The organism is Gordonia sp. NPDC003425 (assembly GCF_053588635.1).
Genome location: NZ_JBSFQI010000007.1, coordinates 57,672 through 173,014 on the forward strand (window position 1 = coordinate 57,672; position 115,343 = coordinate 173,014).

Genomic DNA, 115,343 nt, shown 5'->3' on the forward strand with positions numbered 1-115,343 from the left:
CGCGACCCGACAGGCTGACGACGATGATCGCGCCGTCGCCGAGTTCCTGGCCGAGGGAGAGCGCGCCGGCCAACGCGTGCGCGGACTCGATGGCGGGGATGATGCCCTCACGCCGGCTGAGCAATGCCAGGGCATCCATGGCCTCGGTGTCGGTCACCGGTCGGTACTCGGCCCGGCCGGTGTCTTTGAGGTGAGCGTGCTCGGGTCCGACCCCCGGGTAGTCCAGACCAGCAGAGATCGAATGGGATTCGATCGTCTGCCCGTCCTCGTCCTGAAGGAGGTAAGAGTAGGCGCCCTGAAAGGCGCCCGGGGTGCCGCCGGTGAAGGTGGCCGCGTGGCGCCCCGTCTCCACACCGTCGCCCGCGGCCTCGAAGCCCACCAGCTTCACCCCGGCGTCGTCGATGAACGGATGGAAGATGCCGATGGCGTTGGACCCGCCGCCCACGCATGCGGTGACCGCGTCGGGCAGTCGGCCGGCCTGATCAAGGATCTGCGCACGCGCCTCGAGGCCCACCACCCGCTGGAGATCCCGGACCATCGTCGGGAAGGGATGCGGTCCGGCGGCGGTGCCGAAGCAGTAATACGTGTTGTGCGCGTTGGTGACCCAGTCGCGCATCGCCTCATTGATGGCGTCCTTGAGGGTCGCCGACCCGGTGTCGACGGCGATGACCTCGGCCCCGAGAAGTCGCATCCGCGCGACGTTGAGTGCCTGACGGTCGGTGTCGACGCGCCCCATGTAGATGATGCACTCCATGCCGAACAGCGCACAGCCGGTTGCGGTGGCGACACCGTGCTGACCGGCCCCGGTCTCGGCGATGATGCGGTGTTTACCCATCCGGCGGGCGAGCAGCAGTTGTCCGAGGACATTGTTGATCTTGTGTGAACCAGTGTGGTTGAGGTCCTCGCGCTTGAGGAAAATCCTTGCGCCCCCGGCATATTCACGAAGCCGGGTGGCCTCGTAGAGCGGGGACGGGCGTCCGACGTAGTCGCGTTGCAGGCGGTCGAGTTCGGCGAGGTAGTCCTCGTCGGTGCGCATCTTCTCGTAACCGGTGGTGACCTCGTCGATCACGGCCATCAACGCCTCGGGCACGTGCCGACCGCCGTAGACGCCGAAGTGGCCGCCCGCGTCGGGCTCGTTGGAGGTGCGGGTGGTGAGTCCGACGCTTGCGGTGGGCAACGTGTCGGCGGCCGGTGCGGCGGTGTGGTGTTCGGTGGTCACTGGACTTCTCACTGACATCGTCGTCCGCACAGGAGTGCTCGGCGCGTGCCGAACGGGCCTGTCAGCGAACGGGTTTCGGACAGGACGGGTGGGTGCCCGCGGTCACCAGCTCGGAGACCGCGGCGCGGGGATCGCCGCTGGTGACCAGCCCCTCACCGACGAGGACGGCGTCGGCGCCCGCGCCGGCGAAGGCGAGCAGGTCGGCGGTGCCGCGCACACCCGATTCGGCGATTCGGATCACCTCGGTGGGCAATCCCGGCGCGATCCGCGCGAAGGTGTCACGATCCACCTCGAGGGTCTTCAGATTGCGGTTGTTGACGCCGATCACCGAGGCTCCCGCCTCCAGCGCGCGGTTCGCCTCATCCTCGGTGTGCACCTCGACGAGCGCGGTCATGCCCAGGCTCTCGGTACGGTCGAGCAACGACGCCAGTACGTTCTGTTCCAGGGCGGCGACGATGAGCAGGATGACGTCGGCGCCGTGGGCGCGTGCCTCGTGGATCTGATACGGCCCGACGATGAAGTCCTTGCGTAACACCGGGATGGTGACGGCGGCGCGGACGGTGTCGAGATCGTCGAGTGAACCGTGGAAACGACGTTGCTCGGTCAGCACGCTGATGATGCGCGCGCCACCGGATTCGTAAGCGCGGGCGAGGTCGGCGGGGTCGGGGATGTCGGCGAGCTCACCCTTGGACGGGCTGGCGCGTTTGACCTCGGCGATGACTCCGATCCCGGGTAGCCGGAGAGCCGCCATGGCATCCTTGGGCGCGGGCGCCGCCAGGGACGCCGCCTTGATCTCCGCGTAATCGACAACGGCTTCGCGCGCGGCGACGTCGGCTTTCACTCCCTCGATGATCGAATCGAGGACGGTGGGCGTGCTCACGGCAGCTGATTCCCTTTCGTCGTCGTGGTCTCAGGGTAGACGGCCGTCTCCGGCCGATGCGGATCGGGTTGTGCTTGGCGCAGGCTCATCGGTTCACCGTTGGTCGGTGGGATCGATCCCGGTGTCCAGCGCGTCCCACATCATGCGTTCATTCGGCGCATCATCGGAGGGAGCGTCGGGGTCGGTGGTTGCATCGTCGGAGGCAGCGCGACGGTCGTCGTCGAGCTTCTTCCGTTCGTGCTCGGCGAAAACCTGCCGTTCGAGTTCTTCACGTCGCGCCGCGGGTGTCTTGTACTTCGACGACATCCCGGCACCGGAGGCCACTCGGACGAGCAGCACGCCCGCGGCCACCGCGCACACCGAGCCCGCGAGGACCACTGCGGCGGCCCAGTTCACCGTGGTGACGAGCTGCACGACGTAGCGGTCGGCAAGCCCTGCGGCGCGGGCCGCGTAGAGGTCGTTGGTGCCGCCCATCACCAGCGACAGCGCAGGCACGGCGGCCAGCACCCCGGCGGCGGCGATGAGCACCGCCACCACCCGCAGGCCCCATCCGCGCAACGACATCGCGGCGAGGATGGCCGCGAGCATCACCAGCGCGAGCGGAGTGAGCCACGGGCTCCAGTCGGCACCCTTGACGTCGAAGGTGCGTGCGGGCGAGAGGCCGTCGGCGGCGAGCACCCGCGCCCAGGTGAGACGCGACGCGGTCCAGAAGAACAGCGCTGCTGCCGCCATCAGTACCGCGGCGAGTGTCTTCACGCGACGCGTGGTCCACCGCGAGGCCGGATTCTGGGCACGCTCAACCGGATTCTGGGCACGCTCGACCGGATTCTGGGCACGCTCGGCGGGGTCGGGAGTGGTCATCGCGGCGCCTCCGGCGTGGCCGTGGCGGCGTGGTCGCCGACAAGGCGCATCGTGGCCGCAGCGGCCACCGCGTTGAGGACCGCGGTGGCCTTGTTGCGTGCCTCGTTGTACTCGTAATCAGGTTCGCTGTCGGCCACCACACCGCCGCCGGCCTGCACGTATGCGGTGCCGTCGGACATCAGCGCGGTGCGGATGGCGATCGCGGTGTCGGCGTCACCGGCGAAGTCGAGGTAGCCGACGATGCCGCCGTAGAGTCCGCGACGCGTCATCTCGTGCTGTTCGATCAGCTCCATCGCGCGCACCTTGGGGGCACCGGTGAGCGTCCCCGCCGGAAAGCATGCGGTGATCGCGTCGAGTGCGTGTTTGTCCGACCGCAGCGTGCCCGACACCGTGGACACCAGATGCATCACGTGGCTGTACCGCTCGACATGGCGATAGTCGCTCACCTTGACCGTGCCGGGAGCACACACGCGGCCCAGGTCGTTACGTCCGAGGTCGACGAGCATCAGGTGCTCGGCGTTCTCCTTCTCGTCCTCCACGAGGCCCTTGGCGAGGAGCTGATCCTCCTCCTCGGTGGCGCCACGCCAGCGGGTGCCGGCAATGGGATGGGTGGTGGCCACCCGATCGTGCACGGTCACCAGCGCCTCGGGACTGGACCCGACGACGGTGAACGGCTCGCGCCCGCTCACGCCGGGCATCCGCAGCAGATACATGTACGGGCTGGGATTGGAGGCCCGCAGCACCCGGTACACCTCGAGCGGGTCGGCGTCGGTGGCCATCTCGAAGCGCATCGACGGCACCACCTGGAATGCCTCACCCGCCTCGATCTCGCCGACCAGAGCGGAGACGATCTCGCCGTACTCCTCGCGCGTGCGCTGGACGGCGAATTCCGGCGCGGGCCGGTCGAAGCGCGACACCGTCGACGGTGCCGGCGCGGCAAGCGCGTCGGTCATCCGGTCGAGGCGGTCGACGGCGTCGGCGTAGGCCTGTTCGGCGCGGGCATCGGACCCGTCCCAGTTGACGGCGTTCGCGATGAGCGTGATGGTGCCCTCGTGGTGATCGACGGCGGCGAGGTCGGTGGCCAGCAACATCATCAGATCGGGCAGACGCAGATCGTCGACGGTGGTCTCGGGGAGGCGTTCGAGCCTGCGCACCATGTCGTAGGCCATGAACCCGACGAACCCGCCGGTCAGCGGCGGCATGCCGGGCAGTGGATCGGTGGCCAGTAGGCGCAGCGATTCGGCCAGCACGGTGAGCGGATCCCCGTCGACGGGTGCTCCGGCGGGGACGGTGCCCCACCAGGCGGCCTTGCCGTCGACCACGGTGAGCGCCGACGGCGCCCCGGCGCCGATGAACGACCAGCGTGACCAGGACCGGCCGTTCTCCGCGGACTCCAGCAGGAAGGTGCCGGCCCGGTCGCCGGCAAGCTTGCGGTACGCCGACAACGGTGTCTCGGAGTCGGCGAGCACCTTGCGGGTGACGGGTACCACGCGGTGATCGGCGGCGAGGTCGAGGAACTCCGCGAGAGTGGTGGTGTCCGACCGGGACGGCGACGTCGCGCCCGGGTGGAGCTCGGTGTCGGGCAGAGCGGTGGGATCAGTATTCATCCGAGGGGCTCGCCGCCGACACCCCACTGCGACCGCGGGACCTCGGTGATCGTCACCCAGACCGAATCGGGGTTCTTTCCGGTGGCCTTGGCGTACGCCTCGGTCACCGCAGCGATCGTCTCGCGTTTCACCCGATCGCTCAGGCCCGGGGTCTGCGAGATCTGGATCAGGGGCATCGGTGAGTCACCGCCTTCGTGGATTGGCCCGTGCAACGGGCCGTCGATCGGTCCGTCACCCGATTGTCCCAGGGCTGGAATTCACGTCGTCGCCGGGCAGGTCGAACCTCAGCGACTCGGTGTCGAAACAACTGTGGTTTCCGGTGTGACACGCCGCGCCCACCTGGTCGACCACCAGCAGGACGGTGTCGCCGTCGCAGTCGAGGCGCGCGTCGTGCACGTACTGTGTATGTCCGCTGGTCTCCCCTTTCACCCAGTACTCCTGTCGTGATCGCGAGTAGTAGGTGGCGCGTCGCGTGCGCAGGGTGCGGTCGAGCGCGGTGTCGTCCATCCACGCCACCATCAGCACGTCGCCGGTAGAACGCTCCTGGGCGACCACGGCGAACAAGCCGTCGGCGTTCCGTTTGAGCTTCGCGGCGAGTTCGGCGTCGAGTGCCATCGGCTCAGACCTTTCCCTCGGTGTCGCGTGCGGTCCGCACGACGATCCCATCCGCCGCCATCGCGTCCTTGACCTCGGGAATGGTGAGTTCACCGAAGTGGAACACCGATGCGGCCAGCACCGCGTCGGCGCCGGCGTGCACGGCGGGCGCGAAGTCGGCGGCCTTGCCCGCGCCACCGCTGGCGATCACCGGAACCTCGACCACCGCGCGGACCGCGGCCAGCATGCGCAGGTCGAATCCCCGCTTGGTGCCGTCGGCGTCCATCGAGTTCAGCAGGATCTCGCCGACCCCCAGTTCTTGACCCCGCCGCGCCCACTCGACGGCGTCGAGGCCGGTGCCCTTGCGACCACCGTGGGTGGTGACCTCCCACCCCGACGGGGTGGGTTCGCCGTCGGCGGGCACCGTGCGCGCATCCACCGACAACACGATGCACTGGGACCCGAATCGTCGGCTCATCTCGCCGAGCACCTCCGGGCGGGCGATGGCGGCGGTGTTCACGCTCACCTTGTCGGCACCGGCACGCAGCATCGCGTCCACGTCGTCGACGGTGCGGATGCCACCGCCGACGGTGAGCGGGATGAAGATCGCGTCGGCGGTGCGATGCACCACCTCGATCATGGTGGCGCGACCCGAACTCGACGCCGTCACGTCGAGGAAGGTGAGTTCGTCGGCCCCCTCGGCGTCGTAGCGCGCGGCCAACTCCACCGGGTCGCCCGCGTCGCGCAGATTCTGGAAGTTCACGCCCTTGACCACGCGGCCGTCGTCCACGTCGAGGCAGGGAATGACTCGGGTCGCAAGGGTCATCGTGAAGTCCTCCCTGCCGAGGCGTCCGCCATGTCACCGTCCAGGCAGGGAATGACCCGGGTTGCCAGCGTCATCACGCACTCCCCTCTCCGGCCGACCAGTCGCCGGCCACCTCGTCGATCAACGCCATCAGTTCCGCGTGAATGCCCGGCGCACCGGCGACCAACGACGGCGACGTGACGGTCCAGGGAGCCCCGCTCAGGTCGGTGGCCACCCCACCGGCGGCGCGCATCAGCGCCGCACCGGCGGCGTTGTCCCAGGGATGCCCACCGAAGGCGATCGCGGCCCCGAACACGCCGGCGGCGGCGAACGCCATGTCGACGCCGGTGCTCCCTGTCATGCGCAGCCGGGCCGCCCGTGAGCTCAGCGCCTCGAGCAGCGCGGCACGCCGCGCACCGGGATACCGACCACCGTGCATCACGTTGAACGGGCCGAAGGCCACCGCGGACCGTTGCAGGGGTGCGGCGGGCGGCCGGTGCACCGGCGCGCCGTTGAGCAGCAGCGGCCCGTCGACGTGCGCGGCGTAGCGACGCCCGAGCAGCGGCATCCAGGTCAACCCGAGTACGGCCTCACCGTCGACCACGAGCGCGAGCAGGATGGCGGCCAGCGGCATCCCGGTGGAGTAGTTGTAGGTGCCGTCGACGGGATCGAGAATCCACACCGGTCCGTCGGTGACCGCCGGACCCCCGTACTCCTCGCCGTGCACCGCGATCCCGGTTCGGGCGACCAACTCGTCCCGGATCCGGCGTTCGAGGTCCAGATCGACCTGGGTGGCGAAGTCGGTGGCACCCTTGCTCACCGCGCTGGGTGCACCGAGACCCGCGACGAACGCCTCAGCGGCACCGTCGAGGATGTCGGCGGCGACGTCGAGCAACCGTGCCGGCTCGGGGTCGGGACGTGCAGTCACCGCCCACCGACCGCCGACAATGCCTCGGGAAGCGTGAATCGTCTTGCGTAGAGCGCCTTTCCGACGATCGCGCCTTCCACTCCCCGATCGACGAGACCGGCGATGGCGATCAGGTCGTCGAGCGCCGACACCCCACCGGAGGCGACGACCGGCGCGTCGGTGGCCTTGGCGACCTCGGCGAGAAGCTCGAGATTCGGGCCCGCGAGCGTCCCGTCCTTGGACACATCGGTCACGACATAGCGGGCGCAGCCGTCGCGGTCGAGGCGGTCGAGCACCTCCCACAGGTCACCGCCATCGGTCACCCAGCCACGCCCGCGCAGACGATAGGACTCGCCGTCGCGGATCACGTCGAGACCCACCGCGATGCGCTCACCGTGCTCGGCGATCGCCCGCGCACACCAGTCGGGGTGTTCGAGGGCGGCGGTGCCCAGATTGACGCGGGTGCACCCGGTGGCCAGCGCCGCAGCGAGCGACTCGTCGTCGCGGATGCCGCCGGAGAGTTCCACCTTCACGTCGAGTTCGCCGACAACCCCGGCGAGGAGTTCCCGATTGTTGCCGCGACCGAAGGCGGCGTCGAGATCGACGAGGTGAATCCATTCGGCGCCGTCGCGCTGCCAGGCCAGGGCGGCATCGCGAGGCGATCCGTAGGACGTTTCGGTGCCTGCGGCGCCCTGCACAAGACGCACCGCCTGTCCGTCGGCGACGTCGACGGCGGGGAGCAGTTCGAGGGTGTGACCCATGGGGTGAATGACTTCCTGTCTATCGAGTGATGGCTGTGTATCGAGTAGCCGCCGTGTATGAGGTGTGCGGCATATCAGGTGTGCGGGCAGCTGATCCGCGCCGGCTCGGGGTCATCGCGGTCCGGACTGGTCGCGTCCGCTGCGGATCTGCGCCTCGGCGGCGGCCAGCAGACGACGCGCGGTCAGGCCGATCGCCGCGATCATCGCGAGCACCGTGACAAGCGCCGCCACCAAGCCGGCCACCGGGGTCCAGTGTGCCAGCGCCAGAATGATCGGCACGCCCACCACCAGCGCCAACACACCCGCGCCGAGCGTGAAGAACACGAACCGCCCGTAGGAGAAGCGATAGCCCGGATCGGGCGACGACGGTGGCACCGGTTCGCTCATGACAGGCTCCCCACCCAGTTGCGCAGCAGATGCGCACCGGCGTCACCGGATTTCTCCGGATGGAACTGGGTGGCCGACAGCGGACCGTTCTCCACCGCCGCCAGGAACGGTCCGCCGTGTTCGGCCCATGTCAGCCGCGGCGCTGCCAGCGGTGAACCCTCGTGGTCCATCTCCCACGATTGCGCGGCATAGGAGTGCACGAAGTAGAAGCGGGTGTCCGCGTCGAGTCCGTCGAAAAGCACCGAATCCGCTGGTGCGGCGACCGTATTCCAGCCCATGTGCGGCAGGATGCGTGCGGGCAGACGGCTGACGGTGCCCGGCCATTCCCCGCATCCGGCCGCTTCGACACCGAATTCGACGCCGCGGTCGAAGAGGATCTGCATGCCGACGCAGATACCGAGCACCGGGCGGCCGCCGGCGAGCCGCCGCCCGATGATGCGGTCGCCCTTCACGGCCAGCAGGCCGTCCATGCACGCGGCGAACGCCCCCACCCCGGGGACCACGAGGCCATCGGCATCCAGCGCGGTGGCGAAATCGCCGGTCACGGTGACGGTTGCGCCGGTGCGTTCCAGTGCCCGCTGCGCCGAACGCAGATTGCCCGACCCGTAGTCGAGGACCACGACGTTCGCTGCGCTCACCGTGACACCCCCACGTTCGCTGCGCTCACCGTGACATCCCCACGTTCGCTGCGCTCACAGGGCACCCTTGGTGGACGGCACACCGCTGACCCGCGGATCCGGCTCGGTGGCCTGCCGCAGGGCACGCGCCACCGCCTTGTACTCGGCTTCGGTGATGTGGTGCTGATCGCGCCCGTAGAGCACCCGCACATGCAGCGCGATGCGTGCGTTGAGCGCGATCGACTCGAACACATGCCGGTTGATCACCGTCGAATACGGCACCCCCGGATATCCCCCGATCACCGCGGTGAGCAGGTGTTCGGGTTCGCCGGTGTGCACGCAGTACGGCCGTCCGGAGACGTCGACAACGGCGTGGGCGAGGGTTTCGTCCATCGGGATGTAGCAGTCGCCGAAGCGGCGAATGCCCTTCTTGTCGCCGAGCGCCTCACCGAACGCCTGACCCAGCACGATCGCCGTGTCCTCGATCGTGTGGTGACCCTCCACGTCCACGTCGCCGGTGGCCGACACGGACAGGTCGAAGCTGCCGTGCGCACCGAAGGCGGTGAGCATGTGGTCGAAGAACGCGATGCCGGTGGAGATGTCGGTGACGCCGGTGCCGTCGAGGTTCAACTCGACGGTGATCGACGACTCCTTCGTCGTGCGTTCGACTCGCGCGATGCGCGGCGCGGTGGTCGGCTCCGGTGTGGTGGCCACTTAGCGTCTCTCCAGGTTGGTGGTTGCGAGGGATCGGCTGACATCGAGGAAGGCGTCGTTCTCGGCCCGCAGCCCGATGGTGACACGCAGGTACGACGGAATCCCGACGTCACGGATCAACACGCCGTGGTCGAGGTAATCCCGCCACGACGCGGGCGCGTCGGCGAAACGTCCGAACAACACGAAGTTGGCATCCGAGTCGACGACGTCGAAACCGGCTGCGGCCAGTTCGGCGGTCACTCGCTTGCGCTCGGCGATGATCGCGGACACGCCCGCGAGCGTCTCGGTGGAGTGCCGTAGCGCAGCCCGGGCGGCAGCCTGCGTGAGCACCGACAGGTGATAGGGCAGCCGCACGAGTTGCAGCGCCTCGACGATCGCCGGTGCGGCGGCCAGATAACCGAGCCGGCCACCGGCGAAGGCGAATGCCTTGCTCATCGTGCGGCTCACCACCACCTTCGTCGGGAACTCGTCGATGAGTTCCACGGCGCTGGGCTGTTCGGAGAACTCGCCGTACGCCTCGTCGACGATGACGATGCCAGGGGCGGCCGCGATCACGGCGCGCAATCCGTCATTCGGGATCGACTGTCCCGTCGGATTGTTGGGCGAGGTCAGGAACACCACATCGGGCGCCCGGTTGGTCACCTCGGCGACGGCATAGGCGATGTCGAGCGAGAAATCGGAGGCGCGTGGCGCCTGCAGCCAGGTGGTGTCGGTGCCGTCGGAGATGATCGGGTGCATCGAATACGACGGGACGAACCCGATGGCGCTGCGTCCGGGCCCACCGAAGGCCTGCAGCAGTTGCTGCAGGATCTCGTTGGAACCGTTTGCGGCCCACACATTGTCGACCGACAGCGGCACCCCGGTGGCGCGAGTGAGGTAATCGGCGAGGTCGGTGCGCAACGCCACCGCGTCCCGGTCGGGGTAGCGGTGCAGCGCGGCGGCGGCCGACTGTGCCGACGCGGCGACGTCGGCGACGAGTTCCGGCGACGGCGGGTGCGGGTTCTCGTTGGTGTTGAGAATCACCGGAACGCGCAATTGCGGTGCGCCATAAGCACTCTTGCCGCGCAGGTTGTCACGCAGCGGCAGATCGGCGACCGTGATTCCCGACCCCGGCACCCCGACCACGGTCACCGCGCGACCCCGGCGCCGAAGCGCCGCGTGATCGCATCACCGTGGGCGGGGAGGTCCTCGGCCTGCGCGAGGGTCACCACCTGATCGGCGACGTCACGCAACGCGTCCTCGCTGTAGTCCACGACGTGGACTCCCTTGAGGAAGGTCTGCACCGAGAGCCCCGAGGCGAAACGAGCCGAACCCGACGTCGGCAACACGTGATTGGAGCCTGCGCAGTAGTCGCCGAGGCTGACCGGGGCGTAGTCGCCGACGAAGATCGCGCCCGCGTTGTGGACCCGCGCGGCGACCTGCGCGGCATCACGCGTCTGGATCTCGAGGTGTTCGGCGGCGTAGGCGTCCACCACGTCGAGGCCGGCATCGATGTCGTCGACCAGCACCACACCGGACTGTCGACCACTCAGCGCGGCGCTCACGCGCTCGCGGTGTTTGGTCTGCGCCACCTGCGATTCGAGTTCGGCGTCGACGGCGTCGGCGAGTTCAACACTGTCGGTGACCAGCACCGACGCCGCGAGGACGTCGTGTTCGGCCTGGCTGATCATGTCGGCGGCGACGAACACCGGACTGGCCGAATCGTCGGCGAGGATCGCGATCTCGGTGGGCCCGGCCTCCGAGTCGATGCCGACCAGGCCGCGGCACAGCCGTTTGGCCGCGGTGACATAGATGTTGCCCGGGCCGGTGATCAGATCGACCGGGTCGAGTACCGCGCTGCCACCGGCCGCGGTGTCGGTGCCACCGTAGGTGAGTAGCGCGACACCTTGCGCGCCGCCGACCGCCCACACCTCGTCGACCCCGAGGAGCGCGCAGGCGGCCAGGATGGTCGGGTGCGGCCAGCCGTCGAAGTCCTTCTGCGGCGGCGAGGCCACCACCAGCGAACCCACGCCCGCCTCCTGGGCGGGCACCACGTTCATCACCACCGACGACGGGTAGACGGCGTTGCCGCCGGGAACATAGAGACCGACGCGACGCACCGGAATCCACTTCTCGCTGACCGCGCCGCCGTCGACCACCTGCGTGCGGGTGGTGACGCGCCGCTGGTCGGCGTGCACGAGACGCGCCCGGGCGATCGACTCACGCAGCGCGTCGGCCACCGAGGGGTCCAGCCGCGCGAGGGCGTCGGCGATCACCGCGGCGGGCACCCGCACCGACGCCGGTCGCACACCGTCGAACTTCTCGCCGTACTCCAGCGCCGCGTCGACACCGCGTTCGGCGATCGCGTGAACCACCGGCGCCACCGTGTCGAGTACGGCGTTGACGTCGGTGCCCCCACGCGGCAGGGCGCGACGCAGTTGCGCAAGCGTCGGATTGCTACCGCGCAGGTCGGTTCGGGCGAGCATGAATGTCTCCTGGTCATCGGATCCCGTCGGCCGGCAGCGCCGGTCCGACTCGGTGTTTCCAGGATATGGGGTGATGCCAGCGGTTTTGAAATGCGGTCGGACCCACCCCGGCCGCCGCCGTGGCGCGGGCTCGCCGACGCATCGCTGCCGGTAGCGTGAACGCGGTGACCGACGATCCGATCACCGACCTCGAAAACGGGTTCGCCGACCTGATCCGACAGGGACGAATCCGGACCCGGCGGCAGGCATTCGCCATCGATCCGCGCCTCGACCCGGCGAACTACCCCCTCATCGTCATGCTGGGCCGGCACGATTCGGTTCCGATGTCGCAGCTCGTGGCCGCACTGGGCCTGGACAAGTCGACGGTGACCCGACAGATCGACGCGGTCGTCCGGCTCGGGCTGGCACAACGTCGACCCGACCCCGCCGACGCCCGCGCCCGCGTGATCTCGCTGACCGACGCCGGCCGCACCCGGGTGGCCGAGGTGTCTGCCGCGGCCAACGCCGACTGGCGCCAACGCCTGGCGACCTGGGAACCCGACGACATCCGCACCCTCACCACACTGCTGAAACGGCTGGTCGACGAGCCGCAGAGCACTGGCCCCAACGGTCGGAACTGACCGGCGAGAACGGCCCCCACCCGAGCGGACAGCCTCTCGGGGAATGATCCCGAGTAGTTGCGTGTTACAACTATCTGTCCATATAGTTGCGTATCTCAACTATTTTCTGATCACTTCTCATCGGGACCCTGCCGCGGTCCCGCCGTGCCGTAGGAGGTCCCATGAGTTCGCCGATTCAGCGAAACGACTCAACCGTGGCCGACACGGATACGCCGATGACCCATCGACAGCGCATCGAAGCGCTCGTCGGACTACTTCTCGGCATGTTCGTCGCCTTCCTGTCCTCGACCATCGTCTCCAACGCGCTGCCGGTGATCATCACCGATCTGCACGGCAGCCAGGACCAGTACACCTGGGTGGTCACCGCCACTCTGCTGGCCTCGACGGCCACCACTCCCATCTGGGGCAAGCTGTCGGACCTGATCAGCAAGAAGCTGCTCGTGCAGGTGGCCTTGACACTGTTCACGCTGGGGTCCGTTCTCGCCGGCCTGTCCCAGTCGGTGGGCATGCTGATCGGCTTCCGCGCGGTGCAGGGCCTGGGTCTCGGCGGTCTGCAGGCCCTCGTCGTGATCGTGATCGCGTCCATGTTCAGTCCGCGAGAGCGGGGCCGCTACCAGGGCCCGATCGCCGCGGTCATCGCGCTGGCCACCGTCGCCGGGCCGCTGATCGGTGGCGTGATCGTCGACACCAGCTGGTTGGGCTGGCGCTGGACCTTCTATGTCTGCGTGCCGCTCGCGGTGATCGCCCTGCTGGTCATCCAGCGCACACTCAACCTGCCGGTCGTGCGCAAGCAGGTCCGCATCGACTATCTCGGCGCGTTCCTGATCGCCGCCGGGGTCAGCACTCTGCTCATCTGGGTCACCCTCGCCGGCAACAGCTTCGCGTGGGTCTCGGCGACATCGTTCGGACTCGTCGCGCTGGGCGTCGTGCTGCTGGCGGTCGCGCTCTGGGTGGAGTCACGGGCGCAGAGCCCGATCATCCCGCTGACCCTTTTCCGCGACCGCACCATCACATTGGCCACCATCGCCAGCGTGTCGGTCGGCGTGGCCCTGTTCGGCGGCGCGGTGTTCCTCGGCCAGTACTTCCAGATCGCGCGCGGCTACTCGCCCACCGCGGCCGGGCTGCTCACCCTCCCGATGATCATCGGGTCGATGCTCTCGGCAACCGTGTCGGGTCAGCTGATCACCCGATTCGGACGCTGGAAGGGCTACCTCGTTGCCGGTGCCGCCCTGATGACCGTCGGCTTCTTCCTGCTCTCCACGATCGGGGCACACACCGACATGGTGGTGATCGGGGCCTTCCTGTTCATTCTGGGTCTGGGCATGGGCATGACGATGCAGAACCTGGTGCTGGCGGTACAGAACAATGTGTCTCCAGCCGAACTCGGCGCCGCAACGTCGACCGTCACGTTCTTCCGGTCACTCGGCGGAGCAGCGGGAGTCTCGGTCCTGGGTGCCGTCTTGGCCAGTCATGTCACCGACCTGATCACCAAGGGTCTCGCCGCGATGGGCATCAACCCCGCGCAGTCAGGTGGGCAGGGCGCAAGCCTCGCGGGCCTCAACGACCTGCCGGCACCTGTTGCCGACGTCGTCCGGGGCGCCTACGGAGACGGCATCGCCCGGGTGTTCCTGATCGCCGGGATCATGGCGGCGATCGGCTTGGTCGCGATCACCTTCATCCGCGAGGTGGCGCTCAAGACGCAGAGTGTCGACGAGCAGCGTCGCGCCGAGATGACCGGCGAAACGGAAAGCGTGGCCGCCACGCACTGACCGTCGGCCGGTCAGTCGAGACAGAACTCGTTGCCCTCGGGGTCGGACATCACGATGTGACCCGCCTGCAGCGGCGGTTGCGGCTCGAAACGCTCGACGCGGTCTGCGCCGCGGGACACCAACTCGGCGCAGACCGCCTCGAGCGCGCCCATCCGCTCGTCCCCGACAAGGCCCGGAGCTGCGCGGACGTCCAGATGGAGGCGATTTTTCGCCTGTTTTCCTTCCGGAACCCGCTGAAAGAAGATACGCGGCCCGACGCCGGCCGGATCGACGAGTGCCGAGCGGTCGTTGCGGTGTTCCGGCGCGACGTTCATGGCGTCGAGCGCCGCGTCCCACGATGCGAAGCCGGGCGGCGGATCCTGCAGTCGGTAGTCGAGGACCTCGGCCCAGAATGCGGCCAGCGCCGCGGGGTCACCGCAGTCGAAGGTCACTTGGATCTCGCGCGTCATCTCGTCTCCTCACGTCGCCCTCGCGTGCTGGGACCAGCGTCGCACCACTCGCGGACGACGACGGTCCGTTATGCGGGAATGTCGAGACCGAGGTCGAGCGCGGTGACCGAGTGGGTCAGTGCCCCCACGGCCAGATAGTCGACACCGGTGCGGGCGTAATCGGCGGCGACGTCGAGGCTCAGTCCGCCGGAGCTCTCCAGCTTGGTCTGCGGTGCGCGCGAGTTGCGGCGCTGCACCGCCATCTGCGTCGCCCACACCTCGAAGTTGTCGAGCAGAACCAACTGCGGCTCAAGACCCAACACCTCGTCGAGCTGATCGAGCGAGTCGACCTCCACTTCGACCGGCAGGTCGGGTGCGGCGGCGCGGACCGCCTTCAGGGCAGCGGCCACCGATCCCGCCGCGGCCACATGGTTGTCCTTGATCAGCGCCGTGTCGCCGAGTCCCATCCGGTGGTTGACCCCACCGCCCGCGCGGACCGCGTACTTCTGCAGGTAACGCAGGCCGGGCAATGTCTTACGCGAGTCCCGGATCCGGGCATGGGTGCCGTCGACGGCGTCGACCCAGTGGGAGGTCGCCGTCGCGATCCCCGACAGGTGGCACACGAGGTTGAGTGCGGTGCGCTCGGCGGTGAGCAGCGCGGCCGTCGGCGCGTGTACGGACAGAACGGCGTCGCCCGCCGAGATCCGGCTGCCGTCGGCGACGCACTCGGTGACCTCGTAGGCGCCCACGCCGATCACCTCGTCGAGCACCGCGAGCACCACCGGAAGTCCGGCGAGAACACCGTCGGCACGGCTGACGATTGCCGCGTCCACCGAGCTCCCGGGCGCGACGGTGGCCATGGTGGTCACATCGGGTCCGTAACGCAGATCCTCGTCGAGTGCGGTGCGGATCAGGGCGCGGATCTCGTCGGTGATGGCGAGGTCGAGTTCGGTGGGCGCCTCAGCCTGTCCGATGAAGGCCCCCGACGCCTCACTCACCGGAACCGGGGTTGCCGATCGCGATCATCCGCTCGACGCTCTTGCGGGCACGGTCGGCCACGTCGTCGGCGACGAACACCTCGTCACGGCCCTCGCGCAGCGCGCGAAGCAACGCGGCGGGGGTGATCATCTTCATGTACGGGCAGGATGCGCGGTCGTTGACCGCTTGGAAGTCGATCCCCGGTGCAGCCTTGCGCAACTGGTGCAGCATGCCGATCTCGGTGGCCACCAGGACCTGCTTGGCACCGGTCTCGCGGGCGGCGTCGAGCATCCCGCCGGTGGACAGGATCTTGACCCGCTCGTCGGGCACCGCTCCCTCCCCGGCCAGATACAGCGCCGAGGTGGCGCAACCGCACTCGGGGTGGATGAACAGGTCGGCGTCGGGATGCGCCTCGGCCTGCGCGGTGAGCTCATCACCGTTGATCCCCGCGTGGACGTGGCATTCGCCGGCCCAGATGTGGATGTTGTCGCGTCCGGTCTCGCGCTTGACGTGCGCTCCGAGGAACTGGTCGGGCAGAAACAGGACGTCACGGTCGGGATCGATGGAGGCCACCACATCGACGGCGTTCGACGACGTGCAGCAGATGTCGGTGAGCCCCTTGACCTCCGCGGTGGTGTTGACATACGACACGACCACCGCGTCGGGGTACTCGGCCTTCCAGGCGCGCAGGTCGTCGGCGGTGATCGAGTCGGCGAGCGAGCAGCCGGCCCGCGCGTCGGGGATCAGCACCCGCTTGTCCGGACTCAGGATCTTGGCCGTCTCGGCCATGAAGTGCACGCCGCAGAACACGATCTCGTCGGCGTCGACCTCGGCGGCGATGCGGGAGAGCGCGAGCGAGTCACCGACGTGGTCGGCGACATCCTGGATGGCGGGCAGCTGGTAGTTGTGCGCGAGCAGTGTCGCGTTCCGGGCACGCGCGAGGCGACGAACCTCCTGCGCCCACTCCCGGGTCGGCTCGACCCCCGTGTAACCGCCGGGCCCATCGCTGTATTCGGCGTGCAGCAGGTCCGGACCGAAGCCTGCGGGACGCTCACTGATGATGCTCATCTGCCACTCCTGAAACATCGACCCTGGTGGGGCCGGTCATCCCGCGGAACGGGTCGGCCCGCGGATCAGGTTTTCGACTATAGGTCGAAAACACTACTCATCGCAACACCCGGTGTAACGCGCGCATTCCCTGTTGCGATTCGAGTAGTGGACTACGCGTTTGCGTGTCCGATTCGAGACCTAGCATCGTACGTGTCAGCAAATCCCGCCGACATCCATGCCTGATCCTCAGGGAGACACCGCCATGACCTCGACACTTGACACATCGACAGGCGACAACAGCAGCACGGGCTCAACCCCCCGGCCGCTCTCACCCACGGTGATCTCCCCCAGCCTCGGCCGTCGCACCACATATTCGACGCCACTCGAAGCAGTCCGCCGCCGGCAAGAGGCCCTCGAACGCCTCGCAGCACGACGCGTCATCGCTCCGAGCCCACCCGGTCACCGCGGCACCCACCTGCGTCCGATCACCGAGCCCGCATCGGACACGTCGTCGGCGTCGGCCCAGAGCCATACCCCGGTGCCGTTGACCTCACGTGAGGTCGAGGTGCTGCGCACCTGGCTGCTGACCGACTCCAAGTCGGTCGCCGCCCGACGCCTCGTGATCTCGGTGGGCACGGTCAACACTCATCTCGCTCGCATCCGCGCCAAGTACGCCGACGCGGGCCGCCCGGCGCGCACCAAGGCCGCGCTGGTCGCGCGCGCGATCCAGGACGGCATGGTGAAGCTCGACGAACTCTGAGGGCAGGTGCGTCGACGTCCACCGCGTGCCGGTGCGGCGCCGGACGGGATTGCGACACCCATACAATCGACGCCATGTCGTTGCCTGCCGCTCCTGGGGACCCGTCGTCCGGGACGGAGGGCGGACACCACCCGAACCCGCTGCACGTCGAGGTTCTCAGTGCGGTGTTCCAGGTGCGACGCACCGATGCCGAGGCCCGGCCCGCCCTGTGTGTACTGCTGTGGCGACGGTCGCCCTCTGGTCCCTGGGCGCTGCCCGGCGCCGACGTGGCACCGGACGAAACGCTCGCCGAATGCGCGCGCCGCCTACTCGCCGAGCAGATGGATGTGCGCAAAGTAGCTCACCTGGAACAGCTTTCGGTGTTCTCCGACCCACAGCGGGTTCCCGGGACCCGAACGATCGCATCGACATACCTGGGGCTGGTGCCCACCGACGCGCCGGCCTCACTGCCGTCGACCGCGTCATGGCATCCGGTCGACTCGTTGTTGAGCGGACTCGCCTACGACCACGCCGACATCATCGCCGCCGGGCGCCATCGTCTGGCGGCGAAACTCTCCTACACCAATATCGCGTTCGCGCTCGCGCCGGCTCGGTTCCCGATGTCGGAGCTCTCGGAGATCTACGGCGCCGCACTCGGGTACGCCGTCGACACCACCAATTTGCTGCGGGTCCTGAGTCGCCGGGGCGTGGTGGTGGCCACCGGCACCCTGGGTCGGACCGGTCGCGCAGGTGGGCGACCGCCGGCACTGTATGCGTTCGCCGACAACGAGTTACGGGTCACCGACGAGTTCGCGACGCTCAAGCCCCCGATGTGACCGATTCGGCGGGGATCGTCTCCTCGGCTCCGTCGCCGACGCCGAGGTCGGCGCTACGGGTGGCCAACGTGCAGAGCAGATAGACCAGTGTCGCGGCGAGCGGCGCGCAGATGAGCACGATCCACGGCGCCGTGTATCCGGCGCTGGTCACACCGTCGGACCAGAGGTCGGGCACCACGCGGAACGTCTCGCCCACCGCGGCCGAGTGCGGGTCGGTGAAGTGCAGGTGCGCGACCCGGGTACCCACCCAGCCCGCGATGGCCGACCCGGCGAGCACCGCGACGAACAGCACGCCGAATCCCGCCACCCCGCGCCAGCGACGGGCCGCGACCCAGGCCACGATCGCCGAGACCACGCCGTATCCGAACATCAGCAGACAGAACGCGCCCACGCCGGCGAATTCCTCGCCGAGTTGTCCGGCCGGTACGGCCGGGCCTTCGGCGGTCACCGAGCCGGCCATCGCGGGTGTGGTCACCGCCCATATCGCGCCGGCAACCACGCCGAGCAGCAGGACCGATGCCGCGACGGCGACGATCGGAGAGGCGGGCCGGCCCCGGTTCATCGTCGGCCCCAATTCATCGTCGGCCCCGGTTCATCGTCTGCCCCAATTCATCGTCGGCTCAGTTCGGCGGAATCGACGCTGCCGTGCCGCGAGCAGCGCGCCGACCACCCGTCGGGCCTGATCTGCACCACCATCCGGCGGCCGCATTGCCCGCAGAAGCGTGGTGGTTCCAGACCGAGGCGGGCGGCGGCAGGCACCGCGTCGGGGGACTCGACCTCGAGTTGGATGCCCGTGTAGAGCCCGTACCTACGGGGCTCGTGTAGCGGCCCCGGGACGTCGATGGGGCGATCGGTGGCGGCCGGTGGGGTCATCGGGGTGTCTCCTCAAGTACCGCGGTCCACGGACTGCGGCCGTCGTCAGATGCTGTCGTTGAGCGCTTTGATCGGCATCGACAGATCGTTGAGCAGGTCGAGGTCATCCTCGGCGGGCCGCCCCAGCGTGGTGAGGTAGTTGCCGACGATCACCGCATTGATACCACCCAGGATGCCTTGCTTGGCGCCGAGGTCGCCCAGCGTGATCTCCCGTCCACCCGCGAAGCGCAGGATGGTGCGCGGCAGCGCGAGCCGGAACGCGGCCACCGCCTTGAGCGCCTCGGCCGCGGGGAGCACGTCGAGATCGCCGAAAGGTGTGCCCGGTCGGGGGTTGAGAAAGTTCAGCGGCACCTCGTCGGGTTCGAGGGCGGCGAGGTCGGCGGCGAACTCGGCACGTTGTTCGAGGGTCTCCCCCATACCGAGGATGCCGCCGCAACACACCTCCATGCCCGCATCGCGGACCATGCGCAGCGTGTCCCACCGCTCCTCCCAGGTGTGGGTGGTCACCACGTTGGGGAAGTGGCTGCGCGCGGTCTCCAGATTGTGGTTGTAGCGGTGCACGCCCATGTCGCGTAGCGCGTCGACCTGCTCCTGGGTGAGCATGCCCAGACTGCAGGCGATCTGGATGTCGACCTCGTTGCGGATCGCCTCGATGCCCGCCGCGACCTGGCTGAGCAGCCGCTTGTCGGGGCCGCGGACAGCGGCGACGATGCAGAACTCGGTGGCCCCGGTCTTCGCGGTCTGCTTGGCCGCCTCGACGAGCGACGGGATGTCGATCCAGGCGCTGCGTACCGGCGATGCGAACAGCCCCGACTGCGAACAGAAGTGGCAGTCCTCGGGGCAGCCGCCGGTCTTGAGCGAGATGATGCCCTCCACCTCGACCTCCGGCCCGCACCAACGCATCCGGACGTCGTGGGCGAGTTGCAGCAGTTCGGTCAGGCGATCGTCGGGTAGGCGCAGCACCTCGAGAACCTGTGCTCGGTCGAGTGCCTCGCCGCGCTCGAGGACGCGGACGCGGGCGACGTCGAGGATGTCGCCGCCTGCCGGGGTGGTGGTGGACGCGGCGAGCGGGTCGACCGGGGCCTGGGTCATGGATGAACTCCTTCGATGGGCTGGAATGTGGGCACGCTCGACGCGGATGTGGGCACGCTCGACGCGAAACCGGGCTCGAACCAGGTGGGTGCGGCGGCGCGAAACCGCTCGGGCGGCAGCGTGCCCGCCCCCGCGGGGATCGCCCCGACCACGTCGACGCCGGTGAGCCGGGGCAGGTCGATGCGGTTGCAGCGCATGGCCAGGTCGGGGTCGGCCGGCCATGAGCCGATGACCAGGCCGGCGGGACGCACCCCCGCCGATCGGAGTGCGGTGACGGTCAGTTCCGCGTGATTGAGTGCGCCCAGGCCCGCGGGCACCACCACGACCGCCTCGGCCGCCACGTCTTGCGCGACATCGACGATCGTGAGGTCGGTGGCCAGCCGCACCAGCACACCGCCGGCACCCTCGATCAGGGTCAGATCGTGGCCGACGGCCAGGTCCAGCACCGCGTCGGCCAGTTCGGCGCGGTCGAGTTGCGGCAAGCCGGCACGAATCGCGGCCGTCTCCGGTGCGAGCGGCTCGGGGTACCGGGCGCATTCCAGGGTGCTGTGCACACCCGAGAGTTGTTCGACCACCGCGAGGTCGCCGGGCTCGTCGGGCGCCATGCCGGTCTGCGCCGGCTTGCACACCGCCACCCGCGCCCCGGCGTGTCGGGCCACCGCGGCCACCGCCGCCGTCACGATGGTCTTGCCCACGTCGGTGGACGTTCCCACGACCGTCAGGATGCGGCTCATCGGCTCACCGCCGACGAGTTCTGCGCATAGGACCGCACGACGCCGTCGATCACGGCCGCAGCCTCGTCGAGGGTCGAGTCGTCGAGATCGGCGCGCACGGTGATCCGCAGCCGTGAGGTGCCCACCGGTACCGACGGCGGCCGGAAGCATCCGACGAGGACACCGCGGTCGCGGCACGTCGCGGCGGCCGCGACGGCGTCGCGCGGGTCGCCGAGGATCACCGAGATCACCGCGGCGGCCGGAGCGGGCGCGCCGAGTCCGCGCGCCATCCGAAGAGCGTTGTGGTGCAACCGTTCCGGCAGATCGGGGTGCTGCCGCAACACCCCGAGCGCGGCGCGCGCGGCACCGACGGCGGCCGGGTTGAGGCCGGTGTCGAAGATGAACGGTCGCGCGGTGTCGATGAGATGGGCACGCAGCGCGGGCGTACCGAACACTGCTCCACCTTGTGCGCCAAGAGATTTCGAGCACACTGCGGTCACCACGAGGTCGGTGGCCCCGGACAGTCCCGCCTCGGCCACCAGGCCACGGCCGCCCGGCCCCCGCACACCCACGGCATGCGCCTCGTCCACCAGCAGCACCGCGCCATGCTCTCGCGCCGCGGCATACAGCGCGGCGACCGGTGCTGGCTCTCCGTCGATCGAATAGACCGAATCGGTGACCACCAGCGCTCGCTTCTCGGCGCGGTTGCGCAGCGCCGCGGCGACCGCGTCGACGTCACCGCGCCCGACCACCTCCACCCGTGCCCGCGACAAGCGGCACCCGTCGATGAGCGAGGCATGCGTGCCGGTGTCGGAGACGATGAGGTCACCCCGGCCGGCCAGTGCCGTGATGGCACCCACATTGGCCAGGTATCCCGACGAGAAGACTAGGGCGGCATCGAAACCGAGGAAGTCGGCGAAGTCGTCCTCGAAATCGGTGTGCAGCCGCGTGGTGCCGACCACGAGTCGCGACGCGGTGGCGCCCGCACCCCACTGCGCCAAGGCGGCATGCGCGCCGGCGAGCACGTCGGGATGGGCGGACAGACCGAGGTAGTCGTTGGAGGCGAGGTTGAGCAGCGCGGCGTCGCGGATCACCGGTTCGCGGTGCAGCCCGCGCGATGCGCGCACCGCTGCCGCATCGGTCAGCCAGTCGAGCGCGGACTCCGGTCCGCCCGCGCCGGCACGAATCCCGGGGGGCACCGGGTGCAGGGTGGTCATCGAGCGGCCCCGACGGTCCGCAGATCGCGAGTCGCAGCCGCCACCGCCGACCGCATACCCGCGGTGATGGTGGCGATGTCGTCGTCGGTGCACACATAGGGCGGCATCGCGTAGACGAGGTTGCGGAACGGGCGCAACCACACACCGGATGCCACCGCGGCGCCGGTGGCCGCGGACATGTCGACAGCACGGTCGAGTTCGACGACGCCGATGGCTCCGTGTACTCGCACGTCGGCTACCCCGTCGGCGTCGACCAGCGGGGCCAGACCACGCCGCAGGCCCGACTCGATGTCGGCGACGCGGCGTTGCCATGGTCCCGACAGCAACAGCTCGGTGGATGCGGCGCCGACCGCACACGCCAGTGGATTGGCCATGAAGGTGGGTCCGTGCGCCAGCCCGCCGGCCTCACCCGCACCGATCACCGCGGCCACTTCCGTCGTGCACAGGGTGGCTGCCAGACTCAGGTACCCGCCGGTCAGCGCCTTGCCGACGCACATGATGTCCGGGCTCACCGCGGCCGCATCGGCGGCGAACAGCGTTCCGGTCCGTCCGAATCCGGTGGCGATCTCGTCGAAGACGAGCAGTACGTCCTGCTCGTCGCAGATGCGGCGCAATTCGGCGAGGTAGGCGCTGGGGTGAAAACGCATGCCGCCGGCGCCCTGCACGATCGGTTCCACGATGACGGCGGCGAGTTCGTCACGGCGGGCGGCGACCGTCGCCTCGAACTCGCGCACGTAGTCGGCGTCGAAGTCGGCGGGAGGCGCGGGCACGAACACCTGCTCGGTGAGCACGCCCGACCACATCGCATGCATCCCGCCGACCGGATCGCACACGCTCATCGGCGTGAACGTGTCACCGTGATAGCCGCCGCGCCAGGTGAGCAGCCGGGTTCGACGCGGCTGCCCGCGACCCCGCCAGTACTGCAACGCCATCTTCGCGGCCACCTCCACGGCGACCGAACCGGAGTCGCTGAAGAACACCTTGTCGAGTGGCGCGGGAGTGATGTCGACGAGTAGTAGCGCCAGTCGCGCGGCCGGCTCGTGGGTGAGGCCGCCGAACATCACGTGACTCATCGAGTCGAGCTGGCCGCGCACGGCCGCGTCGAGCACCGGATGCCGGTAGCCGTGGATGGCCGCCCACCACGAGCTCATGCCGTCGACCACCTCAGAACCGTCGGCCAGCTGCAACCGCACACCGCTCGCCGACGTCACCACCAGCGGCGAGGACGCCGACGGCACCGCACCGTAGGGATGCCAGATGTGCTCGGCATCGATGCGGCTGATGGTCGCGGGGTCCACGGTCGGGTCGTCCTCCAGGGGGCCGGGGCAGGTCTTGGACACTGTACAGGCGGGCCTGGACGGTGTACAGGAGCGCCGATCCGGTCGCCCACCACCACCGCCGATACCAGCGCCCGGGTGTCCTAGGGTGAAGTCCATGGCATTGACGCTCGGCATGATCACCGTCGACACCACCGATCCGATCCCCCTCGCGCACTGGTGGGCCGAGCAGACCGGCGGGAAGATCCTCACCGAGAACGAGGGGTGGTACGTGGTGGTGGGCCTGCCGTCGGGAATGCGTCTGTCATTTCAGAGGGTCGACGACCCCACTGAGGGCAAGAACCGGATTCACCTCGACCTGTCGGCCCCCGACCCCGCCGCCGAGGTCGAGCGCCTGCTGGCCGCCGGCGCCGCCAAGGTGGCCGATCGGGAGATGCCCGGGTTCGCGTGGACGGTCCTCGCCGATCCCGACGGAAACCAGTTCTGCGTGGCCCCGGCCGAGTGAGCGGACAACCCACCGGCGATCACCGACCGTCGACAGATCACCCCCGACCGTCGACCGGTGGCCCGCGGTGAGCACCACCCGAGCCGACATCCTGCGCGCCGCACGCGAGATCCTCGTGCACCACAGCCTCGCCGACCTGTCCATGCGTCGGCTCGCGACGGAGGTGGGGGTTCGCCCCAACGCCCTCTACTGGCATTTCCCCGACAAGCAGACGCTGCTCGCGGCGCTCGCCGACGACATCTTGCACGGCGTCTCCCCCACCGCCGACACCCGCGGATGGGACACCGCCGAATGGGACACCGTCGATTGGGACGCCGTCGATTGGGATCGGGGCCTCGCCGACATCGCCGTCGCGATGCGTCGACAATTGCTCCGCGTTCCCGACAGTGCCGAGGTGGTGTCCTCGGCCTGGGCGAGCGGCCTCGCAAGCCGCGCCGTCGCCGACCACCTGACCGCCGCGGCACGCGCGGGTGGACTCTCCACCCGCGACGCACACGCGGTGTCGACAGCCATCTGTCAGCTGATCATCGGCCTGACCATCGAAGAACAGACCCGCGCACAGATGGAGCGGCTGGGGGTGACCGGGCCGTCGGGCCGCGATTTCGACGCCGAGTTCACCGATGCCCTCGGCGTCCTGATCGATGGCGCCCGGATGCGCAGCACACACCTCGATCCCGGACAGGGACCGGCCGCGGCCGAATTGCCCGAATAATGAAAGCCACCAGGTTTTGGGGCGTGTGTCGGCGGCCTCACGAATCGGGTTTTCACAGCTTCTCCGGGTAGATTGCAACGCGACCGAAGACCGTCTCCGGTGATCCGGATCCACCTCATTCGGCCGCTCAACCACCATTCCCGATCCGAAGGACCGCTCGACCCCGTGGCAGCCCCGACACGTGTAGCCGCGCCGGAAGTGACGACATCCGTCCCGCCGGTTCCCGCATACCGCACAGACCTCGACGGCCTGCGCGGCATCGCGATCACCCTCGTGGCGTGTTTCCACATCTGGTTCGGCCGCGTCTCCGGCGGTGTGGACGTGTTCCTGGCGTTGTCGGGGTTCTTCTTCATCGGGTCGCTGTTGCGGCACACCATCAACAGCCAGGCACCGCACGTCACCTTCTTCGACACCGTCAACCCGTGGCCCCGACTCAAGCGGCTGCTTCGCCGTTTGTTGCCCGCCCTGTTCACCGTGCTGATCGCGGTGGCGGTGCTCACCGTCGTGGTGCTGCCGCAGACGCGGTGGGTGAACATCGGCCGGGAGTTGCAGGCGTCGGCGCTCTACTACCAGAACTGGTATCTGGCGCTGAACTCCCAGAATTACCTCGCGGCGAGTTCGGCGAACAGTCCCCTGCAACACATCTGGTCGATGTCGGTGCAGGGCCAGTTCTTCCTCGGCACCCTGTTGCTCGCGATGCTCGCCGCCGGGCTGATCAAACTCGCCGCCACGGCGATCGCCCCGATCGCCCGGCCGCAGACCATCAGACTCCTGGTGGGCCTGGCGTTACTCGGCATCGCCGCGTTCTCGTTCTACTGGGCGCACATGCGCATGGGCATCAATCAGCAGTGGAACTACTACGACACGTTCTCGCGCCTGTGGGAGCCACTGGCGGGTGGCCTTCTGGCCATCTGGTTGCCGTCGGTGCGGGTACCCAATTGGCTGCGTAACGTCGTCGCCGCTGTCGCGCTGGGTCTGATCGTCACCTGCGGCTGGTGGATCGACGGCGTCGACTCCTACCCGGGACCGTGGGCACTGGTGCCGGTGGGCTCCACCCTGTTGATCATCTGGGCCGGCGCGACCGCGCTACAACAACCGCGACACTCCCGCATCTCACCGCAGGGTCAGCCCGCGGTGAACCGGATGCTGGCCGGTCGATGGCCGGTGTGGCTCGGCACGATCGCCTACGCGTTGTACCTGTGGCACTGGCCGCTGCTGATCTTCTACCTCACCTGGCGCGGCAAGAATCACGCGAACTTCGTCGAGGGTGTCGGGCTGCTGGGCGTGTCCATCGGACTGGCGTGGCTCACCAAACGATATGTCGAGGACCCGCTGCGTACCGGCGACCGGTCGCGGCTGGCCAAGGGTGACCGGCAGGGACGGCCCCGCTGGCTGGGCTACACCTCGGTGGTGACAACGATGCTGGTGGCGGCCACTCTGGTCGTCGGGGTGGGCATCCGGGCATGGGATCGCCACGTCACCAACACGGTGGTCGACACGGCGAACCTCGACCCCCACTCGTTCCCCGGGGCACGCGCGCTGCTCGACGGCTGGCCGGTGCCTGCCCTCGATCCGCAGCCCACGCCGCTGGCGGTGCTCAAGGATTTTCCGGCGACCTCGACCGACGGCTTCATGAGCTCGTTCGAGGACCCGGACATCCACGTCGGCGTCTACGGCGATCCGTCGGCCAGGAGAACAGTGGCGCTCGCCGGCGGCTCACACGCCGAATTCTGGATCACCGCCCTCGACGAACTCGGCAAACGCAACCACTTCAAGGTGACGACCTACGTGAAGATGGGGTGCCCGCTGTCCACCGAGTTGGTGCCCAAACAGCGGGGTGTGCCCTACCCCCAGTGCCACGACTGGGTGCAACGTGTGATGGCGAAGATCATCGCCGACAAACCCGATGCGGTGTTCACCAACTCCACCCGGCCCCGCGATTTGCAGGCCGGCGATTGGATGCCCGACGACTACAAGCCCATCTTCACCGAGTTCATGGACGCCGGCATCCCCGTGCTCGGGATGCGCGACACACCGTGGCCGATGGGGCCGGGAGGTTCCCTGGACACCCCGACGTGCCTGGCCAACGGCGGCGACGCCATCTCGTGCGGATCGGTGCGTGCACGTGTGCTCTCCCCGACCAATCCGGCCGACGAGTTCGCCGAGGGCAAACCGCTGTTCCATTCACTGGATCTCTCGGACGGGATCTGCAATGAATCACTGTGCCCGGCGGTGGTGGGAAACATTATCGTCTACAAGGACTGGCACCATCTGAGCGCGACATATGTGCGAAGTCTCACCGACGGTCTGGGCGCCCAGATGGCGCGCGCCCTGCCGTGGACAGGCCCCGCCCCGCGCTGACCTGCGCCGCGTCGCCGGTCGAGCGACGCCCCACCCCCGGCGAGCGTGGCTCCGAGATGTCGTCGGCCACGATCGCCGCTAGTGTCGGTACATGACCCTCTCAGGAAGGTGGGTATGACATCACCCACCGGCGGCGAGCAGCCCGTCGCCGACCCCGCATCCGACACCCCACGCTCCAGCACGTCCACGCCGGAACCGGCACCGGGCACGGACGCACAGGCATCGGGTCGCGTCGCCGACGCGACGACGGCCCGGCCACCTCACACCGCGGTCGAGGTACCGCCAGAGCCCGGGGTACCGCCGGCCACGCCGCAACAGGCCGAGGCGCTGATCGAACCCGAACCGACCCCGATCCCTGTCTGGCCCGGGTCGCCGTATCCGCTCGGTGCAACGTATGACGGTGTGGGAACCAACTTTTCGCTGTTCTCCGAAGTCGCCGACGCGGTGGAGTTGTGCCTGATCGACCGTGACGGCAAGGAACGGCGCATCGTTCTCGACGAGGTCGACGGCTACTGCTGGCACTGCTACCTGCCCAACATCGGACCCGGTCAGTTCTACGGCTATCGCATCTACGGACCCTATGATCCCTCGCGCGGCCTGCGGTGCGATCCCTCGAAACTGTTGCTCGATCCGTACGGCAAAGCCTTTCACGGCGAGTTCGACGGCGACGCGTCGCTCTTCTCCTACCCGATACCCGAACCGGTTCCGCCCGAGGCGCCCCCGACCCCGGAGTGGGTCGAGGAGCAGGGTTCGCCGGCAGCCGACGGTGCCGACGATTCGTCCGCTGCCGCCGCAGACGACACGACGCCGGGATCCGACGACGCACCCACCAGTGACTCCGCCACCGGTGTGGCCAATGACGGTGACACGCCGCACACTTCGGCGGAATCCGCCGAATCGGACACCACCGAATCGGACACCGCCGCAACCGACGCCGACGAATCGGGCGAGGTCGAATCGGATACCGGCGAATCGGCCGGGAGCACGGGCGCCGAGGTCTTCGACCCGCAGATCAACGAGGACCCGGCGTACGCGATCACCGGCGAGATCGAGCTGATCGAGCCGAATGACTCGATGCCCCAACTCGATTCACTCGGGCACACCATGCTGTCGGTGGTCATCAACCCGTACTTCGACTGGCAACACGATCGCTCGCCGCGACGCCCGTATCACCGGACGGTGATCTACGAGGCCCACGTGAAGGGCATGACCGCCACCCACCCCGACATCCCCGAACACCTGCGCGGCACCTATGCCGGGTTGTGTCACCCGGTGATCATCGACCACCTCAAGTCGCTGGGTGTCACCGCGATCGAGTTGATGCCCGTGCACCAGTTCATGCAGGATTTCGTCCTGCAGGACAAGGGATTGCGCAATTACTGGGGTTACAACACGTTCGGGTTCTTCGCCCCCCATGTGGAGTACGCGTCCAACCCGGATCAGCCGGGCAGTGCGGTCACCGAGTTCAAGGCGATGGTGCGCGCGTTCCACAACGCCGACATCGAGGTCATCCTCGACGTGGTCTACAACCACACCGCCGAAGGCAATCACCTCGGACCCACGGTCTGCTTCCGCGGCATCGACAATGCCGCCTACTACCGCCTTGTCGACGGCCAGCCCGAGATGTACATGGACTACACCGGAACCGGAAACAGTCTCAACGGGCGTCACCCGCACACGCTTCAGCTCATCATGGATTCGCTGCGGTACTGGGTACTCGAGATGCACGTGGACGGCTTCCGTTTCGACCTGGCATCCACGCTTGCACGTGAGCTCCACGACGTGGACCGGCTGTCGTCGTTCTTCGATCTGGTGCAACAGGATCCGGTGGTGAGCCAGGTCAAGCTGATCGCGGAGCCGTGGGACATCGGTGAGGGCGGATACCAGGTGGGCAACTTCCCGCCGTTGTGGACGGAGTGGAACGGGAAGTACCGCGACACCGTTCGCGACTACTGGCGCAGCCAGCCGGCCACCCTGGGCGAGTTCGCGTCCCGGTTCACGGGGTCGTCGGATCTGTACGAGGCCACCGGCCGGCGGCCGTCGGCCAGCATCAACTTCGTCATCGCCCACGACGGTTTCACGCTGCGTGATCTCGTGTCCTACAACGAGAAACACAACATGGCCAACGGGGAGGACAATCGCGACGGCGAGAGCCACAACCGGTCGTGGAACTGCGGTGTCGAGGGTCCGACCGACGACCCGGAGGTCCTCGAGCTGAGGGCCCGCCAACAACGGAACATCCTTGCCACACTGTTCTTGTCGCAGGGCACCCCGATGCTGGCGCACGGCGATGAGATCGGCCGCACCCAACTGGGCAACAACAACGTCTACTGCCAGGACTCCCCGTTGGCGTGGATGGACTGGTCGCTGGCGGAGAAGAACGCCGACCTGCTCGAGTTCACGCGCAAGGCGATCGCGTTGCGGGCCGCACATCCGGTGTTCCGGCGCCGGCGGTTCTTCGCCGGGCGCCCCATCCGCTGGGGGCACGACGCCCTCGACATCGTGTGGTTCACCCCGAACGGGGAGGAGATGACCAACGCCGACTGGGACAGCGGTTTCGGCAAGAGTCTCGCGGTATTCCTCAACGGCAACGGCATCGCCGAAACCAACGAGCGCGGTGAGAGGATCTCCGACGACAGCTTCATGATCTTCTTCAACGCGCACTACGGAGACATCGACTTCACCCTGCCGCCGGAGCATCTGGCGCGCGAGTGGCAGGGCGTCCTGGACACCGCACATCCGACCGGCGACTCCGACGTCATCGATGCCGAGTACGGCAGAACGGTCACCATCGGCGCGCGATCGCTCCTCGTCCTTCGGGCAACCACCTGAGCCATGCCACCACGCCCGGAACCGGTAGCCACCTACCGCGTGCAGCTCACCCCCGATTTCGGTTTCGCGCAGACCACGGCGGTCCTGGATCATCTTGCGGCCCTGGGCATCAGCCACATCTATCTGTCGCCGATCGGTGCCGCCATGCCCGGATCGACGCACGGATACGACTGGGTGCCGCCGCCACAGGTGTCACACGTGCTGGGCGGCGTCGACGGACTGCGCGAGTTGCGAGCCCAAGCGCGGGAGCGTGGCATCGGGATCATCGTCGACATCGTGCCCAACCACACCGGGGTGGCCGAGGCGCTGCGCAACCCGTGGTTCACCGATCTGCTGCGCCACGGGTCGGGGTCGAGATTCGCCTCCTACTTCGACGCGGACTTCTCGGCGGACAACGGCGTCGACGGGAAACTCGCCCTGCCCGTTCTCGCGTCCGACGGCGATCTGTCACCGCTGACGGTCGACGGTCATGGCATCCTGCGGTACTACGATCACGCCTATCCCACCGCCCCGGGCACGCTCGGCGGCTCGGCCACCGATGTTCATGCGCGACAACACTATCGCCTCGTGCCCTGGGACAGCGGGCTGATCGGCTATCGTCGCTTCTTCACGGTCAACGAACTCGCCGGATTGCGCCAGGAGGACAACGCCGTCTATGCGGCGTCGCACGCCTGGCTGCAGGATCTGATCGAGGAGGATCTCCTCGAAGGGGTGCGGGTGGATCATCCGGACGGGTTGTGGTCGCCGATGAGTTACCTCGAGCGTCTGCGCGGCGATGTCGGACCCGAACGGTTGCTCTACATCGAGAAGATCCTCTCCGCCGACGAACCCCTCGAACCCGAACTGCCCGTCGAGGGCACCACCGGGTACGACCAGATGCGAGTGATCGACGCATTGTTCACCGCACCCTCGGGTGTGGTGGAACTCGACGAGATCCATGAGCGTGTCACCGGGGTGCCCGGTGACTCCCATTGGCTGCACACGGCCGAGCGTGAACGCAAGCTCGCCACGCTGCACGCCCAGTTCCCGGCCGAACACCGTCGGCTGGTGCGGGCGATCACGCATTCGGATCCGGACGCCGACGTCGAGGCGGTCGCCGCTGCGACCGCCGAGCTGATCGCCGATCTCGGCGTCTACCGCGCCGACTATCCCTCCCTGCGTTCCCGGCTCGTGTCCTGCGCCAACGAGATCGGCAGCCGCAGAACCGATCTCGCCGCCGCACTCGACATCATCGTTGCCGCCACGCGTCACCCGGGTGCGGCGAGTTCGCGGCTGGCGCAGACCTGCGGTGCGGTGACGGCCAAGAGCGTCGAGGACAGTCTGTTCTACCGGACCGCGCGTCTGGTGTCGTCGCAGGAGGTGGGCGGCAGTCCCGCGGAGCCGACGATGAGTCTGTCGGATTTTCACGCGCACAACATTGCTCGCGCCCGTGATTGGCCGCGGTCGATGTCGGCGGGAACCACCCACGACACCAAACGGGGCGAAGACGTGCGGGCGCGGATCGCGCTGCTCGCACAGGTGCCGCAGCGCTGGTCCCTGCTCGTGGACGAATTGTGGTCGGAGTGCCCTCCCCCCGACGACCTGACCGGATACTTCCTCCTGCAGAACATCATCGGGGTGTGGCCGGTCGGCGACCCGCCCGGGTCGGCCGAGGCCACCGACGAACTGCGCGAACGACTTCACGACTATGCGCAGAAGGCAACCCGCGAAGCCGGGTTGCACACCACCTGGACCGAGATCAACGAAGAATTCGAAACCCAGACCCGTGAGTGGATCGACCAGGTGACCTCGGGCGCCGCCGGCGATTCGATCTCCCGGTTCGTCGCTCGCATCGCGTCGGCATGGGAACAGGAGTCGTTGGCCCGCAAGGCGATTGCTCTTCTCGGCCCGGGTGTGCCGGACATCTATCAGGGCACCGAATGGTGGGACGATTCACTGGTCGATCCCGACAACCGTCGGCCCGTCGACTACGACCGGTCGCTGGATCATCCCAAGGCGCGGCTCATCCGCACGGCTCTGCGAGTGCGCAGCACGCACCCGGACGCGTTCGGGCAGGACGGCGAGTACCTGCCGCTGCACGCCGACGGACCGGGATCCGACCACACCGTGGCGTTTGCCCGCGGATTCGGCGGGCAAGCGCAGGTCGTGATCGTCACGGCGCGCTTCACGCACAGCCTCATCGAGGACGCGCACGCAACGTTCCTGGATCTGCCGGCCGGTTCGTGGCGCGCCACCACCGGCGCCACCTTCACCGGAACGGTCGATCTCGCCGAGTTACGGGCCGAAGAGCCGGTGGCGATCCTGCTGCGCGACTGATCGGCGTGACCGATCAGCCTCCCGGTGCCGGTGCCGGTGCCGGAGCGGGGGTTGGGGTGGGTGCCGGGTTCTGCCCACCGGCATCGCCGCCCTGACGGTCACCGATACCTGCCTGGGCTCCGCTGAGCTTCGCGACCTTCCAGGTGCCGTCCTCGTTCGCGAGGTCCAACCACACGAGCATCAACTCCTTGCCGCCGGAGGGCGCGATGCTGCTGGTGCCCGACACCTCCACCAGAACGCTGGTCGAGGCCCGCGTAGCGTCGAACGATTCCACCGACACCGACTTGATGGTCGGCGTGGCCTTCACGTTGAGGTCGCGGATCACCTTGGCGCCGTCGTTTTGTTCCCGGTCGAGGTTCTTGGCGAACTCACCGGTGCTGAGCGGTCCGAGCAGCGACTTCATGTCGCCGACGTTCGCGGAGTTCATCGTGCTGACGAGTTTGAGGGTGAACTCGCTCGAGGCGGTCTTCGCGTCGTCGAACGCGGCAAGCCGCTGCTGATCGCGGTGATACGCCCAACCGAGGATGCCGGCTCCGGCCAGCGCCGCGACGACGAGCAGTGCAACTACCACCCGGCCCACGGTCGCGCTGTTGATGGTGAAGGAGATCTCGCGTCCCCGCGAGGTCTTCTGCGGAGTGTCGGGGTCGGTGACTGCCTCGCCGGACGAGTCGGTCACGGCATCGTCTGTGGCATCGGCGATCGGCTGGGCAGAATCCTTCTGGCCGGCGGCTCGACGGGTGGACGCTTTTCGGGCCGCCTTCGTCCTCGGTGCGCGGACGATCTCGGAGTCCTGGGCACGCTCAACCGGATCCTGGGCACGCTCGACCGGGTTCTGGGCACGCTCGACCGGATTCTGGGCACGCTCGTCGGTCGAGGTGTCGTCGGTGGTGTTCTCGGTGGTCATCGACAGTCCAATGTCTCGGCGGTGCAGGTCATCCCAGCGGGACGGTGCGTTCGTTCGGGTCGGCGCCCGGCGCCGGACCCGCGGTGTCGTCGCCCGGGGGGCGTGGCGCGTTGGCCGATCCCCGGATCTGCTGGTTCGGATCCTCGGTGACACAGTACAGATTGGTCGGAATGGTCGATTCGAGGATCTTGGTGGGCCGGATCGGGGTGACCGCGTAGTTGCAATACGGCCGGGGGAAGATCGCGGCCAGCGCCCACCAGGCGCCGTCGTGGAACATGGCGCCGGCGGTGCCCGACGAGTCGCGGATCGACGGCAACAGGCTCGCGACGGTGGGTGCCCGCAACGCGCCCTGGCGCGCGATGTCGGCGAACTGCTTGAGTACGTCGCTCACCGGGTCGCGGATCTGTCCGAGGGATCCGGCCAGGCTGGTGAACTGGGCGGGTCCCCTACCGAGCAGCGTCCGTATCTCCGCGTCGGCGGCCACCGCGGCGTTCACGATCGTGCTGGCCGCGGCCACCGTGGTGCCGAGGTCGGGTTGGATGTCGGCGGTGGTGGCCAGGATCGTGCCGGTCTGCGAGATCAGTTTGGTGGTCTGCGGCAGCACCCGGTACAGGTCGGCGAAGATCGCGCCGCCGGCGTTGAACAGTGCGTGCAGATCGTTGGTGCCGGTGTCGGACACCAGGGCGACGTCGAGGTTGGCGACGATGTCGCGCAGTTTCGTGGGATCGATCTGGTCGATCACGTCGAGCGAGGACTCCAGCAACGCGGGAAACGGTGCGGTGACGTGTGTTTGGTTGACCGAGATGGTGTCGCCGTCGTGAAAGTACGGTCCGTCGGCGGTGGGGGGCACGAAGTCGACGTACTGTTCGCCGGCGGCCGACAGGCTGAGCGCCGACACCACCGCATTGCGGTTGATCTCGACGTTGTCGTCGATCGATACACGTACCCGCACCGAAGTCGGCTGCACCGCGATCTCCTCGACGTCGCCGATGCGCGCGCCGCGCAGGGTGACCGGCGAGGTCTGCTGCAGGCCGCCGGATCTGGGGAAGTCGATGGTGAGCTGATAGGTGCCCTGCAGGGGCCGCCACCCCAGTGAGCCGAAGGCCAGGTAGGCCAACCCCACCAGCATCACGGCCACCAGCGCGATGTTGCCGAGCAGAATCGAGTGCTTACGCAGCCAGCCGCTCATCCGCAGCACCCCTTGGTCGCGGTGAGCTGCGCGAGGATTCGGGTGAGCGTCTGTTGCAGCGACTGGGCGCCCTCGTCCACGTCGGCCAACTCGGGCAGCCTGCTGGCGTTGTCGAAGCCGAATCCGGTGGTCAGCCAGTACAGCTTCGACGACAGCGCAACCGAGTTGCCCTGCGCCGAGTGCGCCCACTTGGGCGCGAGGACGGCCAGCCGGTCCGACAACGTACCCAGCGTGGGGGCACCCGCGCGCAGCGCCTCGGCCACCGTACGCAGATGCCCGATCAGGTCGATGACGTTCTCGGTGTTGCCCGCGAGGAAGTCATTGGTGGCCGCGGTCACCGTGTTGGTCTTGTCGACAGTGGTCAGGATGAGTCCGATCTGGCTGTTGACGGCGTCGATCGCCGGTGCGAGCTTGTTGATCGACGCCATGATCTGTGCGCGCCCGGCATACAACTGGCCGGTGAGCACCCGCGTGTTGGCCAGCGCCGTGTCGACTTCGGCGGCGTTGCGGTTCAGTTTGGTGATCGCGGTGGTGAATCCGGAGATCGCCCCCGACAGATCGGCGGGGGTGTCGGGACCCGCCGACACCGCGGCCGAGAGCTCGGTGATGATCTGCTGCGCCGAGCCCAGCGTGCCGCCGTCGGTCACCGCCGCCAGGCTCACCAGCAGGTCCTCCACCGTGGCGGCCGCAGAGGTGGGGCCGGTCAGGGTCCCGCCGTCGGCGAGGTAGGTGGTGGAGGCGGGCGTCGGGGGCAGCAGCGCGACGAACACGTCACCGAGCGGGGTGGCCTGACGCAATTCGGCGCCGGTGCCCACCGGCACCTTCGCGTTCTTGCTGACCTTCATCGTCACCACGGCCCGGTAGTTCTCGGCGCGCAGGTCGGTGACCTCGCCGACGTTGGTGCCGTTGAGTTTCACCTTGGCCCGCGACGGGAGATTGAGCGCATTGGCGAAGGTGGCGGTCAGGGTGATGCCGTCGCCGATATTTCCCGGGGCGGGCAACGGTATCTGTTCGACGGTCAGGCCGGGCAGCGAACCACACCCGGACACCCCGATCACGATGGTCACCAACATGGTGAGCAGTGTCGGCACCCGCCACCTGCGGCTGTGGATTCGGCGGTCGACGCTCATCGGCTCAGCTCCAACAATCCGGAGAAGACTCCCAGATCCGGTCCGAAATCCTTCAATTGCCCGGTGCGGCAGCCGTTCTTCTGAAGATTGATGGCCTGGCAGAAGGTGTTGAGCGCTTCACCGTCGATCAGGGATTTGTCCACCAGCGCCTGAACCCGCCAGGCTCCCTGCTCCACCGACACCGAGTTGGCGAGGTTCTGGAACAGCAACGGTCCGAGATCGATGGTCTCCACCACCTGTCGCGAGTAGTCGCTCAGATTCTCGGCGAGCGCGGCGAGTTGCTGGGTCGAGGTGCTGATGGTGCCGGAGTTGGTGCGCAGGAAATCCGTGGTGTTGGTGAGGGTTTGGTTGAGGTCGGCGAGTGTCGCGACGAGTCCGGGGGCCTGTCGTCCGAGTACGGTGGCCACCGAGTTCACCGACGACGAGAACTCCTTCATCTTGGGATAGTTGGCCACCAGCGTCGCGGTAAGGCTCTGCATGGTCTTGATGATGTCGACGATCGCATCACCGTTGCCCGAGACCACCTGCGAGGCGTCGCCGAGTTGGTTGATCGCCAGGCGCAGCCGGTCACCGTTGCCGCTGGTGATGCCCGAGGTGATATCCACCATGTCGGCGATGGGGCCCTCGCCCGGCTGTTCGGAGCGTAGCGAATTCACCAGGCCGTCAACCGCATCGAAGAGTTGGTCGATCGACACCGGGGCTTTTCCCTCGTCGCGGAGCACCGCGTTGTCGGCGAGTTTGGGGCCCCCGGAGTAGGTGGGCGTGAGTTCGATGTGGCGGGTGGTGACCACGGAGGTGTTCACGATGGCCGCGGTGGCATCGGCCGGGATCGGGACGTCCTTGTCGACGGTGAACCGCACCTTCACCCGGTTGCCCTCCTGCTGCACGGAGGTGACGCGACCCACGGGCATGCCGAGCACCGAGACGTCGTTGCTCTCATAGAGTCCGGCCACGTTCGGGAAATATGCGGTCACCTCGATCGCCGAGCCGAACGCCGCCTTCCAACTCGCCGGGATCAGGGAGCAACCCGACAGCAGCGACACCGCGAGCAGTGTGACGCCCAGGAAGATGATCGGCCGCCTCCGGCCGCGGACTCCCCCGTGCCCGCGCGCACGGACGATGTCGGTCAGCATCCGTCCACCACCCGTGCAAGACACAGCCAGTTATCGGGAAACAGCCCCCACGGGAGATAGCTGGTCGCATACGGACCGCTACCGAGGATGTTGTTGGTCAGGCGCGCGCTGACCGGCAGAATCTGCAGGAGCTTGCGGAGGTTGTCGCGGTTCTTCTGCAACCCCTGACTGATCGTGTTGAGGTTCATCAGAATCGGGGCAAAGGTGTTGCGGTTCTCGGCCGCCACCGCGCGTGCCTGTTCGGTGAGGGAGGCGATGCCGTCGAGCATTCTGGTCACCAGGGCCTCACGCGCGATGATCTTGTCGGCGAGTTGACGGCCCTGACCGACGATGAGCGACAGTTGCGTCTGGGAGTCGTCGACCACTGCGGTCACCGACTTGGTGTCGGCGAGAAGCTGGGTGATCTGGTCACGTCGATCGGTGATGATCTGCGACATCTGTGTCAGTGAGTCGATGGTGGGCTTCGCGATGGCCGGCGCGCCGGCCAGCTGCTGATTCAGCGTCCGGATGCTCTGCGCGAGATCCTCGTCGTTGACGCCCGCGATCACCGGGGTGCCCTTCTCGAGCGTTTTCTGCAGGTCGTAGGGCACGCTTGTCCGCACGATCCGGCCGTCGGGTGCCGGTTGTGGCGAATCACCTTGGCGCACATCGATGTAGCGCTGCCCGAGCAGGGTGGACAGCTTGATCTCCGCCGAACCGTTCGAGGTGACGTTCACGTCGCGATCGACCTTCATCGTGATCGTGACGTGGTTCCCGTCGAGTTGGGTGTCGCTGACCTCGCCGACGTCGATTCCCGCAACCCGCACCTTGTCGCCCGGCCGGATGCCTCCCGCCTGGGCGAACTCGGCCACGTAGGTTTTCTTGCCGAGATGGGCGCCGGCGATGCCGGAGACGCCGACGAGCACCACGACGATCACCACGGCGCCGGCGACGCCGAGCCATGCCCGACGGTGGGCGGAATAGCTGCGTCGTATCCGGCTCATCGGCACACATCCGAGAATCGGGTCCCGCCGATCTTGTTGATCAGTCCGGGCGGGAACAGCACGTTGCCGAACGAGATGTCGAGATCGCAGAAATAGATGTTGAGGTAGGCGCCGTCCTGCATCGTCTTGGGCAGCAGCGCGAGGAAGCCGGGCAGAATCCGGGCCGTCTGATCGAGTTTGGCTCCGTTCGCGATGAGCTCGTTGGTGGCCACCTGCGTGTTGTTCGACGCGGCCACGAGGTCGGTGCGGCTGCGCGTGAGAACGTCGGCGAAGCCGGCCGCGGTCTGGCCGACCTGGGTGACCGCACGTCCGAAGGCTGCCGAATTGGCGTTGAGATTCTTGATCAGAGTGCTGACACTCGCGATGACGGTTCCCACCTGATCGCCCTGCAGCGCGAGATCGCGCATCACGCCGCTGAGGTTGTTGATGATCGCCCCGATCACCGCGTCCCGGTCGGACATGTCGGCGGCGAGGCGACCGACCTCGGCGACCGTGGTGCTCAACGAGACCGAGTTGCCTTGGAATGCCTGCAACAACCCGTTCGACAGTGAATTGACCTGCTCGGGTTTGAGCGTGTCGAACACCGGCTGGAAACCGGCCAACAGCTTGGTCACGTCGAACGAATCCTCGGCGGGCACCTTGAGCGTCGATCCGGCGGGAAGCGGGGCACCCTCGGCGCCGGGCTGCAGGGACAGCTCGAGATAGCGCTGTCCGATGAGGTTCTGATACCGGATGGACGCCTTGGTGGTGGTCAACATCGGCTGTGAATCGCTGACGTCGAACACGACGCGGGCGCGGCCCGAGTCGAGATCGATGCTCGACACACGACCCACCCGGACGCCCGCCATCCGCACGTCGTCACCGGTGTGCAGTCCCGACGCGTCGGTGAAGTAGGTGGTGTAACCGTGGGTCTTTCCGGGCACGGATCGTTCCAGCGTGGAATAGATGATGTAGGTGAGCAACAGCGCCACGACCGTGAACAGTGCGAAGCCGATCAGCGGTTTGCGAATCGAGGAATTCCCGACGCTCATCGTCCACCCCCCTGTGGTGTGGCGCCCGGTGCCGTACCTGACGCGGTGGTGACCGACGCCGCCTGGACGAGGGGACCCAGCATCAACGTGTCGGCGGCGTTGGGCGCCCGGTTGAGCGCGGTGCGCAACGTGTGCTCGTCGGTGCCGGTGGTGACCATCCCGGCCGGGGAGACGCCGCGCATCGGAGACGGATAGATCATCAGAGGCCCTGAACTCGTGGGTCCGGTGCCGGTTCCCGGTCCCACACAGCCCGGACCACGCAGCTGACCGTAGGGCCCTCCGTTGTACACCGGACAGTTCTGCCTCGTGTAGCGATTGAACGCACCGAAACTCAGGCCCAGATTCAGTTGCACGTGTCCGTTGGTGCCGGTGAACACCGTGATCGCCTTGCCCGCGAGGGTCGACAACGCGGTCAACGCCTGCGGCAGCGCATCGGGCTCGAGGACGGCCGCGCCGAGCGTGGTGTTCAGGTCGGGCACGATGCGCTTACCGACGTCACCGTTGCGCGCGAACAGGGTCTGCGCCTGATCGGTGATGTCCTGGGCCGCGACGAGCAGCGCGGTGATGTCGCGTTGACGCTGCGCGATGGTCATCGCGGGGATCACGCTGCGCCCCAAGGTATCCAGGAGCGCAGGGGTGGACTGGGCGAGTCCCTGGACCGAACGGTTGAAGTTGTCGAAACCTCCGGGGTCCCCCGGCGGGAACTTCGCGTTGATCGACTCGAAGTAGTTGTTCAGCAGTGGCACAAAGGTTCCGAAGACCGCACCACCGCCGCGCAGGGCGTCAGCCAGCGTGCCGAGCACGTCGGCGAGTTGCTCGGGCGGTACCGCCTGCAGCAGGGTGCGCAATTCGTTCTGCGCGTCCTGCAATCTGATGGTGGCCAGTGTCTGATCGGCCGGGATGGTTGTGCCGGCCGTCAGGCGCGCCGACGCGGGTTGCGCGGGCTGCACCAGTTCGACCGAGTTCACCCCGAACAGGTTCGACGGCACCGTCCGCGCCGTGACATTGGCCGGAATCCCCGACGCCTGGGCCGGCGCGATGTCGATGTCGACGAGTTTGAGCTGTACACCGCCGCGCCCGATGTCGTCGGAGAGCCGGATCGCTTTCACCTCACCGACGATCAGGCCGTTGTAGCGGACGTCGGCGGCATCGACCAGCCCGTCACCGATGTCCGAGAGTGACGCGGTGACGGGCACGGTGGAGGTGAACGCGCCCTGGTAACGCATGAACAACAGCACGAACACCGCAGCGAGGACCACCAGGAACACCAGTCCACGCAGCACGTAGGTCGTCAACGACGGGTCGCGTCCACCCGTGGCGATGTTCATCGCGGCCCCCTCATCCCGAGATCCTGACTCCGGACGACAGCCCCCAGAAGACCAGTGTCATCACGAGATTGGCGAACACGATGACGATGATCGCCAACCGGATGGCGTGGCCCGCGGCCACCCCGACGCCTTCGGGTCCGCCCGAGGCGAAGTAGCCGTAATAGCACTGGACGAACGTGGTCAGCAGTACGAACACGATCACCTTGATGAAGGAGAACACGACGTCCTGCGACCTGATGAAGGAGTCGAAGTACGCCAGATAGTTGCCCGCACCCTGTCCGCTCTGCAGTTGGAACATCACCTGGCAGGCGATGTAGTTGGCGGCCAGCGACACCGAGTAGAGCGGGACGATCGCGAGCACCGCCGCCGACATGCGGGTGGTCACCAGGTACGGCAGCGGGCGAATCGCGATCGATTCCAGTGCGTCGATCTCCTCGCTGATCCGCATCGACCCGAGCTGCGCGGTGAATCGGCAGCCCGATTGCGCGGTGAACGCCGTTGCGGCGAGCAGAGGTCCGATCTCGCGGGTGGTGGCGAAGGCCGACAAGCCGCCGGTCACCGGGGACATGCCGAGCAGGTTCAGTGCGGTGTATCCCTCGATACCCACCGTGGCACCGCCCATGATGCCGAGGATCACCATCACCCCGACGGTGCCGCCGCCCACGATGATGGCGCCGTTGCCCCACGCCACGTCGGAGAGCAGCCGCCACACCTCCTTGCGGTAGTGCGTGAACGCAAGCGGCACCGCGCCGATGGAGCGCACCAGAAAGGTGATCAGATGCCCGATGCCTGCCACACCGTCGCGCGGTGCCCGGTAGACGACCTTGGCGGCCGCCAACGGGCGCAGGATCGGCGGCGTGTACCGCGACGCGGCCATGCTCACACCACCTTCGCCGGGACGAGGATCGCGAAGAGCTGGGTGAGCACCACATTGACCGTGAACAGCAAGAGCACGGAGTTCACCACCGCCGCGTTCACCGAGTTGGCCACGCCCGCGGGTCCGCCCTTCGTCGACAGCCCCCGGTCACAGGCGACGATCGCCACGATCGCGCCGAAGATGACGGATTTGATCAGCGCGAACGAGAGGTCGGCGACCGACGCGAACGACGCGAATGTTCCGGTGTAGCTGCCCGGGGTGCCGCCCTGGAAGTAGACGTTGAAGACGTAGCCGGTGATGAATCCGACGAAGCAGACGAAGCCGCACAGCAGAAAACTCACGACCATGGTGGCCAGCAGCCGCGGCGAGATGAGGCGTTCGATCGGATTGACACCCATCACCCGCATCGCGTCGATCTCGTCGCGGATGGTGCGCGAGCCCAGGTCGGCGGCGATCGCCGACCCGACCGCTCCCGCCAGCAACAAGGAGGTGACCAGCGGCGCGCCCTGCCGGATCACACCGAGGCCGGTGGCCGCACCGGCGAAGGAGGTGGCGCCGATCTGGCCGGCGATGTTGCTGACCTGGATGGACACGATCACCCCGATGGGGATGGCCACCAGCAGCGTGGGAAACACCGAGGTGCTCGCCATGAACGCGCACTGACGGATGAACTCGCCGAACGGAAACCGCCGCCGCGCGATGTCCACCACCAGGGTGCGGAACACCTCCACGAACATGCCGAGTTGGCGGCCGAAGGTGTCGAAGGACGCGACGATGTGATCGTTGAACCAGGCGATCACACCGTTGCGGCGCGCCTGCCGGCCCGCGGCCACGTCGCGGGTCGCCGTATCGGCACTCACCGCTCGACCTCGCTCATCACAAACCCCCGACAGTTTCGACAGCCGTCACGTCGCGCGTGACGCGGACACCCAGCGACCGACCTCCTCGTCAACTCCGGCGCGAATCTACTGCGCGGTAATATACATCTCTTCACGACCCCATTTGTGCGACGGGTCACACTCGGGCGGGTCTGCGCCTCCCCCCGTTGCCGCTTACCGTGGGAGTGGTGACCGAACCGACGCGTGGTCCCGAGTCCGTCGTCAGCGTTTCTGGCGAGGACGGTGTCACGATAACTGGGTCGACCGACCAAAGTGGCGCGAACCGCCGCACCGGACCCGAGGCAACACCGTTTTCCCCACCCCGCCGCATCTCGGAGTTACGGGTGTGGGCGCCCGAGGCGGTTGCTGTGCGGATCGTCACCGATTCGGCCGACGGGCCGCAGACACCGATGCTGCCCGATCCCGACGCCGAGGGCTGGTGGATGGCCGACCCGACGTGCGCGGACGATCGCGACGACGCCGCCGGGCGTCGCTATGGATTCCGCCTCGACAAGCCCGACACCGACACGGCGTCCGGCGACCACGAGTCCGATGCGAACACCTCGGGTACGTCCGTCACCACCACGAAGACGCTGCCCGACCCGCGTACGGTCCGCCAACCCGACGGCGTGCACGAACTCTCCGCGCTCTACCGTGTCGACGAGGCCATGTGGACCGACACGCAGTGGCGGGGACGCCCGGTGCACGGCGCGGTGATCTACGAAATGCATGTCGGCACCTTCACGTCCGGCGGCACCCTGCTCACCGCCATCGAGCGTCTCGACGACCTCGTGGATCTCGGTGTCGACTTCGTGGAACTCATGCCGCTCAACGCCTTCAACGGGGTCTACAACTGGGGCTACGACGGGGTCGACTGGTATGCGGTACACGAGGCCTACGGCGGACCCGACGCCCTGGTGAGATTTGTCGACGCGTGCCACGCCCGCGGCCTGGGCGTGGTGCTCGACGTCGTGTACAACCACCTGGGGCCGTCGGGTAACTACCTGCCCGATTTCGGTCCGTATCTCAGCGCCGCCGATACGGGCTGGGGCAACGGCATCAACCTGTCGGGACCCGATTCCGACGCCGTGCGGAGCTACATTCTCGAGAACGCGTTGCGTTGGTTCGCCGAGTTTCACATCGACGCGTTACGGCTCGACGCGGTGCACGCGCTGGTGGATCATCGGGCGGTGCCGATCCTCGAGGCCTTGGCGATCGCCACCGACGCCCTGTCGGCGCAGCTGGGTAGGCCGCTGTCGCTGATCGCCGAAAGCGATCTCAACGATCCGCGACTCATCGTCAGCCGCGACGTCGGTGGCTACGGCCTCACCGCGCAGTGGGACGACGACATCCATCACGCGATCCACACGGTGGTATCCGGCGAAACGCAAGGCTACTACCGGGACTTCGGGAGCTTGGCTGCGCTGGCGAAAGTGTTGCGCGGCGGTTTTTTTCACGACGGAACCTACTCGTCGTTCCGACGCCGCCACCACGGCAGGCCGATCCCGACGAACCTGGTGGACGCCACCTCGCTGGTGGCCTACACGTGCAATCACGATCAGATCGGCAACCGCGCCATCGGCGACCGGCCCAGCGCCTATCTCTCGGGTGGTCAGCTGGCGATCAAGGCTGCGCTCGTGCTGCTCTCACCGTTCACCCCGATGCTGTTCATGGGCGAGGAATGGGGCGCCTCGACACCCTTCGCGTTCTTCACGTCCCATCCCGAACCCGAACTGGCCGAAGCGGTTCGGACGGGGCGACGCTCCGAGTTCGCCGCACACGGATGGAACACCGAGGAAATCCCCGACCCGCAGGATCGGCAGACCTTCATCGATTCACGGCTCGACTGGGACGAACGTGGGGCACCCGATCATGCCCGAGTCCTGGACTTCTACCGGGCCTTGATCGCACTTCGCAAGGCCCACAAGGATTTCACGGACTCGACGTTCGCCGGCGTGTCGGTCGAGTACGACGAGACGGCGGGTTGGTTCGCGATGCATCGCGGCGACTGGACGGTGGTGTGTTTACTCGGATCCGATCCCGTCGACGTCCCGCTGGCGGTGAGCCCGAGTCTGAGCTGGGCCGAACCCGAGATCACCGGCGGGGGCCTCCGCAGTCCCGGACACAACGTCGTCGTCGGCACCCGAACATAGAACACTCCCCGTCGAGCGTGCCCAGATCCGCGTCGAGCGTGCCCACATCCCTGTCGAGCGTGCCCAGATCCCTGTCGAGCGTGCCCAGATCCCCGTCGAGCGTGCCCACATCCCTGTCGAGCGTGCCCAGATCCGCGTCGAGCGTGCCCACATCCCTGTCGAGCGTGCCCAGATCCGCGTCGAGCGTGCCCTCCGCCGCGGCACGGCAGACCGCGAACCTCAGGTGAGGTAGCGGTAGGCCGGGGAGCCGGGTTCGAGGCGCTCGCAGTGCAACCGGGAATGCGCCATCCGATCCATCAGCTCGGCCAGCCCCTCGGGTGCGCCGAGTTGCACGCCGACCAGGGCCGCCCCGGTCTCGCGGTTGTTGCGTTTGACGTACTCGAACAGGGTGATGTCGTCGTCGGGGCCGAGCACCTCGTCGAGGAAACGACGCAGCGCGCCCGGCTCCTGCGGGAAATCCACCAGGAAGTAGTGCTTGAGCCCCTGATGCACGAGTGACCGCTCGATGATCTCCCCATAGCGGGAGACGTCGTTGTTGCCACCGGACACCAGACACACCACGTCGGCGTCCGACGGGATCTGCAGGCGCGCCAGCGCGGTCACCGCCAGCGCGCCGGCGGGCTCGGCGATGATGCCCTCGTTCTGGTAGAGGTCGAGCATCGTCGAGCAGATCGCACCCTCGTCGACGTGCATGATCCGGGTCGATCCGGGAGTTGGCGTGAAGGGTTCGTCGGGCAGCACGGGTGCCGCCGTCCCTCCGGCCGCGGCGAACTCACGCACCACCGGATGGTCGGTGACGCTCGCCCGCATCTCGGCCATCACCCCGTAGCCGAGGGCACCGATCCGTTTCACGGCGGCCCCGTCGACGAAGGGGTCGATCGAATCGAGTGTCACCGGACCGCCGGCGACGAGCGCCGCCGACAGCGACACCGCACCCGTCGGTTCCACACCCACGATCGCCACCGATTCCGAACGGGCACGCAGGTACGTCGCGATCCCGGCCAGGCAGCCACCGCCGCCCACGGGTACCACCACCACGTCGGGCACCCGTCCGAGTTGCTGGACCATCTCGAACGCAATGGTGCCCTGACCTGCGGCGGTGCGCGGATCGTCGAAGGCGTGAATCCACGCCGCGCCCGTGCGCATCACGTCGTCCTGCGCCGCCGCCGCCGCCGCGTCGTAGGTGTCGCCCACCGCGATCAGCTCGACGAAATCGCCCCCGTGCCAACGGATTCGGTCACGCTTCTGCTTCGGCGTGGTGGTCGGCACGTAGATCCGGCCGGGTACCTGCATCACGCGGCACGCGTAGGCGACACCCTGCGCATGATTGCCGGCGCTCGCGGCCACCACCCCCACCGCGAGCTCCTCGGCGGACAATTGGGCCATGACGTTGTAGGCGCCCCGGATCTTGTACGACCGAACCGTTTGCAGATCCTCACGCTTGAGGTGCACGCGCGCCCCGACGTCACGCGACAGGCGTGGACACGCCTCGAGCGGGGTACGCGCGACCGCCGACTGGATCCGCGTCGCCGCGCTCTCGATCGCGTCGGCAGATAGCGCGGACTCCGGGGGGATCGCACCCCGCTGATGGTCGGTGACGTGCTGCGTACTCACGCCCTCCATGCTCTCACCCCGCGAAGAGCCACGAGCGGTGGGCCGACCGACGTAGGATCGGTTTCGGTCCACCTCATCAGCCGCCGCAATCGTCGGGCACTCCGCGTCGAACAGCCGGAGCCGGATCTGCCCGGTGCGCGGCACCCGAACCGCAGGAGGTCGGCATGCCCCGACGTCTCTCCCGTCTCGTCTCCCTCGCCGCAGCCCTGGGCACCGCCGCCGCGTCATGTCTGATTGCCACCGCCACCGCCGGACCGGCCGCAGCGGCCCCGGTCTGCGCCGGCGGCGGCGCACCGGCCCGGCTGGTCGGTACGGTGCCCGGCGCCGCCCTCGAAGGCCTCACCGTCGATGCGGCCGGCAGGCTCTACACCACCGACCTGGTGAGCGGCCGGGTGTTCCGCCTCGACGCACCCGGCGGGCCCGCCGTCCCGATCGCGAAGGTGCCCAGCGGAGGTGCCGGCGCTCTGGCGTGGACACCGGACGGCACCCTGCTCGTCGGGTACGGCTCCGACCCACGGGTGTTTCTGGGCGATGCGATCCGCCCGGGTGCCATCGGCCGGCTCAACGTGAACACGCTGGCATTTCGCCCCTGGGTGTCCGGATTGTCGGCGGCCGACGGAATGGATGTGGCCGCGAACGGCGTCGTGTACGCCACCAACGACTTCGGCAACCTCATCGGGCGCATCTTCCCGAACGGGGTGAGCCAACCGGACTGGGGCCGGCTGCCGAGCGCGAACGGAGCGGTACTCAATCGCGACGACAGCTTCCTTTATGTGTCACGGACATTCACCAACCCCGGCGTGAGCCGTATCTCCACGCGCAATCCGGGGTTCGTGCAGAGTCTGCTCACCCTCGGCGGACCCGACGCCCTCGCCGCACCCGACGGACTCACCCTCGATGCCGCCGACCGTCCGGTGGTGCCGTTCAACGCCGCCGGTGAGATCGTCCGCATCGACGCCCCCGGCCGCTACTGCGTGCTGGGGTCGGGACTGCCGCTCTCGAGTGTGGTGAGCTACGGCCGGGGCAACCGCGGCTTCTCCGCGGGTCGGCTGTTCCGCGCCGGATTCGACGGGCGGATCTATGAGATCCCGGGCGGGTTCTCGCCCGGCTCGGTGGCAGCGTTTCCGAAGTAGCGCTCCACCCACCACACCGACACCAATGCGGAGCCCGATGCCCAGGCGGTGATCTGGAGGTCTCGGGTCAGCACCAGCGTGACCAGTGCGGCGATGACACCCGCGGCGAGCGCGTGCAGCTTGTAGGCGGGCCAGCTGATGCCTGCGACCTCGACAGTGCCGGCGCGTGCCGGGCGGCTCGACGGTAGCCCGGACTCGGTCAGCACGCTCATCCTGCACTCCTCGGTCGATCTTCGCTTGATGCGACACCGAGTGTAGCCCACTCCGGAACCAAATGTTCGGTAAGCCGAACTCTCGACGTGGTGTCGGCCGCAGGTCGAGTCCTCAGTTCTCGGGGCGGCGGCCCCGCCGGAGCGTCGCCAACAGTTCGTGGTACGGGCCCATGAGATAGGCGGTGTCGTAGGCGGCGAGCCGATGGTCGCGCCGCGGCTGCATGACGGCGCGCGCGCCGAGACCGCGCGCGATGGCGATCACCCGGGTCTGGGTGGACAGCTCCGACAACCGCGTGCCGTCGAGCTCGCTGCCGGGATGCACGGACACCCCACCGACCATGAAGGACCGGCGACCCACCGAGAACGTGCCCAGAACCTGCAGTCCGAGGGCCGCGCCGATGAACCACGGCGCGGCGAGTTCGACGGTGGAGCGGACATTGGCGAAGCCGAACCGGCGTGCCACGGCCGCGCCCAGGGATTCGTCGAACACCCGCATCACCACGGGTACCCCGGGTTGGTCGGCCGAGCGGCGCCAGCGGTCGCCGAGAATCTCACGCAGGATGATGCCGGTCTCGATGTTGACCATGTCGTTGTGGGTGAGCACCGCCACCGCGGCGGCCTTCTCGATTCGCGCGTCGTGCAACGTCTCGGCGAGGGTGGCGTCACCGAACACCACCGGCACCTCGAGTTCTGCGGCGGCGGCCAGGAACCGGTTGTTCTCGTCGTGTTCGATCACCACCACGTCGTGCCCGAGAGCTTTGAGTTCGCGGGCCACCCGGATGCCGAACGAGCCCAGCCCCACCACCACGATGTGGTCGGTCATGTCGCGCGCGCGGCGACGCCCGGCCGAATGCTCGATGCGACGCGAGAGCAGCAGATCGGCGATGAACGCAACCAGAATGGCCGTCGTGGTCACCCCGGCGAACATCAGGACGATGGAGAACAACCGCAACCAGATGGGCTGACCGACGAAACTGAAGTCGCCGTACCCGACCGTCGCGATCGTCTCCGACGAGAAGTACAACGCGTCGACGAAACCCATGCCCGGCTTGTTGTAGGTGAACCGCAGCAGAACGGTGGCCGCGAGCAGCAAGGTGATCAGTGCGCCGAGTGCGCGGAACAGGTTGGGGTTGACGTCCTCACGAAACGCGTGCAGCGCTCCGACGAACCGCAGCACCGGGTGCCGGCGGGCTCGCTGATGTCGCGGCGGATGCCACACCTTGACTCCTTGCGCCCGCAAGCGGTCCGGCGTGGCGATCATCGCGACGAAGTCGTTCTCGGACACCTGAAGCGCGCGACTCGGGCAGGCGATGACGGCGTCGTCACCACCGCCGTCGACATCGCGGATCACCGCCACCGGCGCGAGGTCGCCGTAGAGTTCGGCCAGCGTGCCGTCGGCAGGTGCCCGGGCCTCCGAGATCACGAACTCGGTGTCGGCCACGGTGATCGAGTGGGTGGTGCGGCCGAGGAGCGCCTCGACCAGCAGCGGCGCGGTAAGCGCCGCCACGTCGAGGATCGCGCCGGGACCATTACCCAGCGCCACCGCTTCGTGTAGGACCTCGTTGCTCAGATGCGCCACCACCCGGACATCGGGATTGTGCTGGCGCGCCAGCAGGGCGATCTCCAGATTGACGGCGTCGTCGGTACCGGCGCACACCACCGCCGATGCGGACGCAATCCCGGCCTCGATCAGCGTCCCCGGCGACGTCAAGATCACGACGGTGGCGTCGGCGCTGCGCAGTTCTTCGCTGATCCGCACACTCAACGCGTCATCGCCGTGAACGATGATGTGACCGGGCATTGCAGGAGCGTACTCGCCGGACACGCCGACCCGCCCGTTATGTGCGTGTTGTCGGGGGCCGGTCAGCTCAGGCAGCTCGGTCCCAGCAACGCTTTGAGATCACCCATGAGCGCCGAACTCGGTGTGACGCGCAGGGATTCGGTGAGTTTGAGCAGGGTCGACCGCTCATCGCTGACCAGGGTGACGTGCACGTCGGCCGGACCGGGATGGCGGCTGAGGACCTGTTTGAGCGCCTGCACACGGTCGGGTGTGCACGCCCGGGCGGCCAGCGTCAGCGCCACCGGCTTGGTGGCACCGGCAGACGCGAGGTCGGGAACGGCGAGATCGTTCGCGCTGATCATCATCGAGTCGTCGCGCTGATTGACCCGCGCCTTCACCAACACGATGTTGTCGGCGACGATGTCCATCCCGTAGGTCTGGAAGGCACGCGGGAAGAAGTAGACCTCCACCCCGCCGACCATGTCCTCGAGGGTGACCGCCGCCCATGGCTCGCCCTTCTTGTTCACCCGGCGGGTGACCGACGAGATGATCCCGCCGATGGTGATCTGCGCACCGTCGGGCACGTTGCCCTCGAGTAGCTGGGTGATGGAGGTGTCGGTGTGCGCGGCGATGGCGTGCTCGACACCGGCCAGCGGATGCCCGGACACGTAGAGCCCCAACATCTCTCGTTCGAGCGCCAGTTTGTGTTTGGTGTCCCACTCCTGGTCGGGCACCTTGACCGCGAACACCTCCGCCATGGTGTCATCGGCACCGCCGGCGTCACCGAAGAGATCGAACTGGCCGATCGCCTCGGCCTTCTTGGTGCCCAGCACCGACTCCACGGCCTCGCCGTGCACCAGGAACAGACCCTTGCGGGGATGGCTCAGCGAATCGAACGCGCCCGCCTTGATGAGCGATTCGGTCACCTTCTTGTTGCATGCGGTGACGTCGACCTTGCCCAGATAGTCGGAGAAGCTGGTGAACTTTCCCTTGTCCTCGCGCGCGGCGAGGATCGAGGACACCACACCCGCGCCTACGTTACGGATCGCGGCGAGACCGAACCGGATGTCGGCGCCCACGGCGGCGAAGTTGCGCTGCGACTCGTTGACGTCGGGCGGCAACACCGTGATACCCAGCTTGCGACAGTCGGCGAGATAGATTGCCGCCTTGTCCTTGTCGTCGCCGACCGAGGTGAGCAGTCCGGCCATGTATTCGGCCGGATAGTTCGCCTTGAGGTAGGCGGTCCAGAACGACACCAGACCGTATCCGGCGGCGTGCGACTTGTTGAACGCGTACCCGGCGAACGGCAGCACCGTATCCCACAGCGCGGTGATCGCCGCCTGCGAGAACCCGTTGGTGCGCATCCCCTCGGCGAAACCGTCGTAGGCGGCGTCGAGGATCTCCTTCTTCTTCTTGCCCATCGCGCGCCGGAGCAGGTCGGCCTGTCCGAGTGAGTACCCGGCGACCTTCTGCGCGATCTGCATGATCTGCTCTTGGTAGACGATCAGGCCGTAGGTCTCGGCGAGAATGTCCTTGAGCGGCTCTTCGAGTTCGGGATGGATCGGCTTGATCTGCTGCAGACCGTTCTTACGCTTGGCGTAATCGGTGTGCGCGTTCACCCCCATCGGACCGGGCCGGTACAGTGCGAGGACCGCGACGATGTCCTCGAAACCGGTGGGCTGCATCATCTTCAGCAGTTCCCGCATCGCCGCCCCGTCGAGCTGGAAGACGCCGAGGGTGTCGCCCTTGGCCAGTAGTTCGTAGGTCTTGGGGTCTTCGAGCGGGAGGGTGTCGAGATCGAGGTCGATGCCGCGGTTGTTCTTGATGTTCTCGATCGCGTCACCGATGACGGTGAGGTTGCGCAGCCCGAGGAAGTCCATCTTCAGCAGGCCGATGGCCTCGCACGACGGATAATCCCAGCCGGTGATGATGGCTCCGTCCTGGGCGCGCTTCCACACCGGGATGGCGTCGGTGAGCGGTTCGGACGACATGATCACCGCGCACGCGTGCACACCCGCGTTGCGGATCAGCCCCTCGAGCCCGAGCGCGGTGTCGTAGATGCGCTTGACATCCGGATCGGTCTCGATGAGTGCACGGACCTCGGCGGCCTCCGAATACCGCTCGTGCTCGGGGTCGGTGATTCCCGACACCGAGATGTCCTTGGCCATGATCGGCGGTGGCAGTGCCTTGGTGATCTTGTCGGCGATGGCGAAGCCCGGCTGACCGAACTGCACCCGCGCCGAATCCTTGATGGCTGCCTTGGTCTTGATGGTGCCGAAGGTGATGACCTGCGCCACCTTGTCGCTACCCCACCGCTGGGTTGCGTAGCGCACCATGTCGCCGCGACGACGGTCGTCGAAGTCGATGTCGATGTCGGGCATCGACACGCGTTCGGGGTTGAGGAATCGCTCGAACAGCAGTCCGTGCGGGATCGGGTCGATGTTGGTGATGCCCAGCGCCCATGCCACGAGCGACCCGGCCGCCGAACCGCGACCCGGCCCGACGCGGATGCCGACTTCGTGCGCGTGCCGGATCAGGTCGCCCACCACCAGGAAGTACGCCGGAAACCCCATCTGGATGATGACGTCGAGTTCGTAGTTGGCGCGGCGCGCATACTCCTCGGGCACCGACTCCCCGACCGGCCCCTCGGTTCCGGTCTGTGCGGGGAAGCGCCGCTTGAGCCCGGCGGCGACCTCCTTGCGCAGCCAAGTCTGCTGCGATTCCCCTTCGGGCACAGGGAAGACGGGCATCCGGTCGCGGTGAGTGAACACGTCGGCGTAACTCTGTACGCGCTCACCGATCTCCAGCGTGGTATCGCAGGCACTCGGCACCACCGAATCCCACTGTGCCCGCATCTCGTCGCCGGACTTCAGGTAGTAGCCGTCGCCGTCGAACTTGAATCGGGTGGGATCCGAGAGCGTTTTGCCGGTCTGCACGCACAGCAGGGCCTCGTGCGCGGCGGCGTGCGCCTTGGTGACGTAGTGGCAGTCGTTGGTGACGATCGGTTTGATACCGAGCTTGCGGCCGATGTCGAGCAGACCGTCACGCACTCGCCGCTCGATCTCGAGGCCGTGCTCCATGAGTTCGAGGTAGAAGTTCTCCTTGCCGAAGATGTCCTGCCACTTGGCCGCGGCCTCGAGAGCCTCGCGCTCGTGTCCGAGCCGCAGTCGTGTCTGCACCTCGCCGGACGGACATCCCGTGGTGGCGATGATGCCCTCGGCGTACTCGGCGATCAGTTCGGCGTCCATGCGGGCCCACTTGCCGAGTTGCCCCTCGATCGAGGCGAGGGAGGAGAGCTTGAACAGGTTGCGCAGACCCGTCGCGTTCTCGGCGACCATCGTCATGTGGGTGTAGGCGCCGCTACCGGAGACGTCGTCGTCCTTCTGGTCGCGGGTACCCCACTGGATTCGTTTCGTCTCGAAGCGCGAGGCAGGCGCGATGTAGGCCTCGATGCCGATGATCGGGGTGATGTCGTTGGCCACCGCGGTGTTGTAGAACTCGCTGGCGCCGAACATGTTTCCGTGGTCGGTCATCCCGATCGCGGTCATCCCCAGACGCTTGGCCTCGGCGAACAGGGGCGCCACCTTGGCGGCGCCGTCGAGCATCGAGTACTCGGTGTGATTGTGCAGGTGAACGAACGATCCACTCGATGAACTGTGACCAATGCGCGAACTGTGACCGTTGCGCGAACTGTGATCGTTCACCGAGTTCTGTCCATCGGCCACCGCATGCTCTCCCGTCTCCCGCTTCCCGCGCACCGCGCAGGCTCTCAGTGTAGGTGCCCGCACCGACATCTCCCGCGGGGCAACGCCGGACAGGAGTTGTCCATCGGATCACTCGTGTCTCGTCCACCACACCAGGCTCCCCGCACACATCGGGCCTCGCACGCCCCGGCAGGGGTCGGGTCTACAGTGCCGCGAGGATCAGCACCACGATGATCACCGCGACGCCCACCAGTCCGATCAGCAGGGCGATCAGGCCCGCATTCGACGACCCGCTCACCGGTGTCGGCCCGGTGGGCGGCGGACCGTAGATCCCCGTCGGCCCCGAGGCACGTGGGGCCTGCGCCGCGGCCCGATCGGGTCCCGAGAACCGCGGCGGCGGTGCGTGAAACGGGCCGGGTGGCACGGCGTGCGCGATGGGACCGCTCGGCGCGGACGGGCCGGCTGCGGGCCGCGGTGACTTCCGCGCCGGAACCGGGACGGTCACGGACGAAGCGCGGATTGACCGCGGTGGGCCCCGACATTCCGCGCACCGCCATCGCGAGCGCGTCGGCGAACTCGCGGCAGTTCGCGAACCGATCCGGCGCCTGCTTCGACATCGCCTTGGCGATCACCGCGTCCACCACCTGGGTGACGGTGGCGACCTCGATGGACACGCGCGGCACCGGATCGTTCAGATGTGCCCGGATGACGTCGGAGGTGACGGTGTCGTCGAATGGGACATGCCCGGTGAACAGGTGGAAAGCCGTTGCGGCAAGCGAATACTGGTCGGTGCGGCCGTCGAGCGGGCCGCCCTGCAACTGCTCCGGGGAGGCATAGGAGAGGGTGGCGAGCACAGTGCCCGCACGGGTGAGCGGGTCCACCTCGTCGGTTGCCTTGGCGACGCCGAAGTCGGTGAGCAGGACGCGTTCGCCCACGTCCGCGGCGTCGTCGGAGTCCCGTGCCAGCAGGATGTTGGCCGGTTCGATGTCGCGGTGCAGCAGTCCGCGGCGGTGGGCGTGATCGAGCGCCTTGGCCACCTCGGAGACGATGTGGGTCACCCGGCGTGGATCGAGTCCGCCGCCATCGGGGACCTCGGCGAGTTCTCGCGCGCAGTCGGTGCCGGGAACGTATTGCATCGCGATCCACAGCACATCGTCGACGTCGTCGCCGATGCGCACCCGGTCGCGCCCGCGGTTGTACACGGTCACGATGGCCGGATGGTCGAGCGTGGCGGCCACTTCGGCCTCACGCAGGAAACGACGCGCGAACTGTTCGCGCACCGCGCGGTCGGAGGTGAGGATCTTCAGTGCGTCCGATCGCGGTAACTCGGGATGGCGGGCGAGAAACACCGCGCCCATGCCACCGCTGCCGAGTTCGCGCTCGATGCGGTACCCGGCCACATACGATCCCGGTTCCAGCACTCGTTTTCTCCCTCCGACCACCCCGCACGCTACCGAGGCGCGCAGATCACGTCTCGCGCAGCACGTCGAGGGCGTGTTGCAGATCGGACGGGTAGGGGCTGGTGAACTCGACGCGACGACCGTCGGCCGGATGTGCGAATGCCAGCGAACGAGCGTGCAGCCATTGCCGTTCGAGGCCGAGTCGGGCCGCGAGCACCGGGTCGGCGCCATAGGTGGCATCGCCGCAGCACGGGTGGTGCAGCGCTGACAGATGCACCCTGATCTGGTGTGTCCGTCCGGTCTCCAGATGAATGTCGAGCAGCGACGCCGCGGCAAACATCTCGAGTGTGTCGTAGTGGGTGATGCTCGGCTTGCCGTTGGCGGTCACCGCGAACTTCCAGTCGCTGCCGCGGTGACGCCCGATCGCCGCGTCGATGGTGCCCGAGGGCGGATCGAGATGACCCTGGACGAGCGCGTGGTAGCGCTTGTCCACCTCGCGGTCCCGGAACGCGCGTTTGAGCAGCGTGTACGCGTGCTCGGAGGCGGCCACCACCATGACACCCGAGGTACCGACGTCGAGTCGGGACACGATGCCCTGCCGTTCGGGCGCCCCCGACGTGGAGATGCGGAATCCGGCCGCAGCGAGTGCGCCCACGACCGTTGGCCCGCTCCAGCCCAGCGACGGGTGGGCGGCCACCCCGACGGGTTTGTCGACCACGATGATGTCGGAGTCGTGATAGATCACCGACAGGTTCTCCACCGGCGTCGGCTCCACCCGCAGGGGTTCGTCGGGTTCGGGCAGCAGCACGTCGAGCCAGGTGCCCGCGGCGAGCTTGTGCGACTTGCCGACGGCCACACCGTCGACACTCACCTCGCCGGCGTCGGCGAGTCCGGCCACCACGGTCCGGGACAGACCGAGGATTCGCGAGACCCCGGCGTCCAGGCGCATGCCGTCGAGCCCGTCGGGCACCGGCAGAGAGCGTGCCTCACGCATCGCCGGCCCCTTCGCCGGTCGTCGCCGCCGGCCGGCGAGCCGCACGCCGGGCCGCCCAGCCCGACCGTGTGCCGTCGTAGTCGAAACCCAGCAGCGAGAGCACCACCAGCAGGATCGCGCCGCACACCACCGCCGAGTCGGCGACGTTGAACACCGGCCACCACCCCACCGAGACGAAGTCGACGACGTGGCCGCGCAGCGGTGCGGGCGCGCGGAAGATGCGGTCGATGATGTTGCCGATGGCACCGCCGAGCACCAGACCGAGTCCGAGCACCCACCACCCGGACCGCAGCCTGCTGCTGAACCGGATGATCACCACCACCACCGCCAGCGCGATCAGGGTGAGAATCCACGTATAGCCCGACGCCATCGAGAACGCGGCACCGCTGTTGCGCACCAGACGCAGGGTGACGGCGTCGCCGATGATGTGGACCGGCTGCATCGGGTCCAGATGGGCCACGGCCAGCGATTTGGTGAGGATGTCGAGCGCGATCACGCATCCCGCGATGGCGACGAGGGTGCCGATCACCGCACCGGCCGACCTCAACCGCCCCGTCGACTCCGGGGCGTGCCCGGTGGGGTCGGTGTCGCCTGGTTCGCGGGGGCTGATGTCGTCCGAGGGGGTATTCACGATCGGCCTGGCTCCTTCATCCACCCCACCATCATCCCTGACCCGTGCAATACGCTGACTGCCGTGTCCGCTACCGCCACTCGTCGACGGCGAGCCACCGCGATGGGTGCGCTGGCCGTGACGGCCCTCACCCTGGCGGGATGCGCCTCAAACCCGGGCCCCGGCGCATCGTCCTCCGCAACGCCGGCGGGGTGCGCCACGACGTCGACCTCCGGACAACCCGACGCGAAGCTGATCGCGATCCCGCCGGCCGCGGTGACGGTGACCGCCACCGGTGACCAGCCCCGTCGCCTTGCCGCCGGCACGCCCGACCTCGCCACGGCGCAGCCGGTCACCCTGAGCACCACGTCGTCGGTGGCGTCGGCGCAGACGACGACGTCACAGACCGTGCAGACGTCGATGACCGCCCGATTCGCCTGCACCGATCCGACCGACGTTGAGATGACGCTGGGGGCGGTGACCTCTCCCGATACGGCACTTGCCGACTCGTTGCGGGCGGTTGCGGGGGCGCGCGCCGGTGTGGCGATCGCGCCCGGTCAGGTACCGATCTCGCTGCGCCTGATCCCGACGCAGGCGTCGGGCTCCGAGGCCCGCGCCGCGGTGGAGCAGTCGCTGGTGCAGGCGCTGCAGAACTCGGTGCCGCTGCCCACCGAGCCGGTCGGGGTGGGCGCGATGTGGCGAGCCGAACGCACGCTGTCGGCGGCGGCCACGGTGACCCAGACCATCACCGCACGGCTGTCGAAGTGGGATGGAAACCGCGTGACCATCGACTTCGCCACCGAGGAGGAACCGGTCGACTCCGTGTTCACCATCCCCGGCGGTGACGCCACCCTCACGATCTCCCGCTACACCTACTCGGGAACGGGCCAGGTGACCCTCGACCTGTCCCGCGGGCTGCCCGTGGCGGGCAACGCCGAATTCTCCGGCGCCCGCGAACTGACCGGCGCCGACCCGGCCAACCCGCTGGTCCAGCGGCTCGGGTTCTCCTTCACCTGGCGTTCCTGACGCATCGGCCACCCGGCGGCCCGAAGACCACCGCCCCCACCGGATCGATCCGGTGGGGGCGGATGGGCATGCTCGGTGCGGACGTCAGCCCGCGCAACTCAGCTCGACGGCTCAGCCGGGCACATCGCGCTCTTGACGTTGTTGCCGGAGAGCAGCGGGCACACCGAATCGGCGGCCAGCTTCCAGCGGCCACCGTCGTACACGATCTGTGCGTCGACCTTGGTGGGCGGGTTGTCGGGCAGCTTGACCTGCACCTTCACCGTCGCCTTCTTCGGTCCGGCCGGAATCACCGGCGGGAAGATCTGGTAGGTGACGTCCGGGTTCTCCTTGCGTGCCTGCACCAGCTTGTCGAAGATCGCCGGATCCTTCTCCGACCCCTGCACCAGTTCGGTCTTCTGCGAATTCGGCACGTTCGGGTCGAGCGCGGTGTTCAGCATGTCGTTGAGGGTGGCGACGCTGGGACGGACGTTCGGGTTGGTCACCCCGGCATCGGCGCCCGAGGCCCCGGTCTGGGTGGTCGCGGTGGTTGTGGTGCCCACGGTGGGCACGTCGTCGGAATCATCGCTGCCACCACACGCGGCGACTGAGGTCACCACGGCGGTGGCCATGATGGCGGCCGCTACGAACTTCGGAAACTTCAACGATCTCCCTCACTATCAGGTCGGCTTCGAGCGTCGTTCGGCGCATGCCGGGGTCAGAGCTCACACCACTATGCCAAACGCGGGGTGTAGGCCCAACCGGCCAGGTGTGACCGCGCGTCGCGGATATCCCCACCGAGCGCCGACGCGCCGGAGGTGCAACGGTTGACGCGCCGGTCGGGTTCCGACGACCCTGAGGGCATGGCACCGACACGCATCGTGCTCATCACCACGGGCGGCACGGTCGCCTCCACCACCACCGCCGACGGCGCCATGCCCGCGCTGTCTGCCACGCAGTTGCTGTCGTCGAGTACTCCCGCGACGGCGGGCGTCGACGTCGACGTCGACGTCACGACGATCGACCTGATGTCGGTGGACAGTTCGGCGATGACCGTCGCCGATCAGGTCCGCGTGGTGGCCACGATCGCCGACGCGTTGTCCGATCCCTCCGTCGCCGGGGTGGTGATCACCCATGGCACCGACACCATGGAGGAAACGGCGTTTCTCGCCGACCTGCACGCCTCCGATCCGCGCCCGGTGGTGTTCACCGGCGCGCAGTTCCCGGCCGATTCACCCCACTCGGACGGCCCGGCGAACATCGCGGCGGCCATCGAGGTGGCGAGTTCACCGGCCCGCAGGGGAAGCGGAGTCCTCATCGTGCTCGGCGGGGCGGTGCTGCCCGCGCGCGGTGCGTTCAAGGTCTCGACCACGGACCCCATTGGTTTCGCGACCGTGCACGACTCTTTGCCCAGACCGCTCATCCCGGTGCCGGTGCCGGGTGCACACATCACGCGCGTCGACACGTTCACCCTCTATCCGGGCGTGTCACCGGGCCTGATCGCGTCGTCGGTGGCCCAACGGGCGGGTGGAATCATTCTCGCTGCAACCGGCTCGGGCAATACCCATCCGGACATCACCGCGGAGGTGTCCCTCGCGTGCCGGGCCGGTGTCTCTGTGGTGATCACGACACGGGTGCCGTTCGGTCCGGTGATTCCGACCTATGGCGGCGGTGGTGGAGCCGTCGATCTCGAACGGGCGGGCGCGATCGTCTCCCGGTGGCTGCGCGCACGGCAGGCACGCACCGCGGTGATGGCCCTGCTCTCCACCGGACACGACGGCGCCGATGTGGGGGAGTTCTTCCGCGCCTCCGAACCTGCTCGGGACTGAGTCGGTGCAATGTCCGTCCGCTCACACGTCGGGGCGCTCGGGCAGATCGGGCCAGTCCAGGCTGTCGAGCGGATCGGCCCGACCCAGGTCGGGGTCGTCGGCACCGAAGGTGCGTGCGATGCCCGGCCCCGTGGCGCGGGTCTCGAACCGCACGGTCACCACGCCGTGCCCGCTGCCCTGCACCCAACCGTGGCCATATCGGGGATGAACGACGTCTGCTCCCGTAGCCCAGAGCCCGTCGGCCGGCGCCGCGGCTTGCACCGACTCGACCGCCAGGCGATCGGAAGGTGTTGCGAGAGAATCGGTGTCGTCGATCTGCAGGGCTGCCGCGGCATCTGGGTCGAGGTGCAGCTCACCGAAGAGCGCGTACTGCTCCACCGCCGACAATCCCGAATATCCCACGCCGACAAGCCTGATCGGTCCGATGGACACCGGGTCGAGTGCCATGCGCTGCGCCACGGCGGTGAGCGCGTCGAGGTCGGTGGTTGCGGCCGGCAGGGTGGACGAGCGGGTGAGGATCGACATGTCCGCGCGCTTGAGCTTGAGCACCACCGTGCGGGCTCCCCGACCGTCGCCGAGTAACCGCCGATGGGCGTCGGCGGCGGCGCGGGTGATCGCCGGACGCAACCCGGGCAGATCGACGATGTCGCGCGCGAAGGTCGACTCGGCACTGATCTGCTTGGCCGCGGCCCGCTCGGTCACCGGCCGGTCGTCGTGACCCTGGGCAAGCCGATGCAGCGCCGGACCGAGGGTTGCGCCGAGCACCGAGGACACCTCGACATCCGACATCGCCGCGAGGTCGCCGATGGTGTCGATGCCGAGGCGCGCGAGCCGATCGCCCGACACGGGGCCGATCCCCCACAGCTTGCGGACGGGCAATGCATGCAGGAATTCGCGTTCGCGGCTCGGCGGAATCACCATCACCCCATCGGGTTTGGCCATTCCGGAGGCGATCTTGGCGATCTGCTTGCCGCTGCCGAATCCCACCGAGGCGGCCAGACCGACCGTGTCGGCGATGCGGCGTCGGATCTCGTGCGCGAAGTCACTCGCCTGCGCCGCGGTGGCACCGGCGAGATCGGCGGGTTCGGCGAAGGCCTCGTCGAACGACAGCATCTCGATCACCGGGACCGCCTCGCGCACCACGGCGAAGATCCGCGCACTCACCGTGCGGTAGAGCGCGCCCCGGGGCGGGAGAACCACCACACCGGGGCCCACCAATCGCCGCGCCTGGTGCATGGGCATCGCCGACGACGCCCCGAACGCGCGGGCCGCGTAGCTGGCACCGGCCACCACTCCCCGTCCGCCGGTGCCACCCACGAGCACCGGTCGGCCGGCGAGGGTGGGTCGGGTGAGTTGTTCGACACTGGCGAAAAACGCGTCCATGTCCAGATGCATCACCCAACGCGCGCTGCGTTCGTCGTCTGGCGCGGGATGGGACACACCAGCAGCCTAGTGCTCGCCGGTACGGTGGTCCCGCACGTGCATTCGCCGGGGCATCGTCGTTGTCGAGGTATCGTGAACGGTCGACGGTGCGGAGCGGAAATGGGGTGTCGCGATGACGATTTCCGATGACCGCCTGCTCCTCGCACTCAAGGCTCTCGCCAACCCCGTGCGCCTTCAGATCATCCGATGGCTTCGCGACCCCACGGCGAATTTCGCCGAATACGAACCGATCGCGGACCGCGACGAGGTCGGCGTGTGCGTCACCCACATCCAGGCCAAGACCGGGCTGGCCCAATCCACGGTGTCGAGTTACATGACCACGCTGGAGCAGGCCGGCTTGGTGACATCGACCAGGGTGGGCAAGTGGACCCACTATCGCCGGAACGAGGACCACCTGCGCGATCTGGGACAGAGCTTTTCCGGACTATAAATTGACGTATCGGGATATGTCGATACGATCGGTGCATGCCGCTCCCCACAGCACTCATCGTTCACGCACACCCCGAGCCCTCGTCCTTCAGCTCGGCGCAGGCCGCACTCGCCGGCGAACGGCTCCGTGGACGCGGGTTCGCCGTCGAGACAATCGATCTGTACGCGCGTGGGTGGGCGCCCGTTCTCGACCGCGACGAGTTCATGAACCCGGCTTCGCCGTTCAAACCTCAGGCCGAACAGTTGAAAGCGGTCCGCGAGAACTCATTGGCCCCCGAGGTACGCGCGGACCTCGACCGCCTTCTCGCCGCGGACCTCCTCGTGTTGTCGTTCCCGCTCTGGTGGTTCTCGATGCCGGCCATGCTGAAGGGATGGGTCGACCGCGTGTTTGTGATGGGAGCGACTTTCGGTGGCGAGTTCGGATTGTTCGATGCCGCCGCTCTCGCCGGCAAGCGTGCCGTCCTTCTGGTCACCACCGGCGGTTCGGTGGAGTCGTTCCGCAGCGGGGGCGCCTTCGGCGCCATCGAGGACTTCCTCTTTCACATCCACAGGGGAATGCTCGAGTTCGTCGGCTACACGACCCTGCCGCCCATCCTCACCTATGGGCCGGCGCACATGGACGCGGAAGAACGTGAGGCCGCACTCGGCCGAGTCCGTGATGCGATCGATCACGTCTCCCTCGCGCATCCGGACACCGTTCGCGGCTGAGCAGCGTCGGGGTTCATGCCGCCCGGGTTCATGCAGCGGGGGACACCTCGAACACCGGGATCTTGTGTGCGTGTGTGGCGAAGGTGTCGTCATCGGAGTCGACGCTGAGGCCGTCGGGAAGGTACCGGCTCACCTCCCAGCCCCACTTGCTCAGATAGGCACGGATCACGGGAACACGCGCAGATTCGGGCAGCTCGCGGAGTCCGACCGTCCGGACGCGACGACCCCGACGTAGTTCGGCCCTCCCCGCCGCCCGCGCATTGCGCACCCATTGGGTGTTGCCACGCACCGCCACCAGGAACTCCGCCCCCTCCATCGGCAACGGATTCACCGGAACCCGTTGGGGAACACCAGATTTCCGTCCGACGACGGTGAGCGTCTGAGCGCCGGCGAGGTTGATGCCGCGATCGGCGAGCCAACGCACGGACGAGTTGAAGATCTTGTCCATACGGCCGGCGGGTGGGATGTAGTGCGTATCGATCATGACGTTCTCCTGATGTGATGGTCATCGGAAATTATCGAGAGCACCGCTCTCGAATACGAGTGTGCGCCCTCTCCCGAACAAATGCAAGAGCACCGCTCTCGTTTCTGCAATACTGGGGGCATGCGAGCGACCAGGTCACGTGCGGACAATCGGGCGGCGATGGAGGCGGAGATCAGGAGGCTCGGTCGCGAGCATCTGCGGACCCAGGGCGCGGCGGGCCTCTCGTTGCGGGCGATCGCCCGCGATCTCGGGGTGGTGTCGTCGGCGGTGTACCGATACGTACCCAGCCGCGACGAACTGCTCACGATGCTGCTCGTCGAGGGCTACACCGACCTCGCCGACGCTGTGGACGCCGCGGCCGATGCACTCGACTCCGACCGGCACCGCGATCGAATCCTGGCCGGGGCGACAACGATGCGCGCGTGGGGGGTGGACGACCCGTCGCGATGGGCACTGCTCTACGGCAGCCCCGTACCCGGATACGCCGCACCCGCAGAACGCACTCAGCAACCGGGTACGCGCGTGATCGCCCGGGTGATCGTGGAACTGATGGGCGCGTGGTCGGCGGGCCAGCTGCGCAAACAACTACCGGCGATCTCCCCCACCGTAGCCGCGGACATGGATGGGGTCATCGCACAGTTCGACGTCGAGTTGCCCGCGGAGGTCGTCGCGTCGGCCACCACACTGTGGGCGGTCATGGTGGGCGGGGTGAGCCTGGAGGTGTTCGGGCAGTACGGACCCGACACGTTCACCCACCCCGATCTGCTGTACGCGTCACAGATCGGTGCGGTGCTCTCGCTGCTCTTCGCCTGACCAACGACCACCGCTGGTTGAGCTTGTCGAAACCACCCCCACCACCGCTGGTTGAGCCCGTCGAAACCACCCCGCGGGCACGCTCAACCCGAAACCGGGCACGCTCAACCCGACCACCGCTGGTTGAGCTTGTCGAAACCACCCCGGCGGGGACTCAGCTTGCCTTGGCGATGTCGGCGGTGACTCCGTCGCCGAGGTCGATCGCGCCTGCGGGTTCGTCGGCGGTGACGTCGAATCGCACGGCGAGCACCTCGCCGGAGATCAAGTCGGCGTGCCGATTCGCCCACTCGAGTGTCGCCACGGGCACCACCAGGCGCACCTCGATGCGGTCGGACACGTCGAGGCCCAACGTGCGCCGGGCCTCCTGGATCTCACGGACCCGGTCCTTCGCCCAACCCTCGGACTCGAGTTCCTCGGTGACGTGGGTGTCGAGCACCACCAGTCCGGCACCGCCGGGCAGTTCCGCGGTCGACTCGGGCTCGACGGCCACCAGGCGCCGGGTGTATTCGCCCGGTTGCAGATCGATGCCGTCGGCGGACACCACCTCGGTGCCGTCATCTGCCGCGCGAACCGTCCAGTTGCCCGCTTTGACGGCCTTGATGACCCGCTGCACGTCCTTGCCCAGCCGCGGACCGGCCGCCCTCGCATTCACCGCCAGCTCGTAACGGCCGAACTTGTCTGCCTCGGTGGACAATACGACAGATTTCACGTTCATCTCGTCGGCGATCAGGTCGGTGAACGGTGACAGCCGTTCGGCGGTGGGCGACGCCACGGTCAATGCGGGCAGCGGCAGACGCACCCGCAGCTTGTTGGCCTTGCGCACACTCGACGCACTCGAACACACCGCCTGCACCTGATCCATCGCGTCCACCAGTTCGGTGTCCGCGGGCAGATCGTCGGCAGCGGGCCAGTCCGCGAGGTGCACCGACCGCTCACCGGTGAGGCCACGCCAGATCGCCTCGGTGGTCAGCGGCAGCAACGGCGCGGCCAGCCGGGACGCAACCTCCAGCACGGTGTACAGGGTGTCGAAGGCGTCGGGATCGACATCCTGGCCGGCCCAGAAGCGCGACCGGGACCGGCGCACATACCAGTTGGTCAGCGACTCGACGAAGTCGCGGAAGGACTCACACGCCCCGGCGATGTCGTAGACGTCGAGCGCCTCGGTCATCGCCGCACGCGTCACCGCCAGCTTGGCCAGAATGTAGCGATCGAGCACGTTGGTCGAGTCGGTACGCCAGACGGCCGGCCGCTCGGCGTAGAGCTGCAGGAAGCTGTAGGCGTTCCACAGCGGCAGCATCGCCTGGCGAACGCCCTCGCGGATGCCCTTCTCGGTCACCACCAGGTTGCCGCCGCGCAGCACCGGGCTGGCCATCAGGAACCAGCGCATGGCGTCGGAACCGTCGCGGTCGAACACCTCGTTGACGTCGGGGTAGTTGCGTTTGGATTTCGACATCTTCTGCCCGTCGTCGCCCAGCACGATGCCGTGCGCGATGACGCTCTTGAACGCCGGCCGGTCGAAGAGAGCGGTGGCCAGTACATGCAGGTTGTAGAACCAGCCGCGGGTCTGCCCGTTGTATTCGACGATGAAGTCACCCGGATTGTGCGGGGGCGTGGACCCGGCTCCGTCGAACCAGTCGGCGTTCTGGAACGGGTAGTGCACCTGCGCGTAGGGCATCGACCCGGACTCGAACCAGCAGTCGAGGACCTCCGGCACCCGGCGCATCGTCGACTTCCCGGTCGGGTCGTCGGGATTCGGTCGGGTCAGGTCGTCGATGTAGGGCCGGTGCAGGTTGTCCGGGCGCACCCCGAAGTCGCGCTCGAGGTCGTCGAGTGAGCCGTACACATCGGTGCGCGGATACTCCGGATCGTCGGACACCCAGACGGGGATCGGCGCGCCCCAGAAGCGATTTCGGCTGATGTTCCAGTCGCGCGCACCCTCGAGCCATTTGCCGAACTGCCCGTCGCGGATGTGCTCCGGCGACCAGGTGATCTGCTTGTTCAGCTCGATCATGCGCTCCTTGATCGGCTCGACGGCGACGAACCACGACGGAACGGCCATGTAGATCAACGGCTTTCCGCTGCGCCACGAGTGCGGATACGAGTGTTCGATGGTCTCGTGCCGCAGGATGCGTCCTGCCGACTTCAGATCCTTGATGATCGCCGGATTGGCGTCGAACACCATCAATCCCTCGTAGGGCGGCACCTGCGAGGTGAAACGGCCGCCCGCGTCGAGCGGCTGCACCACGTCGATGCCGTTCGCGGTCGCCAGCTCCATGTCCTCCTCACCGAAAGCCGGTGCGAGATGGACGATTCCGGTGCCGCTGTCGGTGGTCACGTAGTCGCCGAGCAGCACCCGGTGCGCATGAGGATGCCCGACGAAGAAGTCGAACGGCGGGGTGTAGTCGAGATCTGCCAGCTCGCTGCCGCGATACGTGCCGAGTACCTCGGGGTCGGCGATCTCCTTGGCGTACGCCCCGAGCAACGCTTGGGCCAGCAGGTAGTGCGCACCGTCGGCGGCCCGCACATGCACGTAATCCACCTCCGGGTTGACCGCGATCGCGAGGTTCGACGGCAACGTCCACGGGGTGGTGGTCCAGATCAGGGCGTTCACACCGTCGAGGTGGCTACCAGGGGCGGTCAGCGGCATCGTCACGGTGACCGCCGGGTCCTGCCGCATCCGGTACGCGTCGTCGAGCTTGGACTCCTGATTGCTCAGTGGTGTCTGCTCGTACCAGGAGTACGGCAGCACACGGTGGCCCTGATAGATCAGTCCCTTGTCCCACAGGCGTTTGAACGCCCACATCACCGACTCCATGAAGTCGATGTCGAGGGTCTTGTAGTCGTTGTCGAAGTCGACCCAACGGGCCTGACGGGTGACGTAATCGCGCCACTCACCGGTGTAACGCAGCACCGAGTCGCGGCAGAAGTCGTTGAACTTCTCCACGCCCATCGTCTCGATCTCAGACTTGTCGGTGATGCCCAACTGGCGCTCGGCCTCGAGTTCGGCGGGCAGCCCGTGGGTGTCCCACCCGAACCGCCGCTCGACCTTCTTGCCGCGCATCGTCTGATAGCGCGGCACCAGGTCCTTGACGTAGCCGGTCAGCAGGTGACCGTAGTGCGGTAGGCCGTTGGCGAACGGAGGGCCGTCGTAGAAGACGAATTCCTCGGCGTCGGCACGATTCTCGATCGACGCGGCGAACGTCTGATCCGCGTCCCAGAACCCCAGAACGCGCTCTTCGACGTCGGGAAACGACGGTGCACCGGTGGCACCACCGGTCATGTCGACGACGGGGTACACGCGGGTGTCGTCGTCGTTCGATGTGGGGGTCTCGCTCACAGCGCTCTCCTCGTGCCTGGCAGCGGTGCGCTCGACGAGCCCACCCCTGGGTGTTTGGCACGGGGACGCGAATGCTCCGATTCGCGCGGTACCACCCCGCTTGCGTCGGGACCGCCCGGTGGCGGCGTCGACGCCTCTCACGACCACTCGACGCCATCGGCGTCGACAGGGTCCGTGGCTGTGACGGGCCACGCCCGCCCGGTTCTACTGAGAGCGCTCGGCTCGGTTCTTCCGGGGGCTCCCCGGTGATGGCCGGATCATCGCGTGCACCAGTCTAGCCGCGACATCGCCCGGTTCCGAAATCCGTGTGCCGGCGAGGTCATCACTCCGACGGCGGCCGCCAGTCGGGATGCAGCGGGTCGATCTTGCGCCCACCGCTGTGCGGATTCTCGCCCGCGGATTGCGCGGGGAAGGTGTCGGTGTCCGGGTCGTCGGGTGCCGACGGTTCCGGTGGCACGGGCCGACGCGGCGCCTGCTGACCCGGAGCCTGCTGACCCGGTGTAGACGGGGGCGCGGATGTTCCCGGCGTACGGACCTCATCCGGATTGTCGCCGACCGCCCGCAGGTAGTCGTCGTAGGTGCCTTGTTTGCGCTTGATCGAGGTACCCGAGGTATCGGGTGCCGGTTCGCCACTCGTCGGATCGACCACACCACGCCACAACTGGGCGCGCTGTTGTTCCGGGTCGAGTTCCTCTTTGCCGGAATCGTCGGAGCCCGTGTCGTTCGGGGCTGTCTGCGTCGAGTCAGTGTCCTCGGAGCCTGGGTCCTCGGAGCCTGCGTCCTCGGAGCCCGCGTCCTCTGACTCCCCGGTGCCCGTGAACGTGCTCGACCGTGCATCACCGTCGTCGCCACGTCCCGACCGCACGATATCGGCGATGAGAAAGCCCAGCCCGATGAGGCAGACCACGATGCAGGCCACTGCCAGCCACACCGTCCCGGTGATCAGACCGATGACGAGCAGCACAAACCCAACGAGGGTGGCGCCCAGCGCCAAACTCAACACGTTGTCACTCGTCCGGCAATCGTCGGTCCGCCCGTGGCGAGCGGATCAGCTCTGCGAGTAGCTCGTGAATCCGCCATTACCCGGGTCGGACGAGAACGACTGGTCGGGCCGACCGCTCTCGACCGGCGCGGCACTGCCCCGCTGCTGCAACTCCTCGAGCTGCGATTCGAGGTAGGTCTTGAGCCGGGTGCGGTACTCGCGTTCGAACGTCTTGAGCTGCTCGATACGCCCTTCGAGCACACCGCGCTGCTGGTTGATGGTGCCCATGATCTCGCTGTGCTTGCGCTCGGCGTCGCTCTGCAGTGCATCGGCACGTTCCTGGGCCTGGCGGAGTTGAGCCTCCGACCTGGTCTGGGCGTCGGCGAGGATCGCCTCGGAACGCTGGCGCGAATCGGCGAGCATCGCCTCGGACTTCGACTGCGCGTCCGACACCATCGCGTCGGCCCGCGACCGCGCGTCGGCGAGGAGACTGTCGGACTCCTGCCGAGCGCTGCCGGTGAGCCGGTCGGCGGTGTCCTGGGCGAGTGCGAGCACCCGTGCGGCGCGCACGTTGGTGTCGTCGTCGGTGGGCGCGGCAACCGGTGCCGCGGCGGGCTGCGGCGCCGGGGCCGGAGCCTCGGGCTGAGCCACGGAGAGCACCTGCGTCGCGTCCTCAGCGGGCGCGGGGGTGGCAGCTCCCCCTTCGGCGAGTTCCCCCTCGAGTTCCTCGACCCGCTGTTTGAGGTCGGAGTTCTCTTCGATGAGCCGGGCGAGTTCCGCCTCGACAAAGTCGAGGAATTGGTCGACCTCGTCCTCGTTGTAGCCGCGCTTACCGATCGGCGGTTTGCTGAACGCGACGTTGTGCACATCAGCTGGTGTCAGCCGCATGTCGGTTCCCCTTAGGTATCGTCTCGATCTTGTGTTCACTTAGGACGGGCCGGTCAGCCTGCATCTACAGACTGTCACTCATTATTCATACCAGTCAAAAACTGTAACTGGCGTCCCATCCTGTCACATCCGAACCGATTGTCGCAGGTATTCGATGCCGGGTCGCAACTCAACGGACATCGGATGATGACACTCCACGGTAGAACACCTGGTCCGACGAATACAGGCGCCACAGTCGGCACCGGCCCGAGCCGATGACATCAACTGCGACACAAAGGCGGTTGGGGCCTCAGAGAAACCCCATCGCCAGCGCCGCAGCGGCCTCGTGCACCCGGAACTGGTTGACGATCTGCATCGCGATGAGCACCACGATCATCACGATCATCAGCGACAGGTCGAGCCGCACCGGACCGAGCGGAATGGGCGGCAACACCCGCCGTAGCGCCTTGATGGGCGGATCCGTGGCGGTGAAGATGATCTCGATGACGACCACCACGATCCCGGTGGGCCGCCATTCACGGGCAAAGGTGCGTACGAGTTCCACCACCAGCCGCGCCAGCAACAGCAGCCAGTAGACGAACAGCGCTATGTAGAGGACTTCGAACAGAATCGCCACGAGTCAAGAGTGCCTGAAATGTCGTGCCCCCGGTGAATCCGGTGCGTACGGCGCACCGCGGATGCCGCGTGGGCTGTGCCGAATGGACGCTGAGCAACCGCTCCCGGGTCAGTCGTGGTTGTAGAAGCCGGTCGCGGCGATCTTGCGGCGGTCCTCGGGCGAGACATCGATGTCGGCCGGCGAGAGCAGGAACACCTTGGTCGCCACCTTGTCGAACGAGCCGCGCAGCGCGAACGCGAGACCCGCGGCGAAATCGACGAGCCGCTTGGCGTCGTCGTTGCTCATGTCGACCAGATCCATGATGACCGGGTTGCCGTCGCGGAAGCGCTCACCGATCGTGCGGGCCTCGCTGTAGTCGCCCGGGCGCAGCGTGGTGATCTTGTGCAACGGCCCGTCGGCGAAGACGCGCTCGAGTTCGGCCGTTGCTGCCGGCGCCATCGCTCCCGCGGCCCGCAGCGTGGCACCGCTCGAGCGTTGCAGCGGTTCGAGGCGTGAGACCGGCCGAACCCGCTCGGCCACCTCGGCGGCGTGACGCGCTCCGTTGTAGGTGTAGTCGCCCTGGTAGCCCTGCTCGTAGCCGGGCGCCGAGTCGAATCCCGGACCGAACCGGCGGTCGTCGTATGCGGCCTCCGGAGCGTCGCGATACGCGAGTTCGCCGTAGGGATCGTCGTAGCCCTCGCGGATCGGGGCGCCGCCGTAGTAGTCGTCGCGGTAGGCACGCTCACGTGACGGTGGACGAATCGGCCCCGGCCCTGGCTCGTCGAAGTAGTCGTCTTCGTACTCGCTCGGAGGCACCATGCCGAAATACGCCTTGAACTTCTGCATCGTGGTCATGTCCGGCCTCTCTGTCATCGACCCGCGGCGGTCGTTGCAGCTGTTGTCTGAGTGGATCTTGTTTCTGAATGATTCTGCTGTGACCAATGTGATTACTGAGAGACTAGCGGCCGTTGTCCCAGGATCGCGGTACCGACACGCACGCATGTCGAACCGTGTGCCACGGCGGCCTCCAGGTCACCCGACATTCCGGCGGAAAGGGTCGTGGCCTGCGGATAGTGTGCGACAAACGCTTGATGGACGAGCTGTGCCCGCGCCATCCACCGGTCCGCGGAACCGTCAACCGGTGCGATCACCATCAGCCCCGACAGCCGCAGGGAATCCGATGCCATCACTCGATCGGCGAGCGCGGGCAACTCCGACTCCAGCGCGCCGCCCCGCGTCGGATCACCGTCGAGACTCACCTGCAGGTTCACACCGAGCGGCTCGGTCCGGGCGCCCTCGGCGCGCGCGGCATCGGCGGCGCGCGCAAGGTGCTCCACCAACTTCTCGCGATCCACCGAGTGCACCGACCGTGCCCACCGGGCCACCGATCGGGCCTTCTTGGTCTGTACCGATCCGATCATGTCGAACGACACATCGCCCGCAGCGATCGGCCCGGAGGCGTCGCCGGCGCGCAGGGCGGCGATCTTGCGGCTCGCCTCGGGTTCACGCGACTCGCCAAAAGCCCTCTCCCCCAAGGAGATCAGGCGGGCCACATCGTCGGCCGGAAAGAACTTCGTGACCACCAGCAACTCGACGTCGTCGGGCCGACGACCGGCCGCAGCGACGGCCGCGGCGAGGCGCTCGTGCACGGCGGCCAGGTGCTGCGACAGTTCTGCGGTGCGCGGATCGTCGACGCCGGTCATGCCGGAACGGCCTCCGGATCGATCCAGATCACCGACGCCAACCGGCCCGTCGGGGCTCCGCGGCGGTGACTGAAGAGTTCGTCGTCCTCGATGGTGCACCGGGGGTCCTCGGCCACCGCGGCCACTCCGGCCGCGAGGAGTTGCCGACGCAGTCCCGCCCTCAGGTCGAGGCCGGTGGTGCCCTTGTCGGTGGTGACGGCGCTGCCGGGAAGATGCTCCTCGACGTCGCGCTGCATCTCCGGCGGCACCTCGTACTGACCACCGCAGGCGGCCGGACCGAGGAAGGCTCCGATGCGTTCGGGGCGCGCCCCGAGCGAGATCATCGCCCGCAGCGTCGCCGGGATGATGCCGATCCGGGCGCCGACCCTCCCAGCGTGCGCTCCGGCGATGACCCCGGCCTCGTCGTCACTGAGCAGGACGGGCACACAGTCGGCCGAGAGCACAGCGAGCGCCAGTCCGGGGGTGCTGGTGACCAGCGCGTCGGTGGCCTCCACCGGACCGTCGAGCGGCCCATCCACAATGGCGACGTTACGGCTGTGGATCTGCTCCATCCACACCACCGACGCGGCGGGCAGTCCGATCCGAGCGGCCAGCCGCTCGCGGTTGGCCGCCACGGCGCGCGGATCATCGCCGACGTGGTCGCCCAGGTTGAAGCTGTCGTACGGCGGCCGCGAGACACCCCCGGCCCGCGTGGTGACCACGCGACGTGTGCGCATGGGTCGTGTTTCAGCGCTTCATGAACGACGGCACGTCGACGTCATCGTCGTCGAGGGTCACCGTGTTGCGGCGGGGTCGCTCGGCCGGGCGCTCGGTGAACGGGTCGCCACCGGCGCGCGGCATCTCACCGAACAACGGGTCACTCTTCTCCGCCGTACCCACCGCACCTGCCTGGCCCGCGCCCACCGCGGTGTTGCCCACCGCGGGCGTGTCGATCCGCTTGCGTGGCGCGCCACCGTCGAATCCGGCCGCGATGACGGTCACGCGCACCTCGTCACCGAGGTTGTCGTCGATCACGGTGCCGAAGATGATGTTCGCGTCCTCGTGCGCGGCCTCCTGCACCTGGGTGGCCGCGTTGTGGATCTCGAACAGACCGAGGTCGCTGCCGCCGGCGATGGAGATCAGCACACCGCGTGCGCCCTCCATCGACGCCTCGAGCAACGGCGAGTTGATCGCCGACTCGGCGGCCTTCTTGGCGCGATCCTCACCGCGCGCCGACCCGATGCCCATCAGGGCGCTGCCGGCATCGCTCATGACGCCCTTGACGTCGGCGAAGTCGACATTGATCAGGCCCGGCGTGGTGATCAGGTCGGTGATGCCCTGGACGCCGTTGAGGAGCACCTCGTCGGCGCTGCGGAAGGCGTCCATCAGGCTCACCTGGGCGTCGCCGAGCTGCAGCAGACGGTCGTTGGGGATCACGATGAGGGTGTCGCAGGACTCGCGCAGCGCGGCGATGCCGGCTTCGGCCTGGTTGCCACGACGCTTGCCCTCGAACGCGAAGGGCCGGGTGACCACGCCGACGGTGAGCGCGCCGAGCTTGCGCGCGATGGTCGCGACCACGGGAGCGCCGCCGGTGCCGGTACCACCGCCCTCCCCGGCGGTCACGAACACCATGTCGGCGCCTTTGAGTAGTTCCTCGATCTCGTCGCGGGCGTCCTCGGCGGCCTTGCGTCCCACCTCGGGGTCGGCGCCGGCGCCCAGGCCGCGCGTGGAGTCGCGGCCGACGTCGAGCTTCACGTCCGCGTCGCTCATCAACAGCGCCTGGGCGTCGGTGTTGATCGCGATGAACTCCACTCCCTTGAGTCCCTGCTCGATCATCCGGTTGACGGCGTTCACGCCGCCGCCGCCGATGCCGACGACCTTGATCACGGCCAGGTAGTTGTGCGGTGGCGTCATGACGCTCGCCTTCCTCTGTTGGGAAAAACCCTAAACCTGAACCATAGATTTAGAGTTATGTCAAGTGGTCTGTTGGTGAAGACGCTAGGCACCGGTGGCCCCGCGGGCCAGCAAGCTGCGCGGCGTGTCGTGAAGTTGCGGTGCGAAAATCGTCTCGGGACGCTCAGCGGTAGGCCGGGAACTCCGGGCTCGAGACATTGAACTGCGATGCGTCGCGCGCCAACAGGTATCCCAGCGTTCGCGCCTTCTCGTCGCCACGCTGAGAGTCACCCCACACCACGGTGCGGTTGCGCGACAAGATCAACTCGATGTCGACCGGCGACGTGGCGCTCACCTTCACCACCTGCTCGGCGAGTTTCGGCGGTAGTCCGCCGACGACCTTCATCGCCGCGAGGGTGGTGGGGTCGGTCGGCCCCGGACTGCTCGTCACGAACTCCGGCAGCGCGCTGAACTCGCCGGGCAGCCCCTTGACGGGGTAACGCAGGTACGGCACGCCATTGCGGTCGAGTATGTGCACCGTGTCCCCGTCGATCACCCGGGCCACGGGCTGTCGTTCCACCACACTGATCGTCAGCGACGACGGGTACTCCCGCTGCACCCGCGCCGATTCGATGGACGGGATGGCGGCAACGCGCTGGGCCACCTCACGCGTGTCGACCTGCAGCAGCGGCGTGCCGTCGGGAACGCCGGCGGCGTGCAGGATCTCGGCACGACCGACGGCCTTGGTCCCGGCGATGTCGGTGCTCCGTACGGACATCAGCGGGGTGAAATAGGCGATCAGCGCGAGACCGACGATCACGATGACGACAGCGATCGTGCCCAGCAGCAGTCGCGGTCCACGGCCCACCTGGCCCCACCTCGTCATGATCCGGCCTCCGGGGTCACCTGCGCGGACTCGGCGTGGTCGCGCGCGGCGAGCGCGGCCAGGATCTCCGGACCCTGCATGGTGATGTCGCCGGCACCCAGGGTGAGGATGACGTCGCCGGGAGAGGCGAGATCGGCGACCACACCGGCCAGCGCGGAGAAATCGGGTACGAACGTGTGCGGCGAGGTGAGCCGATCGGCGATCGAACGCCCGCTCACCCCCGGGATCGGCTCCTCGCGCGCTCCGTACACATCGGCGACGACGACCTCGTCGGCGAGATCGAGGGCGGCCGCGAAGCGCTCGGCGAATTCTCTTGTGCGCGAGTACAAGTGGGGCTGGAAGACGGCGATCACCTTGCCCGGTGGGCGCGTTGCATCGGCGTGGCCCACCACACCGCGCGCGGCGGTGAGCACTGCGGCCACCTCGGTCGGGTGGTGGGCGTAATCGTCGAACACGTCGACATCACCCGCGCGCCCCTTGAATTCGAACCGGCGTCGAACACCGCCGAACGCCTCGATGCCCGCGATGACCTGCGCGAGGTCACCGCCAACTCGGACGGCGCCGACAATTGCACCTATAGCGTTGCGCGCCATGTGGATTCCGGGAAGCGTGAGATGCAGCACGTGCTCCTCGGCGGTCTCGACGAGCGGCGGCGCGAACCGAACCCGCACCTCTCCCCCGCCGTCGCTGGGCCTCCATTCGACCAGTGTGGCCGTGCCGAGCACACCGTCGATCACCACCTCGTCGGCGCCTTCGCCGTAACCGAGCACGGTGACACCGCGCGCCGCGAGACCCGCGGCACACCGCTGCGCCAGCGCACGCGCCCCCGGATCGTCCAGGCAGACCACCAGGGTCCCACCGGGCCGGATCCGCTCGGTGAACGCGTCGAACACTGCCACGTAGGCCTCGACGGTGCCGAAGAAGTCGAGGTGATCCACCTCGATGTTGGTGATGACGACGACATCGGGGCTGTACTCGAGCAGTGAGCCGTCGCTCTCGTCGGCCTCGGCGACGAAGACCTCGCCGCTGCCGTGATGGGCGTTGGTGCCCGACTCGTTGAGTTCACCCCCGATGGCGAACGACGGGTCGGAGCCGGCGTGTTGCAGCGCCACCACCGCCATCGACGTGGTGGACGTCTTGCCGTGGGTGCCGGCCACCAGCAACGTCCGGTACCCCGACATCAGGTCGGCGAGAACGTGCGGTCGCAGCAGGATGGGGATGCCGCGTGACCGTGCGGCGACGAGCTCGGGGTTGGTCTTGGGGATCGCGGCGTGTGTGGTGACCACCACCGACGGGCCGCCGGGAATCTGATCGAGGGCCGACGGATCGTGTCCCACCTGGATGCGTGCACCGCGGGTACGCAGCGCGAGGATGCCGCGGCTGTTCTTGGCGTCCGAACCCGACACCTGCCCGCCACGGGAGAGCAGGATGCGCGCGAGCCCCGACATCCCGGCACCACCGATCCCGACCATGTGCACCCGGCGGAGCTGCGTGGGCAGTTCCCGCACCCCGGGGCGGTCGTATTCTCCCGTCACACTGTCAATTGTCACCGGTCACCGGCCGATCCGGGGGAACGAAACGCCCGCGGCGGTCACGTCGTCGCGCCTCACGAGATCCCATCCCGGTGTTGCGCGGCCAGGTCGAGTGCGGCGCGTGCCACCGCATCGGCCGCATCGCGGTGCCCGGTACCTGCGGCAGCCGACGACATCAGCGCCAGACGGGCGGGGTCGGACAACAGGGCGGGTACTTCGCGCGCCACCCACTCGGCGGTCACCTCGTCGTTGTCGACGAGGATGCCGCCGCCGGCCTCCACGACCGGCAACGCATTGAGGCGCTGTTCACCGTTGCCGTGTGGCAGCGGAACGTAGATCGCCGGCAGCCCCGTCGCCGACACCTCGGCGACCGTCATCGCACCCGATCGGCACATCACCAGGTCGGCGGCCGCATATGCGAGATCCATCCGCTTGAGATATCCGACCGCCCGGTACGGCGGTGCGTCCGGCGGCGACACCGGGTCGATGGTGTTCTTGGGTCCGTACGCGTGCAGCACCCCGATGCCCGCCCGGCCGAGCGCGTCCGCCGCGCCGGCCACGGCCTCGTTGAGCCGCTGGGCGCCCTGGGAACCACCGAACACGAGCAACGTGGGGGCGTCCTCGTCGAGACCGAAGTAGTGCCGGGCCTTGGCGCGCAACTCGCCGCGGTCGAGTTCGGCGATGACGCCGCGCACCGGGATGCCCACCACCTCGGCACCTTCGAGTCCCGAACCGGGCACGGCCGCCATCACCACGTCGGCGAAGCGGGCACCCACCTTGTTCGCCACGCCCGCACTCGCGTTGGCCTCGTGGATCACGATCGGCAGCCGCCGCTTACCCCGCAGGTGGCCGCGCGCGGCGAGATAGGCGGGCATCGCGACGTAGCCCCCGAATCCGATCACGACGTCGGCGTCGACGGAGGCGAGGACCTTGCGGGTGGCCAGTACCGACCGCGTCAACCGGCCGGGCGTTCTGGCCAGCTCGACACCTGCTTTACGCGGGAGCGGCACGGGCGGGATCAGTGCGAGTTCGTAGCCGCGTTCGGGGACCAGGGTGGTCTCGAGGCCGCGGGTGGTGCCCAGGGCGGTGACCCGAGCGGTGGGGTCCAGCCGCCGCACGGCATCGGCCACCGCGAGTGCGGGTTCGATGTGACCGGCGGTGCCGCCGCCGGCGACCACCACCGACAGCTCCCGGTCGCGCTCACCGCTCTGTCCGTCGGCCGTGTCCTTGCGACCCGCAGCCATTCGACGCCTCAACTCCCGTTCATTCGATTCGACCGCGGCGCACGCGGTCCGACGTCACCGGCCGGCGCCACTCGACCGTCGCGTGGCTCCACCGGCGCGGGGGTAGGCACGTGACCGTCGGGACGCGGCGGTCGACGCCGCCGTCGCGGATCGCGACGTGGACGCGCTGCCCGAATAACCCACACGGTAGTCGACCCGCACTCCGCTGCTGCGCGGCGCCCGACGATGATCGGTGGGCGGTGTGGGCTCGCTCGCGGCGCCGAACATGCGCCGCCACCGTGGTGGATGTTGCGGCGGCGGTGTGGGCGCGGGCCGCCGCCGGAACGGGCGTGCGCCGGCTGCGGGCGTGCGGCCGCGGGCGTCGAGGCGGTCGCGCAGTTGCTCCGACCGCGTCGGCTGGTAGGCCACCGGGGTGGGCAGACGCAGGAGCCTGTTCATCCGTGCGGTGTTCCCGGTGGTCAGCGCCGCCACCGCCTCCGGTTCGTGCCGGGCGGCGTTGGCGAGCAGCCCCAGCATCGCCAACACCGTGAGCGTCGACGTTCCGCCCGCGGAGAGCAGTGGTAGCTGGATGCCGGTCACCGGCAGCAGGCCGATCACGTAGCCGATGTTGATGAACGCCTGCGCGGTGATCAACACGGTGATGGTCGAGGTCATCAGGCGCAGAAAGGGGTCGGTGGACCGGTGCGCGATGCGGAAACCGGCGAAGGCCAGCACCACGAACAAGAAGACCACCAGCAGCCCGCCGATGAGGCCGAGCTCCTCGCCGATGATCGCGAAGATGAAGTCGTTGTGCGCATTGGGCAGGTAGTTCCACTTGGCCCGGCTCTGTCCGAGCCCCACACCGAACACACCGCCGTTGGCCAGCGCATAGGTGGCCTGGCGCGCCTGGTAACCGGCGCCCTGCGGGTCGTTGACGCTTCCGAGGAAGCTCATCACCCGCTCGGACCGGTAGCTCTCGACCATCGCCAGGATCACCGCGATTGCGCCGCCGACCACCGCGAAGGTCGCGAACACCTTGACCGGCAGACCGGCGAACCACAGCAGCGCACCGATGATGATGGCGATCGTGATGGTGGTCGACAGATTCGGCTCAAGGATGATCAGCAGGCAGATCAGCATGCCCACCGGCACCAGCGGGATGAGCAGTTCTTTCAGCGATGCGTGCTCACGGCGCCGCGAGGCGAGCAGATGCGCTCCCCACACGCACAGCGCGACCTTCACCAACTCCGAGGGCTGCACCGACAGACCGTAGATCACGAACCAGCGCCGGGCGCCCTGCGACAGCGTGCCGATACCGGGGATGAGCACCAGTGCCAGCATCACGGTGGTGACGATCATCATCGGTGCGGCGGAACGGCGCAGCAGCCTCACGGGCAGGCGCAGTGTCAGATAGAAGACAGCCAGGCCCATCACCGCGAAGATCACCTGGGTGGCGAACAGGCCGTAGGCCGAGCCCTCCTTGGAGTAGCCCTCCACCGACGACGCGGAGAGCACCATGATCAGGCCGAAGGACGTCATCAGCAGAGCCATGGTGAGGATCAGGTGGTACGACGCCAGCGGTCGGCTCAACAGGCTGCGCACACCCTCGGCCACCGTCGCGGGCAGGCCGGTGAACGCGTGGGCGGGTGCCTGCTTGCGCTCGTCTGCCGCGGTCACGGCGTCCGCAGCCGCCCGGCCAGCGCCTGCGCGGCGTTCGCGAAGGCGTCCCCGCGGCGGCCGTACCCGCTGAACATGTCCAGGGAGGCGGCCGCGGGTGCCAGCAGGATGGCGTCGGGTCGGCCCGACCCTCCCGTGGCCAGCGTCCAGGCCTCGGCGACAGCGCGGTCCATCACCGCGGTCGCCGGATCGCCCGACACGACAGCGGATTGGCTCCGCGGCGAACCCACATCCGGGCCGATGGCGCAGTTTACGTTCACCCGGCCATCGTCCCCTGTGAATACTGTGACTGTTGGGACTTCTGGGGCGTGTCGCGCGATCGCTTCGACAATCTGGTCCCGATCCCGTCCGATGGCGACCACGCCGGCGAGCCGATCTGCGACCGCGGTGATCATCCCGTCGATCGACGCGCCCTTCAACAAGCCACCGGCGATCAGCACGACTCGCGCGTGCGCGGCGACGGCGGCTTGCGCCGCGTGCGGATTGGTGGCCTTCGAGTCGTCGACGAAGTCGATGCCGTCGATGTTCTCGACCACCTCGCCGCGGTGGCCGGCAGGTCGGAAACCGGTGAGCGCGGCACCCACCGCGTCGGCCTCCACACCGATGCCCAGGGCCAGGGCCGCGGCCGCCAGCGCGTCGGAGACACCCGACGGCCCGGCCGGATGGATCGACGCCGCCGAGACCAGCCGACGCCGCGGCGCGAACGCCCGATCCACCAGTTCGCCGTCGATCACCCCGAGTTCGCCGGGTTGCGGCTCGCCGAGCGTGAACCCGACCCGACGCCCGGGCACCGGCAGCCGTGACGCGACCCGATCGTCGAGCCCGACCACCCCGATCGTGCCGCGCAGCGCGATCTCCTTCGCCGCGGCATAGGCGGCGAACGAGCCGTGCCAGTCGAGGTGATCGTCGGCCACGTTGAGCACCACTCCGGCGTCCGGTGCGATCGAGGGAGCCCAGTACAGCTGGAAGGAGGACAGTTCGGCGCACAGGACGTCGATCCGCGTCGGCGTGCGCATCGCGTCGAGTACCGGGAGCCCGATGTTGCCGCAGGCGGCCGCCGACATCCCCGACGCCGTGACGATGTCGGTGAGCATCGACGTGGTGGTGGTCTTGCCGTTGGTCCCGGTCACCACCAGCCAGGTGCGCGGCGCTCCCAGCAGACCCGCGCGGTCCACACGCCAGGCCAGCTCCACCTCACCCCACACCGGGATCTCGTGTTCGCCCGCGGCCACCATCAGCGGGTGAGTGGGCGCAAAACCAGGAGAGGCGATGATCAGGTCGACGCTGGTGGCCCAGTTCTCGTCGGCGAGCACCGCATCGATCCCGATCCGACGTGCACCGTCGGCAGCAGGCGCGCCCGGCGCGCCCGCCCCGTCGACGTCTCCCGCGTAGCGGTCGTCGGCGACGGTGACCGCGGCACCGGCCTCCAGCAGATATGCCGCGGCCGAGCGACCGGCGGTGCCGCCACCGGCGACCACCACCCGCATGCCGGCCAGATCCAGTCGAGCGGGATTCGGGCTGCCGGAACCCGGTCCGGTCGCTTCGGTGGGCATCGCGCTACCCGTTGAACGCGAGGAACTCGCCGTAGAACAGCGAGAGCCCGAGTGCGCAGGCGATGGCGGTGAGCAACCAGAATCTGATGATCACGGTGGTCTCCGCCCACCCGCCCAGTTCGAAGTGGTGGTGGAACGGCGCCATGCGGAACACGCGTCGGCCGGTGGTGCGGAAGAAGGCGATCTGGATCACCACCGACATGATCTCGGCGACGAACAGTGCGCCGATGACCACCGCGAGCAGTTCGGTCCGCGTGGTGATCGACAGCCCGGCCAGCATTCCGCCGAGTGCCAGTGATCCGGTGTCACCCATGAAGATCTTCGCCGGGGCGGCGTTCCACCACAGGAACCCCAGGCACGCACCGCCACCCGCGACCGCGATCAGCGCCAGGTCCAGCGGGTCGCGGACGTGATAGCAGCCCTGAGGAATCGCGTTGGCGGGTTTGGCGCCGCCGGCGCACGCGTTGACGAACTGGAAGAACGCCACCAGCACATAGGAGCCGAGCACCATTGCCATCGACCCGGCGGCCAGCCCGTCGAGGCCATCGGTGAAGTTGACGGCGTTCGACCACGCCGCGACCACCAGCCAGCAGAAGATGACGAAGGCGAACGCACCCATCGAGATGGCGTCGATGTCGCGCACATACGACAGGTGGGTGCTGGCCGGTGTGTACCCCGATTCGTTGCGGAACTGCAGGACCAGAACACCGAACAGGATCGCGGCCACGAACTGCCCGATCGATTTGGCCGTCTTGTTCAGGCCCAGGTTGCGGTGTTTGCGGATCTTGATGAAATCGTCGAGAAAACCCACGATTCCCAGCGATGTGGCCAACCCGAGCACCAGCAGACCCGACGCGGTGGGCCCGTTGCCGGCGTCGAGGAAGACCCCGGCGATGTGTGAGCCGAAGTAGCCCGCCCACAGCGCGACGATGATCGCGACACCGCCCATCGACGGCGTGCCGCGTTTGGTCTGATGGCTCTGCGGGCCTTCGACGCGGATCTCCTGCCCGAAGCCCTGACGCGAGAACACACGGATCAACAGCGGCGTCAAGATGATCGACACCGCCACCGCGATGGCACCCGCTATGAGGATCTGGGTCACCGTACGGTCCCCCTCGGCTTCACTCGCTGCTCTCCTCGATGGTGATGTCGGCGGTCGGAATGGCTCCGGTGAGTCCCGTGGCCAGCGGGTCGATGCCCGCGATGAGCACAGTATCGCCCGGCATCGGGGTCCAGTCGTCGTCGCCCAGCACCGCCGCGATCTCGCCGGGGTCGGCCACGATCCGGACCTCGTCGCCCCACGAGCCTTCCATGACCGCGCCCTGATAGAGCGCACGCACGGCTCGCGAGTCGCCCACACAGAGCGTCTTGTCGACGGCCAGGCGCACTGCGAGGCGCCCGAGCCGGTCGTGTTCGACCACCCGCTCGTTCTCGCTGAGTCCCTCGGCGGTGAGGAGTTCACCGATGATGGCCCAGGTGCGCGCCGGCTCGTCGAGTCCGGCGGCACGGGACCGGGTCACCGATGCCCGCAGCATGGTGGAGGTGGCCGCCACGTCGGCGGGTGCCGGTACCACCAGAACGGTGACCGGCACATCCGGCTCAGTCACCGATCCGACCTCCGGCGAGATCGGTGGTGGTCGCGATCACCTGCGCGGCGACGAGCCGGTCGAGTTCCTCGGCCACCACATCGCGATCGTCGAACGGGTGCTTGACCGCGTCGATCTCCTGGCCCGCCTCGTGACCCTTGCCCGCGACGAGTACGACGTCTCCGGGCCGCGCCCAGGCCAGGGCTGCGGCGATCGCGGATCGTCGGTCGCCGATCTCGCGGATCTCGACGCCGGGTCGCCGGTCGGCCTCGGGAACCGTGCGGGCGCCTGTGAGCATCTCGGCGCGGATCGCCGCCGGATCCTCGGTGCGCGGATTGTCGTCGGTCACCACCACGAGATCGGCGCCACGGGCGGCCGCAGCGCCCATCAGGGGACGCTTGGCGCTGTCCCGGTCGCCACCGGCCCCGATGACCACCGCGATGCGGCCGCGCGCCTGGGCGGCGAGGGTGGCCAGAACGGCCTGCACCGCCCCCGGCTTGTGGGCATAGTCGACGATGGCGAGAAACTCCTGGCCACGCTCGATGCGCTGCAGCCTGCCGGGCACCGACACGTCGGTGATGGCTGCGGCCGACGTGTCGACCGCGGCACCGGCGGCAACGGCAATCGCGGTCGCCAGCAGCGCGTTGGCGACGTTGTAGCGGCCGGGTAACCGCACGGTGAGTTGGTGCGTCGCGCCTTCGGGATCGGTGATGGTGGTCTGCTGCGCGCCGTCGGCCGCCACGCGTGAGGGGCCCGCGTGCCAGTTCGCGGCGACGGCTCCGGTGGACACCGTGACCGGCGGCAGCGCGGCGGGCCCGGACTCACCGCGGGCCACCTCCGCCATGCGACCGCCCCATTCGTCGTCGACGCAGATCACCGACCGCACCGCGTGGATCGGTGAGGCCGGGGCGAACAATCGCGCCTTGGCATCGAAATAGGCAGCCATGGTGTGGTGGAAGTCGAGGTGGTCCTGGGACAGGTTGGTGAAGGCGCCCAGTGAGAAATGCGCGCCGTCCACCCGGCCCAGTGCCAGCGCGTGACTCGACACCTCCATCACCACCACATCCACGCCACGCTCGACCATTGCGGCGAGCAGCGCCTGCAGAGTGGGTGCCTCGGGGGTGGTCAGCGCACTGGGCTGCGCCACGCCGTCCACTCGTGTCTCGACGGTACCGATGAGCCCGACGGTGTGCCCGGCCGCCATCATGGCCGCCTCCACCATGTACGAGGTGGTGGTCTTACCGGACGTACCGGTGATGCCGATCAGCTTGAGGCGCTGCGACGGGTTGCCGTATACGCGGGCGCTGACCCCGCCGAGGATGGCGCGCGGATGTGCGTGCACCAGGACGGCGCACGACGATTCGGGCGGCAGCACCCGGGCCAGCTCGGCCCGTCCGGCCGCGTCGGTGAGCACCGCGGTGGCGCCGCGTGCGACCGCCTCCGCGGCGTAGCGGGCGCCGTGGGTGTGCGCACCGGGAAGCGCGGCGAACAGATCGCCGGAAACGATGTCCTGCGCGCGCAACGACACCCCGGACACCGTGGTGTCGGCGTCGGCGCTGCCGATCAGGTCCATCCGGGCGCCGGTGGCGGCCGAGAGCACCGACACCGGGGTCGGCGTGAGGTGGGCGGGTCTACCCGCGTCACGAGTGCGGCGATTCGACGTCATCGTCCGATCGTCTCCTCACTACTAACTGCGCTGGGACCGACGTGCTTCGTTGGGGTCCACTTGCTGCGCTCGGGTACGGCGCCCACGAGTGCGCATGCCTGGGCGGAACGCACTCACGATACCGGTCAGCGTCGAGCACACCCGTGGCCCCCGCGCGGCCACACTGCCGCGGCGGCTCGTTCAGCGCGCGTCGAGGGTCAGCCAAGGGGTGGGACGGGGCGAGAGCGGCACCTGATCCCGCTGCAACATCCACGATGCGATGGTGCCGAACAACGGGGCGGCGGATTGCCCGCCACTGCCGTCGGAGCTGCGCTTGGGGTTGTCCAACATGATGCCCACGACGTACCGCGGATTGTCGGCGGGTGCGATGCCGGCGAACGTGATGTTGTAGCTGGAGTTCGAGTAGCAACCGCAGGACGGATCGACCTGCTGCGCGGTACCGGTCTTGCCCGACATCTGGTACCCGGCGACGGCACCCTTGTAACCGGTGCCCGACTGGACGCCCATCGGATCCTCCTGGAACACCGCGCGGAACATGTCGCGGACGGTGTGTGCGGTCTGCGGAGAGACCACCCGAACCGGCGTCGGCCGGTCGGAGTCCTCGACGTCGTCGCCGTCGCGCTGCTCGGAGAGCAGGATGCGTGGCGGCACCCGCAGTCCGTCGTTGGCGATGGCCTGGTACATCCCGGTCATCTGCAGCAGTGTCATCGACAGACCCTGACCGATCGGCAGGTTCGCGAAGGAACCTCCCGACCACTGGCTCAGCGCGGGCACCTCGCCGGCGCTCTCGGCCGGCAGGCCGACGCCGGTTCGCTGGCCCAGTCCGAATCGGGTCACCATGTCGGCGAATCGCTGCTCACCGACCCGCCGTGCGAGCATCAGGGTGCCCACGTTGGAGGACTTTCCGAAGATGCCCGTCGTGGTGTAGGGCTCGACGCCGTGCGACCACGCGTCGTTCACCGTGACGCCGGCCATGTTGATGCTGCCCGGCACCCGGTGCACCTCGCCGGGGGTGGTGAGCCCGTACTCGATGGCCGCGGACGCGGTGACCACCTTGTTCACCGACCCGGGCTCGAACGGTGAGGTCACCGCTGGGTTACCCAGGTCGGCATCCTTTTGTTCGGCAAGCGGTTTCGATGCGTTGAAGGTGCCGTCGTTGGCCATCGCGAGAACTTCGCCCGTGCGCGCGTCGAGCACCACGGCCGACGCCGATTTGGCACCCGACGCCGCCTTGGCCTTGGTGACCTCGCTTTGCACAAACCACTGGATGTCGGAGTCGATGGTCAATCGCACCGTGGCACCGTTGATCGCCGGGTGCACGTTGCGGGTGCTGCCGGGGATCACCGCACCGTCGGAGCCGCGGTCGTAGGTCTTGGACCCGTCGGTTCCGGCGAGCGTCGAATCCAGGGACGCCTCGAGCCCGATGAGACCGTTGCCGTCGTAGTTGACGTCGCCGATCACGTTGGCGGCCAACGATCCTCCCGGGTAGAGGCGGATGGCCTGCGGGTCGGCTCCCACCTCGGGGTACTGGGCGATGATCCGCGCGGCCACTTCCGGACTCACCGAACGCACGAGATAGACGAACGTGTCGTCTCCAGTCATCTTCTTGTACAGATCATCGGAGCTGATCGATCCGCCGAGGGCGGATGAGACACCACCGGCGATCTCGTGCATCCGCTTGTCGACGTCGGGATACTCTGGATTCTTCTTGTGTTCGGCCTCGATCGACTTGCGAACGGCCTTGGGCAGGAAGGTGAGTGCGCGCGCTTCGTCGGTGTAGGCGAGGGGCCGTCCGTTGCGGTCGAGGATGGCTCCACGCTTGGCGGTGAGCACCTGGGTGTACTCGCGCTGCTGGGCGGCCTCCGCCGAAATCGACGATGCCTCGATGGTGTGGACGACGATCATCCGGGCCGCCACCGCGAGAACTGCGAGGAGGATGACGATTCCGGCTGCCCGGCTGCGGAAGTCGAATGTGTGGGTGCGCTTGCGTCCGCCACCGCCCCGGCCTCCCCCACCGGAACCGCGGCCGCCGGAACCGGTGGGGCCGCCGGGCTTGCCGCGTCCCGGTCGGGGTTCCGACGCGCCGGACCGGTCGCCGAGTCGCTGAAAACTGGCGCGTGTCATGGTTGTCAATTGTCCACCGCCCTAGCGGGCTGCCCCCGAATTTGTCCCCGGCGGGTTGCCATTCGTCGGCGCTTGTCCCGACGTCGCAGCCGGCGGTGCGACGTTCGGGTTGGGTGCGGCGGCCGGTCCCGGCGCGGGTGCGGTGGGGCCGGTGGGTGCCGGAGCATCGCCGTTGCCCTGCTGGCCGTTGCCCTGCTGGCCGCTGCCCTGCTGGCCGTTGTCTTGTTGGCCGCCGTCTTGTTGGCCGCCGTCTTGTTGGCCGCTGTTCTGGGGCGCGTTCGAGCTGCCGCCGAGGCCGAGTGAGTCGTCGATCTTGGTTTTGTCGATCTTGGTGGTCGGGTCGGGCTTGTCCTCGGGGTTGATGGTTCCCATCGGTTTACCCGCGGCGGGCTCGGGTGTGCCCTGCACCCGCGGACGCCCGTCGGCGCCCACCACCATGCGGGCCGGGTTCTGTGCCGGGATCATGCCCAGACGGCTTGCCTTGTCGGACAATTCGGGTGCCGAATCACCGGACTCGTAGCTGCGTTTGAGCGAATCGCGGCGATCCATGAGTGCCTGGTTCTCTTTTCGTTCCACTCCGAGGCGGTAGGAATCCTGCGCAGCCTTGGTCGAGAGCCACAGGCTCAGGCCGAGTCCGAGGACCAGCAACGCGAGCACCGGAACCACAAAGGGCACCGCGCGAATGCGCTGAACGATGCTGCGCCGCGATTGGCCGACGGCCACGCGCGGCGCCTCTCCGGCCCCGGGGTTCGCGGCGAGGCGGCTGCGTCGCCGGTCGATGGCGCGCTGAGCAGACCGCGAGCGGTTTGGGCGGTCGCTGTCGAGTCCCGACCTGCGGGTGCGAGGTGTCTGTTCGGGCGCCGTGTCGGCGGCGGTTCGGCGGTCGTCGAGCAACGTCATGATTGTCCCTTCTCGACACGTTCGATGGCGCGCACCCGTACCGGCGCCGACCGCGGGTTGGCGGCGAGTTCGTCCTCGTCGGCGCGTTGCGCGCCGCGGGTGACCAACGTGAACCGTGGCGCGGTGCCGGGCAGTTCGACGGGCAGCCCCCTCGGCGACGTCGACGTGGTGCGGGATGCGAACTCTCGCTTGACAATCCGGTCTTCGAGCGATTGATAGCTCATCACCACCGCGCGGCCGCCCACGTGCAGCGCGTCGAGCGCGGCGGGCAAGGCCAGTGCGAGAGCGTCGAGTTCATGGTTCACCTCGATGCGCAGCGCCTGGAAGGTGCGTTTGGCGGGGTGCCCGCCGGTGCGACGCGTCGCCGCGGGAATGGTGGCGTAGAGCAGTTCGACGAGCCGTCCGCTGGTGGTGAATGGCTCGGACTCCCGTTCACGCAGCACCGCCGAGGCGATCCGGCCGGCGAAACGCTCATCACCGTAATCGGCGAGGATGCGCGCGAGATCGCCGTGCGAATAGGTGTTGAGGATGTCGGCCGCGGTCACCTCGTCGTCGGGGTTCATCCGCATGTCCAGGGGCGCGTCCACGGCATAGGCGAAGCCGCGGTCGGGCCGATCCAACTGCATCGAGGAGACCCCGAGGTCGAACAGTGCGCCGTCGATTCCGTCGACACCCGCCTCGGCGAGCACCTCTGCGACCTGATCAAAACGAGCCTGGTGGAAGGAGACCCGACTTCCGAAGCGGGACAACCGGTCCGACGCAATGCGCAACGCCGACGCGTCGCGGTCGATGCCGATGACGCGGACCGCGGGGAACTCCGTGAGAATCAGTTCGGAGTGGCCGCCGGCGCCGAGGGTCGCGTCCACCACCACCGGTTCGTCGACGCCGTCCCGGGTGAGTGCGGGTGCGAGCAGGTCGATCACGGATCGGGCCATCACCGGGATGTGGCCGTACTCGCCCGAGCGGTGCTCGTCGTCGTACTGCGCGTTCACCGCCGTGGCCTCCCGATGATGCCGACGGCACGCGCGCGAGGGAAGCGGCCATCCGCAATTGTTTCGACGGTCCCGGTTGGAGCGGGGTCCCGGCCCGGTCACGCACCTGGCGTTGGGGAAGTACGCCAGGGTCGATCCGGGTCGGGGCCTCGATCCAACCGGAGCCCTGTTCACTGCTCGCTCGTCTCGGCTACAGGACCGCGTTGAGTGCGGCGGAGTTTGCTGCCGAGAAGTTCTCCTCGTGTTCGTTCTGGTAATCGCGCCATGCCTGCGCGTCCCAGATCTCGAGGTGGTCGAAACTGCCCACCACGACGCATTCCTTGGACAGTCCGGCGTACTTGCGGTGGTCGGCGGACAGGGTGATTCGTCCCTGCCCGTCCGGCCGCTGTTCGTCGGAGCTCGCGAAGAAGTACCGCTGGAACGCACGGGCCTCGGGATCGTTCCGCGATGCCTCGACGATCCGTTCGGCGATCGCGGTGAACTCCTCGGTGCGAAACACCGACAGGCTGTGGTCCTGTCCCTTCGTGACCATCACACCTCCTGCCAGTGCGTCGCGGAACTTCGCGGGCAGCGTGAGCCGCCCCTTGTCGTCCAACTTGGGCGTGTAGGTGCCGACAAAGCTCATGGCCGCCGATACCTCCCGCCCCTGGGTCAGGCGATCCGGTTCGTCTCACCCAGTGCTGCCACTGTACCCCACTTTCCACCACTTTCCACCCCAAACACCCCCGGAGCGGGCGTGTCGAGCGAATCGATGCAGCTAGAAGAGCAAAAACATGGTGGGGGAAACAGGCGCACGGATCACCGCGCCATCGCACAAACATGGATACAGGTGTGAAGAAAAGCAATGAGAGTGGCTATTGAGGGTGCTCCCGCTGACACCGTGGGGCAAAGTGGGGAGCCCAGAGGGACGAGTGGGCGACACGGTGGGACGGCGTGGGGAAAGGTGCGCGATCGACGATCGGAAACGTCAGAAAAGGCGAAAGCCGCACATCTGGTGATGTGCGGCTTTCGTGGTGGTCACCGGCCTGTCAGACCGGATCAGGTGTAATCAATCATTGCTGGTCGAAGCGGCGGTTGAAGCGCTCTTCCATTCGCTCGGTGAACTTGCGCTTGGGTGACGACGAACGGCCACCACCCTTGCCTGCGGTCGGACCGGCCTCGGGACGCTCCTTGCCACCTCCCCACAGGGCGAACAGGCCGGCACCGAACATGATGAGGAACCCGACGAGGCTGATGATCGGCAAGCTGCCGACGGTCAAACCCACCAGCGGGCCCACGATCAGCAGAACCAGTCCGACGACGAAGATCGCGGCCGCCTGTAAGCGACGACGCCCCGACGACCTGCCCAGCCGCCGACGCTTGACGCTCGACGCGAACTTGGGGTCTTCCGCGTACAGCGCGCTTTCGATCTGTTCGAGCATGCGCTGCTCGTGCTCCGAGAGTGGCACCGACCCTCCCTTACCTGTTACCGACGACACATCATCGAGAAGTGGCGCCGCGGACGCCCGTCCCGTGACATGTGTTCGCGGCCTCAGACCTCAATGATACGAGCAGAACGCAAGCACGACCACCATTACGTCTGCTTGTCATCCATCTCGCGTGAAAACCTGATCGAAAAGTCCCCATCAGGCGGAGCGTCCGATTCGATCGACGGCCTGATGGGCGAGTCGGCCCTGCTCATAGGCGATCAACTGATCCTCGACGGCAGCGAGAAAGGCGACGACCTCCCGCCGCAGCCGCGCCGCCGCGGCCGGGTCGATCGATCGGCGAATACCCGACTCGATCTCCATGCGGGTGCGGGAGAGGTCGGCGAACCGGGCCGCGAAGTCCGAGAGGGCCGGAACGGTGGCAGAAATGCGCGACCAGGCGTTTGCCGAGACACGCCGCACCGGCCGGCCCGGGGGTTCATAGATGGCCAGCGCCGCACCGGCCGCGCGCAACGCTGCAAGGTAGAACTGCCGGAATCGTTCAGGATCGTCGGGCACTGCATCGGCGTTGTCGAAGACCATTTGGGCCCGTTCGAGCAGATCACGCGAGCGACGCACCACGATGGGGTCGATCTCGGGCCGTGCAGCATGGCGCGCGGGCCCGCTCTCGCCCGATCCGTTCCTGCCCGATCTAGCCGTCTGCCGCATGCCGCCCCTCCTCTCCCATCCCAGAACGTCGCGTCCCATCTCAGAACGTCGCGCCGGTCCACGTCCGCGGATTGATCTGTGGTGCCGATGTGTCGGGTGGTGGGCCGGCGGCAGGCGCTTCCCTCGCCCGCCACCGGACCACTCATCGTTGTCGCGGGCGGCGATGAACAGCTTGCGGAGGCGCATTCCTCGAACACCCGTTCGACATATTCAATATAGCTAGTGCGGCCGTACTCTTCAAGAGGAAGAGCGCACCGAGCAGCCGCCGCATTCCCGAGCGCCGACACCGGGTCACCGGGCGCCGGCACCGAACGCAGACCGGCGAGGAAGGACGACGAGCGAGTTGGCCATTCGCCTCGTGCGCCTGACCGGGCAGGACACCCCGGTCTGGTTGGAGCCCGCGCTGCACATCTATGTGACTGCCATGGATTATCCGCGTGGCACCGAGCACCACCGTGCGTCGCTGTGGCGCGAGCACATCGCCCGACCCGGGTGGAGCGCCCTTGCCGCGCTGGCCGAACCTCCGGCCGACCGGCTGCTCACTCCCGATGCGTTGCGCCGTCGAGTGGGCCCGCCCGTCTCCCCGACCGGAGACGAGGTCATGGTCGGCATCGCCTACGGCTACCGTGGCTCCGACGACCAGTGGTGGAACCAGCAGCTCCGGACCGGGCTTCGTCAGGCCGGCCGGAGCCGTGCGGCGATCGACGATATCGCCACCGGCTACTTCGAGTTGACCGAACTGCATGTTCATCCCGACGCGCAGGGACGCGGAATCGGGCACGAACTGCTGACCGCGCTCCTCGCCGACCGCCCGGAAAACCACGTCCTGCTCTCCACACCGGAAATACCCGCCGAACGCAACCGTGCGTGGTCGCTGTACCGGCGGATGGGATTCGGTGACGTCCTGCGCAACTTCACGTTTTCCGGCGATCCCCGGCCCTTCGCCTTTCTCGGGCGCCGGCTGCCGCTGACGGCGCGACAACCGGTGCCCGAACGCACCTGGGCTCCCCATCCACCCCCGATGGCACGCTGAGGTCCGCGATGAGCCATCGATCCCCGCTGGACGCGGTTGTGGTGGGCGCCGGCCACAACGGCCTGATCGCCGCGGCATATCTTGCCGCGGCGGGGCGCACGGTCCGCGTGGTGGAACGTGACGTCGTCCCCGGCGGCGCCGTGTCGACGGTGGAACGGTTTCCCGGCTATCGCGTCGACCGCGGATCGTCGGCGCACCTGATGATCCGGCACTCCCCGATCCTCGACGAACTGGACCTGGGCGCCTACGGCCTGCGCTACATCGACTGCGATCCGTGGGCGTTCTGTCCCGCCACCGCGAAGGCACCCGCGCTGGTGTTCCGCACCGACCTCGACGAGACCTGTGCGTCGATCGCCGCCGCCTGCGGCGCAGCCGACGCCGATGCGTACCGGCGCTTCGTAGGTGTCTGGGCACCGCGCGCCCGGGCGGTGATGCGCTCGTTCTACGAGCCGGCCACCCTGGGCCGATTCGGTATGGCCTTCGCCGGACTCGGGCACACCGCAACCACCGCCCGCCCCGGGGCCGCGGTCGGCGCACGTGGCGGCCGGATGCTCTCGCTCACCCAGGAGCTGATGTCATCGGGTGACGCGCTGCTGGACCGATGGTTTGATTCCGAGCACCTCAAGGCTGCCCTGGCGTGGTTCGGTGCCCAGTCGGGACCGCCGATGACCGCGCCGGGAACCGCGCCGATGGTCGGCTTTGCCGCGCTGATGCACGACGTCCCGCCCGGCCGGGCAGTCGGCGGAAGCGGCGCCCTCACCGAGGCGCTGATACGGCGTCTCACCGCCGAGGGCGGGGAGCTCATCACGGGTGCGGGCGCGGAGTCGATCACCCGATGCGACGACCACTGGCGGGTCACCACCGGCGACGGCGGGTCGCACTGCGCACACCGGGTGGTGGCCGCCTGTCATGTCATGACCACTCTCGACCTGCTCGCCGCCGGTTCGGTGGTCGCTCCCGGCCTCGTCGACCGCTGGCGCCGCCAGATCGTCATCGGGAACGGGATCGGGATGGCGGTGCGCCTGGCCACCCGTGGCCTCCCCACCTACCGCGACCTGCCCGCCGGGTTGCCCGCCCATGGTGTGCACTCGGGCCTCGGACTGATGGTCACCGACCGCGCGCTCCTGCGGCGGGCAGAGGCCGCGGCCGCCGTCGGCGAACTGCCGCCGCGGCCGGCCTGCGTGACGATGAGCTTCTCCGCCATCGACCCCACGCTGGCACCCGCTGGCAAGCATCTGGTGACCATCTGGGCCCAGTGGCACCCGCGTCATCTCGCTCGGGGATCGTGGTCGGCGCGGCCGACCCGGCGACCGCGGCCATTCTCGACGAGATGGATCGCCACGCACCCGGCTTCAGCGACTCCGTCGAGCACCGCCATATCCAGACTCCGGCAGATCTCGAGTCCGAACTCGGCCTGATCGGCGGAAACATCATGCACGTCGAGATGAGCATCGACCAGATGTTCATGTATCGCCCCCACCCGGATCTGTCGGGACACTCGGTGCCCGGCGCCGACGGCATCCTGCTGGCCGGGGCATCGACGCATCCCGGCGGCGGCGTCACCGGGGCCAGCGGACGGATCGCGGCCGGACTGGCGCTCGGCCGACGCGCATTTCGGCGCGCCGTCACCGGAGGCTGACCGGCGGCCGGTACACGCGCGGGACCGGGATGCCCGAGGCCGCGGTGCGGGTCTGGCACCATGATCGGTGTGCAGCCGCCGATTCCGCGATCACTGACCCCGCTCGGTACCCCCGGCCACCTGTCGGGAGGTCCATCCGCACGGTCTGCCCGTACGCTGCGCGCCTCGACGGTGATCTCGATCGTCGCGCTGCTGATGGCGACGCCGCTGTTGTCGGGGTGCCTCACCCGGTCGACCACTGTCGGCGATCGGTTCGCGGGCACGGTCATCGTGGCCACCTCACCCGACAATCCGCGCGGCGCACCCAAACTCGACGTTCCCGAGTCCATGTCGGGCAACGTGTCCCTCACCGACTACCGGCAGGGGCCCGACGACGGTGACAAGAACGCAAACGGCAGTGGTGACACCAGCGGGAACACCGCGCAGTCGGCCCCGGCGCCACAACCGGGAACCACCGGACAGGGCGCCACCCTCGTGGGCACGAGGGCGACGTTCTCCGATCTCACCTCCGGACAGCTCAATCAGCTCGGCGACATCATCGCCAACTCGTTCGGCGATTCTGCGATGACGATGCAGCTCAACGCGAAGCGCAGCGGCGACGTGGTGCGCTTCCGCGGCACCGCCGACCTGAGTTCGCTGATTCCCGGGCGCGACTACGTGAAGCTCACGCTGGCGTTTGCCGGGCCGATCACGGCCACCAACGGCCAGCAGGATTCGGACACCTCCGTCACATGGACACCCGCGGCGGGCAAGGCCGCCGACTTCACCGCCGACGCAACCTACGCCGACCCGGCGACCGCGGCGTTCCCGGGATGGACGTGGCTCCTGGTGATCGTCTGTGTGATCGTGGTGGGCGCCGTGATCTACCTCGCCTACAACCAGCGTGACCGCACTCCGCGGCCGGGACGACCGCGGTCCGACGGCAGTGGCCGGTCACGCACCAACCCTCCCGCGGCGCCGAAATCGAACGGCGATGCCGAAGGACGACCGCCGACGGAGACCGCAACCCGCAGCGGCGCAGAAGGGGCCTGACCCTCCCCTCGGGCCGACGCTCAGCCGCGGACGGTCAGCGGCAATGCATCGGACGTGTCGACGCCGAGGCGCCCGAGCACCTCGCAGGTCGCCTTGGCGAAATTGAGGCTGCAGAAGTGCAGGCCCGGTACCCCCTCGGCGATCAGTCGCTGCGACATCTCGGTGGCCAGATCGATCCCGGTGGCACGCACCGCCGCCCGATCCTCCTCGGGTCCGTCGCCGGCTGCGGCCGACAGCCGCGCCTCCACCTGCGGTGGGATCACCGACCCCGACAGCTCGACCATCCTGCGCACGCTCGCCAGCGAGGTGATCGGCATGATCCCGGGGATGATCGGTTTGGCACCCTGCTCGGGATCTGCGGCCACCACCCGGTCACGCAGGCGTAGATAGAAATCGACGTCGAAGAACATCTGGGTGATGGAGTACTCGGCACCGGCCCGCAGCTTGTTGACCAGCGCACGGGTGTCGTGGTCGAGGTCCGGCGCGCGATGATGGCCTTCGGGGAACGACGCCACCCCCACGTGAAAGTCGCCCAGGACCTCGATCAGGCGCACCAGTTCCTCGGCATACGCAACGCCGTCGGGGTGCTTGACCCACTCGCCCAACGGGTCGCCGGGTGGGTCGCCGCGCAACGCGAGAATGTTGGAGATGCCCTGATCGGCGTAAGCGCCCACCAGCGACCGCAATTCGGCGATGCTGTGGTTGACCGCGGTCAGATGAGCAACCGGCAGCAGCGTGGTCTCGGCGGCGATCTGGCCGGTGATACGCACCGTGCGGTCGCGGGTCGATCCTCCGGCACCGTAGGTCAACGACACGAACGCCGGGTCGAGTCGCTCGAAGATCCGCACCGCACGCCACAGCCGGGCCTCGCCCTCGGCATCTCGTGGCGGAAAGAACTCGACCGAGAACGGCACCGGGCCGGCATGGGGCGCGGCGAGCCGCTCGACGACCGACGGCGCCGGGGAGGTTGCGTTCACCGGCCCAGTGTACGGGCTAGCCTGAACGAGTGACCTCGACCGTTCCCGCACCCACGTCGCTGTCGGAGGTACCCACCGCGGTCGAGGAGGTACTCAGGGGATTCCTGGATCCCGCGATCGCCACCGCGGACGCGATAGCGCCGGTGGTCGGTGACGCGACCCGGGTGGTCGCCGACTTCGTACTCAGCGGCGGCAAGAGGGTGCGGCCCACCTTCGCCTACGCCGGGTGGTTGTGCGGACGCTCCGCAGTGGCCGCCGCCCGAGGCGCCGCCGGCGCGACGGGGACCGGCGAGACAGAGCCCGATGAGGGAGCGGTCACCGACGCCGACGCGTTACGGGTCTGCGCCGCACTCGAACTCGTGCAGGCCTGCGCTCTGGTGCACGACGACATCATCGATCATTCCGACACCCGACGGGGCCGCCCCACCGTGCATCGCGTCTTCGAACGCCGCCACGCCGACGCCCAGTGGCACGGCGACGCCGCCGAACACGGTGTGGCCGCGGCGATCCTGGCGGGCGACCTGGCGCTGGCGTGGGCCGACGACCTCGTGCATGGGCACACGCCGTTCACCGCGGTTCCCGCCGGCCGCCCGGTGGGCACCGGGTCGACGCCGCGGGCGCTGCCGGCCCGGGTGGGGCTGACGTGGGCGGCGATGCGCACCGAGGTGCTCGCCGGACAATTCCTCGACATCGTCAACGAGGTCAGCGGTGACGAGTCGGTCGCGGCGGCCTATCGGGTGATGGAGTTCAAGACCGCCGCCTACACCGTTGCCCGTCCGCTCGAATTGGGCGCCACTCTCGCGGGCGCACCGGAGACGCTGATCGACGATCTGCGGTCGGTGGGGCGAGATCTGGGGTTGGCCTTTCAGCTGCGCGACGATCTGCTCGGCGTCTTCGGCGATCCGGAGCGTACCGGCAAGCCGTCCGGCGACGATCTGGTGGCGGGTAAGCGCACGGCACTGCTCGCCGTCGGCCTCACCCGCGCACAGGACACCGATCCCGGGTTGGCCGACGATCTGCGATCGGTGATCGGCACGGAACTCTCACCCGAGGAACTCTCGACCGCACGCGGCATCCTCGTCGACGTGGGCGCCGTGCACGAGGTGGAACGCGAAATCGACGCGCTGCTGGATTCGGCGGTGAACACGCTGCGCGGCACCGAGATCGGCGATGACATCCGCACGGAACTGATCGCGATGGCCCATCGGATCGCCCACCGCGATGCCTGAGCGCCGATGAGTAGCCCCGGATGAGTAGCAAGGTCCGGTTCGACCTCCGGCTCGGTGTGGTGGGCTCGATCCTGGTGTGCCTGGGCGGGTTCGGGGTCGCCGACATTCCCCGCAACCATCCCGTCCTCACCAACCTGGGACTGAGCTGGCTCACCTATGGGCACGGTAAGACGTTGTGCGGCATGGCCTTCTGGGCGGGCGTGGCGGCCATGGTGATCGCGTGGATTCGGCTGGGCCGTGCGTTGAACGCGTCGGGATGTACGGTCCCGGTGCGCTCCTTGCGTCGATGGGTGCTCGCCTGGTCGGCACCCCTGGCCGTGACTGTGCCCTTGTTCAGCCGTGACGTGTACGCCTACCTCGGCCAGGGCGCACTGTTCGTCACCGGCTTCAATCCCTACACCGACGGCCCGGCGCATCGTCCGGGACCGCTGGTGGATTCGATGGCCCAGGTGTGGGCCACCACCACTGCTCCGTACGGACCGCTGTTCGTCACGATCACCCGGGCGGTCAGCGCGCTCACCGGCGACCATGTGATCCTCGGCGTGCTGGCCATGCGGTTGGTGTTGCTGCCCGGATTGTTCCTGTCGCTGTGGGCGATTCCCCGCCTGGCCACCCACTTCGGCGCCTCCCCTCAGGCCGGGTTGTGGCTGGTGCTGTTCAACCCGATGGTGCTCATCCACCTGGTGGGCGGTCCGCACGTCGAGTTGCTGATGATGGGTGTGCTGGTCGCCGGGGTGACCCTGGTGGCCACCGGACGTCACGCAGCCGGACTGGTGGTGCTCGGCCTCGCGGTGTCGATCAAGATCACCGCCGGGATCGCGGTGCCGTTCATGGTGTGGATCTGGCTGGCGCATCTGAGGGCACGACGCGGGGTCGGTGCCCGCGACGTGGCCGGCGTGTTCGCCGCGGTGGCCGTCATCCCGTTGGCCGTGTTCGCCGCGTGTACGGCCGTCACCGGACTCGGGTTGGGCTGGCTGACCGGACTGGGCTGGGCGGATCGCATCATCAACTGGTTCACGCTGCCCACGCTGATCGGCCATCTGGTGACCTTGGTGGCGGCTCCGTTCGTCGCGCTGAATCTGCAGCCGGTGCTGTCGGTCACCCGAATGGTGGGTCAGGTGGTGCTCGCCGTGATCCTGGTGTGTTTGTGGTGGCGTTCCCGGCCCACCGAGCGTGCCGCGATGGCCGGCCTGTGCTGGGCGATGCTGGCGGTTCTGGTGCTCGAACCATCCACGCTGCCCTGGTATTACACGTGGCTGTTGTGCGTCGTGGTGGCGTTCACGCTGCCCGCGCGGGCGCGGGCGGTGGTGGTCGCGGTGTCGGTGTTCATGTTGATCGTGTTCCAGCCCGACGATTCGATCCTGTTCTACAAGCTTCCCGAGACGCTGCTCGCGCTCACGCTGGCCGGGGTGGCCGCCTGGGCATCACTCAGACCAGACCCGCTGAGGGTGGGTGTACTGGCCCGACGGGCCTGGGGCTGACCGCGCGGGCCGATACACTCATGCGGTGGGTGCTTCACCGGGACAGGCCGAACCGATCAGTGTCACCGTCCGCAGCCGGCCGTTCACCTGCCTCGCGTGCGGCGAGGGTACGAAGTTCTGGGTGCGGGAGATGACCCTGGAGCGCCGGCGTGATGCGTACCCCGACTCGCATATCTGGGAGGCGACGTCGCGGTCGGCCACCTGCAACACGTGCGGGTACGTGCACATCTTCCGCACCAAGACCGCCTGAGCAGGGGTCAGCCTGAGCAGCGGTCAGAACGCCTGCGCCTGCGCGCGGCGGATCACCTCACGCGCCGCATGCGTGTGCAGCGCGTCGGCCGGGGTCAGCGCGAGATCGTCCTGCTGGGTGAACAACCACGCCATCACCTCGTCGCGGGTGTAGCCGCCGTCGAGGAGTACCTCGACGAGTCCGGTGAAGTGTTTCGCGATGCCCGCGTCGTCGAAGAAGACGCACGGGATGGCGGGTTGTCCGCCGCGGGACACGGCGAGCAGATGATGATCCCGGATGAGGTTGCGAACGCGATTCGTCGACACCCCCAACCGGTCGGCGACCTCATCGACGGTGAATGTCTCGACAGCGGCGGCGAGGGTGTCCGGCGAGAGCGGAAGTGAACTCACCCGCCCGAGATTACCGGTTCGCCCGCGGCGGGGCAGCCACAATTCCCCAGCACGGTTGCGGGGAACACGAAGGGGGTGCCGCCACGACGGCACGCAGCCGGTGACAACGTTCTCTACCGCCTCGCGGGTAGATTCGTCTCTCGTGAACAGCCCCGTCGATGTTCTGCTCGGGTCGATCCTCGAGGATCGGTACCGCATCGACGCGCCCATCGCCCGCGGCGGGATGTCGGCGGTCTACCTGGCACTCGACCTGCGGCTGGGTCGGGACGTGGCGGTGAAGGTGATGGACGCCCGGTACTCCGGCGACCCACAGTTCTTGCAGCGCTTCGAATTCGAGGCCAGGGCGGTCGCCGGGCTCAAGCATGCGGGCCTGGTTGCGGTCTACGACCAGGGCATCGACCACGGCACCGCATTCCTGGTGATGGAACTCGTCGAGGGCGGCAGTCTGCGCGAGCTGCTGCGCGAACGGGGACCGATGCCACCGCACGCGGTGGTCGCCGTCGCCGACCCGGTGCTCGGTGGACTGGGAACCGCCCACGCGGCGGGCCTCGTGCACCGCGACGTCAAGCCGGAGAACGTGCTCATCTCGGACTCCGGGGAGGTCAAGGTCGCCGACTTCGGGCTCGTGCGGGCGGTGGCCGAAGCGGGTGTCACCTCGGCCAGCGTCATCCTCGGTACCGCCGCGTATCTCTCCCCCGAGCAAGTCGAGTCCACGCATGCCGACGCCCGCAGCGACGTGTATTCGATGGGCGTGATGATGTTCGAGATGCTCACCGGGCGAACGCCTTTCCACGGCGACTCACCGCTGGGCCTGGCCTATCAGCGCCTCACCTACGACGTCCCCGCGCCGGGAGATGTGATCGACGGGGTGCCCGCGGAGTTCGACGAGGTGATCCTGCGGGCCACCGAACGCCGACCCGCAGATCGCTACGCCGACGGTTTCGAGATGCGCGACGCCCTGCTCGAGGTGGCCGATCTGCTCGATCTGCCGCCGTTCACGGTGCCCGCGCCCCGGCGCTCCGCCGAACGGGACACGATGGCGCGGGTACGGGCAGCGCATGCCGCGGTTCCGGCGCAACCGCACGGAACGCGGGTGGTGTCGACGCCCGCAGGACCCCCGCGCACCGCGTCCGATGTTCCGCCGCGCCCGGAATCCGTTGTGCGGGCACAACCGTCGGCGCACATCGTGGACGAGTCATCGGCGTCCGAGGTGACCGGCGGCCGCGTGCAGGTGCTGGTGTGGCTGGTGATCGTACTGCTGGTGGCAGCCGGTGCCGGTGGCGCGGGTTGGTGGGCCGGCGCTCTTCTGATCAGGTGGGCGCTCGGCTGACGGGATCAATCGCCCCCGCCGAAGGCGGAATCAACCACCCCGGCCGGAGGCGGGATCAACCGCCCCCGCCGAAGGCGGGATCAACCACGCAGCATCTCGGCCACCAGGAACGCCAGTTCCAGTGACTGCTGGGTGTTCAGCCGGGGATCGCAGGCGGTCTCGTAGCGGCCGGCGAGGTCGAGGTCGGAGATGTCCTGTGCCCCGCCGAGACATTCGGTGACGTTCTCGCCGGTGAGCTCGATGTGGATGCCGCCGGGATGGGTGCCCAGCGCGCGATGGACCTCGAAGAATCCCTGTACCTCGTCGACGATGCGGTCGAAGTCTCGCGTCTTGAAACCCGACGGCGACGAGTGGGTGTTGCCGTGCATGGGGTCGGATTGCCAGATCACCTTGTGGCCGGTGGCCTCCACGGCCGAGACGATGCCGGGCAGTACCTCGCGCACCTTCTGCTGACCCATGCGGGCGATGAGTGTCAACCGGCCCGGTTCGTTGTGGGGGTCGAGGCGCTGCACATACTCGACGGCCTGCTCCGGGGTGGTGGTGGGTCCGATCTTGACGCCGATGGGGTTGCGCACGAGTTCGGCGAACGCGATGTGGGCGCCGTCGAGCTGCCGGGTGCGTTCACCGATCCAAAGGAAGTGCGCCGACAGGTCGTAGAGCACCTTCCGGTCCTCATCGGGGCCCGCGGACGACCGCGGACCGACCGGTGGATTCGCGTTGGTGCGGGGATCGGCGGCCAGACGCAGCATCGCGCGCTCGTAGTCGAGTACGAGGGCTTCGTGTGAGGCGAAGATCGCCGCCGAGGCCAGGCTCGAGTCGGTGACGCCGCACGCGTCCATGAATCGCAGTCCGCGGTCGATCTCCGCCGCGAGCGCCTCGTAGCGGGCACCGGCGGGTGAAATGCGCACGAACTCGCGGTTCCAGTCGTGGACGCGGCGTAAATCGGCCTCCGAGCTGGTCAGTGCGCGCACCAGGTTCATCGCGGCGGCGGCGTTCGCATACGCGCGCACCAATCGCGAGGGATCGTGCGCGCGCACCGCCTCTTCGGCGGGAAAACCGTTCACCATGTCGCCGCGGTAGGACGGCAGTCCCAGTGCATCGATGTCGGCCGAGCGCGGCTTGGCGTACTGTCCGGCGATCCGGGCCACCTTGACCACCGGCATGCTCGCGCCGTAGGTGAGCACCACCGCCATCTGCAGCAGGGTTCGGATGTTGCCCTTGATGTGCGGTTCGGTGTTGTCGGCGAATGTCTCCGCACAATCACCGCCCTGCAGCAGGAACGCCCGGCCCTCGGCGACGTCGGCGAGTTGCGTCGACAGCGCCTCGACCTCGGCGGGCATGCAGATGGGCGGCACACTCTCGAGCACCGTGCGCATCTTGCGGGCTTCCTCGGCCGGCCAGCTCGGTTGCTGCAAGGCCGGACGGCTCATCGCATCGACGAATCGTTGCTCGAGGTCACCGGGCAGCGGGGGCAGGGTGGGCAGCTCGTCGATCGGAACGTCCACGGTCCAGTTCGTCACCACCAGACCAGGGTAGGTGAGGGTGTTCGCACCCTTGGCACCGCACCCTCGCACGGAACCGGCGGGAGTGGCCCGCAGTATTCGGCGAGATCGCGCCACGTCAGGGCGAGTCCGTACCCTCCGGGCGTCCGGACGCCTCGATGGCCCGCCAGCGACGCGCGTTGTGCCGGGCATCGCTGAGCGCGTCGTGGGCGTCGGCGGGCGCGGGTGGCAGTGCGGGCCGGCCGGCTGCCTCCCAATGCTGTTTGAGTTCCCGCGTGAAGCGGGGAATGGCCCGTGGCAACGCCGTCATCGGCCCCCACAATTGGCAGAGCACCACGTGATCGTAGGCACCCACCCACGCCCACAGTTCGACGTCATTGCCCTCGGCGGTGAAGAACTCCAGCAGGTCCTCGCGGATGCGGCGTCGTGACCGCCACAGCGGCGACGACGGCGACGGCAGCTTGGGCAGCACGTTGGCACGCACCCAGTCGCCGGCCCGCGAGGGATCGAATTCGCTCGACACCGCGTAGTATTCTCGACCGTCCTCGGCGACGACACCGATCGATATGAGCTCGATCGTCCGGCCGTCCTCGATAAACTCCGAGTCGTAGAAGAAACGCATACTGGTAAGTATTCGTCACCCAGCAGAAGTGAAAGCGACCCATGCGCACATTCCTCAGCGCCGCAGATGAGCGACTGCGTCGATGGTCGCCGTCGCGGCGGGTCGGCGCGCTGATCGCGGTCGCGTTCGTGGCATCGGCGGCGCTGCAGATCGTCGGGGTGCCGTTCACCTCCAGTTTCGGTACCCGCACCCGGATCGATCTGGACGTCTACCGGCTCGGTGCGCAGATCTGGCAGCAGGGTCAGAGCCTCTACGCCGACGGATCGATGCCGTTCACCGCCGACGGGATCTGGCTGCCGTTCACCTATCCCCCGTTCGCCGCGCTCACCTTTGTCCCGCTGGGTGCGATGACGCTGGCCGTGGCGGGCGTCCTGATCTCGATCCTGAGCATCGCGCTGCTCGTGGTCGTCGTGCACATCACTCTCACCCTGCTCGGGGTCGGGATCGCGGCCAACCGGTGGTGGATGGCGCTGGCGGTCACCACCGGCGCACTGTGGTTCAACCCGGTCTGGATGACCCTGGGTTTCGGGCAGATCAACATCATCCTGTTGGCGATGATCATCGTCGACGTGTTCCTGGTGGGGCGCGGCCGGTTGCGCCACCTGGCGCCCGCCCAGGGGGTGCTCGTCGGGCTCGCGGCGTCGATCAAGCTCACCCCGCTGGTGTTCATCGCGGTGTTCGCGTCCGCACGCCGGTGGCGCGCCGCCCTCACCGCGGGGGCCACGTTCCTGCTTGCCGGGGCGCTCGCCTGGATCTGGCTGCCCGGCGATTCTCTCGGCTACTGGACGCACACGCTCTTCCACACCACCCGCATCGGGGACCCCGCCGGTCGCATCAATCAGAATCTGAATGCGATGTGGATCCGCATCCTCCCCGACTCCGTCGGCGCCGAACAGCTCGCCTGGGTACTCAGTTCACTGGCGGCCACGGCGCTCGCGGCCGCCGCGGTGTTCGCCTGCCGACCCGCCACCTCGTTCGCGCCCGGTGCCGGGCCGCGTGACCGGGTGAACGCCGTCCTGGCGACCTGCGCGGTGGCCGTGTGGGGTCTGCTGGTGTCCCCCACGTCGTGGGCGCACCACTGGGTGTGGTCCATCCCGCTCATCCTGGCGTGCGCTGTGGTCGCGATGCGCTCGACGGCACGCGCCGCCCAGATCGCCTATTCGACCCTCGTGGTGACCGGTGTGCTCATCTTCGCGATCGGACCATTCCAATTCCTGTCACCGGCGGTCCGCCACTGGTCCCTTCTCGACCATGTGCTCGGCAACGCCTATTCGATCTGGGGCGTGGCGGTTCTCGTCGTTCTCTGGCGGCTGCCGTTGCACGGTGAGCGCACATCCCGGGCAGCGAATGCCGATAGAGAACTCGCCGGGAGTCACTCGGCCTGAACGACCGGTCCCGTCATCCGACGGCGGCTGGTCGACCTCACGCGGCGGAGGCGGACTCGGGCGCATCCGGCTTTCCGGACTCCCCGGCCCCCGACTCCGCGTCCCCCGGCTCCCGGGACTTGGATTCCTTCAGGCTCGCGGCGTAGATGTCGACGTACTGCTGACCGGACAATTGCATGAGCTCGTACATGATCTCGTCGGTGATGGCGCGCTCGATGAACCGGTTGCCCTGCATACCCTCGTAGCGTGCGAAGTTCAGCGGCTTGCCGATGCGCACGGTCACCTTGGTCGGACGGGGGAACACGGTGCCCGGCGGGTTGAACGTATTCGTCCCGATCATCGCCACCGGAATCACGGGGACGCCCGTGTCCAGCGCAACACGCGCCAGGCCGGTCTTGCCCTTGTAGAGCCTGCCGTCGGGCGAGCGGGTGCCCTCCGGGTACATGCCCATCAGGTCGCCCTTCTCCAGCTGTCGTCGGGCGGCGGTGAGCGCACCCGCGGCGGCCTCCGCCCCGGAACGGTCGATGGGGATCTGGCCGACGGCCGTATAGAACCAACGTTGGAATCCGCCGCGCATCCCGGTGCCGTTGAAGTACTCGCTCTTGGCCAGGAAGTAGATGCGCCGCGGCACCATCAGCGGCAGGAAGAAGCTGTCCATCACGGCAAGGTGGTTGCTGGCGAGAATGGCCGGGCCCCGATCAGGGATGTTCTCCAGGCCTTCGACCGTGGGACGGCCCAGCAGACGCAGCAGGGGACCCAGCAACACGTACTTGAAGGTGTAGTACCACATCGACATTCACTCCGTTACGCCACTCACACCGCCGCCGCACGGAAATGCGCGACACGTCTTTGGGAGTGAACTTTACTCACCCGCCTGTGCATCCGTCATGCCATCACCCGCGCCGGTCCTCACACTCGCGGCCCGAGCGCACCCCGCTACGCGAGCGCGGCGCCGCGCTCGGCCAGTGACACGCGGGCCACCTCGGCGGCCCCGATCACGCCCGCGTTCTCTCCGAGCTGGGTGCCGCGAATCCTCGCGAGCTGCCGGTGGCCGGCACCGGTGACCGAGCGTGCGTAATGTTCGCGGGCCTCGTCGAGGAACAGCCCCGACGCGGCACCCACGCCGCCGGCGAGCACGATCAGATCAGGATCGAAGATGTCGGCGATCATCGCCAGGCCCTGTCCGAGTGAGGCGGCGAACGCGGCGAAAGCGGCGATGGCAACCGGATCACCGTCGGCTGCGGCCCCGGCCACGCGTCGACCGGTCAGGGACCCTGGATCGCCGGCCACGTCGGCGGCCAGCTGGCTTCTGCCCCAGTCGGCATCGGCGAGGAGTTCCACCACGGTGTCGACGAGTGCCGTTCCGCTGCAATACCTTTCCCAGCACCCGCGCTTGCCGCACGAACACGGCCTACCGTCGGGCACCACCGTCAGGTGGCCCAGTTCGGGGGCCACCCCGAAGCTGCCGCGATAGAGTGCGCCGTCGATGAGCAGCCCGGCACCGATCCCGGTGCCGATGGCCAGTACGAGGGAGTTGTGCCCGCGGGCTGCCGCGCCGAAGCGGTGTTCGGCAACGGCGGCGGCGTTCGCGTCGTGCTCGGTGATCACCGGGATCCCGACGCGTGCGGTCATCTCCTCGCCCACCCTGGCCTCCCGCCACGGAAGGTGCGGGGCGAACCGGACGACCTGACGGTCCGGGGTGAGAAAGCCCGCCACCGCCAGTCCCACCGCCCGCGCCGCCCACCGTGAGGTGAGTTCGCCGATGAGCCGCTCGAGACAGTGTTCGAGCGCCGCCGCGGTGGGCGGCGTGGCCGCACGCAGCGTGTCGAGCATGGCGCCCCGATCGTCGACCACCGACGCCCGCACGCTGGTGCCGCCGACGTCGATACCGATAGTCAAGTCCCCCATTACTTTTCACCTTCAGGTGCACGCACACGCGGACCGGGCACGGTGGGTGACTGCGGGGTCGATGAGGTGCCGGGTCCGAGTCGCACCGCGATCGGTTGATAATTCCGCGGGGGTGGGGACGAAGGGGCCGGAGTGGCTCGCAGCGCCTTGGCCACCGCTTCGAGGACGGCGATCAGTGCGGCGATCAGCCGCGCGAGCAGGTCGCCGATCTCACCGAGCAACGATGAGATCTCACCTGCGGCGTCGAGGAGTGTCGCGGCACTCGCGCCGCCGGCACCCGCACCGCCGCCTGCACCCGCACCGGTGGACCCGCCGGGTGCCCGGCCCGTCTCGAAGCCGCGAACGCCACCGCCGATGAGCGAGGCGAGCTGATCGATCTGGGCCGCGATACCGAGGATGAACTCACGCACGGGATCGCCGCCCGGCGCCGCGCCGTCCTCGCCCGTCGGATCGGTGCCGCGGCCGCGCTCGTTGCGATCGTCGGTCATGCCCGCACACGGTACCCGGTCGGTCACCGACGAGGCCAGACCGCCGGGTCCGGCCGGAACAACACATGGAGGCGGCCACCGTCCCACGACGCATCCACCACGACGCAGCGACGCAGCACTGACGGCAATCCCAGGCAGTGCCGTACGCCGCTCACGGTCACCAACAGGTCGTCACCGGAGCGTCCCAGCATCAGTTCGTCGGGACGAGGCAGGCGTTGCGACCAGGCGAGTTCGTACACCGGGTCGGCATGGTCGGCGGGCCGGGCGGTGACCTCCGCCGCCGCGGTCCCCCGCGCACATCCGTTCGGATCCCCCAGCGCCACTGCGAGTTTCCGCAATCGGGCGGCCCTGTCCAGCGGTTCGACCGACCGGGTGATGCGCCGCACCGTCACCGCGGGGTCGGCCACCACCGCCTCCGCTCCGATCTCGCGGGGCACGGCTGACACGCCCTCGTTGACGTGCACCGCGGTCAGTGGCAGACCGAGCAGATCGATGGTCGCGAGGTGCTCGGGCAGCAGACGCGCGCCGCGATCGTCGGCACCGACCACCAGGTGGACCGCGACCGCGGTGGCGTCGGTGAGCAATTCGGTCACATCGGCACAGTCCCGGTCGATCGCGTCGAGAGCCGCCGTCAACTGCGCCATGGCCGGACGTTCGGCCGCCGCGGAGAGCCGCCGGTGTCGCGGCCACAGCCGATTCAGCGCCTGGCGCAGCACCGATCCCGCGTCGAGGACCGCGTATGGGTCACCGACCCCCGACAGGTCGACGACGATACGATGCCAGCGTCCGCTCACCGCCTCGTCGCGGATGCGTCGCATGAGTAGGAAGTCGTCGATTCCGGGCAGGGCGACGACCTCGGCCGCGTCGATCCCGGCCACCGTGTCCAGTGCGGGTGGTGACATCTTCGAGCGGCTCGACGCGTCGACGAGCAATGCGGTGAACGCCGACCAGGACCGGGTGGTCAAGTCCAGCCGATCCAGGCACAACAGGTGCAGATGGTTCGAGACCGCGATCGCCTCACCGGGCGCGCGAAACACCCCGAGGATCTCCGGCACCGGAGTCCAGCGGTCGACGGTGATGAGCAGGGTGTGCCGCCGCTCGTCCCCCACGCCGACATCACGCGACCGGCCCCGTGGTCGAAGCACCGCGCCCGCGGCCGCGATCATCGACACACCGGCGCCGCCCGGCCCGAGAACGACGTGGATGGGGGTGAGATCGATCAGCCTTCGACCCTCTTCTTGAGGTCGTTGAGCGCGGCGTCGGTGATCGCCTTCTCGGCACGTCGTTTGAGCTGGCCGATCATGGGCACCATCAGATCCACCATCAATTGATAGGTGACCTTCGTCGATCCGGGGACCTGCTGGCTGAGCAGGTACCGTCCGCGCTGGTCCTTCTGCAGATCGCTGGAGACCAGCTCCCAGGAAACCTCGTCGCCGATCGCGCCCCAGTCATAGCGGAGCACATAGGTGTCCTGCAGAACCCCGGCATCGAGCACGAACCGCACCTCGCGGGCGCGCCCGGTTGAATCCTTCTCGGTCACCTCGACCTCGCGCGCAGCCGTCACCCACGCCGGGTAGTTCTCGAAATCGGCGATCACCGACATGATCTCGTCAGCGTCGGCACCGATCACGATGGACCGTTCGGTGTAGTCGGCCATCAGCCGTCCACACCTGCGGCGGTGACCGCCGGATCACCGACACTGCGACCGGATTCGAGTCGATCCTTGATCTCGAAGGACATGCGCTTACCCAGCACCCGGTACCGGTGATTCAGCGCGACGAGATCCCCACCGGCAACCGCGCCCGCCGGTTCGCCGTGGAGGAAGTAGTGCAGCACGAAACCGTCCATGACGGGTTCGCACCAGATCTCCATCGTGCCCGCGACGGGTCCGGCCACGGTCCACCGCACTCCCTGCGCACCACGGTCGGCGGTGACCGTGAGTCGCAGGTCGGGCCACCAGTGTCGCCACCGGCCACGGTCGTCGAGCGCGGTGGCCGCGAGTTCTGGGGCGGCGGCAACGAACGTCTCGTCGGCCACCTGGATGCTCGTCACAACACTTAGCTTCACATACTCGCCCCAAAGCCGGGTAGAGACCTGCGCACCCCGCTTCCGCGGGCCTGCGCAGACGGACGATTTCGAGTCGATGACGCGCAGCGATACGATCAAAAACGACACATCGACAGTGCCCCGGTGGCGAAAGGTTCCTGCAGCATATGAGTGCCATCCAAAGTGAGTTCAGCGCGCCCGCCGCGTTCACCGTCGGACCCGATGAGAATTGCACCGACATCCTGTTCGGGATCGCCGAGCGCACACCGGGCAAGACCGTGTTCCGGCGTGAGGAACGCGGCGAATGGGTTCCGGTTCGCGCCGACGAGGCAGCGGCCAAGGTCACGGCACTGGCCAAGGGACTGATCGCCTCGGGGATCGCACCGGGCGACCGCGTGGCACTGCTCTCGAGCACTCGCCTGGAGTGGTGCCTGCTCGACTTCGCCATCTGGAGCGCCGGGGCCACCACCGTGCCCATCTACGACTCCTCGTCTGCACCTCAGATCGATTGGATCATGCGCGACTCGGGCGCTGTCGCGATCATCGTCGAGGACGCCAAGCACCGCGTCGCCTTCGACAGTCTCGACTCGCTGCCCGGCCCCGTCCAGGTCTTCCAGATCGACGAGGAGAACGGTCCCGGCATCATGGCCGCACTGACCGCCGCCGGCGCCGAGGTCGACGACGACGAGGTTCACAAGCGCCGCATGACACTCCACTCGGAGTATCCGGCCACGCTGATCTACACCTCCGGGACCACCGGTTTGCCCAAGGGGTGCGAACTGACGCACGCCAACATGCTCTCCGAGGTACGAGGCGTTCTGGAGAGCAACCTCCGGACTCTGCTCGGACCGGAGAAGCGGCTGTTGATGTTCCTGCCTCTGGCACACGTGCTGGCCCGCGCGATCACCTTGGTCGCGATCGAGGCCGGCGTCGAGGTGGGCTTCACCTCCGACACCAAGAACATCGTGGCCACGTTCGGCAATTTCCAGCCGTCACTCATCCTCTCGGTGCCGCGCGTGTTCGAGAAGGTGTACAACAGCGCACACCAGAGCGCCCGCAAGGGCGGCGGCCTCAAGGCGCGGATCTTCCACGAGGCCACCCAGGCCGCCGTCGCCTACTCCAAGGCGACCGAAAGCGGTCGCGTCGGCCCGTTTCTCAAGGTGCGGCACAAGATCTTCGATGTGTTGGTGTTCAGCAAACTCAGGGCCGCACTGGGCGGCCAGTGCGAGCTGGCCATCTCCGGCGGCGCGCCGCTGGGCGCCTTCCTCGGCCACTACTTCAACGGCGTGGGCATCCCCGTCTACGAGGGATACGGACTCACCGAGACCACGGCCGCGTTCAGCGTCAACGTACCCGGTGCGTCGCGCGTTGGCACTGTCGGTAAACCGTTGCCGGGCAACGAGGTTCGTGTCGCAGACGACGGCGAGGTGCTCCTGCACGGCGGCGTCGTGTTCAAGGAGTACTGGAACAACCCGGAGGCCACCGCAACGGCACTGGAGGAGGGTTGGTTCCACACCGGCGACCTGGGCAAGGTGGATGCCGACGGGTTCATCACCATCACCGGCCGCAAGAAGGAACTGATCGTCACCGCGGGAGGCAAGAACGTCTCACCGTCGGGCCTCGAGGACATCATGCGCGCCACCCCACTGGTGTCGCAGGCGGTGGTGGTCGGCGATCAGAAGCCCTTCATCGGTGCGCTGATCACGATCGACCCGGAGGCCTTCCCCGGCTGGAAGCAGAGCACCGGCAAGCCCGCCGACGCAACGGTCTCCGATCTGGCCGACGACCCCGACCTGCGCGCCGAGATCCAGGCGGCGGTCGACGAGGCCAACAAGACGGTGTCGCACGCCGAGGCGATCAAGAAGTTCCGCATCCTGCCGTCGGACTTCTCCGAGGAGAGCGGTGAGATGACACCGACACTCAAGGTGAAGCGCAACGTCGTGGTCGACAAGTACGCCCACGACATCGCCGCGATCTACGGCAAGTAACACGCGGCGGTCCGCATGCGCTGCGGCGCCGTGAGCTGCGGCGCCGCGATTTGTCGGTGGCACGGTTTACGGTGAAACCACGATCGATCGACGCCCCCGTCTCGGGTTTGGTCCGTTTCGGGTTGGTCCGTTTCGGATTTGGTCCGTTTCGGATTTGGTCCGTTTCGGGTGGAGTCGGTCGAAGGGCACCGGTCCGTGATCCTTCCGGTCGAGGCACGTGCCCTCCATCTCCGATGACGTGACCAGAATCCGGCGATGGCCGCAACAACCGAACATCGTGCGTGCCCGCCACAGAGCAGGGTCAAATCCCTTCCCTCTGTGCGATAGGAGCGTCACCGGATGTCAGCATCGTCGTGGTCCGTGTTACCCACCGAGTTTCTCGGTGGGGTGGACCCGGCCTACCCCGACGAGGACGAGATGGTGTCGCTGCTCGGCAGCCTCGACGCCATCCGTCGCGGCGAGTCGTACCTCGCATGGGCGCGCTACCGGATCGTCGCAGTCCTCTACGACCGGCTGGTCGCCGCCCGCGAGATCGGCGACGGCCTGATTGTCGACGGATTCGCCGACGCCGCCGCACGCATCGCGAAACTCTATGCGCTCCCCCGTCGCCGCGCGGAATCGATGCTCGGCGACGCGGTCGCACTGCGCGATCGCCTCCCCGAGGTGTTCGATTGTCTGCGTGACGGTCTCGTCACCGACGAGCAGGCCCGCCTGATCATCGCCCGCACCGATCTGATCGAGGAACGCAATGCGTTGATGCCCGTCGTCGACGGGGCCATCGCGGCCACCCTCCGTGGGAAGAAGGGCGCGTGGACCCGGGCCCGGCTGCGTGACATGGCCGACCGCATAGTCTTCCGAGCCGACCCCCATTGCGTCCGGGAACGTCGCCGCGAGGCCCTGGACAAACGTGGCATGTGGACGGAGAACTTGGGCGACGGCGTCGGCGAGATCACCGGAGTGATGACAGCCGAGAACATCCGCATCGCCGCAGCGGGCGTTCACGCGCTCGCCGACGCCGCCTGCGACCACGACGGCCGCACACGTCCGCAACGCGCCTCCGACGCCATGTTCGCGCTGCTGTCGGGAACTCGTTTCGAATGTCAGTGCGGCCAAGACAACTGCGCCGCAACCATTCCCGACCCCGCCACCATCCCGCCGGCCGACCCCGAAATCGTCATCCACGTGGTCTGCAGCGAAGCCACGCTCACCGCCACCCCGGACACCCACACCCCAGACATCCCCAGCACGCCCGGCACCGCCCCGGCGACGATCGACGTGGAAGCACTCACCGGCTTCCTCGACGGCCACGGCATCATCGGCGACACCCACGTGCGCGACCTGGCGGCGCGGCCCGGTGCGATCATCGCACCACTGGTGCCACCTGACGCGCACCCGGGTCCGGACGGCACCGTCGTCCTACCGGCCCATCAGCCCGCGGACCCGTATCACCCGTCGAACGCACTCGACACGTACGTCCGCTGCCGCGACGGCTACTGCTCCGAACCCGGTTGCGAGTACTCCGCGTGGCGGGCCGACCTCGATCACGTCGAGGAGTACAACCACCACGATCCGGCTGACGGCGGCACCACCGTCGCGGACAATCTCAACGCCAAGTGCCGAACGGGTCATCTGCATAAGACGTTCGGAGAGTGGACCGACGACCAGTACCGCGACAGCAATGGGCGCCTGGTCACCGAGTTCATCACTCCCGAGGGATTTGTCATCCCTGCGGATGCCGAAACCCTCGAAGACCTCTTCCCGGGCCTGCGCGGCATCCGCTTCGAACCACCCGAACCACCACCCCGCCGCCGACGGCGTCGGGATCGCCACCCCGACGACCCCGCCCCCAGCAACCCGGCCCGCCGATCCGGCACCCGGGCCGCGAACAAACATGCCCGTCGGCGTGCCGAGCGACACCGAAACCGCAAGCGCAACAACGCGGGTGGCGACCCGCCCTTCTAGCTCGCACGCGGCGGGTCGGATCACCGCGGACGGTTGGCGAGTGAGATCCGCGGGCTACCCCAAACTGCCGCAGCTACAGCAACTGCCGCAACCGCGCGGCCATGTGCCCCCACTGCCAGTGATCCTCGGTGAAGCGCCGGCCTGCCGCGCCCATGCGCGCCGCGGCCGCTCTGTCTCCGAGGATGCCGAGGATCGCCAGTGCGATGGCAGCGACGTCGGTGCCGTCGACAACGGTGCCGGTGACACCTTCCTGCACCGTTTCCGGTGCACCTCCGGACCTACCCGCAACCACCGGCACACCCGACGCGGATGCCTCCAGGTAAACGATCCCGAATCCCTCCACGTCGAGTCCGCCGCCCCGGGTGCGCGACGGCATCGCGAAAACGTCACCGACGTTGTGATAACTCGGGAGCTCTTCGGCGGGAACCGAACCCGTGAAGATCACGTGCTCGGCAACTCCTTCGTCGGCGGCGAGCTGATGGAGCTTCTTCGCATACGGTCCGCCGCCGACGATGACCAGCGCCGCGTCGGGGATCTCGCGCCGGATCAGCGGGAGCGCGCGGATCAACATGTCCTGCCCTTTGCGCGGCACCAGCCGCGACACGCACGCGATGGTCGGCCGATCCCCCAGCCCCAACTGCTCGCGCACTCTCGCGCGCGCCGCGGCGTCGGGAACGAACCGTCGGGTGTCGACGCCCGGTGGCAGATACTCCAACGCAGCGTCACGACCGAATGCCGAGGCGAACCGGCCGCGCGTGTACTTGCTGACGTAGGTGATGGCATCGGTGTGGTTGCCGATGTAACGCAAGACATTTCGGGCCACCGGCAACATCGACCAGCCCACCTCGTGTCCGTGCGTGCTGGCGATGACGCGGTGGGCACCCGCGCGGCGTAGGTGCGGTGCCAGCACGGCCAGTGGTGCCGCCGCACCGAACCACACGGTGTCGATCTTCTCGGCGCGAACGATCTCGGCCGCACGACGGGCCACGAACGGAGTGGGCAGCATCAGGGTGGTCGGGTGCCGATACACCCGGTAGGGAACGTGCGCGTCGAACTCGACGTGACTCCGCCCGCGCCAGCGCGGCGCATACACCACGATGTCGTCGGCGGGCAGCAACTCGACCAGGTTCTGCAGATACTCCTGGATGCCGCCGGCACGCGGCGGAAAGTCGTTGGTCACCAATAGGGTTCGATGCACTTATCTCCTCATCCGGGCACTTGTTCGGTGAGCCACCGCTGCCAGGACGCCACAAGTTGCGCACGCGTGACGCCCAGCGCCGTCGAGATGGCGACGTCCTGACGGGCGACAACACCCGAGGCGGCGACCCCGCGGTAGAGCGCCTTCAGTCGGACCTCACCGTATCGGTCGGCGACGAAAGCGGCCAGCGACCACGCGGACTGGTAGGCCAGGGCCGATTCCGGTCCCGACACCGCGAACTGCTCATTCGTCGGCAACTGCCGCGGTGGACCGCCCGCGCGTACCGCGGCGGCCAGATCGGGCGCGGCATCCTCGAGCCGAACGTAGGTGCCCTTGCGGCCCACGTACTCCGCGAGACCCTCCGTCATCCACATCGGCGCATCCGCCGCTGTGACCGTACGAGTCGCGACATGTGTCAGCTCGTGGCGCACCACCACACCGAGCACCGGCGACGCCAGGTCCCGCGCAGACGGCGTCAGCACGATCCGCTGACCCGACGCCACGCCTCGGTCGACGGTGCCGAATGTGGTGGCCGCAGCGGCCGCTTGCGTATCGGTCGTACTGCTGCCGGCCACACCGAACTCGGCGGGCTCTGCGGTGGCCACCACCACCGCACGGCGTGGCCACTCGGTGCCCCAGAAGGCGGTCACGGCCGACACCGCGCCCGGGAGTAGGCCGCGGACACGTGTGACGGTCTGCGCCGTCCCCGGATACGACGCCACCACCGACACCCCGCCGCCGGTCAACACGTCGGTGGCGGCGAGCCCGGGCAGCTCCCAGAGCTGCGGATCGGGCACCGGTTCGCTCAGCAGGCGCTGATCGCCGACAAGTCGCCAGGTGTCACCCTCCCCGCTGTCGTAACGAGCGACGATCAGTTGGGTGTCGACGACCACGTCCGGCTCGTCGACACCCGGAAGCGCCGCCCCGCCGAGGGCGTAGTGCAACTCCACCGGCGCCACCCACGTATCGGTACTGCCCGCCGCATCCAGCCGACCGGCCACCTCCGGCGGCACCTGGATCTCGGCCTCTTCCGTGGGCGCGAGCCGGTAGGCGAAGTCGCGCAGCTTCAATGCCCCGCCCCGCGCATCGGCGCTACTCGCGGACGACGACGAGGACGTGCTGCCGCCCCGCGACGCGTCGGCCGAGAGGTTGTCGGCGGCCACCGTGAACCGCGCCACGAATGCACGATCCGCGCCCGCGTCGAACAGGGCACGCAGTGCCGCCTGATCGCCGGATCGGATGTCGCGGGTCAGGTCGTCGAGCAGCCGTTGCACACCCTCGGCGCGTTGTTGCAGGTAGACGTTCGGATTGGTGGTCGTGGTGGCCACCGACGTGCCCGACGTGCCCGACGTGGACGTGGGCGGAGACGAACATGAGAGGGTGCTACCGGCGACCGCAGAGCCCAGGGTCAGGCACACCAGGAATCGACCGATGCTGCGGCGTGCGGCACACACAGCGCGCGGCCGCGGGTCAGGCGTAACGGCGTGCCGCCGCGTATGGCCCGGCCTGGTCGATCGGAACCACCTTCACCGGCACCCCGAACGTGGAGGCATGGATGACGTAGCCGTCGCCGACGTACATGCCGACGTGGTGGGCGTCGGAATAGTAGATGATCAGGTCGCCGGGCTTGAGGTTGTTGCGATCGACCGGTGTACCCGAGGCCATCTGTGCCTCACTCGAGCGGGGAAGGGTTTTGCCTGCCTGCCGGTAGGCCCACACCATCAGTCCCGAGCAGTCGAAGGAATCCGGGCCCGTCGCACCCCACACGTAAGGGTCTCCGATCCGGGTGATGGCCGCCTGGACCGCCACCAGGGACGCCGCAGTGCCCTTCGGGATGAAGCGGGGGTCGAAATCGAACTTCGGTCCACGCAATTCGGCGAGTTGTTTGCCGGTCATCGTCTGATAGATCGCGCGCACCTGGACGGCCTGGAGTTGGAGATCGGCCTGCTTGGCCTGCAGGTCGCCACGAACCCGCTCGGCGGCGGAAACGGCCACCGTGGCCGCGGCAGCGGTGCGGTCGGCGTCGTTCTTGGCGACCGCGGTCTCGGCGCGGGCTCGCTTGAGCCCCTTCAGATCGGCTGCGGCGCGGCGCGAGATCATCTCGAGGCCCGACATCTGGTCGAGCAACGACTGCGGCGAGTCGCTCACCAGCACCGCGTACAACCGGTTGACGCGTGCACCCTTATAGCTCGCGCGCACGATCGTGTCGACCCGCTTCTGGTAGCGGTCGAGCGTCACGCGAGACGTGTCGAGCTTGCCCTGCGCATCGGCGGACGCCTTGCGGGCCGCGGCGACGATCCCCCGCTGCTTGTCGTACTCGATCTGCGCGTTGTGCATGGCCTCGGCCGACTTCTCGGCGTCGGTGCTGAGTTGGGTGTAGCGGGCCAATAGCTGGTCGGCGGTGCGGGTGGGTTCCGCGGTCGCGCGTGGCGCACCCGTGATCGCGCCGAGTTGGGTGACCGCGAGAAGCGCAACGAGGAGCGCGATGACGAACATCGCAGGTCGCATCCGCGTCGACGCGGCCGAACCCGACCCGAAAGGTACCGAAACCACGGTGTTCCTACTCCTAACCGCTTTCGGTCGCCGGACCCGCGGTGTGCCGCGGCAGTGCCGACCACCCTACGGGGGTGGGCACGTCCGGTGACCGGTTCGGGCGGATCACGCGTGTGTGCGCGACCCGCCCGACCTCATACTCTGCTGGCTTCGCGACGCTCAGTAACGCCGGATTCCGGTGAGCTCCCAGTTCTTGACCACATCTTTCTTGACGGGCACACCGTAGGTGGAGGCGTGGATGAACTGCCCGTTGCCGATGTAGAGGCCCGCGTGGCTTCCGCCATTGAAGATGAGCACGTCGCCGGGCTGCGCATCGGCGAGTGTCACCGCGCGTCCGCCGCCGAGCTGACCGTAGCTGTCGCGCGGAATGGTGCGTCCGGCCTGCTTGTAGGACCAGTAGACGAGTCCAGAGCAGTCGAAGGCATTCGGACCGGCCGACCCGTAGGAGTAAGGAGCACCGATCTTGCTCTCCGCCGCCTTCACTGCCTTCTGGCCTGCGGTGAGCACGGGGGCCAGCAGCGACGGGCCGCCCTTGGGCTTGAACTGCTGCGGTACCTGGCCGTCGCTGATGCCCGGGACGCTGAACTTGCCGAGGTTGGGGATCTCGACGGTGGCAGCGGGCGCGGGCTTGGCAACCGGCTTCGCGGCGGGCTGGAACTGCTGTGGGATCTGCTTGGTGTCGACACCGGGCAGCTCGAAATTCCCGAGATTGGGCACGTGGACCGGGGCGGCCAGGGCCGGACCTGCGGCGGCGGCGGCGAGCGAACCGAGCGTGATCGATCCGGCGATCACCGCCTTCTTGGCAACCTTGCCGCGGTCGGGCTGTTCCAAACGATGTTTGGCCACGAAGCGTGTTCTCCTTTGTCTTCTCCCTCGACCGCCGACCGGGTTAGCTGTCGGATTCGGGCCGGAAGAAATGGCCCTACGCGCGTCGTTGCAGGTGCAAACACCCGCATGGAGAGCGCGACTCACCCCGATTCGGATTGCGCCGAAAAAGTGTGGTTCCCCGGTTCGCCGTTGCCATTTGGGCTTCGGCGATTGAGCGGTGACCGTTGCGAACCACTCCTGTTGGAGCGGGACGCTCCGCAAAGGTCTCGGAAAGGTTACGAAATCGGATGCGTGTCTGTCCACTAGGGGACACGATCCGAAAAAACCGTGTCGCGTCAGCTCACCCGCAACGCACGCGGACCGAGTCGCCCGGCGGTGTTCTGACCTGTGCGGATACCACTTCTTGCGGATCGTGCAGCAGAACTCGACGCCATTGCAGACGCGGCGAACACATCGATCGCCGCGAGTATTTCGGCGTCGGGGTCGGCGGGGGCGGCCACCTCGGTCACGACCCCGTCCCTGGGTGCGTTTTCGCAGTTGGGACCGGTAAAGAGCACGTTCATCATGCAGCCCGCACAGGCCTTGTGACGACCGGGACAAGTCGTGCAGTCGATGTGCAACATGTGATCTCCATCTCATTTGTGGTCGGCCGTCGGGTCGGAGTGTTTCCTCGCGTCGTATCGGGCGGCTTCCCCTACTCGTCCGAGGCGACTTCTGGTCCGGAGACGACTCAGTTCGGTCGATCTGCGTTCGAGACGCACACTAGGCACCGGCACCGACAAAACCGTTACGCGCCGAGTGAGGCCCACAACGACGGCACCGGCCGTAACCGCCGGAACCATCCGTCACGGGCGTCGCTCGACAGAACTGTCGTCCCATCGAACTAACGTTCGCGGTGTGACAGTCTCGGGCCATCAACTCTCCTTCACCGATCTCGCCGACGATGGCGTCGCCGACGACTTCTCCGACCGCTCCCTGTTCGAGACAACACTGGTCGTCGTCGACCTCGAGACCACCGGCGGCAGCGCAACCGATGATCGGATCACCGAGATCGGCGCGGTCAAGATCCGTGGGGGTGAGGTGATCGGCGAATTCGCCACGCTCGTCGACCCGGAGCGGTCGATCCCCCCGCAGATCGTGTCGCTCACCGGCATCACCGAGGCCATGGTGTTCGCGGCCCCGCCGATCGCGCAGGTGCTGCCCTCGTTCATCGAGTTCGCGCGCGGCTCGATCCTGGTGGCCCACAACGCGCGATTCGACATGACCTTCTTGCGCCAGAACGCGCTGCGGCTCCATCTGGACTGGCCGTTCACCGCCACGCTGTGCACGGTGACGATGGCGCGACGCATCCTGTCGCGCGAGGAGGCACCAACGGTGCGGCTGTCGGCGCTCGCCGACCTCTTCGACGTCTCCGTGCGCCCCACCCACCGCGCACTCGATGATGCGCGTGCCACCGTCGAGGTGTTCCACCACCTGCTCGAGCGGGTGGGCAATCAGGGAATCCAGAGTTATCGCGAACTCACGCGCTATCTGCCCCGGACCGACCCACGCCTGCGTGCCAAACGTCACCTCGCCGATCACCTGCCCGCCCGGCCCGGTGTCTACCTGTTCCGGGGGCCGTCCGGCGAGGTTCTCTACGTCGGCACCGCCACCGATCTGCGGCGCCGAGTGCGCAGCTATTTCACCGGGGCCGACCCACGCCGACGCATCGGCGAGATGGTGATGCTCGCCACCGGCGTCGACTACGTCGAATGCGCCCACGCGCTGGAGGCCGGTGTGCGTGAGCTGCGGCTGCTCTCCGCCCACGCCCCCGCCTACAACAAGCGGTCCACCCAGCCCTTCCGGGGCTGGTGGGTGACGGTGAGCGCCGAACGGTTCCCCCGGCTGCGCGTCACCCGCTCCCCCGGCGACGTCAGTCTCGGGCCGGTGCCCAACCGCACCACCGCCACGGCCATC

At 68.1% G+C, this 115,343-nt stretch carries 105 protein-coding genes, 1 pseudogene and 1 riboswitch (2 of these 107 cut by a window edge); of the genes and pseudogenes, 27 read left to right on the top strand and 79 right to left on the bottom strand.

Going from position 1 to position 115,343, the window contains the following annotated elements:
- The 14 genes from trpB to hisD all read right to left on the bottom strand — a co-directional run.
- Positions 1 to 1,219, bottom strand: partial view of a tryptophan synthase subunit beta gene (gene trpB / locus ACWDTD_RS10595; RefSeq protein WP_449747064.1) — the 5' portion only. 101 nt of this gene lie to the left of the window's left edge; the window shows 1,219 of its 1,320 coding nt (coding positions 1–1,219); it begins with the start codon at positions 1,217 to 1,219; the stop codon falls past the left edge of the window.
- A 61-nt stretch (positions 1,220 to 1,280) separates the two neighbouring features.
- A complete protein-coding gene (trpC, locus tag ACWDTD_RS10600) occupies positions 1,281 to 2,099 on the bottom strand; it encodes an indole-3-glycerol phosphate synthase TrpC (protein ID WP_449747065.1) in 819 nt (272 codons plus the stop codon).
- Between the two features lie 93 nt (positions 2,100 to 2,192).
- The gene (locus ACWDTD_RS10605) at positions 2,193 to 2,960 is read right to left on the bottom strand and encodes a TIGR02234 family membrane protein (RefSeq protein ID WP_449747066.1); all 768 of its coding nucleotides are present in this window, start codon (positions 2,958 to 2,960) and stop codon (positions 2,193 to 2,195) included.
- Positions 2,957 to 4,567, bottom strand: coding sequence for an anthranilate synthase component I (locus ACWDTD_RS10610; protein WP_449747067.1), 1,611 nt, complete (start codon positions 4,565 to 4,567; stop codon positions 2,957 to 2,959). Before ACWDTD_RS10610 ends, ACWDTD_RS10605 begins: the two co-directional genes overlap by 4 nt.
- Positions 4,564 to 4,743, bottom strand: coding sequence for a tautomerase family protein (locus ACWDTD_RS10615; RefSeq protein ID WP_005179191.1), 180 nt, complete (start codon positions 4,741 to 4,743; stop codon positions 4,564 to 4,566). Before ACWDTD_RS10615 ends, ACWDTD_RS10610 begins: the two co-directional genes overlap by 4 nt.
- A 55-nt stretch (positions 4,744 to 4,798) precedes the next feature.
- A complete protein-coding gene (gene hisI, locus ACWDTD_RS10620) occupies positions 4,799 to 5,182 on the bottom strand; it encodes a phosphoribosyl-AMP cyclohydrolase (protein ID WP_449747068.1) in 384 nt (127 codons plus the stop codon).
- A gap of 4 nt (positions 5,183 to 5,186) precedes the next feature.
- Positions 5,187 to 5,987, bottom strand: coding sequence for an imidazole glycerol phosphate synthase subunit HisF (gene hisF, locus ACWDTD_RS10625; RefSeq protein ID WP_449747069.1), 801 nt, complete (start codon positions 5,985 to 5,987; stop codon positions 5,187 to 5,189).
- A gap of 73 nt (positions 5,988 to 6,060) precedes the next feature.
- Positions 6,061 to 6,894: an inositol monophosphatase family protein gene (locus ACWDTD_RS10630; protein WP_449747070.1), complete on the bottom strand. Its 834-nt coding sequence runs from the start codon at positions 6,892 to 6,894 to the stop codon at positions 6,061 to 6,063.
- On the bottom strand, positions 6,891 to 7,634 hold the full coding sequence (gene priA / locus ACWDTD_RS10635) for a bifunctional 1-(5-phosphoribosyl)-5-((5-phosphoribosylamino)methylideneamino)imidazole-4-carboxamide isomerase/phosphoribosylanthranilate isomerase PriA (protein WP_449747071.1): 744 nt from the start codon (positions 7,632 to 7,634) through the stop codon (positions 6,891 to 6,893). The genes ACWDTD_RS10630 and priA overlap by 4 nt, the downstream gene beginning before the upstream one ends.
- Positions 7,635 to 7,745: 111 nt before the next feature.
- Positions 7,746 to 8,021 carry a hypothetical protein gene (locus ACWDTD_RS10640; protein WP_449747072.1) on the bottom strand — a complete coding sequence of 92 codons (276 nt, stop codon included), beginning with the start codon at positions 8,019 to 8,021 and terminating at the stop codon, positions 7,746 to 7,748.
- Complete coding sequence (gene hisH / locus ACWDTD_RS10645; RefSeq protein ID WP_449747073.1) at positions 8,018 to 8,659, bottom strand: imidazole glycerol phosphate synthase subunit HisH; 642 nt, start codon at positions 8,657 to 8,659, stop codon at positions 8,018 to 8,020. Before hisH ends, ACWDTD_RS10640 begins: the two co-directional genes overlap by 4 nt.
- A 54-nt stretch (positions 8,660 to 8,713) precedes the next feature.
- On the bottom strand, positions 8,714 to 9,352 hold the full coding sequence (hisB, locus tag ACWDTD_RS10650) for an imidazoleglycerol-phosphate dehydratase HisB (RefSeq protein ID WP_449747074.1): 639 nt from the start codon (positions 9,350 to 9,352) through the stop codon (positions 8,714 to 8,716).
- Positions 9,353 to 10,483 (bottom strand): histidinol-phosphate transaminase, encoded by a 1,131-nt coding sequence (locus ACWDTD_RS10655; protein WP_449747075.1) that lies wholly within the window; start codon positions 10,481 to 10,483, stop codon positions 9,353 to 9,355. It lies immediately after the preceding gene.
- Positions 10,480 to 11,817, bottom strand: coding sequence for a histidinol dehydrogenase (hisD, locus tag ACWDTD_RS10660; protein ID WP_449747076.1), 1,338 nt, complete (start codon positions 11,815 to 11,817; stop codon positions 10,480 to 10,482). The genes ACWDTD_RS10655 and hisD overlap by 4 nt, the downstream gene beginning before the upstream one ends.
- Before the next feature lie 164 nt (positions 11,818 to 11,981).
- Between hisD and ACWDTD_RS10665 the strand changes: the two genes are divergently transcribed.
- Complete coding sequence (locus tag ACWDTD_RS10665; RefSeq protein ID WP_449747077.1) at positions 11,982 to 12,437, top strand: MarR family winged helix-turn-helix transcriptional regulator; 456 nt, start codon at positions 11,982 to 11,984, stop codon at positions 12,435 to 12,437.
- Between the two features lie 215 nt (positions 12,438 to 12,652).
- A complete protein-coding gene (locus ACWDTD_RS10670; RefSeq protein WP_449747238.1) occupies positions 12,653 to 14,206 on the top strand; it encodes an MFS transporter in 1,554 nt (517 codons plus the stop codon).
- An 11-nt stretch (positions 14,207 to 14,217) separates the two neighbouring features.
- On the opposite strand, the gene ACWDTD_RS10675 is transcribed toward ACWDTD_RS10670, so the two are convergent.
- From ACWDTD_RS10675 to nadA, 3 genes are all read right to left on the bottom strand, one after another.
- Entirely contained in the window at positions 14,218 to 14,655 is a 438-nt protein-coding gene (locus ACWDTD_RS10675) for a VOC family protein (RefSeq protein ID WP_449747078.1), read from the bottom strand.
- 68 nt (positions 14,656 to 14,723) lie between these two features.
- Positions 14,724 to 15,632: a carboxylating nicotinate-nucleotide diphosphorylase gene (gene nadC, locus ACWDTD_RS10680; protein WP_449747079.1), complete on the bottom strand. Its 909-nt coding sequence runs from the start codon at positions 15,630 to 15,632 to the stop codon at positions 14,724 to 14,726.
- Positions 15,625 to 16,680 carry a quinolinate synthase NadA gene (gene nadA / locus ACWDTD_RS10685; RefSeq protein ID WP_449747080.1) on the bottom strand — a complete coding sequence of 352 codons (1,056 nt, stop codon included), beginning with the start codon at positions 16,678 to 16,680 and terminating at the stop codon, positions 15,625 to 15,627. Before nadA ends, nadC begins: the two co-directional genes overlap by 8 nt.
- A gap of 244 nt (positions 16,681 to 16,924) precedes the next feature.
- On the opposite strand from nadA, the gene ACWDTD_RS10690 reads away from it, so the two are divergent.
- Both ACWDTD_RS10690 and ACWDTD_RS10695 read left to right on the top strand, forming a co-directional pair.
- Entirely contained in the window at positions 16,925 to 17,422 is a 498-nt protein-coding gene (locus tag ACWDTD_RS10690; RefSeq protein WP_449747081.1) for a response regulator transcription factor, read from the top strand.
- Between the two features lie 80 nt (positions 17,423 to 17,502).
- On the top strand, positions 17,503 to 18,237 hold the full coding sequence (locus ACWDTD_RS10695; RefSeq protein WP_449747239.1) for an NUDIX hydrolase: 735 nt from the start codon (positions 17,503 to 17,505) through the stop codon (positions 18,235 to 18,237).
- On the opposite strand, the gene ACWDTD_RS10700 is transcribed toward ACWDTD_RS10695, so the two are convergent.
- From ACWDTD_RS10700 to ACWDTD_RS10725, 6 genes are read right to left on the bottom strand one after another with little or no spacing between them, the layout of a single operon-like run.
- Positions 18,221 to 18,799 (bottom strand): DUF2567 domain-containing protein, encoded by a 579-nt coding sequence (locus ACWDTD_RS10700; protein WP_449747082.1) that lies wholly within the window; start codon positions 18,797 to 18,799, stop codon positions 18,221 to 18,223. The two genes, ACWDTD_RS10695 and ACWDTD_RS10700, sit on opposite strands and share 17 nt — an antisense overlap.
- A gap of 47 nt (positions 18,800 to 18,846) precedes the next feature.
- Complete coding sequence (bsaP, locus tag ACWDTD_RS10705) at positions 18,847 to 19,110, bottom strand: biotin synthase auxiliary protein BsaP (RefSeq protein ID WP_449747083.1); 264 nt, start codon at positions 19,108 to 19,110, stop codon at positions 18,847 to 18,849.
- Between the two features lie 45 nt (positions 19,111 to 19,155).
- Entirely contained in the window at positions 19,156 to 20,202 is a 1,047-nt protein-coding gene (gene bioB / locus ACWDTD_RS10710) for a biotin synthase BioB (protein ID WP_449747084.1), read from the bottom strand.
- Positions 20,199 to 20,936 carry a dethiobiotin synthase gene (gene bioD, locus ACWDTD_RS10715; protein ID WP_449747085.1) on the bottom strand — a complete coding sequence of 246 codons (738 nt, stop codon included), beginning with the start codon at positions 20,934 to 20,936 and terminating at the stop codon, positions 20,199 to 20,201. The genes bioB and bioD overlap by 4 nt, the downstream gene beginning before the upstream one ends.
- Positions 20,933 to 22,132 (bottom strand): 8-amino-7-oxononanoate synthase, encoded by a 1,200-nt coding sequence (locus ACWDTD_RS10720; RefSeq protein ID WP_449747086.1) that lies wholly within the window; start codon positions 22,130 to 22,132, stop codon positions 20,933 to 20,935. Before ACWDTD_RS10720 ends, bioD begins: the two co-directional genes overlap by 4 nt.
- A complete protein-coding gene (locus ACWDTD_RS10725; protein ID WP_449747087.1) occupies positions 22,129 to 23,430 on the bottom strand; it encodes an adenosylmethionine--8-amino-7-oxononanoate transaminase in 1,302 nt (433 codons plus the stop codon). Before ACWDTD_RS10725 ends, ACWDTD_RS10720 begins: the two co-directional genes overlap by 4 nt.
- 136 nt (positions 23,431 to 23,566) lie before the next feature.
- Here ACWDTD_RS10725 and ACWDTD_RS10730 point away from each other — a divergent pair, with 136 nt between their 5' ends.
- The 5 genes from ACWDTD_RS10730 to treY all read left to right on the top strand — a co-directional run bounded on the left by ACWDTD_RS10730 (position 23,567) and on the right by treY (position 32,135).
- Positions 23,567 to 23,914, top strand: coding sequence for a VOC family protein (locus ACWDTD_RS10730; RefSeq protein ID WP_449747088.1), 348 nt, complete (start codon positions 23,567 to 23,569; stop codon positions 23,912 to 23,914).
- Between the two features lie 67 nt (positions 23,915 to 23,981).
- Complete coding sequence (locus ACWDTD_RS10735) at positions 23,982 to 24,626, top strand: TetR/AcrR family transcriptional regulator (protein ID WP_449747089.1); 645 nt, start codon at positions 23,982 to 23,984, stop codon at positions 24,624 to 24,626.
- Between the two features lie 165 nt (positions 24,627 to 24,791).
- A complete protein-coding gene (locus tag ACWDTD_RS10740) occupies positions 24,792 to 26,987 on the top strand; it encodes an acyltransferase family protein (RefSeq protein ID WP_449747090.1) in 2,196 nt (731 codons plus the stop codon).
- Positions 26,988 to 27,101: 114 nt separating this feature from the next.
- Entirely contained in the window at positions 27,102 to 29,819 is a 2,718-nt protein-coding gene (glgX, locus tag ACWDTD_RS10745) for a glycogen debranching protein GlgX (RefSeq protein ID WP_449747091.1), read from the top strand.
- Between the two features lie 3 nt (positions 29,820 to 29,822).
- Positions 29,823 to 32,135 (top strand): malto-oligosyltrehalose synthase, encoded by a 2,313-nt coding sequence (gene treY / locus ACWDTD_RS10750; protein WP_449747092.1) that lies wholly within the window; start codon positions 29,823 to 29,825, stop codon positions 32,133 to 32,135.
- A gap of 13 nt (positions 32,136 to 32,148) precedes the next feature.
- On the opposite strand, the gene ACWDTD_RS10755 is transcribed toward treY, so the two are convergent.
- From ACWDTD_RS10755 to ACWDTD_RS10795, 9 genes are read right to left on the bottom strand one after another with little or no spacing between them, the layout of a single operon-like run.
- Entirely contained in the window at positions 32,149 to 33,039 is an 891-nt protein-coding gene (locus tag ACWDTD_RS10755; RefSeq protein WP_449747093.1) for a hypothetical protein, read from the bottom strand.
- A 28-nt stretch (positions 33,040 to 33,067) separates the two neighbouring features.
- A complete protein-coding gene (locus tag ACWDTD_RS10760; RefSeq protein WP_449747094.1) occupies positions 33,068 to 34,237 on the bottom strand; it encodes an MlaD family protein in 1,170 nt (389 codons plus the stop codon).
- On the bottom strand, positions 34,225 to 35,358 hold the full coding sequence (locus ACWDTD_RS10765) for an MlaD family protein (protein WP_449747095.1): 1,134 nt from the start codon (positions 35,356 to 35,358) through the stop codon (positions 34,225 to 34,227). Before ACWDTD_RS10765 ends, ACWDTD_RS10760 begins: the two co-directional genes overlap by 13 nt.
- Positions 35,355 to 36,491 carry an MCE family protein gene (locus tag ACWDTD_RS10770; protein WP_449747096.1) on the bottom strand — a complete coding sequence of 379 codons (1,137 nt, stop codon included), beginning with the start codon at positions 36,489 to 36,491 and terminating at the stop codon, positions 35,355 to 35,357. Before ACWDTD_RS10770 ends, ACWDTD_RS10765 begins: the two co-directional genes overlap by 4 nt.
- Positions 36,485 to 37,474 carry an MCE family protein gene (locus ACWDTD_RS10775; RefSeq protein WP_449747097.1) on the bottom strand — a complete coding sequence of 330 codons (990 nt, stop codon included), beginning with the start codon at positions 37,472 to 37,474 and terminating at the stop codon, positions 36,485 to 36,487. The genes ACWDTD_RS10770 and ACWDTD_RS10775 overlap by 7 nt, the downstream gene beginning before the upstream one ends.
- Positions 37,471 to 38,505: an MCE family protein gene (locus tag ACWDTD_RS10780; RefSeq protein WP_449747098.1), complete on the bottom strand. Its 1,035-nt coding sequence runs from the start codon at positions 38,503 to 38,505 to the stop codon at positions 37,471 to 37,473. The genes ACWDTD_RS10775 and ACWDTD_RS10780 overlap by 4 nt, the downstream gene beginning before the upstream one ends.
- On the bottom strand, positions 38,502 to 39,833 hold the full coding sequence (locus tag ACWDTD_RS10785; RefSeq protein WP_449747099.1) for an MlaD family protein: 1,332 nt from the start codon (positions 39,831 to 39,833) through the stop codon (positions 38,502 to 38,504). The genes ACWDTD_RS10780 and ACWDTD_RS10785 overlap by 4 nt, the downstream gene beginning before the upstream one ends.
- Before the next feature lie 10 nt (positions 39,834 to 39,843).
- Positions 39,844 to 40,710, bottom strand: coding sequence for an ABC transporter permease (locus ACWDTD_RS10790; protein ID WP_449747100.1), 867 nt, complete (start codon positions 40,708 to 40,710; stop codon positions 39,844 to 39,846).
- A 2-nt stretch (positions 40,711 to 40,712) separates the two neighbouring features.
- Positions 40,713 to 41,543: an MlaE family ABC transporter permease gene (locus ACWDTD_RS10795; RefSeq protein WP_449747240.1), complete on the bottom strand. Its 831-nt coding sequence runs from the start codon at positions 41,541 to 41,543 to the stop codon at positions 40,713 to 40,715.
- A gap of 233 nt (positions 41,544 to 41,776) precedes the next feature.
- Between ACWDTD_RS10795 and treZ the strand changes: the two genes are divergently transcribed.
- On the top strand, positions 41,777 to 43,741 hold the full coding sequence (gene treZ / locus ACWDTD_RS10800) for a malto-oligosyltrehalose trehalohydrolase (RefSeq protein WP_449747101.1): 1,965 nt from the start codon (positions 41,777 to 41,779) through the stop codon (positions 43,739 to 43,741).
- Positions 43,742 to 43,960: 219 nt separating this feature from the next.
- Here the strand turns inward: treZ and ilvA are convergent, their stop codons facing one another.
- Positions 43,961 to 45,364: a threonine ammonia-lyase IlvA gene (ilvA, locus tag ACWDTD_RS10805; protein ID WP_449747102.1), complete on the bottom strand. Its 1,404-nt coding sequence runs from the start codon at positions 45,362 to 45,364 to the stop codon at positions 43,961 to 43,963.
- A 155-nt stretch (positions 45,365 to 45,519) separates the two neighbouring features.
- On the opposite strand from ilvA, the gene ACWDTD_RS10810 reads away from it, so the two are divergent.
- The gene (locus ACWDTD_RS10810) at positions 45,520 to 46,488 is read left to right on the top strand and encodes an SMP-30/gluconolactonase/LRE family protein (protein ID WP_449747103.1); all 969 of its coding nucleotides are present in this window, start codon (positions 45,520 to 45,522) and stop codon (positions 46,486 to 46,488) included.
- On the opposite strand, the gene ACWDTD_RS10815 is transcribed toward ACWDTD_RS10810, so the two are convergent.
- The 6 genes from ACWDTD_RS10815 to lspA form a co-directional block, all read right to left on the bottom strand.
- Entirely contained in the window at positions 46,434 to 46,700 is a 267-nt protein-coding gene (locus ACWDTD_RS10815; protein WP_449747104.1) for a hypothetical protein, read from the bottom strand. The two genes, ACWDTD_RS10810 and ACWDTD_RS10815, sit on opposite strands and share 55 nt — an antisense overlap.
- A gap of 112 nt (positions 46,701 to 46,812) precedes the next feature.
- Positions 46,813 to 48,501 (bottom strand): NAD-binding protein, encoded by a 1,689-nt coding sequence (locus ACWDTD_RS10820; protein WP_449747105.1) that lies wholly within the window; start codon positions 48,499 to 48,501, stop codon positions 46,813 to 46,815.
- Positions 48,502 to 48,563: 62 nt separating this feature from the next.
- Positions 48,564 to 52,145 (bottom strand): DNA polymerase III subunit alpha, encoded by a 3,582-nt coding sequence (dnaE, locus tag ACWDTD_RS10825; protein ID WP_449747241.1) that lies wholly within the window; start codon positions 52,143 to 52,145, stop codon positions 48,564 to 48,566.
- Positions 52,146 to 52,249: 104 nt separating this feature from the next.
- Positions 52,250 to 53,605 carry a protein kinase domain-containing protein gene (locus ACWDTD_RS10830; RefSeq protein WP_449747106.1) on the bottom strand — a complete coding sequence of 452 codons (1,356 nt, stop codon included), beginning with the start codon at positions 53,603 to 53,605 and terminating at the stop codon, positions 52,250 to 52,252.
- A 46-nt stretch (positions 53,606 to 53,651) separates the two neighbouring features.
- A complete protein-coding gene (locus tag ACWDTD_RS10835; RefSeq protein WP_449747107.1) occupies positions 53,652 to 54,578 on the bottom strand; it encodes an RluA family pseudouridine synthase in 927 nt (308 codons plus the stop codon).
- Positions 54,571 to 55,125 (bottom strand): signal peptidase II, encoded by a 555-nt coding sequence (gene lspA / locus ACWDTD_RS10840; RefSeq protein ID WP_449747242.1) that lies wholly within the window; start codon positions 55,123 to 55,125, stop codon positions 54,571 to 54,573. Before lspA ends, ACWDTD_RS10835 begins: the two co-directional genes overlap by 8 nt.
- A 147-nt stretch (positions 55,126 to 55,272) precedes the next feature.
- On the opposite strand from lspA, the gene ACWDTD_RS10845 reads away from it, so the two are divergent.
- Positions 55,273 to 56,214 carry a hypothetical protein gene (locus ACWDTD_RS10845; RefSeq protein ID WP_449747108.1) on the top strand — a complete coding sequence of 314 codons (942 nt, stop codon included), beginning with the start codon at positions 55,273 to 55,275 and terminating at the stop codon, positions 56,212 to 56,214.
- 98 nt (positions 56,215 to 56,312) lie between these two features.
- Here the strand turns inward: ACWDTD_RS10845 and ACWDTD_RS10850 are convergent, their stop codons facing one another.
- Positions 56,313 to 56,855: a hypothetical protein gene (locus ACWDTD_RS10850; protein ID WP_449747109.1), complete on the bottom strand. Its 543-nt coding sequence runs from the start codon at positions 56,853 to 56,855 to the stop codon at positions 56,313 to 56,315.
- 198 nt (positions 56,856 to 57,053) lie between these two features.
- Here ACWDTD_RS10850 and ACWDTD_RS10855 point away from each other — a divergent pair, with 198 nt between their 5' ends.
- Positions 57,054 to 58,019 (top strand): asparaginase, encoded by a 966-nt coding sequence (locus tag ACWDTD_RS10855; protein WP_449747110.1) that lies wholly within the window; start codon positions 57,054 to 57,056, stop codon positions 58,017 to 58,019.
- Positions 58,020 to 58,040: 21 nt separating this feature from the next.
- Here the strand turns inward: ACWDTD_RS10855 and ACWDTD_RS10860 are convergent, their stop codons facing one another.
- A complete protein-coding gene (locus ACWDTD_RS10860) occupies positions 58,041 to 59,414 on the bottom strand; it encodes a DNA polymerase IV (RefSeq protein ID WP_449747243.1) in 1,374 nt (457 codons plus the stop codon).
- Positions 59,415 to 59,574: 160 nt separating this feature from the next.
- Here ACWDTD_RS10860 and ACWDTD_RS10865 point away from each other — a divergent pair, with 160 nt between their 5' ends.
- Together ACWDTD_RS10865 and ACWDTD_RS10870 are read left to right on the top strand one after the other, a co-directional pair.
- Entirely contained in the window at positions 59,575 to 59,892 is a 318-nt protein-coding gene (locus tag ACWDTD_RS10865) for an ArsR/SmtB family transcription factor (protein WP_449747111.1), read from the top strand.
- Positions 59,893 to 59,927: 35 nt separating this feature from the next.
- Positions 59,928 to 60,599, top strand: coding sequence for an NAD(P)H-dependent oxidoreductase (locus tag ACWDTD_RS10870; protein ID WP_449747112.1), 672 nt, complete (start codon positions 59,928 to 59,930; stop codon positions 60,597 to 60,599).
- A gap of 28 nt (positions 60,600 to 60,627) precedes the next feature.
- On the opposite strand, the gene ACWDTD_RS10875 is transcribed toward ACWDTD_RS10870, so the two are convergent.
- On the bottom strand, positions 60,628 to 61,083 hold the full coding sequence (locus tag ACWDTD_RS10875; RefSeq protein ID WP_449747113.1) for a nitroreductase/quinone reductase family protein: 456 nt from the start codon (positions 61,081 to 61,083) through the stop codon (positions 60,628 to 60,630).
- A 120-nt stretch (positions 61,084 to 61,203) separates the two neighbouring features.
- Between ACWDTD_RS10875 and ACWDTD_RS10880 the strand changes: the two genes are divergently transcribed.
- The gene (locus ACWDTD_RS10880; protein ID WP_449747114.1) at positions 61,204 to 61,896 is read left to right on the top strand and encodes a TetR/AcrR family transcriptional regulator; all 693 of its coding nucleotides are present in this window, start codon (positions 61,204 to 61,206) and stop codon (positions 61,894 to 61,896) included.
- A 154-nt stretch (positions 61,897 to 62,050) separates the two neighbouring features.
- On the opposite strand, the gene ileS is transcribed toward ACWDTD_RS10880, so the two are convergent.
- The 22 genes from ileS to ACWDTD_RS10990 all read right to left on the bottom strand — a co-directional run bounded on the left by ileS (position 62,051) and on the right by ACWDTD_RS10990 (position 87,547).
- Positions 62,051 to 65,176 carry an isoleucine--tRNA ligase gene (gene ileS / locus ACWDTD_RS10885; protein ID WP_449747244.1) on the bottom strand — a complete coding sequence of 1,042 codons (3,126 nt, stop codon included), beginning with the start codon at positions 65,174 to 65,176 and terminating at the stop codon, positions 62,051 to 62,053.
- A 379-nt stretch (positions 65,177 to 65,555) separates the two neighbouring features.
- Entirely contained in the window at positions 65,556 to 66,236 is a 681-nt protein-coding gene (locus ACWDTD_RS10890; protein ID WP_449747115.1) for a hypothetical protein, read from the bottom strand.
- Between the two features lie 45 nt (positions 66,237 to 66,281).
- Positions 66,282 to 67,103 (bottom strand): DivIVA-like cell division protein Wag31, encoded by an 822-nt coding sequence (gene wag31 / locus ACWDTD_RS10895; protein WP_449747116.1) that lies wholly within the window; start codon positions 67,101 to 67,103, stop codon positions 66,282 to 66,284.
- A gap of 289 nt (positions 67,104 to 67,392) precedes the next feature.
- Entirely contained in the window at positions 67,393 to 67,719 is a 327-nt protein-coding gene (locus tag ACWDTD_RS10900) for a YggT family protein (protein WP_449747117.1), read from the bottom strand.
- 108 nt (positions 67,720 to 67,827) lie between these two features.
- Complete coding sequence (locus ACWDTD_RS10905) at positions 67,828 to 68,553, bottom strand: cell division protein SepF (RefSeq protein ID WP_449747118.1); 726 nt, start codon at positions 68,551 to 68,553, stop codon at positions 67,828 to 67,830.
- A gap of 92 nt (positions 68,554 to 68,645) precedes the next feature.
- Positions 68,646 to 69,401, bottom strand: coding sequence for a YggS family pyridoxal phosphate-dependent enzyme (locus ACWDTD_RS10910; RefSeq protein ID WP_449747119.1), 756 nt, complete (start codon positions 69,399 to 69,401; stop codon positions 68,646 to 68,648).
- On the bottom strand, positions 69,398 to 70,117 hold the full coding sequence (gene pgeF / locus ACWDTD_RS10915; protein WP_449747120.1) for a peptidoglycan editing factor PgeF: 720 nt from the start codon (positions 70,115 to 70,117) through the stop codon (positions 69,398 to 69,400). Before pgeF ends, ACWDTD_RS10910 begins: the two co-directional genes overlap by 4 nt.
- Before the next feature lie 10 nt (positions 70,118 to 70,127).
- Entirely contained in the window at positions 70,128 to 71,294 is a 1,167-nt protein-coding gene (gene ftsZ / locus ACWDTD_RS10920) for a cell division protein FtsZ (RefSeq protein WP_449747121.1), read from the bottom strand.
- Between the two features lie 163 nt (positions 71,295 to 71,457).
- Complete coding sequence (locus tag ACWDTD_RS10925) at positions 71,458 to 72,159, bottom strand: cell division protein FtsQ/DivIB (protein WP_449747122.1); 702 nt, start codon at positions 72,157 to 72,159, stop codon at positions 71,458 to 71,460.
- Complete coding sequence (gene murC / locus ACWDTD_RS10930) at positions 72,156 to 73,694, bottom strand: UDP-N-acetylmuramate--L-alanine ligase (protein ID WP_449747123.1); 1,539 nt, start codon at positions 73,692 to 73,694, stop codon at positions 72,156 to 72,158. Before murC ends, ACWDTD_RS10925 begins: the two co-directional genes overlap by 4 nt.
- Before the next feature lie 71 nt (positions 73,695 to 73,765).
- Positions 73,766 to 74,935 carry an undecaprenyldiphospho-muramoylpentapeptide beta-N-acetylglucosaminyltransferase gene (murG, locus tag ACWDTD_RS10935; protein WP_449747124.1) on the bottom strand — a complete coding sequence of 390 codons (1,170 nt, stop codon included), beginning with the start codon at positions 74,933 to 74,935 and terminating at the stop codon, positions 73,766 to 73,768.
- Positions 74,936 to 74,989: 54 nt separating this feature from the next.
- Entirely contained in the window at positions 74,990 to 76,591 is a 1,602-nt protein-coding gene (ftsW, locus tag ACWDTD_RS10940; protein WP_449747125.1) for a putative lipid II flippase FtsW, read from the bottom strand.
- Complete coding sequence (murD, locus tag ACWDTD_RS10945; protein ID WP_449747126.1) at positions 76,588 to 78,144, bottom strand: UDP-N-acetylmuramoyl-L-alanine--D-glutamate ligase; 1,557 nt, start codon at positions 78,142 to 78,144, stop codon at positions 76,588 to 76,590. The genes ftsW and murD overlap by 4 nt, the downstream gene beginning before the upstream one ends.
- A gap of 4 nt (positions 78,145 to 78,148) precedes the next feature.
- Positions 78,149 to 79,246 carry a phospho-N-acetylmuramoyl-pentapeptide-transferase gene (gene mraY / locus ACWDTD_RS10950; RefSeq protein WP_449747127.1) on the bottom strand — a complete coding sequence of 366 codons (1,098 nt, stop codon included), beginning with the start codon at positions 79,244 to 79,246 and terminating at the stop codon, positions 78,149 to 78,151.
- Between the two features lie 19 nt (positions 79,247 to 79,265).
- Positions 79,266 to 79,751, bottom strand: a complete 486-nt coding sequence (locus tag ACWDTD_RS10955) for a UDP-N-acetylmuramoyl-tripeptide--D-alanyl-D-alanine ligase (protein ID WP_449747128.1) — start codon at positions 79,749 to 79,751, stop codon at positions 79,266 to 79,268.
- Positions 79,744 to 81,396, bottom strand: coding sequence for a UDP-N-acetylmuramoyl-L-alanyl-D-glutamate--2,6-diaminopimelate ligase (locus ACWDTD_RS10960; RefSeq protein WP_449747129.1), 1,653 nt, complete (start codon positions 81,394 to 81,396; stop codon positions 79,744 to 79,746). The genes ACWDTD_RS10955 and ACWDTD_RS10960 overlap by 8 nt, the downstream gene beginning before the upstream one ends.
- 180 nt (positions 81,397 to 81,576) lie before the next feature.
- Positions 81,577 to 83,520, bottom strand: a complete 1,944-nt coding sequence (locus tag ACWDTD_RS10965) for a peptidoglycan D,D-transpeptidase FtsI family protein (RefSeq protein ID WP_449747130.1) — start codon at positions 83,518 to 83,520, stop codon at positions 81,577 to 81,579.
- Positions 83,521 to 83,541: 21 nt separating this feature from the next.
- Complete coding sequence (locus ACWDTD_RS10970) at positions 83,542 to 84,420, bottom strand: hypothetical protein (RefSeq protein WP_449747131.1); 879 nt, start codon at positions 84,418 to 84,420, stop codon at positions 83,542 to 83,544.
- Positions 84,417 to 85,355, bottom strand: coding sequence for a 16S rRNA (cytosine(1402)-N(4))-methyltransferase RsmH (gene rsmH / locus ACWDTD_RS10975; protein WP_449747245.1), 939 nt, complete (start codon positions 85,353 to 85,355; stop codon positions 84,417 to 84,419). The genes ACWDTD_RS10970 and rsmH overlap by 4 nt, the downstream gene beginning before the upstream one ends.
- A 247-nt stretch (positions 85,356 to 85,602) precedes the next feature.
- A complete protein-coding gene (gene mraZ, locus ACWDTD_RS10980) occupies positions 85,603 to 86,037 on the bottom strand; it encodes a division/cell wall cluster transcriptional repressor MraZ (RefSeq protein ID WP_449747132.1) in 435 nt (144 codons plus the stop codon).
- Between the two features lie 427 nt (positions 86,038 to 86,464).
- Positions 86,465 to 86,860, bottom strand: a complete 396-nt coding sequence (locus ACWDTD_RS10985; protein ID WP_449747133.1) for a DUF3040 domain-containing protein — start codon at positions 86,858 to 86,860, stop codon at positions 86,465 to 86,467.
- Between the two features lie 177 nt (positions 86,861 to 87,037).
- Positions 87,038 to 87,547 carry an SAV_6107 family HEPN domain-containing protein gene (locus ACWDTD_RS10990; RefSeq protein WP_449747134.1) on the bottom strand — a complete coding sequence of 170 codons (510 nt, stop codon included), beginning with the start codon at positions 87,545 to 87,547 and terminating at the stop codon, positions 87,038 to 87,040.
- Between the two features lie 343 nt (positions 87,548 to 87,890).
- On the opposite strand from ACWDTD_RS10990, the gene ACWDTD_RS10995 reads away from it, so the two are divergent.
- From ACWDTD_RS10995 to ACWDTD_RS11005, 3 genes and pseudogenes are all read left to right on the top strand, one after another.
- A complete protein-coding gene (locus tag ACWDTD_RS10995; RefSeq protein WP_449747135.1) occupies positions 87,891 to 88,580 on the top strand; it encodes a GNAT family N-acetyltransferase in 690 nt (229 codons plus the stop codon).
- An 8-nt stretch (positions 88,581 to 88,588) separates the two neighbouring features.
- Positions 88,589 to 90,219: pseudogene (locus tag ACWDTD_RS11000) on the top strand (phytoene desaturase family protein).
- Between the two features lie 60 nt (positions 90,220 to 90,279).
- Positions 90,280 to 91,251 carry an LppM family (lipo)protein gene (locus ACWDTD_RS11005; RefSeq protein WP_449747136.1) on the top strand — a complete coding sequence of 324 codons (972 nt, stop codon included), beginning with the start codon at positions 90,280 to 90,282 and terminating at the stop codon, positions 91,249 to 91,251.
- Between the two features lie 20 nt (positions 91,252 to 91,271).
- Here ACWDTD_RS11005 and ACWDTD_RS11010 read toward each other — a convergent pair whose 3' ends face one another.
- Positions 91,272 to 92,228, bottom strand: a complete 957-nt coding sequence (locus ACWDTD_RS11010) for a methylenetetrahydrofolate reductase (RefSeq protein WP_449747137.1) — start codon at positions 92,226 to 92,228, stop codon at positions 91,272 to 91,274.
- A 29-nt stretch (positions 92,229 to 92,257) separates the two neighbouring features.
- On the opposite strand from ACWDTD_RS11010, the gene ACWDTD_RS11015 reads away from it, so the two are divergent.
- Genes ACWDTD_RS11015 through ACWDTD_RS11025 form a run of 3 tightly spaced genes read left to right on the top strand, consistent with a single transcriptional unit; the run spans position 92,258 to position 95,188 of the window.
- Positions 92,258 to 93,457, top strand: a complete 1,200-nt coding sequence (locus tag ACWDTD_RS11015; RefSeq protein ID WP_449747138.1) for a polyprenyl synthetase family protein — start codon at positions 92,258 to 92,260, stop codon at positions 93,455 to 93,457.
- 20 nt (positions 93,458 to 93,477) lie between these two features.
- The gene (locus tag ACWDTD_RS11020; protein WP_449747139.1) at positions 93,478 to 94,938 is read left to right on the top strand and encodes an alpha-(1->6)-mannopyranosyltransferase A; all 1,461 of its coding nucleotides are present in this window, start codon (positions 93,478 to 93,480) and stop codon (positions 94,936 to 94,938) included.
- Between the two features lie 25 nt (positions 94,939 to 94,963).
- Entirely contained in the window at positions 94,964 to 95,188 is a 225-nt protein-coding gene (locus ACWDTD_RS11025; RefSeq protein ID WP_449747140.1) for a hypothetical protein, read from the top strand.
- A 23-nt stretch (positions 95,189 to 95,211) separates the two neighbouring features.
- Here ACWDTD_RS11025 and ACWDTD_RS11030 read toward each other — a convergent pair whose 3' ends face one another.
- Positions 95,212 to 95,577 carry an Rv2175c family DNA-binding protein gene (locus ACWDTD_RS11030; protein ID WP_449747141.1) on the bottom strand — a complete coding sequence of 122 codons (366 nt, stop codon included), beginning with the start codon at positions 95,575 to 95,577 and terminating at the stop codon, positions 95,212 to 95,214.
- 142 nt (positions 95,578 to 95,719) lie between these two features.
- Between ACWDTD_RS11030 and ACWDTD_RS11035 the strand changes: the two genes are divergently transcribed.
- Positions 95,720 to 96,907 (top strand): protein kinase domain-containing protein, encoded by a 1,188-nt coding sequence (locus tag ACWDTD_RS11035; protein ID WP_449747142.1) that lies wholly within the window; start codon positions 95,720 to 95,722, stop codon positions 96,905 to 96,907.
- Between the two features lie 80 nt (positions 96,908 to 96,987).
- Here ACWDTD_RS11035 and ACWDTD_RS11040 read toward each other — a convergent pair whose 3' ends face one another.
- Together ACWDTD_RS11040 and ACWDTD_RS11045 are read right to left on the bottom strand one after the other, a co-directional pair.
- Positions 96,988 to 98,427, bottom strand: a complete 1,440-nt coding sequence (locus ACWDTD_RS11040) for a class II 3-deoxy-7-phosphoheptulonate synthase (protein ID WP_449747246.1) — start codon at positions 98,425 to 98,427, stop codon at positions 96,988 to 96,990.
- A gap of 100 nt (positions 98,428 to 98,527) precedes the next feature.
- Positions 98,528 to 99,031, bottom strand: a complete 504-nt coding sequence (locus ACWDTD_RS11045; protein ID WP_449747143.1) for a polyadenylate-specific 3'-exoribonuclease AS — start codon at positions 99,029 to 99,031, stop codon at positions 98,528 to 98,530.
- A gap of 41 nt (positions 99,032 to 99,072) precedes the next feature.
- Here ACWDTD_RS11045 and ACWDTD_RS11050 point away from each other — a divergent pair, with 41 nt between their 5' ends.
- Positions 99,073 to 100,416, top strand: coding sequence for a glycosyltransferase 87 family protein (locus tag ACWDTD_RS11050; protein WP_449747144.1), 1,344 nt, complete (start codon positions 99,073 to 99,075; stop codon positions 100,414 to 100,416).
- A 37-nt stretch (positions 100,417 to 100,453) separates the two neighbouring features.
- Here ACWDTD_RS11050 and ACWDTD_RS11055 read toward each other — a convergent pair whose 3' ends face one another.
- The 6 genes from ACWDTD_RS11055 to ACWDTD_RS11080 all read right to left on the bottom strand — a co-directional run bounded on the left by ACWDTD_RS11055 (position 100,454) and on the right by ACWDTD_RS11080 (position 104,879).
- Positions 100,454 to 101,206 (bottom strand): lysophospholipid acyltransferase family protein, encoded by a 753-nt coding sequence (locus ACWDTD_RS11055; protein ID WP_449747145.1) that lies wholly within the window; start codon positions 101,204 to 101,206, stop codon positions 100,454 to 100,456.
- A gap of 146 nt (positions 101,207 to 101,352) precedes the next feature.
- Positions 101,353 to 102,324 (bottom strand): ROK family protein, encoded by a 972-nt coding sequence (locus tag ACWDTD_RS11060; RefSeq protein WP_449747146.1) that lies wholly within the window; start codon positions 102,322 to 102,324, stop codon positions 101,353 to 101,355.
- The gene (locus ACWDTD_RS11065) at positions 102,324 to 102,812 is read right to left on the bottom strand and encodes a hypothetical protein (protein WP_449747147.1); all 489 of its coding nucleotides are present in this window, start codon (positions 102,810 to 102,812) and stop codon (positions 102,324 to 102,326) included. Before ACWDTD_RS11065 ends, ACWDTD_RS11060 begins: the two co-directional genes overlap by 1 nt.
- 23 nt (positions 102,813 to 102,835) lie before the next feature.
- Positions 102,836 to 103,978, bottom strand: a complete 1,143-nt coding sequence (locus ACWDTD_RS11070; protein ID WP_449747148.1) for an ArsA family ATPase — start codon at positions 103,976 to 103,978, stop codon at positions 102,836 to 102,838.
- A gap of 53 nt (positions 103,979 to 104,031) precedes the next feature.
- A complete protein-coding gene (locus tag ACWDTD_RS11075; RefSeq protein ID WP_449747149.1) occupies positions 104,032 to 104,469 on the bottom strand; it encodes an SRPBCC family protein in 438 nt (145 codons plus the stop codon).
- On the bottom strand, positions 104,469 to 104,879 hold the full coding sequence (locus tag ACWDTD_RS11080) for a hypothetical protein (RefSeq protein WP_449747150.1): 411 nt from the start codon (positions 104,877 to 104,879) through the stop codon (positions 104,469 to 104,471). Before ACWDTD_RS11080 ends, ACWDTD_RS11075 begins: the two co-directional genes overlap by 1 nt.
- 146 nt (positions 104,880 to 105,025) lie before the next feature.
- Between ACWDTD_RS11080 and ACWDTD_RS11085 the strand changes: the two genes are divergently transcribed.
- Positions 105,026 to 106,846 (top strand): AMP-dependent synthetase/ligase, encoded by a 1,821-nt coding sequence (locus ACWDTD_RS11085; protein ID WP_449747151.1) that lies wholly within the window; start codon positions 105,026 to 105,028, stop codon positions 106,844 to 106,846.
- Between the two features lie 339 nt (positions 106,847 to 107,185).
- Positions 107,186 to 108,808 (top strand): DUF222 domain-containing protein, encoded by a 1,623-nt coding sequence (locus tag ACWDTD_RS11090; protein ID WP_449747152.1) that lies wholly within the window; start codon positions 107,186 to 107,188, stop codon positions 108,806 to 108,808.
- Between the two features lie 73 nt (positions 108,809 to 108,881).
- Here ACWDTD_RS11090 and ACWDTD_RS11095 read toward each other — a convergent pair whose 3' ends face one another.
- The 5 genes from ACWDTD_RS11095 to ACWDTD_RS11115 all read right to left on the bottom strand — a co-directional run bounded on the left by ACWDTD_RS11095 (position 108,882) and on the right by ACWDTD_RS11115 (position 113,896).
- Entirely contained in the window at positions 108,882 to 110,006 is a 1,125-nt protein-coding gene (locus tag ACWDTD_RS11095; protein WP_449747153.1) for a glycosyltransferase family 4 protein, read from the bottom strand.
- Between the two features lie 8 nt (positions 110,007 to 110,014).
- Positions 110,015 to 111,334, bottom strand: a complete 1,320-nt coding sequence (locus tag ACWDTD_RS11100) for a hypothetical protein (RefSeq protein WP_449747154.1) — start codon at positions 111,332 to 111,334, stop codon at positions 110,015 to 110,017.
- Positions 111,335 to 111,476: 142 nt separating this feature from the next.
- Entirely contained in the window at positions 111,477 to 112,502 is a 1,026-nt protein-coding gene (locus ACWDTD_RS11105; RefSeq protein ID WP_449747247.1) for an NlpC/P60 family protein, read from the bottom strand.
- A 216-nt stretch (positions 112,503 to 112,718) separates the two neighbouring features.
- On the bottom strand, positions 112,719 to 113,405 hold the full coding sequence (locus ACWDTD_RS11110; RefSeq protein WP_449747155.1) for a C40 family peptidase: 687 nt from the start codon (positions 113,403 to 113,405) through the stop codon (positions 112,719 to 112,721).
- Between the two features lie 17 nt (positions 113,406 to 113,422).
- Positions 113,423 to 113,606: riboswitch (cyclic di-AMP (ydaO/yuaA leader) on the bottom strand.
- A gap of 116 nt (positions 113,607 to 113,722) precedes the next feature.
- Positions 113,723 to 113,896 carry a hypothetical protein gene (locus ACWDTD_RS11115; RefSeq protein WP_449747156.1) on the bottom strand — a complete coding sequence of 58 codons (174 nt, stop codon included), beginning with the start codon at positions 113,894 to 113,896 and terminating at the stop codon, positions 113,723 to 113,725.
- Positions 113,897 to 114,284: 388 nt separating this feature from the next.
- Between ACWDTD_RS11115 and ACWDTD_RS11120 the strand changes: the two genes are divergently transcribed.
- Positions 114,285 to 115,343 carry the 5' portion of a DEDD exonuclease domain-containing protein gene (locus ACWDTD_RS11120; RefSeq protein WP_449747157.1) on the top strand. It continues 720 nt past the right edge of the window, so the window shows 1,059 of its 1,779 coding nt (coding positions 1–1,059); its start codon is at positions 114,285 to 114,287; its stop codon lies beyond the right edge, outside the window.

Excerpts from the sequence above, each read along its gene's own strand:
- ACWDTD_RS10605 (WP_449747066.1), bottom strand. The coding sequence starts at position 2,960 with ATGACCACTCCCGACCCCGCCGAGCGTGCCCAGAATCCGGTCGAGCGT.
- ACWDTD_RS10610 (WP_449747067.1), bottom strand. The coding sequence starts at position 4,567 with ATGAATACTGATCCCACCGCTCTGCCCGACACCGAGCTCCACCCGGGC.
- ACWDTD_RS10615 (WP_005179191.1), bottom strand. The coding sequence starts at position 4,743 with ATGCCCCTGATCCAGATCTCGCAGACCCCGGGCCTGAGCGATCGGGTG.
- hisI (WP_449747068.1), bottom strand. The coding sequence starts at position 5,182 with ATGGCACTCGACGCCGAACTCGCCGCGAAGCTCAAACGGAACGCCGAC.
- hisF (WP_449747069.1), bottom strand. The coding sequence starts at position 5,987 with ATGACCCTTGCGACCCGAGTCATTCCCTGCCTCGACGTGGACGACGGC.
- priA (WP_449747071.1), bottom strand. The coding sequence starts at position 7,634 with ATGGGTCACACCCTCGAACTGCTCCCCGCCGTCGACGTCGCCGACGGA.
- ACWDTD_RS10640 (WP_449747072.1), bottom strand. The coding sequence starts at position 8,021 with ATGAGCGAACCGGTGCCACCGTCGTCGCCCGATCCGGGCTATCGCTTC.
- hisD (WP_449747076.1), bottom strand. The coding sequence starts at position 11,817 with ATGCTCGCCCGAACCGACCTGCGCGGTAGCAATCCGACGCTTGCGCAA.
- ACWDTD_RS10670 (WP_449747238.1), top strand. The coding sequence starts at position 12,653 with ATGACCCATCGACAGCGCATCGAAGCGCTCGTCGGACTACTTCTCGGC.
- ACWDTD_RS10675 (WP_449747078.1), bottom strand. The coding sequence starts at position 14,655 with ATGACGCGCGAGATCCAAGTGACCTTCGACTGCGGTGACCCCGCGGCG.
- nadA (WP_449747080.1), bottom strand. The coding sequence starts at position 16,680 with ATGAGCATCATCAGTGAGCGTCCCGCAGGCTTCGGTCCGGACCTGCTG.
- ACWDTD_RS10690 (WP_449747081.1), top strand. The coding sequence starts at position 16,925 with ATGACCTCGACACTTGACACATCGACAGGCGACAACAGCAGCACGGGC.
- ACWDTD_RS10700 (WP_449747082.1), bottom strand. The coding sequence starts at position 18,799 with ATGAACCGGGGCCGGCCCGCCTCTCCGATCGTCGCCGTCGCGGCATCG.
- bsaP (WP_449747083.1), bottom strand. The coding sequence starts at position 19,110 with ATGACCCCACCGGCCGCCACCGATCGCCCCATCGACGTCCCGGGGCCG.
- bioB (WP_449747084.1), bottom strand. The coding sequence starts at position 20,202 with ATGACCCAGGCCCCGGTCGACCCGCTCGCCGCGTCCACCACCACCCCG.
- bioD (WP_449747085.1), bottom strand. The coding sequence starts at position 20,936 with ATGAGCCGCATCCTGACGGTCGTGGGAACGTCCACCGACGTGGGCAAG.
- ACWDTD_RS10720 (WP_449747086.1), bottom strand. The coding sequence starts at position 22,132 with ATGACCACCCTGCACCCGGTGCCCCCCGGGATTCGTGCCGGCGCGGGC.
- ACWDTD_RS10730 (WP_449747088.1), top strand. The coding sequence starts at position 23,567 with ATGGCATTGACGCTCGGCATGATCACCGTCGACACCACCGATCCGATC.
- glgX (WP_449747091.1), top strand. The coding sequence starts at position 27,102 with ATGACATCACCCACCGGCGGCGAGCAGCCCGTCGCCGACCCCGCATCC.
- treY (WP_449747092.1), top strand. The coding sequence starts at position 29,823 with ATGCCACCACGCCCGGAACCGGTAGCCACCTACCGCGTGCAGCTCACC.
- ACWDTD_RS10755 (WP_449747093.1), bottom strand. The coding sequence starts at position 33,039 with ATGACCACCGAGAACACCACCGACGACACCTCGACCGACGAGCGTGCC.
- ACWDTD_RS10765 (WP_449747095.1), bottom strand. The coding sequence starts at position 35,358 with ATGAGCGTCGACCGCCGAATCCACAGCCGCAGGTGGCGGGTGCCGACA.
- ACWDTD_RS10770 (WP_449747096.1), bottom strand. The coding sequence starts at position 36,491 with ATGCTGACCGACATCGTCCGTGCGCGCGGGCACGGGGGAGTCCGCGGC.
- ACWDTD_RS10775 (WP_449747097.1), bottom strand. The coding sequence starts at position 37,474 with ATGAGCCGGATACGACGCAGCTATTCCGCCCACCGTCGGGCATGGCTC.
- ACWDTD_RS10780 (WP_449747098.1), bottom strand. The coding sequence starts at position 38,505 with ATGAGCGTCGGGAATTCCTCGATTCGCAAACCGCTGATCGGCTTCGCA.
- ACWDTD_RS10785 (WP_449747099.1), bottom strand. The coding sequence starts at position 39,833 with ATGAACATCGCCACGGGTGGACGCGACCCGTCGTTGACGACCTACGTG.
- ACWDTD_RS10790 (WP_449747100.1), bottom strand. The coding sequence starts at position 40,710 with ATGGCCGCGTCGCGGTACACGCCGCCGATCCTGCGCCCGTTGGCGGCC.
- ilvA (WP_449747102.1), bottom strand. The coding sequence starts at position 45,364 with ATGGAGGGCGTGAGTACGCAGCACGTCACCGACCATCAGCGGGGTGCG.
- ACWDTD_RS10810 (WP_449747103.1), top strand. The coding sequence starts at position 45,520 with ATGCCCCGACGTCTCTCCCGTCTCGTCTCCCTCGCCGCAGCCCTGGGC.
- ACWDTD_RS10815 (WP_449747104.1), bottom strand. The coding sequence starts at position 46,700 with ATGAGCGTGCTGACCGAGTCCGGGCTACCGTCGAGCCGCCCGGCACGC.
- ACWDTD_RS10820 (WP_449747105.1), bottom strand. The coding sequence starts at position 48,501 with ATGCCCGGTCACATCATCGTTCACGGCGATGACGCGTTGAGTGTGCGG.
- ACWDTD_RS10835 (WP_449747107.1), bottom strand. The coding sequence starts at position 54,578 with ATGCGTGAGGCACGCTCTCTGCCGGTGCCCGACGGGCTCGACGGCATG.
- ACWDTD_RS10855 (WP_449747110.1), top strand. The coding sequence starts at position 57,054 with ATGGCACCGACACGCATCGTGCTCATCACCACGGGCGGCACGGTCGCC.
- ACWDTD_RS10860 (WP_449747243.1), bottom strand. The coding sequence starts at position 59,414 with ATGCATCTGGACATGGACGCGTTTTTCGCCAGTGTCGAACAACTCACC.
- ACWDTD_RS10865 (WP_449747111.1), top strand. The coding sequence starts at position 59,575 with ATGACGATTTCCGATGACCGCCTGCTCCTCGCACTCAAGGCTCTCGCC.
- ACWDTD_RS10870 (WP_449747112.1), top strand. The coding sequence starts at position 59,928 with ATGCCGCTCCCCACAGCACTCATCGTTCACGCACACCCCGAGCCCTCG.
- ACWDTD_RS10875 (WP_449747113.1), bottom strand. The coding sequence starts at position 61,083 with ATGATCGATACGCACTACATCCCACCCGCCGGCCGTATGGACAAGATC.
- ACWDTD_RS10880 (WP_449747114.1), top strand. The coding sequence starts at position 61,204 with ATGCGAGCGACCAGGTCACGTGCGGACAATCGGGCGGCGATGGAGGCG.
- ileS (WP_449747244.1), bottom strand. The coding sequence starts at position 65,176 with ATGACCGGTGGTGCCACCGGTGCACCGTCGTTTCCCGACGTCGAAGAG.
- wag31 (WP_449747116.1), bottom strand. The coding sequence starts at position 67,103 with ATGCGGCTGACACCAGCTGATGTGCACAACGTCGCGTTCAGCAAACCG.
- ACWDTD_RS10905 (WP_449747118.1), bottom strand. The coding sequence starts at position 68,553 with ATGACCACGATGCAGAAGTTCAAGGCGTATTTCGGCATGGTGCCTCCG.
- ACWDTD_RS10910 (WP_449747119.1), bottom strand. The coding sequence starts at position 69,401 with ATGACCGGCGTCGACGATCCGCGCACCGCAGAACTGTCGCAGCACCTG.
- pgeF (WP_449747120.1), bottom strand. The coding sequence starts at position 70,117 with ATGCGCACACGTCGCGTGGTCACCACGCGGGCCGGGGGTGTCTCGCGG.
- ftsZ (WP_449747121.1), bottom strand. The coding sequence starts at position 71,294 with ATGACGCCACCGCACAACTACCTGGCCGTGATCAAGGTCGTCGGCATC.
- ACWDTD_RS10925 (WP_449747122.1), bottom strand. The coding sequence starts at position 72,159 with ATGACGAGGTGGGGCCAGGTGGGCCGTGGACCGCGACTGCTGCTGGGC.
- murG (WP_449747124.1), bottom strand. The coding sequence starts at position 74,935 with ATGGCTGCGGGTCGCAAGGACACGGCCGACGGACAGAGCGGTGAGCGC.
- murD (WP_449747126.1), bottom strand. The coding sequence starts at position 78,144 with ATGCCCACCGAAGCGACCGGACCGGGTTCCGGCAGCCCGAATCCCGCT.
- ACWDTD_RS10960 (WP_449747129.1), bottom strand. The coding sequence starts at position 81,396 with ATGACGTCGAATCGCCGCACTCGTGACGCGGGTAGACCCGCCCACCTC.
- ACWDTD_RS10965 (WP_449747130.1), bottom strand. The coding sequence starts at position 83,520 with ATGACACGCGCCAGTTTTCAGCGACTCGGCGACCGGTCCGGCGCGTCG.
- ACWDTD_RS10970 (WP_449747131.1), bottom strand. The coding sequence starts at position 84,420 with ATGACGTTGCTCGACGACCGCCGAACCGCCGCCGACACGGCGCCCGAA.
- rsmH (WP_449747245.1), bottom strand. The coding sequence starts at position 85,355 with ATGGCCCGATCCGTGATCGACCTGCTCGCACCCGCACTCACCCGGGAC.
- mraZ (WP_449747132.1), bottom strand. The coding sequence starts at position 86,037 with ATGAGCTTTGTCGGCACCTACACGCCCAAGTTGGACGACAAGGGGCGG.
- ACWDTD_RS10990 (WP_449747134.1), bottom strand. The coding sequence starts at position 87,547 with ATGCGGCAGACGGCTAGATCGGGCAGGAACGGATCGGGCGAGAGCGGG.
- ACWDTD_RS11005 (WP_449747136.1), top strand. The coding sequence starts at position 90,280 with ATGATCGGTGTGCAGCCGCCGATTCCGCGATCACTGACCCCGCTCGGT.
- ACWDTD_RS11020 (WP_449747139.1), top strand. The coding sequence starts at position 93,478 with ATGAGTAGCAAGGTCCGGTTCGACCTCCGGCTCGGTGTGGTGGGCTCG.
- ACWDTD_RS11045 (WP_449747143.1), bottom strand. The coding sequence starts at position 99,031 with ATGCGTTTCTTCTACGACTCGGAGTTTATCGAGGACGGCCGGACGATC.
- ACWDTD_RS11050 (WP_449747144.1), top strand. The coding sequence starts at position 99,073 with ATGCGCACATTCCTCAGCGCCGCAGATGAGCGACTGCGTCGATGGTCG.
- ACWDTD_RS11055 (WP_449747145.1), bottom strand. The coding sequence starts at position 101,206 with ATGTGGTACTACACCTTCAAGTACGTGTTGCTGGGTCCCCTGCTGCGT.
- ACWDTD_RS11060 (WP_449747146.1), bottom strand. The coding sequence starts at position 102,324 with ATGGGGGACTTGACTATCGGTATCGACGTCGGCGGCACCAGCGTGCGG.
- ACWDTD_RS11065 (WP_449747147.1), bottom strand. The coding sequence starts at position 102,812 with ATGACCGACGATCGCAACGAGCGCGGCCGCGGCACCGATCCGACGGGC.
- ACWDTD_RS11070 (WP_449747148.1), bottom strand. The coding sequence starts at position 103,978 with ATGATCGCGGCCGCGGGCGCGGTGCTTCGACCACGGGGCCGGTCGCGT.
- ACWDTD_RS11075 (WP_449747149.1), bottom strand. The coding sequence starts at position 104,469 with ATGGCCGACTACACCGAACGGTCCATCGTGATCGGTGCCGACGCTGAC.
- ACWDTD_RS11085 (WP_449747151.1), top strand. The coding sequence starts at position 105,026 with ATGAGTGCCATCCAAAGTGAGTTCAGCGCGCCCGCCGCGTTCACCGTC.
- ACWDTD_RS11090 (WP_449747152.1), top strand. The coding sequence starts at position 107,186 with ATGTCAGCATCGTCGTGGTCCGTGTTACCCACCGAGTTTCTCGGTGGG.
- ACWDTD_RS11105 (WP_449747247.1), bottom strand. The coding sequence starts at position 112,502 with ATGTTCGTCATCGCGCTCCTCGTTGCGCTTCTCGCGGTCACCCAACTC.